Source organism: Micromonospora sp. NPDC048169 (assembly GCF_040652815.1).
Taxonomy (GTDB): domain Bacteria; phylum Actinomycetota; class Actinomycetes; order Mycobacteriales; family Micromonosporaceae; genus Micromonospora.
The window spans coordinates 1-106,545 of the sequence record NZ_JBEZMS010000020.1 but is presented as its reverse complement, the minus strand read 5'-3'; the positions used below and the strand labels follow the sequence as shown (position 1 = coordinate 106,545).

General features: G+C 73.1%; 73 protein-coding genes and 1 pseudogene. 44 read left to right on the top strand and 30 right to left on the bottom strand.

Annotation, left to right across the window (positions count from 1 at the left end; translation table 11 throughout):
- The first annotated feature begins 286 nt into the window (after window positions 1-286).
- From AB0D28_RS18750 to AB0D28_RS18730, 5 genes are all read left to right on the top strand, one after another.
- Window positions 287-496 carry an MbtH family protein gene (locus AB0D28_RS18750; protein ID WP_357387291.1) on the top strand — a complete coding sequence of 70 codons (210 nt, stop codon included), beginning with the start codon at window positions 287-289 and terminating at the stop codon, window positions 494-496.
- Entirely contained in the window at window positions 493-5,502 is a 5,010-nt protein-coding gene (locus AB0D28_RS18745) for an amino acid adenylation domain-containing protein (RefSeq protein WP_357387289.1), read from the top strand. The genes AB0D28_RS18750 and AB0D28_RS18745 overlap by 4 nt, the downstream gene beginning before the upstream one ends.
- Window positions 5,503-5,533: 31 nt before the next feature.
- Window positions 5,534-6,562: an LLM class flavin-dependent oxidoreductase gene (locus AB0D28_RS18740; RefSeq protein WP_357387287.1), complete on the top strand. Its 1,029-nt coding sequence runs from the start codon at window positions 5,534-5,536 to the stop codon at window positions 6,560-6,562.
- Window positions 6,563-6,607: 45 nt separating this feature from the next.
- On the top strand, window positions 6,608-7,450 hold the full coding sequence (locus AB0D28_RS18735; protein WP_357387285.1) for a hypothetical protein: 843 nt from the start codon (window positions 6,608-6,610) through the stop codon (window positions 7,448-7,450).
- A 104-nt stretch (window positions 7,451-7,554) separates the two neighbouring features.
- On the top strand, window positions 7,555-8,787 hold the full coding sequence (locus tag AB0D28_RS18730; protein ID WP_357387283.1) for a cytochrome P450: 1,233 nt from the start codon (window positions 7,555-7,557) through the stop codon (window positions 8,785-8,787).
- Between the two features lie 173 nt (window positions 8,788-8,960).
- Here the strand turns inward: AB0D28_RS18730 and AB0D28_RS18725 are convergent, their stop codons facing one another.
- Genes AB0D28_RS18725 through AB0D28_RS18715 form a run of 3 tightly spaced genes read right to left on the bottom strand, consistent with a single transcriptional unit; the run spans window position 8,961 to window position 12,272 of the window.
- Window positions 8,961-10,259 carry a nucleotide disphospho-sugar-binding domain-containing protein gene (locus AB0D28_RS18725; RefSeq protein ID WP_357387281.1) on the bottom strand — a complete coding sequence of 433 codons (1,299 nt, stop codon included), beginning with the start codon at window positions 10,257-10,259 and terminating at the stop codon, window positions 8,961-8,963.
- 58 nt (window positions 10,260-10,317) lie between these two features.
- Window positions 10,318-11,334 (bottom strand): 4-hydroxy-2-oxovalerate aldolase, encoded by a 1,017-nt coding sequence (gene dmpG, locus AB0D28_RS18720; protein ID WP_357387279.1) that lies wholly within the window; start codon window positions 11,332-11,334, stop codon window positions 10,318-10,320.
- 44 nt (window positions 11,335-11,378) lie between these two features.
- On the bottom strand, window positions 11,379-12,272 hold the full coding sequence (locus tag AB0D28_RS18715) for an acetaldehyde dehydrogenase (acetylating) (protein WP_357387277.1): 894 nt from the start codon (window positions 12,270-12,272) through the stop codon (window positions 11,379-11,381).
- Window positions 12,273-12,536: 264 nt separating this feature from the next.
- Between AB0D28_RS18715 and AB0D28_RS18710 the strand changes: the two genes are divergently transcribed.
- The gene (locus AB0D28_RS18710; RefSeq protein ID WP_357387275.1) at window positions 12,537-14,147 is read left to right on the top strand and encodes an alpha/beta fold hydrolase; all 1,611 of its coding nucleotides are present in this window, start codon (window positions 12,537-12,539) and stop codon (window positions 14,145-14,147) included.
- Between the two features lie 302 nt (window positions 14,148-14,449).
- Window positions 14,450-15,556: a Glu/Leu/Phe/Val dehydrogenase gene (locus AB0D28_RS18705; protein ID WP_357387273.1), complete on the top strand. Its 1,107-nt coding sequence runs from the start codon at window positions 14,450-14,452 to the stop codon at window positions 15,554-15,556.
- A 54-nt stretch (window positions 15,557-15,610) separates the two neighbouring features.
- Here AB0D28_RS18705 and AB0D28_RS18700 read toward each other — a convergent pair whose 3' ends face one another.
- Window positions 15,611-16,357, bottom strand: coding sequence for an SDR family oxidoreductase (locus AB0D28_RS18700; RefSeq protein ID WP_357387297.1), 747 nt, complete (start codon window positions 16,355-16,357; stop codon window positions 15,611-15,613).
- A 627-nt stretch (window positions 16,358-16,984) separates the two neighbouring features.
- On the opposite strand from AB0D28_RS18700, the gene AB0D28_RS18695 reads away from it, so the two are divergent.
- Window positions 16,985-18,316 (top strand): condensation domain-containing protein, encoded by a 1,332-nt coding sequence (locus AB0D28_RS18695; RefSeq protein WP_357387271.1) that lies wholly within the window; start codon window positions 16,985-16,987, stop codon window positions 18,314-18,316.
- Between the two features lie 43 nt (window positions 18,317-18,359).
- Here AB0D28_RS18695 and AB0D28_RS18690 read toward each other — a convergent pair whose 3' ends face one another.
- Window positions 18,360-18,857, bottom strand: a complete 498-nt coding sequence (locus AB0D28_RS18690) for a helix-turn-helix domain-containing protein (protein ID WP_357387269.1) — start codon at window positions 18,855-18,857, stop codon at window positions 18,360-18,362.
- Window positions 18,858-18,931: 74 nt separating this feature from the next.
- Between AB0D28_RS18690 and AB0D28_RS18685 the strand changes: the two genes are divergently transcribed.
- The 3 genes from AB0D28_RS18685 (at window position 18,932) to rfbB (ending at window position 21,532) form a co-directional block, all read left to right on the top strand.
- Window positions 18,932-19,744, top strand: coding sequence for an MBL fold metallo-hydrolase (locus tag AB0D28_RS18685; RefSeq protein WP_357387267.1), 813 nt, complete (start codon window positions 18,932-18,934; stop codon window positions 19,742-19,744).
- A gap of 108 nt (window positions 19,745-19,852) precedes the next feature.
- Window positions 19,853-20,410: a dihydrofolate reductase family protein gene (locus AB0D28_RS18680; RefSeq protein WP_357387265.1), complete on the top strand. Its 558-nt coding sequence runs from the start codon at window positions 19,853-19,855 to the stop codon at window positions 20,408-20,410.
- A gap of 123 nt (window positions 20,411-20,533) precedes the next feature.
- Window positions 20,534-21,532: a dTDP-glucose 4,6-dehydratase gene (rfbB, locus tag AB0D28_RS18675; RefSeq protein ID WP_357387295.1), complete on the top strand. Its 999-nt coding sequence runs from the start codon at window positions 20,534-20,536 to the stop codon at window positions 21,530-21,532.
- Window positions 21,533-21,602: 70 nt separating this feature from the next.
- On the opposite strand, the gene AB0D28_RS18670 is transcribed toward rfbB, so the two are convergent.
- Both AB0D28_RS18670 and AB0D28_RS18665 read right to left on the bottom strand, forming a co-directional pair.
- Complete coding sequence (locus tag AB0D28_RS18670; RefSeq protein ID WP_357387263.1) at window positions 21,603-21,818, bottom strand: hypothetical protein; 216 nt, start codon at window positions 21,816-21,818, stop codon at window positions 21,603-21,605.
- A gap of 130 nt (window positions 21,819-21,948) precedes the next feature.
- Entirely contained in the window at window positions 21,949-22,221 is a 273-nt protein-coding gene (locus AB0D28_RS18665; RefSeq protein WP_357387261.1) for a hypothetical protein, read from the bottom strand.
- Window positions 22,222-22,348: 127 nt separating this feature from the next.
- On the opposite strand from AB0D28_RS18665, the gene AB0D28_RS18660 reads away from it, so the two are divergent.
- Window positions 22,349-23,983, top strand: a complete 1,635-nt coding sequence (locus AB0D28_RS18660) for an Ig-like domain-containing protein (protein WP_357387259.1) — start codon at window positions 22,349-22,351, stop codon at window positions 23,981-23,983.
- An 80-nt stretch (window positions 23,984-24,063) separates the two neighbouring features.
- On the opposite strand, the gene AB0D28_RS18655 is transcribed toward AB0D28_RS18660, so the two are convergent.
- A complete protein-coding gene (locus AB0D28_RS18655; RefSeq protein WP_357387257.1) occupies window positions 24,064-25,497 on the bottom strand; it encodes an RICIN domain-containing protein in 1,434 nt (477 codons plus the stop codon).
- 541 nt (window positions 25,498-26,038) lie between these two features.
- Here AB0D28_RS18655 and AB0D28_RS18650 point away from each other — a divergent pair.
- The 4 genes from AB0D28_RS18650 to AB0D28_RS18635 all read left to right on the top strand — a co-directional run bounded on the left by AB0D28_RS18650 (window position 26,039) and on the right by AB0D28_RS18635 (window position 28,496).
- Complete coding sequence (locus tag AB0D28_RS18650) at window positions 26,039-27,049, top strand: sigma-70 family RNA polymerase sigma factor (RefSeq protein WP_357387293.1); 1,011 nt, start codon at window positions 26,039-26,041, stop codon at window positions 27,047-27,049.
- Between the two features lie 38 nt (window positions 27,050-27,087).
- Window positions 27,088-27,936: a nuclear transport factor 2 family protein gene (locus AB0D28_RS18645; RefSeq protein ID WP_357387255.1), complete on the top strand. Its 849-nt coding sequence runs from the start codon at window positions 27,088-27,090 to the stop codon at window positions 27,934-27,936.
- Between the two features lie 100 nt (window positions 27,937-28,036).
- On the top strand, window positions 28,037-28,249 hold the full coding sequence (locus tag AB0D28_RS18640; protein WP_357387253.1) for a hypothetical protein: 213 nt from the start codon (window positions 28,037-28,039) through the stop codon (window positions 28,247-28,249).
- Between the two features lie 76 nt (window positions 28,250-28,325).
- Window positions 28,326-28,496: a hypothetical protein gene (locus AB0D28_RS18635; protein ID WP_184686617.1), complete on the top strand. Its 171-nt coding sequence runs from the start codon at window positions 28,326-28,328 to the stop codon at window positions 28,494-28,496.
- A 66-nt stretch (window positions 28,497-28,562) separates the two neighbouring features.
- On the opposite strand, the gene AB0D28_RS18630 is transcribed toward AB0D28_RS18635, so the two are convergent.
- From AB0D28_RS18630 to AB0D28_RS18605, 6 genes are read right to left on the bottom strand one after another with little or no spacing between them, the layout of a single operon-like run.
- Window positions 28,563-30,674 carry an alpha-glucuronidase gene (locus AB0D28_RS18630; RefSeq protein ID WP_357387251.1) on the bottom strand — a complete coding sequence of 704 codons (2,112 nt, stop codon included), beginning with the start codon at window positions 30,672-30,674 and terminating at the stop codon, window positions 28,563-28,565.
- Complete coding sequence (locus tag AB0D28_RS18625) at window positions 30,671-31,360, bottom strand: hypothetical protein (protein ID WP_357387249.1); 690 nt, start codon at window positions 31,358-31,360, stop codon at window positions 30,671-30,673. Before AB0D28_RS18625 ends, AB0D28_RS18630 begins: the two co-directional genes overlap by 4 nt.
- Window positions 31,357-32,883, bottom strand: coding sequence for a xylan 1,4-beta-xylosidase (locus AB0D28_RS18620; RefSeq protein ID WP_357387247.1), 1,527 nt, complete (start codon window positions 32,881-32,883; stop codon window positions 31,357-31,359). Before AB0D28_RS18620 ends, AB0D28_RS18625 begins: the two co-directional genes overlap by 4 nt.
- A gap of 6 nt (window positions 32,884-32,889) precedes the next feature.
- Window positions 32,890-34,533, bottom strand: a complete 1,644-nt coding sequence (locus AB0D28_RS18615; RefSeq protein ID WP_357387245.1) for an extracellular solute-binding protein — start codon at window positions 34,531-34,533, stop codon at window positions 32,890-32,892.
- 39 nt (window positions 34,534-34,572) lie between these two features.
- On the bottom strand, window positions 34,573-35,499 hold the full coding sequence (locus tag AB0D28_RS18610; RefSeq protein ID WP_357387243.1) for a carbohydrate ABC transporter permease: 927 nt from the start codon (window positions 35,497-35,499) through the stop codon (window positions 34,573-34,575).
- Window positions 35,496-36,431 carry an ABC transporter permease subunit gene (locus AB0D28_RS18605; protein WP_357387241.1) on the bottom strand — a complete coding sequence of 312 codons (936 nt, stop codon included), beginning with the start codon at window positions 36,429-36,431 and terminating at the stop codon, window positions 35,496-35,498. The genes AB0D28_RS18610 and AB0D28_RS18605 overlap by 4 nt, the downstream gene beginning before the upstream one ends.
- Before the next feature lie 61 nt (window positions 36,432-36,492).
- Here AB0D28_RS18605 and AB0D28_RS18600 point away from each other — a divergent pair, with 61 nt between their 5' ends.
- On the top strand, window positions 36,493-37,521 hold the full coding sequence (locus AB0D28_RS18600) for an acetylxylan esterase (RefSeq protein WP_357387239.1): 1,029 nt from the start codon (window positions 36,493-36,495) through the stop codon (window positions 37,519-37,521).
- 41 nt (window positions 37,522-37,562) lie between these two features.
- Window positions 37,563-38,603, top strand: a complete 1,041-nt coding sequence (locus AB0D28_RS18595; RefSeq protein WP_357387237.1) for a DUF4034 domain-containing protein — start codon at window positions 37,563-37,565, stop codon at window positions 38,601-38,603.
- 57 nt (window positions 38,604-38,660) lie between these two features.
- On the opposite strand, the gene AB0D28_RS18590 is transcribed toward AB0D28_RS18595, so the two are convergent.
- Window positions 38,661-40,718, bottom strand: coding sequence for a caspase family protein (locus AB0D28_RS18590; RefSeq protein WP_357387235.1), 2,058 nt, complete (start codon window positions 40,716-40,718; stop codon window positions 38,661-38,663).
- A 401-nt stretch (window positions 40,719-41,119) separates the two neighbouring features.
- Between AB0D28_RS18590 and AB0D28_RS18585 the strand changes: the two genes are divergently transcribed.
- Window positions 41,120-41,518 (top strand): hypothetical protein, encoded by a 399-nt coding sequence (locus AB0D28_RS18585; protein ID WP_357387233.1) that lies wholly within the window; start codon window positions 41,120-41,122, stop codon window positions 41,516-41,518.
- Between the two features lie 39 nt (window positions 41,519-41,557).
- Here AB0D28_RS18585 and AB0D28_RS18580 read toward each other — a convergent pair whose 3' ends face one another.
- Both AB0D28_RS18580 and AB0D28_RS18575 read right to left on the bottom strand, forming a co-directional pair.
- On the bottom strand, window positions 41,558-43,927 hold the full coding sequence (locus AB0D28_RS18580; RefSeq protein ID WP_357387231.1) for a CHAT domain-containing protein: 2,370 nt from the start codon (window positions 43,925-43,927) through the stop codon (window positions 41,558-41,560).
- Window positions 43,928-44,017: 90 nt separating this feature from the next.
- Entirely contained in the window at window positions 44,018-44,977 is a 960-nt protein-coding gene (locus tag AB0D28_RS18575) for a hypothetical protein (protein WP_357387229.1), read from the bottom strand.
- A gap of 58 nt (window positions 44,978-45,035) precedes the next feature.
- Between AB0D28_RS18575 and AB0D28_RS18570 the strand changes: the two genes are divergently transcribed.
- Window positions 45,036-47,900: a CHAT domain-containing protein gene (locus tag AB0D28_RS18570; protein ID WP_357387227.1), complete on the top strand. Its 2,865-nt coding sequence runs from the start codon at window positions 45,036-45,038 to the stop codon at window positions 47,898-47,900.
- 185 nt (window positions 47,901-48,085) lie between these two features.
- On the top strand, window positions 48,086-49,096 hold the full coding sequence (locus AB0D28_RS18565) for a hypothetical protein (protein WP_357387225.1): 1,011 nt from the start codon (window positions 48,086-48,088) through the stop codon (window positions 49,094-49,096).
- A 624-nt stretch (window positions 49,097-49,720) separates the two neighbouring features.
- Here AB0D28_RS18565 and AB0D28_RS18560 read toward each other — a convergent pair.
- The gene (locus AB0D28_RS18560) at window positions 49,721-51,028 is read right to left on the bottom strand and encodes a hypothetical protein (RefSeq protein ID WP_357387223.1); all 1,308 of its coding nucleotides are present in this window, start codon (window positions 51,026-51,028) and stop codon (window positions 49,721-49,723) included.
- Between the two features lie 267 nt (window positions 51,029-51,295).
- Between AB0D28_RS18560 and AB0D28_RS18555 the strand changes: the two genes are divergently transcribed.
- Window positions 51,296-52,432, top strand: a complete 1,137-nt coding sequence (locus AB0D28_RS18555; RefSeq protein WP_357387221.1) for a hypothetical protein — start codon at window positions 51,296-51,298, stop codon at window positions 52,430-52,432.
- A 60-nt stretch (window positions 52,433-52,492) separates the two neighbouring features.
- On the opposite strand, the gene AB0D28_RS18550 is transcribed toward AB0D28_RS18555, so the two are convergent.
- The gene (locus AB0D28_RS18550) at window positions 52,493-53,041 is read right to left on the bottom strand and encodes a helix-turn-helix domain-containing protein (RefSeq protein WP_357387219.1); all 549 of its coding nucleotides are present in this window, start codon (window positions 53,039-53,041) and stop codon (window positions 52,493-52,495) included.
- A 106-nt stretch (window positions 53,042-53,147) separates the two neighbouring features.
- Between AB0D28_RS18550 and AB0D28_RS18545 the strand changes: the two genes are divergently transcribed.
- Complete coding sequence (locus AB0D28_RS18545) at window positions 53,148-53,561, top strand: nuclear transport factor 2 family protein (RefSeq protein ID WP_357387217.1); 414 nt, start codon at window positions 53,148-53,150, stop codon at window positions 53,559-53,561.
- A complete protein-coding gene (locus AB0D28_RS18540; RefSeq protein WP_357387215.1) occupies window positions 53,558-54,406 on the top strand; it encodes an ergot alkaloid biosynthesis protein in 849 nt (282 codons plus the stop codon). Before AB0D28_RS18545 ends, AB0D28_RS18540 begins: the two co-directional genes overlap by 4 nt.
- A 19-nt stretch (window positions 54,407-54,425) precedes the next feature.
- Here AB0D28_RS18540 and AB0D28_RS18535 read toward each other — a convergent pair whose 3' ends face one another.
- Complete coding sequence (locus AB0D28_RS18535; RefSeq protein ID WP_357387213.1) at window positions 54,426-54,743, bottom strand: hypothetical protein; 318 nt, start codon at window positions 54,741-54,743, stop codon at window positions 54,426-54,428.
- A gap of 192 nt (window positions 54,744-54,935) precedes the next feature.
- On the opposite strand from AB0D28_RS18535, the gene AB0D28_RS18530 reads away from it, so the two are divergent.
- Window positions 54,936-55,880: a hypothetical protein gene (locus AB0D28_RS18530; RefSeq protein ID WP_357387212.1), complete on the top strand. Its 945-nt coding sequence runs from the start codon at window positions 54,936-54,938 to the stop codon at window positions 55,878-55,880.
- A gap of 47 nt (window positions 55,881-55,927) precedes the next feature.
- Window positions 55,928-56,389, top strand: coding sequence for an HAD domain-containing protein (locus AB0D28_RS18525; RefSeq protein WP_357387210.1), 462 nt, complete (start codon window positions 55,928-55,930; stop codon window positions 56,387-56,389).
- A gap of 26 nt (window positions 56,390-56,415) precedes the next feature.
- Here the strand turns inward: AB0D28_RS18525 and AB0D28_RS18520 are convergent, their stop codons facing one another.
- Window positions 56,416-57,732 carry a hypothetical protein gene (locus tag AB0D28_RS18520; protein WP_357387208.1) on the bottom strand — a complete coding sequence of 439 codons (1,317 nt, stop codon included), beginning with the start codon at window positions 57,730-57,732 and terminating at the stop codon, window positions 56,416-56,418.
- Between the two features lie 125 nt (window positions 57,733-57,857).
- Between AB0D28_RS18520 and AB0D28_RS18515 the strand changes: the two genes are divergently transcribed.
- From AB0D28_RS18515 to AB0D28_RS18490, 6 genes are all read left to right on the top strand, one after another.
- Complete coding sequence (locus tag AB0D28_RS18515; RefSeq protein WP_357387206.1) at window positions 57,858-58,484, top strand: M23 family metallopeptidase; 627 nt, start codon at window positions 57,858-57,860, stop codon at window positions 58,482-58,484.
- Window positions 58,485-58,649: 165 nt separating this feature from the next.
- The gene (locus AB0D28_RS18510) at window positions 58,650-59,189 is read left to right on the top strand and encodes a DUF1697 domain-containing protein (RefSeq protein WP_357387204.1); all 540 of its coding nucleotides are present in this window, start codon (window positions 58,650-58,652) and stop codon (window positions 59,187-59,189) included.
- 31 nt (window positions 59,190-59,220) lie between these two features.
- The gene (locus tag AB0D28_RS18505) at window positions 59,221-62,349 is read left to right on the top strand and encodes a BTAD domain-containing putative transcriptional regulator (RefSeq protein WP_357387202.1); all 3,129 of its coding nucleotides are present in this window, start codon (window positions 59,221-59,223) and stop codon (window positions 62,347-62,349) included.
- A 122-nt stretch (window positions 62,350-62,471) separates the two neighbouring features.
- Window positions 62,472-64,175, top strand: a complete 1,704-nt coding sequence (locus AB0D28_RS18500) for a bifunctional 3-(3-hydroxy-phenyl)propionate/3-hydroxycinnamic acid hydroxylase (RefSeq protein ID WP_357387200.1) — start codon at window positions 62,472-62,474, stop codon at window positions 64,173-64,175.
- A gap of 45 nt (window positions 64,176-64,220) precedes the next feature.
- A complete protein-coding gene (locus AB0D28_RS18495) occupies window positions 64,221-64,727 on the top strand; it encodes a GIY-YIG nuclease family protein (protein WP_357387198.1) in 507 nt (168 codons plus the stop codon).
- Between the two features lie 67 nt (window positions 64,728-64,794).
- Complete coding sequence (locus AB0D28_RS18490; RefSeq protein ID WP_357387196.1) at window positions 64,795-66,828, top strand: hypothetical protein; 2,034 nt, start codon at window positions 64,795-64,797, stop codon at window positions 66,826-66,828.
- A 78-nt stretch (window positions 66,829-66,906) separates the two neighbouring features.
- Here AB0D28_RS18490 and AB0D28_RS18485 read toward each other — a convergent pair whose 3' ends face one another.
- Window positions 66,907-69,765: a CHAT domain-containing protein gene (locus AB0D28_RS18485; RefSeq protein WP_357387194.1), complete on the bottom strand. Its 2,859-nt coding sequence runs from the start codon at window positions 69,763-69,765 to the stop codon at window positions 66,907-66,909.
- A 332-nt stretch (window positions 69,766-70,097) separates the two neighbouring features.
- Between AB0D28_RS18485 and AB0D28_RS18480 the strand changes: the two genes are divergently transcribed.
- The 3 genes from AB0D28_RS18480 (at window position 70,098) to AB0D28_RS18470 (ending at window position 73,366) form a co-directional block, all read left to right on the top strand.
- On the top strand, window positions 70,098-70,499 hold the full coding sequence (locus tag AB0D28_RS18480; protein ID WP_357387192.1) for a hypothetical protein: 402 nt from the start codon (window positions 70,098-70,100) through the stop codon (window positions 70,497-70,499).
- A gap of 40 nt (window positions 70,500-70,539) precedes the next feature.
- Window positions 70,540-70,971, top strand: a complete 432-nt coding sequence (locus AB0D28_RS18475) for a hypothetical protein (RefSeq protein WP_357387190.1) — start codon at window positions 70,540-70,542, stop codon at window positions 70,969-70,971.
- A 247-nt stretch (window positions 70,972-71,218) separates the two neighbouring features.
- On the top strand, window positions 71,219-73,366 hold the full coding sequence (locus AB0D28_RS18470) for a S8 family serine peptidase (RefSeq protein ID WP_357387188.1): 2,148 nt from the start codon (window positions 71,219-71,221) through the stop codon (window positions 73,364-73,366).
- Here AB0D28_RS18470 and AB0D28_RS18465 read toward each other — a convergent pair whose 3' ends face one another.
- The 8 genes from AB0D28_RS18465 to AB0D28_RS18430 form a co-directional block, all read right to left on the bottom strand.
- Window positions 73,367-74,266 carry a GlcNAc-transferase family protein gene (locus AB0D28_RS18465; protein ID WP_357387186.1) on the bottom strand — a complete coding sequence of 300 codons (900 nt, stop codon included), beginning with the start codon at window positions 74,264-74,266 and terminating at the stop codon, window positions 73,367-73,369.
- Window positions 74,263-75,201 (bottom strand): hypothetical protein, encoded by a 939-nt coding sequence (locus AB0D28_RS18460; protein ID WP_357387184.1) that lies wholly within the window; start codon window positions 75,199-75,201, stop codon window positions 74,263-74,265. Before AB0D28_RS18460 ends, AB0D28_RS18465 begins: the two co-directional genes overlap by 4 nt.
- A gap of 128 nt (window positions 75,202-75,329) precedes the next feature.
- On the bottom strand, window positions 75,330-76,250 hold the full coding sequence (locus AB0D28_RS18455; protein ID WP_357387182.1) for a hypothetical protein: 921 nt from the start codon (window positions 76,248-76,250) through the stop codon (window positions 75,330-75,332).
- Window positions 76,247-76,744 (bottom strand): type VII secretion system-associated protein, encoded by a 498-nt coding sequence (locus AB0D28_RS18450; RefSeq protein ID WP_357387180.1) that lies wholly within the window; start codon window positions 76,742-76,744, stop codon window positions 76,247-76,249. The genes AB0D28_RS18455 and AB0D28_RS18450 overlap by 4 nt, the downstream gene beginning before the upstream one ends.
- On the bottom strand, window positions 76,741-77,103 hold the full coding sequence (locus tag AB0D28_RS18445) for a type VII secretion system-associated protein (RefSeq protein WP_357387178.1): 363 nt from the start codon (window positions 77,101-77,103) through the stop codon (window positions 76,741-76,743). The genes AB0D28_RS18450 and AB0D28_RS18445 overlap by 4 nt, the downstream gene beginning before the upstream one ends.
- The gene (locus tag AB0D28_RS18440; protein ID WP_357387176.1) at window positions 77,100-90,827 is read right to left on the bottom strand and encodes a hypothetical protein; all 13,728 of its coding nucleotides are present in this window, start codon (window positions 90,825-90,827) and stop codon (window positions 77,100-77,102) included. Before AB0D28_RS18440 ends, AB0D28_RS18445 begins: the two co-directional genes overlap by 4 nt.
- A gap of 26 nt (window positions 90,828-90,853) precedes the next feature.
- Window positions 90,854-91,738 carry a hypothetical protein gene (locus AB0D28_RS18435; protein ID WP_357387174.1) on the bottom strand — a complete coding sequence of 295 codons (885 nt, stop codon included), beginning with the start codon at window positions 91,736-91,738 and terminating at the stop codon, window positions 90,854-90,856.
- The gene (locus tag AB0D28_RS18430) at window positions 91,735-92,145 is read right to left on the bottom strand and encodes a YbaB/EbfC family nucleoid-associated protein (protein WP_357387172.1); all 411 of its coding nucleotides are present in this window, start codon (window positions 92,143-92,145) and stop codon (window positions 91,735-91,737) included. The genes AB0D28_RS18435 and AB0D28_RS18430 overlap by 4 nt, the downstream gene beginning before the upstream one ends.
- Window positions 92,146-92,397: 252 nt before the next feature.
- On the opposite strand from AB0D28_RS18430, the gene AB0D28_RS18425 reads away from it, so the two are divergent.
- The 9 genes and pseudogenes from AB0D28_RS18425 to AB0D28_RS18385 form a co-directional block, all read left to right on the top strand.
- Window positions 92,398-92,718, top strand: a complete 321-nt coding sequence (locus AB0D28_RS18425; protein ID WP_357387170.1) for a WXG100 family type VII secretion target — start codon at window positions 92,398-92,400, stop codon at window positions 92,716-92,718.
- 39 nt (window positions 92,719-92,757) lie between these two features.
- A complete protein-coding gene (locus AB0D28_RS18420) occupies window positions 92,758-93,060 on the top strand; it encodes a WXG100 family type VII secretion target (protein WP_357387168.1) in 303 nt (100 codons plus the stop codon).
- A gap of 132 nt (window positions 93,061-93,192) precedes the next feature.
- Window positions 93,193-94,029 carry a hypothetical protein gene (locus AB0D28_RS18415; RefSeq protein WP_357387166.1) on the top strand — a complete coding sequence of 279 codons (837 nt, stop codon included), beginning with the start codon at window positions 93,193-93,195 and terminating at the stop codon, window positions 94,027-94,029.
- 42 nt (window positions 94,030-94,071) lie between these two features.
- On the top strand, window positions 94,072-97,389 hold the full coding sequence (locus AB0D28_RS18410) for a hypothetical protein (protein ID WP_357387164.1): 3,318 nt from the start codon (window positions 94,072-94,074) through the stop codon (window positions 97,387-97,389).
- Between the two features lie 2 nt (window positions 97,390-97,391).
- Window positions 97,392-97,790, top strand: a complete 399-nt coding sequence (locus tag AB0D28_RS18405) for a hypothetical protein (protein WP_357387162.1) — start codon at window positions 97,392-97,394, stop codon at window positions 97,788-97,790.
- Window positions 97,787-101,746: a type VII secretion protein EccCa gene (gene eccCa / locus AB0D28_RS18400; RefSeq protein ID WP_357387160.1), complete on the top strand. Its 3,960-nt coding sequence runs from the start codon at window positions 97,787-97,789 to the stop codon at window positions 101,744-101,746. Before AB0D28_RS18405 ends, eccCa begins: the two co-directional genes overlap by 4 nt.
- Before the next feature lie 13 nt (window positions 101,747-101,759).
- Window positions 101,760-103,169, top strand: a complete 1,410-nt coding sequence (eccD, locus tag AB0D28_RS18395) for a type VII secretion integral membrane protein EccD (protein ID WP_357387158.1) — start codon at window positions 101,760-101,762, stop codon at window positions 103,167-103,169.
- Between the two features lie 6 nt (window positions 103,170-103,175).
- Window positions 103,176-104,531 (top strand): type VII secretion protein EccB, encoded by a 1,356-nt coding sequence (gene eccB / locus AB0D28_RS18390; RefSeq protein WP_357387156.1) that lies wholly within the window; start codon window positions 103,176-103,178, stop codon window positions 104,529-104,531.
- Between the two features lie 7 nt (window positions 104,532-104,538).
- Window positions 104,539-106,545: pseudogene (locus AB0D28_RS18385) on the top strand (hypothetical protein); the annotation flags it as partial.

Sequence of the window (106,545 nt, the reverse complement as noted above, 5' to 3'; positions counted from 1 at the left end):
GCCGGCCGCCCGCAGCGTCTTGAGCGACTCCGTGCTGGCCGAACTGGCGCTGGCTCCCGGATCCGGGAACCGGACCGAGCCCCGGCGCGATTTCTGAACCCCGCCTCGCGGCCCGGGCTCCGGCTCGGGCGAACCGCCCCCCGTCGGCGGGCGAATCGCATGGGCAACTGTGGAGATGCGCCGGGATAAATGGGCCGGGCAGGGTGGTCAGCGAACCGCCCGTCGTCGTGCGGAAACGATGCGAGTCAAGCGGCCGGCCGGGTCTGCCAATCGGAATGAGGTTGCCATGACTAATCCGTTCGAGGACGCCGACGCCCTGTATCTGGTCCTTGTCAATGACGAGGGGCAGCACAGTTTGTGGCCGTCCGGCATCGCCGTCCCAGATGGTTGGGTCACCGCGCAGGACACGGATTCCCGATCGAATTGCCTTCGGTACGTCGAAGAACACTGGACCGACATGCGTCCGCAGAGCCTGGTCCGGGCGGAACGGGCGTGAGTGTCGTGGAAACGCTGACGGAGGCCCAACGGGAACTGGTCGTCTCGCGGTGGAACGACACGGCGCGGGACGTGCCGGAAACGGTGTTGCCGGAGTTGTTCGTGGCGCAGGTGGCGCGGACGCCGGACGCGGTGGCGGTGGAGTTCGGTGGTGTGTCGTGGTCGTACGCGGAGTTGGATGCGCGGTCGAACCGGTTGGCGCGGTATCTGGTGGGGTTGGGTGCGGGGCCGGAGCGGGTGGTGGCTGTCGCGTTGCCGCGGTCGTTGGAGATGGTGGCGGCGGTGCTGGGTGTGGTGAAGGCGGGTGCGGCGTATCTGCCTGTGGATCCGGGGTATCCGGCGGACCGGATCGGGTTCATGCTCGCCGACGCCGCCCCGCGCCTGCTCATCAGTGACCGGGCCACGGCGCTGCGGCTGCCGGACGTGCCCGGCGTCGAGCTGGTGATCATCGATGACCCCCGGGTGGCCGAGCCGGTCGCCCGGCAGGACGGCAGCGGTGTGGGGGACGCGGACCGGCTCGCGCCGCTGCGTACCGCCCACCCGGCCTACGTGATCTACACGTCCGGGTCCACCGGGCGGCCCAAGGGCGTGGTGGTCAGCCACCGCGGCCTGGCGAGCCTGTCCGGTTTCCTCATCCGGACCTTCGAGATCGGGCCCGCGTCACGGGTGGGACAGGTGGCCTCGCTGAGTTTCGACGCGGCGGTCATGGAACTGATGATGTCGCTGCCCGCCGGGGCGGCCCTGGTCCTTCCCGAGCAGGGGCAACTGGCCGGGGAGGCGCTCGCTGACACGCTGCGCGACCTGCGGGCCACCCATGCCCTGGTCGGGCCGGCCTCCCTGGCCGGGGCGACGACGGACCAGATGCCCGGCCTGGAGTGCCTGATGGTCGGCGGTGAGGCGTGCCCGGGCGAGATCGCCGCCGAGTGGTCGAAGGGCCGGCGGATGTTCAACGCCTACGGCCCGACCGAGGCGACGGTGGCCACGACGATGAGTGGGCCGCTGTCGGGAGGGGACGCCCCGCCGATCGGGAGGCCTATCTGGAACGCGCGGGCGTACGTGCTCGACGATCGGCTGAGGCCGGTGCCGCCCGGTGTGGCGGGGGAGCTGTACCTGGCCGGGCCGAGCCTGGCGCGGGGTTACCTGGGCCAGCCCGGTCTCACCGCCGGCCGATTCGTGGCCTGCCCGTTCGCGTCCGGTGAGCGGATGTACCGGACCGGCGACCTGGTGCGCTGGCGCGACGACGGTGAGCTGGAATACCTGGGCCGCGTCGACGAGCAGGTCCAGGTCCGCGGATTCCGGGTCGAGCCGGGCGAGATCGAGGCCGTGCTGGCCGGGCAGCCCGGGGTGGCCCGAGCCGTGGTGATCATGCGGGAGGACCGCCCCGGCGACCAGCGCCTGGTGGGCTATGTCGTGCCGGCTGCCGGGAGCGAGCTGGACCCGGCCGGGATCCGGGCGGCCGTGGCAGCGGTGCTGCCCGTCTACATGGTGCCCGCCGCCGTGGTGGTCCTGGACGCGCTGCCGTTGACGGTGAACGGGAAGCTGGACCGGCGGGCGCTGCCGGCCCCGACGTTCGTCGGCGGCACCGGCCGGGCGCCGTCCACTCCCGCCGAGGAAATCCTGTGCGAGCTGTTCGCCCAGGTCCTCGGTGTGGACCGGGTCGGGGTGGACGACAACTTCTTCGACCTGGGTGGACACTCGCTCCTGGTGGCCCGGCTGATCAGCCGGGTGCGGTCGGTGCTCGGGGTGGAGCTGGAGATCCGGGCGGTGTTCGACCATCCCACGGTGGAGTCGCTGGCGCGGTCGCTGGACAGCGTCGGGGCGGCCCGGCCACCGCTGGAGCCGGGGGACCGGCCGGCACGCCTGCCGCTGTCGTTCGCGCAGCAGCGGTTGTGGTTCCTGGCGCAGGTGGAGGGGCCGAGCACCACCTACAACGTGCCGTTCGCGTGGCGGCTGCGGGGGCGGGTCGACACCGCCGCGCTGACCGCCGCCCTGGGTGACGTGGTCCGGCGGCACGAGACGCTGCGGACCGTGTTCCCGGCGGTGGACGGGCAGCCGTACCAGCGGGTGGTCCCGGCCGCGCTGGCGGTGCCGGAGGTAACCGTGGTGCCGGCTCAGGAGGACGAGCTGCCGGCGCTCACCGGGCGGGCGGCGCAGCACGTCTTCGACCTGGCCGGTGAACTGCCGGTGCGCGCCTGGGTGTTCGTGCTGGGGCCGGACGAGTGCGTGCTGGTGTTGCTCACGCACCACATCGCCAGCGACGGCTGGTCACTGGGCGTGCTGCTGGCGGACCTGGGGCAGGCGTACGAGGCGCGGCTGGCCGGGCACGCGCCGGAGTGGACCGAGCTGCCGGTCCAGTACGCGGACTACACGCTGTGGCAGCGCGGCCTCCTGGGCGCCGGCCAGGACGGCGGCAGCGTGCTGGCCCGGCAGGTGGAGTACTGGCAGTCGGCGCTGGCCGGTCTGCCCGAGCGGCTTGAGCTGCCGTTCGACCGGCCCCACCCGGCCCACCGCTCCTATCAGGGCGGGCAGGTCGACGTGGACGTGGACGCGGCTGTGCACCGCGGGCTGGTGGAGCTGGCGCGCCGGCACCAGGTGACGCTGTTCATGGTGCTCCAGGCCGGCCTCGCGGTCGTGCTGTCCCGCTCCGGGGCCGGTACCGACATCCCGATCGGCGTGCCGGTGGCCGGTCGAGGCGGTGACGAGAGGCTGCACAACCTGGTCGGGTTCTTCGTCAACACGCTGGTGCTGCGGACCGACCTGTCGGGCGACCCGGACTTCGGGGAGTTGCTCCGCCGCGTCAGGGAGCAGGACCTGGCGGCCTACGCGCACCAGGACGTCCCGTTCGAACGGCTGGTGGAGGTGCTGAACCCGGTCCGGTCTACCACTCATCACCCCCTGTTCCAGGTGACGCTGGCCTCCGACGACGACACCAGCAGGGACTGGCGGGTCCACGGCCTGGAGTCCACGAACCTGCCGCTGCCCGAGCAGTCGGCCAAGTTCGACCTGTCGCTGACGTACCGGTCGCGACATGAGCCGGACGGCGCCCCCGGCGGGATCGGCGTCACCCTGGAGTACGCGGCGGACCTGTTCGACGCGAGCACCGCGCAGGCTCTGGCGGAGCGGCTGGTCCGGCTGCTGGGCCAGGTCGCCGCCGACCCGGGCCAGCGGGTCAGCGGCGTGGAGCTGCTGTCGGCGGCGGAACGCGAACTGGTCGTCTCGCGGTGGAACGACACCGCACGGGACGTGCCCGGTGTGGTCCTGCCGGAGTTGTTCGTGGCGCAGGCGGCGCGGACGCCGGACGCGGTGGCGGTGGAGTTCGGTGGTGTGTCGTGGTCGTACGCGGAGTTGGATGCGCGGTCGAACCGGTTGGCGCGGTATCTGGTGGGGTTGGGTGCGGGGCCGGAGCGGGTGGTGGCTGTCGCGTTGCCGCGGTCGTTGGAGATGGTGGCGGCGGTGCTGGGTGTGGTGAAGGCGGGTGCGGCGTATCTGCCTGTGGATCCGGGGTATCCGGCGGACCGGATCGCGTTCATGCTCGCCGACGCGGCGCCGATCGCGATGCTCACGACCCGGCAGCTCGACGCCGACCTGCCCGCCGCTGGCGTGCGGGTCGTCCTCGACGATCCGGCGGTGGCCGCCGACGTGGCGAGCCGGCCCGGCGGCGAGGTCGCCGACGGGGAGCGGATCGCGCCGCTGCTGCCCGGCCACCCGGCGTACGTGATCTACACGTCCGGGTCCACCGGGCGGCCCAAGGGCGTCGTCGTCAGCCACCGGGGCCTGCCCAGCCTGGCGGCGTTCCTGGTGCACACCTTCGAGACCAGGCCGGGGTCACGGGTGGCGCAGCTGCTCTCGCTGAGCTTCGACATGTCAATGGTGGAGCTGCTGTTGTCGTTGACCGCCGGAGCGGCGCTGGTGCTCCCCGAGCAGTGGCCGCTGGCCGGGGAGCCGTTGGCCGAGGCGTTCCACGAGCTCGGCATCACCCACGCGATGGTGGCGCCCAGCACGCTGGCCGGTGCGACGCCCGCCAAGGTGCCGGCCCTGGAGTGCCTCATCGTCGGGGGCGAGGCCAGCTCCGCCGAGCTGATCGCCGCGTGGTCGGCGGGCCGGCGGATCTACAACGGGTACGGCCCGACCGAGGCGACAGTGGGTACGACGATGAGCCGGCGGCTGTCCGGCGGCGGGGAGGTGCCGCCGATCGGGGCGCCGATGTGGAACGTGCGGGCGTACGTGCTCGACGAGCGCCTGGGTGTGGTGCCGGCGGGGGTGCCCGGGGAGCTGTACCTGGCCGGGCCGTACCTGGCGCGGGGCTACCTGAACCGGCCCGGGCTGACCGCGGAGCGGTTCGTGGCCTGCCCGTTCGCATCCGGTGAGCGGATGTACCGGACCGGTGACCTGGTGCGCTGGCGCAACGACGGCCAGCTGGAGTTCCTGGGCCGGGTCGACGAGCAGGTCAAGCTCCGGGGCTTCCGGATCGAGCTGGGCGAGATCGAGGCAGTGCTGGCCGGGCAGCCCGGCGTGGCCCGGGCCGTGGTGGTGCTGCGGGAGGACCGCCCGGGCGACCGCCGCCTGGTCGGGTACGTGGTGCCCGAGGCCGGCCGGGCGCACGAGGTGGACCCGGTCGCTGTCCGGGCCGCGGTGGGCCGGGCCCTGCCCGGACACATGGTGCCGTCCGCTGTGGTGGCCGTCGACGAGCTGCCCCGGTTGGTCAACGGGAAGCTGGACCGGCGGGCGCTGCCCGCCCCGGACTACGCCGCGGGAGCGGCCCGGGAACCGTCCACCCCGGCCGAGCGGGCCCTGTGCGAGTTGTTCGCCGAGGTGCTCGGGGTGGACCGGGTGGGCGTCGACGACAACTTCTTCGACCTGGGCGGGCATTCGCTGCTCGGCGCCGTGCTCGTCGCCCGGTTGGAGAACCAGCTCGGTATCAAGATCAGCCTGCAGAACTTCCTCGCCAACCCGTCCGTCGGTGCGGTCGCCGGTCACGCGGCACCGCAGACGGCCGGACAGTCCTGATCGGCACGAGACGACCCCCGGAGGAGGAACGATGGATCTGGCGGCCAGGGGTGTGACCATCTACTCGACATGTCGGTCGAGCATCGGCTACGGCCAGGACTCCCACCTGCGCAAGCTGCTGGAGACCGCCCGGTGGGCCGATGAGGCCGGCTACCGGGGGGCCCTGCTGTACAGCGACAACACCTCGATCGACGCCTGGATGTCGGCCCAGGCCGCCATCGCGAACACCGCCGGCTTCGTGCCGCTCATCGCGGTCCAGCCGCTGGACAAGAGCCCGTTCGCGCTGGCCCGGGCGATCTCGTCCCTGGCTCACCTGTACGGGCGGCAGGTCGACCTCAACTACGTCAGCGGCGGCTTCAGCCGTGACCTGCGGGTCCAGGGTGACGCGCTGCCGCACGACGCCAGGTACGACCGGCTCGTCGAGTACGTGACGATCGTCAGAGCGCTGCTCGACGGCGGCCTGACCAGTCACGAGGGGCGGTACTACAACTTCCGGCGGGCGCGGCTCACGACGCCGGTACCCGCCGACCTGCTGCCCAGGGCGTACGTGTCCGGCTCGTCGGCGGCCAGCCTGCAGGCGGGGGAGTCACTGGGCCTCAGCCAGCTCTCCTTCCCGTTGCTGCCCGCCGAGTTCGCCAGTCCGGACACCCGCAAGAACAGGTTCGGTGCCGGCATCAGCATCGGCATCATCGCCCGTGACGACTCGTCCGAGGCGTGGCGGATCGCGCACAAGCGGTTCCCGGCCGATCCGGACGGCGCGGAGCGGATGAAACTGCTCCTCTCGGCCGCGGTGTCGTCCTGGCAGCCCCAGCTCGCCTCCGTGCCGATCGCCGACGAGGGGGAGGGCGGGGCGTACTGGCTCGTTCCCTTCCGGTACCACCACACGTTCTGCCCGTACCTCGTCGGGAGCTACGACGAGGTGGCGCAGGCGGTGGCGACGTATCTGAAGGGCGGTGCCCGCACCTTCGTCTTCGACCTGCCGCAGGAACCCGACGACCTGTATCACACGCGGATCGCGGTGGAACGCGCCGTCGCGGCCCTGGACGGCGACCCGTCCTGACGCGCGAGCGGCCGTTTCGACAGCGCCTGACGAAAGGACACGCCGATGCGCCCCGTCGCCGGCACCGGCCCACTCTGCAGCCAGCTCAGCTCCGGCGACGGGGCGGAGGTGCTGGTCACCGACTTTCAGGCGCTCAACGGGGCGCCCCGGCTCAGCCAGTTGCTCGGTGACGCCGCCACCGACCAGCGGATCTACCAGGTGGATCCGCGGGGCGCGCTGTCCGGTGGCCGGCTCTACGCCTCCCTGGCGGAACTGGCGGACGAGGCGGTCGCCCTCTTCCGCGCCGAATCCTCCGCGGCGGGGGACCAGCGGCTGTTCGTGGTGAGCCACTGCAGCGCCGCCGCCCTGTCTCTGCGGATCGCCGGTCACCTGAGCGCCGTCCGGGAGGTCACCGCCGTCCTGGTGCAGCCGACCTGGCCGGGCACGGAGCACGTCGTCCAGGGGTTCGCGGAGTTCCAGGCGAAGCTGGGCGCCGGTGGTCAGCCGTGTCCCGACCTGGACGGCGATCCCCGGGCCTGCGTCGCGGAGATGGAACAGCTGATGCGGGCGGAGATGACGGAGCTGGCGAAGCGGCACGGCCTCGACAGCGCCCCGCTGGCCTTCTCCGAGCTGCTGGTGTCGTACCGGACCTGGCTCGCCTTCCTGCTGGCCTGCCGCAACGACCGGCCCGCGGAGCCGCCCGCCGAGTCGGTCGAGGTGACGGTGTTGACCGACGACCCCCACTTCGTGTTTCCCGGTACCGCTCCGGACCGGTACCGGATCACGCCGCCGCCCTCCGGTGAGCGGCCCGATGACGTCACACCGGAACTGGCCCGGCTGGTGCTCGGCCAGATTGGGAACTGGGAACCGCCGGATCCGCGCCGCTCCATGTCGGCGCGCCGCGGCTGAGCGCCGCCGGACGATGATCGGCGGCGCACCCTCGAAGACGACCACGGCGTTGATCACTGCCCACGATGGAAAGACCCACCGATTGGGTCTCATAGGAGGAAGACGTGGAAGATGAGCGTCCGTTCGTCATTGATCCCCTCGGCGCCGGCATCCACGCCGAGATGGACCGGCTCCAGGCCCGGGGGCCGGTCACCCGGGTGCTGCTGCCCGGCGGGGTTACGGCCTGGTCAGTGACCGGCTACCACACCGTTCGGCAGGTCCTGGCGGACGAGCGGTTCGGCAAGAACGCCCGGCAGCACTGGCCGGCGTACGTCGACGGCGCCCTCGACCCGGACTTCCCGCTGATCGCCTGGGCGCGGATGGACAACATGTCGACCGCGGACGGTGAGCCCCACGCCCGCCAGCGACGGCTCGTCGCCGGCGCGTTCAGCCCGCAGCGCATCGCCGCCCTGCGGCCGCGGGTCGAGCGTGTCGTGACGCGCGCGCTCGACGACCTGATCGAGTACGCGGCCGAGCGGCCGGGTGAGCCGGTCGACCTCAAGGAGCGGTACGCCCACCGGGTCGCCGCGCGGGTGATCGGCGAACTGCTCGGCGTGCCCGACGGGGACCCGGACGGCATTCTGGACCGCGCCGGGTATGTCGAGTCGACCCCGCAGAAGGCGGGCGAGGTCTTCGCCCTGATCCGGCGCAAGCTCGAAGCCCTGGTCGCGGTGAAGCGGCGGGAGCCAGGTGAGGACCTGATCAGCGACTTGATCGCGGCCCAGCCGGGCGCCTGCCCGGTGAGCGGCACGGGTGCCGGGTCCGACGCCGAGCTGGTCGGCCTGGCGCAGTTGATGCTCAACACCGGCGCGGAGCCGGCCCGGAACCTGATCACGAATGCCGCGGCCGCACTGCTCACCCGGCCCGTCGAGCGCGGCCTGGCGGTGAGTGGCCGGGTGCGCTGGGAAGACGTGGTGGAGGAGACGCTGCGCAGCGACGCCCCGGTCGCACACCTGCCGTTCCGGTTCGCGACGGAGGACGTCACGATCGCCGGCGTCACCATCAAACGCGGTGACCCGGTGCTGATCGGTTACCTCACGACCGGCCGCGACCCGGAGGTGCACGGCATCGCGGCGGGGGAGTTCGATGTCCAGCGGGCGGACAAGCGGCACGTGGCGTTCGGGCACGGCGTCCACCGGTGCATCGGCCCGGCCCTGGCCCGGATGGAGGCGCGCATCGCGCTGGAGGCGCTGTTCACACGCCTGCCGGGGCTGCGGCTCGCGGTGGAGCCAAAGGAACTGGCCGGGCAGGGAACGTTCATCATGAACGGCTGGCGCGAACTGCCGGTTTACCTCTGAGGCCCGGGGCCGGTGGCGGGCCCACACCCGCCACCGGCCTCACGCCGCGCCACAGGTGAATATCGCCGAGCCAGGCGCACGGCACAACGCCGTCTCCTCGAATGAGGAGACGGCGTTGCCGGTCGTCGGGCCGGGGTGCCCGGATGAACTCGACGCCCGGCCCCGGCCGCCCGCTATCCGGCGCGGTGCACGGTGGCGAGCTTCTCCATCTGTGGCACGACGTCGTTGGGCGACGGGACCGCCGCTGTCCGCGCGCGCAGGCGTTCGGCGTTGCGGCCGTAGGACGGGCTGTCCAGCACCCGTCGCAGCTGGTTGTGCAGGGCCTCGGCGGTGAGCCGGCCGGGGTCGCTGACGTAGACACCGGCACCCTGCTCCTCCAGAGCGGTGACGACCGCCAGCGGGCCCCAGAACTTGTCGGCGCCGAACTTGCCCGGCACCAGCAGTTGCGGCACCCCGTAGTAGGTGGCCGCGGCCACCGTGCCGTACCCGCCGTGGTGCACGATGGCCGAGCAGGTCGGCAGCAGCGCGTTCAACGGCACGAAGGGAACCGGTCGGACGTTGCCCGGCAGGGCGGGCAGGGCCGCGCGCTGCTCATCGGTGAGCGTGACAATGACCTCCGCGTCCAGGTCTGCGACCGCGTCCAGCATGTCGCTGACGGACGCGCCGGCATTCAGCTCGCGGAACGACAGGCCGAGCGTGAGGCACACGCGCCGGCGGTCCGGCTCGGCGTACAGCCACTCCGGAACGATCGACGGGCCGTTGAACGGCACCGCGCGCACCATCTGGTAGTCGATGCCCTCCGGCTGCCAGGTCCAGGGCGGCATCGCGTTCACCGACCATTGGCCGGTCACCGATTCCTCGGTGAAGTCCAGGCCGTACCGGGCGAGGATCGGCTCCAGGTGGACCCGCATCGGATCGCGCGCCGGGTCGACAGCCCGCGCCGCAGTCCGCAGCTGCATCAGCGCGTCGGTGCACATCACCAGGCGGGCGTGCGCGGCGCCGCAGGCCCGGGCGGCGACCGGGCCCGCGTAGGCCATCGTCATGCCGTCCCAGAGCACCAGGTCCGGCTTCCAGGCCCGGGCGAAGCGCACCGCGTCGTCGATTACCGAATCCGGGTTGAAGATCGTGAAGTGCCAGTCGGCCAGGGCGGTGAGCTCGCCCAGCGGGTCGTCGGCGGCGTAGTCGGCCTGCACCGACTTGCGCCCGTTCTCGTAGGGCCCGGCGTCCGCGTCCGGGACGGGGAGCGCCTCCTCCTCGGTGGCCTTCTCGGACACCATCGCGGTCAGGTCGATCGGGGTGCCGAGGGACACCGCGGTCAGGCCGGTGTGCGCGACATCCTGGGGGGTCAGCCCGACCGGGTCCGGCTGGGTGGCCATCCGGACCTCGTGCCCGGCGGTGCGCAGGGCCCAGGCGAGCGGTGTCAGCGCGTACAGGTGGGTCTTGCTCGGACAGTTCAGGACCAGGATGCGCACGGAAACTCCCAGGAGTCGAGCGAAGGAACGTCAGGCGGTGCCCGGTGCGGCGGGACTTCTAGGACGTCGGGTCCGGGATGTCGACCCTGCTTCTGCCCAGGGCCGCGGCGACGTCGACGATCAGGTCTTCCTGGCCGGCCACCGCCTGGCGCCGGCCCAGCTCGAAGAAGATGTCACGCGGGTCCAGGTTCTCGCGCCTCGCCGCGTCGAGCACCGGGTTCTTGAAGCCGGAGAACACGCCCGCGAGCCCGCTGACGATGCCCACCGAGTCGATGGTCGGCGGCTTGGGCATGAGTTCCCGCTCGGCCAGGTCCGCCGCGTCGAGAAGGCCGTACAGGTCGACACCCGTCGAGAAGCCGCTCCGTTCGAGGACCGGCACCACCACCTCGAGCTGGGTGTTGCCGGCGCCCGCCCCGAATCCTCTGGCGCACGCGTCGATGATCGTGGCACCGGCGCGCGCCGCGGCCACGGAGTTGGCCACGGCCATCCCGAGGTTGTTGTGCCCGTGGAAGATGATGGGCACGTCGACGGCACCGGCTATGGCGGTGATCCGCTCGCTGACGTCCTCGGGCAGGTAGTGCCCGGCGGAGTCCATGATGCCCACGGCTGACGCGCCGTAGTCCACGAGCCGGCGGCACTCCTCGGCCAGCCGCCCGGGTGCGGCCATGTGGCTCATCACCAGGACGCTCTGCGCCTCCACTCCGGCGTCCCGCAGGAACCCCAGATAGCGCTCCATGGTGTTGCCCTCGGTGCAGTGGGCGCCGACCCGCACCACGTCGACTCCGTGGTTCACCGCTTCCTTGAGGTCGTGCGTGGTGGCCCAGCCGGGCAGCATGAACACGGCCATCTTGCTGTGCGAGAGCTGTTCCCGGACCACGGTGAGCATCTCGGCGTCGGTCAGCGCGGCCCGGCCCACCTGCAGCGACGACGCGCCGAGGCCGTTGCCGTGGCCCACCTCCACGACCGGGATGCGGGCCGCGTCCGCCGCGGCGGCGTACCGCCGGAGCTGGTCTCGACCGAGTTGGTGACGAATCGCGTGCTGACCGTCGCGCAGTGTCGGGTCATGGATGGTCACCGGCCGGATCGTCACGGCGTCTTCCTGCGTACCCTGGTCCATGTTCAGCTCACTGTCCTCTTCTGGGCGACCGGACGGCCCGCTGCGTACTGTTCGGCGACGTAGATGGCGGCGGAGTTGATGATGTCGAGGTTCCCCGCGTGGTGCGGGATCAGATCTCCCGAGGCGCTCACCTCGATCGCGATGAACGCCCGGCCGTCGACGACGCTGCACGCGGCGATGTCGAAGCCCGCGGCGAAGGTCCGGACCTCTTCCGCCGCCGCTGTCACGTGCTTGCGGATCACGTCCAGATCGAAGTCGTCGCCGGTCATGGAGATCGCCACCCGGAAGGTGGGAGGCGGCTCGGCGGGGCTGAGGTTCAGCAGGACCTTGACATCGGGCACTCCGGTGAAGGCACGGATGGCGGCCTGCGTCGTCTCGACGTACTCGTCGAGGTTCAGCCGGCTCGCCCGCCCCACACTCTGGCTGGCCGCGGTCGTCACCACCTCGATGTAGTCGGGTGAGTACCGCTGGGTGAGCGCGTGCAGGATCGGGATCGCCGTCTGGCCGCCGCAGCTGATCAAACTGACGTTGCGGTGCACAAGGGCGTCCGTCCCGTTCACCGTCGGCGCGATCATGTGGCCGATCCGGCTCGGCGTCAGATCGACGACCAGCGCACCGAGGCCCTCCAGGTACTCCCAGTGCTCGGCGTGGGAGGCGGCGTTGCTGGCGTCGAACACGACGTCGAACTTCACCGGGGCAGACGCCAGCGACCTGACCCCGCCGCCGGTCGTCCGGTAGCCAAGTTCGGCTGCGGTGCGCAATCCGCGATTCTGACTGTCGCGCGCCACCACCAATTGGCAGTCAAGGAATTTGGAACGCTTGATCTTTGTCAAGAGATCGAGCCCAATGAGCCCCGCTCCGAGGATGGCAACGTTCAACCGGCTGCCCTTATTCATAGCCCGATCTTCCCCTCAGAATTGCCCCGAACCATGGCCGGTCCCGTCGTTGCGGCCGGCGCGATTGTGGCGCACGCTCTCGTTCAGCATGCCGTGAGCGGGACGACGAAACTTCTCCACGAGTGCGTCATCAGCCGGCCGGTGCCGGATTCCGGCGAGCGTCGGTGGCGCACTGCGCACAATGGAACGTTGCCCCTGGTGTGCGACGTCGACAAGCATCACAAATGTTGACGCTGCCGCACTCACACCCAGGGAGGGCGCGTGATGAGCACGACGATCGGCCGCCGGACGAGGCACTTCGTTGCCGCCGCCATGGTCGGCGTTCTGATGACCGGCGCCGGAGCGACCGCGTCCGCGGCCGCCACGACCCGGATCGCATGGGGTGCCTGCGCGGACCCGGATCTGGCCGCCGCCGGTGCGCGGTGCGGATTCCTCACCGTTCCGCTCGACTACGCCCGTCCGCGCGGCGCCACGATCCAGCTCGCGGTGTCGCGGATCCCGCACACCACGCCGGATTCGCAGTACCAGGGCGTGATGCTGACCAACCCCGGCGGCCCCGGCGGATCCGGGCTGGGCCTGGCGGCACTGGGCCAGGCGGTCCCGGACGGCGCCGGCGACGCCTACGACTGGATCGGCCTCGACCCGCGCGGCGTGGGCTCCAGCGTGCCGGCGATCTCCTGCCGGCCGGACTACTTCGCGGCGCCGCGGCCGCCGTACGTGCCCGGTACTCCGGCAGTGGAGCGCGCCTGGCTCTCGCGCACGCGTGGATATGCCCGCGCCTGCGCCGAGGAGAACGGGCCGCTACTGCGGCACATGACGACGCTGGACTCCGCGCGTGACCTGGAGAGCCTGCGGATCGCACTGGGCGCACGCCAGATCAACTACCTCGGATACTCGTACGGCACCTACCTCGGCCAGGTCTACGCCAGCGTCTACCCGGCGCGCGTACGGCGGATGGTGCTGGACAGCACCGTGGACCCGCGCACCGTCTGGTACCGGAACAACCTGGACCAGTCCGTCGCCTTCGAACGAAACATCAGGATCTGGTTCGGCTGGCTCGCCCGGTACGACAGCGTCTACCACCTCGGCAGCACGGCGGCGGCGGTCGAGAAGCTCTTCTACCAGAAACTCCACGAACTCGACCGGCAGCCGGCCGGCGGCGTCGTCGGCGGCGCCGAGTGGAGTGACATCTTCGTGCACGCCGGATACAACCAGTACTTCTGGACCCAGCTCGCCGGCGTGTTCGCCGGGTGGGTGCACGACCAGGACGCCGACACGCTGATCGGCTGGTACCAGATCGTCGACGGGCCGGGTGACGACAACGGCTACGCCGCCTACAACGCGGTGTCGTGCACCGACGCGCCATGGCCCCGGAACTGGGCCACCTGGCAGCGCGACCTGAGCTCCACCTTCCGGACGGCGCGGTTCCTCACCTGGCTCAACGGGTGGTACAACGCGCCCTGCCTGTCCTGGCCCGCACCGGCGGGCCGGGCGGTGGACATCGACGGGCGGCGCGTCGCGAGCGTCCTGCTCGTCAACGAGACGCTGGACGCGGCGACGCCGTTCGGGGGGAGTCTCGAGGTGCGCAGGCGGTTCCCGCACTCCCGCCTGCTCGCCGTACCGGGTGGCACCAGCCACGCCAGCGGCTTCTTCGTCGGCAACGAGTGCGTGAACGGCGTGGTCGCCACCTACCTGGCGACCGGCGCGTTGCCCGCACGTCAGCGGGGCAACGGCCCGGATGCGACCTGCGCACCGCTCCCGCAGCCGGTACCCGGCCCGGCGGCCACCGCGCAGGCGTCCGGAATCGGCGCCGCCAGGTCCCCGTTGGGCCCCGCGTCGGTCCTCGGGACACCATCGGCGCGCCGGGCTCGCTGACACCCCCGGCCGGTCTTCGCCTCACCCGGCCACTGCGAATGCCAGTGGCCGGGTGAGGCGGCAGCCGCCCGTCCGATGTGCCGAGACGGCAGCGCCGTCGCCATCAGGACCGGCACTCCGATCAGCGGTCACCCTCGTGGCCGGACGGCAATTTCACCGTTGAGCACGCCGCAACGCCGCGGTGAGACTCGACACGACGGATGCCCATCTATTCGGGAGGTCACATCCATGCGCGAGTCATTCTGGTATTCGCCACCGGGCGCGGGCGAGACGGTTCCCACCGGGACGCCGGGGAGGCCGTGATGCGGGAGACCGCAGCCTGGCCGGCCGACGATCTCGGCCCCGCGGCCGTGCACTTCTTCGAGTTGACGGCTGGTGCCACGGGCATCGTCGTGCTCGACAATCTTGTGCTCGGCCCGGCCATCGGCGGGGTGCGCATGACCCCGACGGTCACCGTGGGCGAGGTGGCCCGGCTCGCCCGCGCCATGACGATCAAGAATGCGGTGGCCGGACTGCCACACGGCGGAGGGAAGTCGGGCATCCGGATCAACGGGCCGCTCGACCCCGCGGCGCGGCAGTCCGTGCTCCGCTCCTTCGCGCGCGCGATCCGTCACGTCGTCGACTACATCCCCGGGCCCGACGTGGGGACCGACGAGACGGCGATGGCGTGGATCCGCGACGAGATCGGCCGCTCGGTCGGGCTGCCCAGCGCGCTGGGCGGCATCCCGCTCAACGAGGTCGGCGCCACCGGCTACGGCGTGGCGAAGTGCGCGGAGGCCCTGCAGGCCGCGAACCGGCTCGAGCTGGCGGGCGCCCGGGTGGCAGTCCAGGGCTTCGGCGCCGTCGGGCGAGTCGCCGCCCTCGAGCTGGCCCGCCTCGGCGCTCGCGTCGTCGCGGTGTCCGACATCACCGGCGCCGTCTACGACCAGGACGGCCTGGACATCGAGGCGCTCGCGGCCTTCCAGCGCACCGGCCCGATCGCGGACTGCCACGACGTGAAACCCATGGAGCGCGACCAGTTGCTCACCGTCGAGTGCGACATCCTGATCCCCGCCGCCCAGGGCGACGCCGTGCACATGGGCAACGTCAATGACGTGCGGGCGAGGACGATCCTGCAGGGCGCGAACCTGCCGGTCACACCGGAGGCGGAGGCTGTCCTCGCCCGGCGCGGTGTGCTCAGCGTGCCCGACGTGATCGTCAACGCGGGGGGTGTGATCTGCGCGGCCGCCGAGCACCGGGGCCGTACCCGGGCGGAGGCGTTCACCCAGATCGCGGAGCGGATCACGGCCAACACGCTCGAACTGCTGGATCGGGTCGCGGCCCGTCCCGGTCTGTTGCCCGCCGAGGCCGCGGTCGAGATGGCGCAGACACGGTTGGACGTCGCGCGCGCCTACCAGCGGACGTTCTGATGGTCGAGCCGGTCCGGACGACATCGGCCGCCCGGACCGGACCGCCACCGCTGCTCAGGTCCGCAGGTAGGAGGCGCCGTTCAGGTCGAGTACGGCACCGCTGGCCCACTCGGCCTTCTCCGAGGCCAGATAGAACACGGCCGCGGCGATCTCGTCCGGCTCGCCGACCCGGCCGAACGGGCTCTGGGCCCTGATCGCGTCGCCACCGGGTGCCTCGAGGTACTCCTTGGCCATCGGGGTCCGCACGAATCCGGGCGCCACCGTCGCGACCGAGATCCGGTACGGCGCGAGGGCGAGCGCGAGCGACTGGCCGAAGGAGTTCAGGCCGGCCTTGCTGGCACCGTAGGCCGGCGCCTCGGGTTCGCCGCGGAACGCGCCCCGCGACGAGACGTTGACGATCCGCCCGCCGCGCTCCTTCAGGTGCTGGACCGCGCACCACGTCACGTTGGCCGCGCCGATCAGGTTGGGCCCCAGGGTGGACTGCCAGTGCTGCTGCCAGACCTCGTAGCTCACCTCGGTGATGGGGTGCAGGGTGAAGACGCCGGCGTTGTTCACCAGGACGTCGAGCCCGCCCAGACGCTCGGCGGCGGAGTCGACAGCGGTCCGCACAGCGGCGCTGTCCATGAGGTCGGCCTGGAGGGCGACGTGCCCGGTGCCGTCCAGCTCGCCCAGGAGCTCGTCGGCGACGCCGGCCGCCTTGTCGAGAAGTGCCACCCGGTCACCCGCCGCCGCGAATCGCTTCGCGATGGCCCATCCCATGCCGCTCGCCGCCCCCGTGACGAGGACGGCGCGGCCCGCCACCGGGCTCGCGTCCCCGTGGGCTCGGCGGGACTGCGGGCCGGACGGATCGCCTTCGTCCGCGACTACGGGCGTCGCGGCGCCTTCCTCGGGCGTGCCGTGCGCTTCGCTCATGGTCGGGCCCCTTCCTGGTGGGTTCAGCGGTCTCCTGATCGTTGCCAGGCGGTCAGCCGGCAGCACCCGCGAAAGTGCGACGACGGATATCGCCGGTACCCGTGCCGCCGGGACCGGGGCACCGGGTTCGGCCGTACCGACCCACGGGACGATCCGCGGGCCGGCTCCGACGCGCCGACCAGTGCGACGGCGCCGACGGCGGGTAGCCGTCGGCGCCGTCTCCCGGGCGAGGGCGATCGACGGCATGGGTGGCCGTCGGCATCGTCACCCGGAGGTGGCTGGGCTGTGGGGCGCGGGCTGCCCGGTGGGCAAGAGGGCGGCCGCGGTGGCAGGGCCCACGATCCGGCAGGCCGGGAGTACGGGGCATCTCCGGCCGTGCTCGCACGCCAGACAGCGGCGGGCAACTACGAAGGTGCCCGCCGCCGGCGTCCTGACTAGCGTGGCCGGAGGAGTGTCGCAGAGGAATACGTCGATCTATGACTCCTGGGGGCTGCCATGAACCAATCGGAGATCCTCGTGGAACCCGCGGCCCGCTATCCGCTGAGTTCCCGGCAGCGGGACCCGGGCGGTCTGGCACGCGCACCGCAACATGTCATCGCCCTGGCTCTCCGGATCAAGGGAGAACTGCGCGTCGATGCCCTCAGAGCCGCCCTCGACGAGGTCGTGGAACGGCAGGAGTCCCTGCGTACGCGGGTTCATTACGACGAGACGGACGGCAACCTCGGGTTCCAGGAGGTGCTGCCGCCGTTGCCGGTCCCGCTCACCGTCCGCGACATCGCCGTGGAACCCGGCCGCTCGCGCGACGACGTGGCGGTCGATCTGCTCACCGATCTGAGCCAACAGACGATGTCGTTCTCGGTCAAGCCGTCGTTGCGGGCCTCCCTGCACCGGTTCGACGACCGCGACGCGGTGCTCACCATCCAGACCCACCACCTCTTCTGTGACGGCTGGTCGACCGACATCCTCCGGCGTGAGATCGCGGCCTGCTACACGGCCCGGGTGACGGGCGTGCCGCACACGCTTCCGACGCCGGTCCCGTACCGGGAGTTCGCCCTTCAGGAACAGGAGTTCCTGCGCGGCGGGAAGGCGGCGGCCGCGCGCCGCTTCTGGTCGGACAAGCTGGCGGGTGCCGAGATGCTGACCATGCCGGCCGACCGGCCGCACGGTCCCGACACGCTGCAGCCGCAGATGGCGATCGGGAACTTCACGATCGACCCGGGCAGCTTCGCGAAGGTCGCGGCGAGTGCCGCCCAGAATCGTTGCAGCGTCTGGCACGTTTTCCTGGCGGCGTTCATGGTGCTCGCGGAGCGAGTCACCGGCCGGTCCGACATCACCCTGTTCACGTCGAGCAGTGGCCGGCCGAGCCCGGATTTCTACGACACCATCGGTTTCTTCGTCAACCCGGTTCCCCTTCGTCTGGAGTTCGGCGGCTGCGAGACCTTCCTGGACCTCATGCTGCTCGCGCGGAAGGGCGGCGCCGAGGCACGGCGGCACCCGTTTCCGTTCCCGACGATCGTCGAGATGACGCCCGGCCTGATGAACGGTGCCGCGGATCCGCGGGCCCTCATGCCCATCCTCAACTACATCAACTCACCGGTGGCGCAGGACGACACCGGGTTCGCGGCCAGCGTCGAACCGGTGGTCATGCCGGAGGAACGGACGACGTCCTTTCTCCGTGGCGGGTTCGTCTGGACCTTCCTCGTGGCTCCCCCCGGCGAACTGCGGTGTTGCGTCGAGTACGAGCCCGGTGCGGTCGACGCGGGCACGATCGATCGCTGGGGCTCGGACTTCATCGACCTGATCCTGACGATCGCCGACCAGCCGGATCAGCCCTGGCGCAAGCCGTAGCGGATGCGGCGCGGCCGCCCGGCCGTCGTGCGACGCCCGGTGGTCAACCGGCGTCCGCGGCGGCCAGGTAGGCCGCGCTCAGTCGCTCGTGGAGGCTCGGCGATCGCGGTGGTGCGCCGGTGCCGAGATGCGAGTGGCGGAGTTCGTCCATGAACTCCTGCCAGAGCCCGGGGCCGCCGTTTTCGAGCATTTCGGCGGGGGCGCGCAGCGCGGAGTCCGTGGGCCGGTGCCGGAGCCCCCAGCTGCCGAGCCGCGCGAACACCGGTACGAGCCGGATGGCGGGTTCGGTCAGGCTGTAGCGCGCCCGCTGGCCCGGTCGAGTGTCCTCCCGGGTGAGCAGTCCCGACTCGACGAGCCGCTTCAGCCGGTCGGCGAGGATGTTCGTGGCGATGCCCTCGATCGAGTTGGCCTGCAGCTCCCGGAAGTAGCGGCGGTCCCCAAAGACGATGTCGCGGAGGACGAGCAGGCTCCAGCGATCGCCGAACACCTCGACGGCGGCGTTGATCGGACACTCCGACCGCGGCTCGTGCGTGTCGCCCATAGTGCTTGCAAACTACCACCGCCGGTATTAGCGTCCCGACCGGCGATAGCAGAATCACGAACGAAGGGGGCCCCGTGCTGAGGCAGGTCGCGGAGGGTGTGCTGATCCACGAGAGCGAGTTCCTCGAGTGCAACGCCGTCGTCGTGCAAGGCCGGTCCGGCGTGTTGCTCATCGACCCCGGTGTGACGGGTGACGAGATGGCCTGCCTTGCCAACGACCTGTCCGAGCTGGGTCAGAGCGTCGTGGCGGGTTTCTCGACGCACCCGCACTGGGATCATCTGCTGTGGCATGAGAGCTTCGGCGAGGCACCTCGGTACGGCACCGCGGGCTGCGCGGCCACCGTCCGGGCCAAGTTGCCGGACGCGGACGCGAGGCAACGCGTCGAGGGGATGCTCCCGCCGGAGGTCGTCGGCAAGGTGCCGCTGGACCTGCTCGGCCGCATCACCGGCCTCCCGGAGGGGACGAGCCGGATTCCCTGGGACGGTCCCGAGGTCCGGATCATCGAGCATCGGGCGCACGCGCCCGGCCATGCGTCGTTGCTGATCAAGGAGCGTCGGGTGCTGGTGGCCGGCGACGTGCTCTCCGATGTCCTGATTCCGATGCTCGACCTGAACGGCGCCGAGGAGCCGGTCGACGACTACCTGACCGCGCTGCGGCTGCTCGAGGAGGTGGCGGACGACGTCGATGTCGTTGTTCCGGGCCACGGGTCGGTCGCCGAGGCCGATCAGGTCCGCGCGCGGATCGAGTGCGACCGGGCGTATGTGCTCGCTCTGCCCGAGGGCGACATCGCCGACGATCCGCGGGTCGGTCCATCGGCCAAGCCCGGCTGGGAGTGGGTGAGCGACATGCATGCCGGGCAGGCCCAGCGCCTCGCCCAGCGCGTGTAGCGATGTCGGCGGCGTCGGCCGGACCGGCCGACGCCGCCGGCTGATCGCGTCGCTGTCGACCCGGACGGTGGCGGTAGCCGAAGAGGTGTCGGTGCCCGGAGGAGACGCATGGCGAAGCTCATCTACTCGATGGTCACCTCGCTCGACGGCTACGTCGAGGCGGCTGAGGGCAGCCTCGGCACCGGGGCCGAGGACCCGGAGGTGCACACCTTCGTCAACGACCTCTTCCGCCCCGTCGGCACGTACCTCTACGGCCGTCGCATCTACGAGACGATGGTCTACTGGGAGACCGCGCACACCAAGCCCGGCCAGCCACCGCACATACTCCAGTACGCCAGCGACTGGCAGGCGGCGGAGAAGATCGTGTACTCCACGACGCTGCGGTCGGTGTCCAGCGCGAAGACCAGGATCGAGCGGTCCTTCGACCCGGACGCGGTGCGCAGGCTCAAGGCCCAGGCCGACCGGGACCTCACCATCGACGGCCCGAACCTCGCGGCCCAGGCGATCGCGGCCGGCCTGGTGGACGAATACCACCTGTTCATCACCACGACTGTGGTCGGGGGCGGAAAGCGGTTCTTCCCCGAGGGTCTACGCCTTGACCTCGAACTGGTCGAGGAGCGTTCCTTCGCCACCGGCCTCATCTACGCGCGCTACCGGACGCGCTGAGCCGCCCCACAGCCGAGGGGGCCGCCCGCGCCCGTGCCGCGCTTCTTCCGGAATGCGGTGTCATCGCCTTCGGTGAATCGGTCGAGACCCTGGCGGCCGATAGAGTGACGACTCATGACGAGAATGCTGGTCACCGGGGGCGCGGGGTTCATCGGGTCGAACTTCGTCCACCACACCCTGCGGCACCACCCCGAGTACCGGATCCGTGTCCTTGACGCCCTGACCTACGCGGGCAACCGCGCGAGCCTCGGCCCGGTCGAGGACCGGGTGGAGTTCGTGCACGGCGACATCTGCGACGCCGAGCTGGTGGACACCCTGGTCGCCGGCTCCGACGTGGTCGTCCACTTCGCCGCCGAGTCACACGTCGACAACTCGTTACGCGATCCGGAGCCGTTCGTCCGGACCAACCTGATCGGCACGTTCACCCTGCTGGAGGCCGTACGCCGGCACGACGTCCGGATCCACCACGTCTCCACCGACGAGGTGTTCGGTGATCTTCCGCTGGACGGGCCCGCGAAGTTCACCGAGCGGACCGCGTACGACCCGTCGAGCCCCTACTCCGCCACCAAGGCGGGATCGGACCTGCTGGTGCGCGCGTGGGTCCGGTCCTATGGCGTGGCGGCGACGCTCTCCAACTGCGCCAACAACTACGGGCCGTTCCAGCACGTGGAGAAGTTCATCCCCCGGCAGGTCACCAACGTGCTGATCGGTGAGCGCCCGAAGCTGTACGGGACCGGCGTCAACGTCCGCGAGTGGACGCACGTCGACGACCACAACGAGGCGGTCCACCTGATCCTGCGGCACGGCCGGCTCGGCGAGACCTACCTCATCGGCTCCGGCGACGAACGCAGCAACCGCGAGATCGTCGAGCTGATCCTCACCCTGATGGACCGGCCGGCCGACGCGTACGATCTGGTGCCCGACCGCCCGGGGCACGATCTGCGCTACGCCAACGACTCCACGAAGCTGCGCACCGAGCTGGGATGGCGGCCGCGGTTCGGTTCGTTCCGCGACGGGCTCGCGGCCACCATCGACTGGTACCGCGCCAACGAATGGTGGTGGAAGCCGCGGAAGCAGACCGTCGAGGAGGGCTACCGCGCCGCCGGTGAGACAGCGGGCTGAGGTCACGCCCGGGCGGATGCCGCACCCGCCGCGCCCCGGTAGCCGGCGCCGTCACGGGCGCGCCGTGTGTTCAGCGGCGTCGCCGGCCGAGTCCGGGCGATCCGCCGCGCCACGTACGCGTGTCCCGGTCGGGCCCGAACTCGATGTCGTCGGTCGGCGGCCTGTCCTCCAGCTCCGCCATCGCGATCTCCACACGATCGGCGCGCATCCGTGCGTCGCGCCGGTCGCGCCGGTCCTCGATGTCGTCGCTCGGCCGTCGGGGGCGTTCGTGTCGATGCGGGCTCATAGCCGGTGACGATCGCATCCCGGCGCACCGTCTTCAAGAGACGAACGGCCGCGTCCGGCCGCTGCGCGGCGATAGCACCATCGCTCCGCATCGCCGCCCGTACCCGCTGGGCAGTGCCCTCAGTCGTTGATCAATCTGTGGTACGGCGCTGCTCCAGCCCGATCGCCACGAGGGCCGCGCTGCCTTCCGAGTCCGCATACAGGACCGGCCGTTCCTCGCCACCGTCACCGCAGAAGAAGTACGTGCCCCCGGCGCCGTCACCCGCGAGGCCTTCGAGTGCCACGCCTGATGCGAGGTGGACGTCCTCGACGTGGTCTCTCCGGTCGAGGTCGAAGTCGCCCGGCCAGGCCAGGAAGCTGGCGGCCTCCTCGTGTTCGACGATTGCCGCAATCAGCGATCGCATGTGCCGCACCTTATCCGCCGGTCCCGGCGACCGCACGCTCACAGGCGGCAGCGGGCGGCACGGTATTGACAGATCGTGTCCCGACCGCTGAGGCTGCATGAAGAGATGTATGTCGATACATGGGGGCATGATGCGACGGAGGATCCTCGCGCTGGCCGCAGCCGCAGCTGTTGTCGTCGGCGGGACCATGACGATGGTGCTGCGGCCGGCCTACGCCGCGCCCGTGTGCACGGTCGACTACACAATCACCCGTGAGTGGTCCACCGGCTTCTGGGCCGAGCTCACCCTCACCAATCTGGGCTCTCCCGTCACCGACTGGTGGCTGCGGTTCCGGCAGGCCAGCGGTCAGACGATCACCATGGGCCTCGACCGGCTGCCGGAGGGATACACGCTGGGCAGCGGCGAGATGTACCCGGTAACCATGCTCCGCCCCCCGGCGGGGTCCACGCTGCCGACCGGCGCCTCGGTGACGGTGCGGTTCGGCGGCAACTACCGGGGTGCCGATCCCGAGCCGACCGACTGGATGTTGAGCGGCCAGCCGTGCGACGCGGACGTCGCCGGCCCGACCGGCTCGTCGTCGCCGGCAGCCTCCGGGAGCCCGCGGCCCAGCCCTCTGCCGGGCGGGCCGTCGGTGGCGCTCACCTCGCCCCTGCCCAACGACTTCTTCGCCGCGCCGGGCGTCATCCCGATCCGGGCGGAGGCCACTGCGGCGGCCGGCCGGCGGATCGAGCGGGTCGAGTTCCGGGAGCGCGGCACGTTGCTCGCCGTGGACACCACCGCGCCGTACGCGTTCGACTGGCGCGGCGTGCCGCCCAACAGCGGTACCCGCGTCACCGCCACCGCCTTCGACAGCGGCGGCGCCCAGGCCACCGCCGAGGTCCGCGGCATCCGGGTGCTCCCGCCGCGGGCACCCGGTGCCGCGTCCGCGCTGAAGGCATTCGGCAACCGCATCCTCACCGTCACCGCCGACCCGAGGCCGTACCGGCCGCGTGGAATCATCCGGTCGGCCCTGCCCGGCGAGTGCGCCTGGGGACCGGTTCGCTGGGACGGCCCGGTCGACGACGCGTCAGTGGGCGCGCTGCGGGCCCGCGGCGTCAACGCGGTGCGGGTCGTGCTGAGCGACGCCTGCTACGTCTACACCGGCAGCCCTGCCGACAGGCAGAACCGCGTCGGGTACCTCGACGAGGCGGCCCGGTACGTCGACCGGCTCATCCGGGCCGGCATCACACCCATCGTGTCCCTGCGCCAGAGCGACACTCTCGCCGCCCGTACTTTCTGGAGCGCGGCGGCGGAGGTGTTCGGTGACGACAACGCGGTGGTCCTCGACATCTCGCCGTACGACTTCCCGGCGGCCGGCGGCGCCGATCCCGCGACGGTCTGGGCCTGCTGGCGCGACGGCGGCCCCGCGTGCTCGGGCACCGGCCTGCCGCCCTTCGGCGTACAGGAGCAGATTCGCCTGCTTCGCGTCCAGGGCTCGTTCAACCTGGTCCTCGCCGCCGGGGTCGACGGCGGTAACGACCTGCGCCGGTGGCTGGAATACCGCCCGGCCGACCCGGACGGCCGCAGCGTGGCCGCCGCCTGGCGCGTCGACGACCGTTCGGCCTGCGCCACGCCCGCCTGCTGGCGGTCGACCCTGCTCCCGGTCGCCGCCCAGGTACCGCTGATCGCCACCGACGTCAGCGCCGGCCCGGCGGCGCCGACGTTCGTGCCGCGGACGGTCGCCTGGCTGGATCAGCACGGCATCGGCCACCTGCGCCGGTGACCGGGGGAGGGTGAGCCACACCGGCAGCAACGGGCCCGCTCGACCCGGCCCGTTGCTGCCGGCAGCGGCCGTAGGGCCGGTCAGACGCTCGTACGCGACCACTGCTGGTTGGCACCGGTGTTGCACGCGTACTGCTTGAGGACCACACCGTCCGCCGTCGACGCGGCCGGTACGTCCACGCACTTGCCGCTGTGCCGTGCCCGGAGCTGGAAGTAGCTGCCGGCTGCGACCATCTGGAACTGCTGGTTGGTGCCGCTGCCACAGGTGTACTGGATCAGCTCGGCGCCGTCGGCTGTGGACGCGCTCACCACGTCGAGGCACTTCCCGCTGTTGCGGCTGACCAGGCGCCAGTAGCCGCTGCCGGCGTCCTGGAACTGCCACTGCTGCCACGCGTTGCCGTTGTACGTGTACTGGCCGACGCGCGAGCCGTTCTCGGTGTTCGGTGCCTGGACGTCCATGGCCTTTCCGCTGTGACGCACGACGACCCGGTAGAACGTGTCCGTCGACGGCGGCGGCGTCGTGGGGCCGCCGCCGACGGTGTCGCCCCAGCCGTAGCGGACCTGGTCGGCGCCGGAGGTGTTGCGGACGGTCAGATGGAGGTCGGTGCCGCCGCCGCTGAGCGAGTACATCGAGTACCAGTCGTAGCCGATCGTGCCGGGCTTGCCGCCGAGCGCGGGCCAGTAGGTGCCGCCCATCCGGTTGTCGCGCATGACCTGGGCCATGGCGCGGATGTAACGCACGAAGTTGTCGGTGCTGTTCGCGTCGGCGTAGTTGCGGCCGTCGCTCATGGGCGCGCCGAACTCGGTGGCGACGGCCCGGTCGGCGCAGCTGCCGAGGCGGGTCTGGATGTGGCTCCGGAAGGCGTCGTAGGTCATCGCGCCGTAGAAGAAGGCGTAGTAGTGGAACGAGAGCAACGTCGAGTTGAAGCGGGTGTCGTTGCAGATGTCCCGCAGGTCCTGGCTGAAGCCGGTGCCCCCGATCAGCACCCGGCTGGGCGCCGCCGAGTAGTGGTAGCTGAGCCAGTTGGCCGCGACGTTGCGCCACTCCGTCGAGCTGTAACCGTGGGGTTCGTTCATCGGCTCGAAGTAGACGTTGGGGTTCGAGCCGTACGTGTTCGTCACAGTGGACCACATCGTGTTCCACGCGGAGAGGTTCGTGATCCTGCCGCCGGAGGCGGCGCCGTCCTCCCAGTAGGCCAGGATGACCTTGAACCCGCGGGCGGTGGCGGCGTCGATGGCGCCCCGGTAGGCGTCCCACCAGGCCGTCCCCACCGTGTGGGTGTTGACGGGCAGCCGGACGGTGTTGACCCCCATGGTGGAAGCCATGTCGTCGTAGAGGGCGTTGGCCTTGGCCCGCACCGTGGCGTTGCTGTCGGAGGAGCTCAGACCCTGCACGACGAGGGGACCGGTGCTGAAGTTGTCGCCCAACACGGCCCAGTTCATGCCCCGGAACTGGTTGGTGGCGGCGATGGCCGGCGACGACATGACGGCGACGCCGCCGACCATCGCCGTCATCGCGGCCACCGGCACGATCAGCAGCCGGCGTAACGACCGGGTGCGCCGCGGTTGTCCCGTTGCATGGCGCCTCGACGACGTGATCCGTGTCAGGAAGTGGTCGGTCACGTGATCCAGCCTCTCTGGGTTCGAGCTCAGGCTGCCGGAGCCGCTGCTGCCCGCCGTGGTGCGGCAGCCATGAGGTCCTCCGGGAACGCCGGCATTGTTAGCGCTAACACCGTTGCGTCCCCAGCAACCCGGGCTTCTTGGTCTTTGGCGGTGGTTGACGTGCCGCGCGAGCAACTCCGGCGGGTCACGCCGAGGCGGCACCATGCTTCTGATTGTTAAGTGCGCGTTGCGGACAAGTGTTGGCGACCGCGTCTGGGGTGTCAAGGAATCGACGAATATCGTTCTCTCTCGTGATTCGGCCCCACCGGCCGCCACCGGGGTGGGGCGTGGGGAGCGCCGTGTTCGATCGGTGCCCGGCAGTAGATTGAGACGGGTGAGCCAGGGCGAACCATCCACGGAAACCGGTCCGTCGGGCGGCGACGCGACGGCGAGGATGCTGGCGGCGGCGCGTGCGGGCGACGGCGCGGCCTTCAGTCGTCTGGTCGCACCCCTGCGGGACGAGCTCCGTGCGCACTGCTACCGGATGCTCGGTTCCTTCCACGACGCGGAGGACGCGGTCCAGGACACCATGGACCGGGCGTGGCGGGCTGTCAGCCGGTTCGAGGGGCATTCGATCCGGCCATGGCTCTACCGGATCGCCACCAACCGCGCGCTTTCGCTCCTCCACTCGCGCGGGCGGCGCGAACTGCCCACCGACTTCACCGCCCAGGGCGTGTCCCGGGCCGAGGTGAGCTGGCTCGAACCGTATCCGGACCGCATCGCGGCCCCGCCCGTTCGACCGGATCCGGAGGCCCACGTGATCGCGAGGGAGACCATGGAACTCGCGTTCGTCGCCGCGTTGCAGCATCTGCCACCGCGACAACGTGCCGTCCTACTGCTGCGAGACGTTCTCGGTTACTCCGCCGAGGAGACCGCCGGGATGCTGGTCTCCACGGTCGCCGCGGTCAACAGCGCGACGCAGCGGGCCCGCCGGATCGTCGCCGGGCTGACGCCGTCCGGCAGTCAGCAGCGGATCCTCGCCGAGTTGGGCGACGCGGGGCAGCGGGAGGTGGCCAGGCGGTACGCCGCGGCGTGGGAATCCGGGGACGTCGAGACGATCGTGGCGATGCTGACGCGGGACGCGCGGTACTCGATGCCGCCGCTGACCGTCTGGTACGAGGGTCATGAGCAGCTCCGCGGTTTCCTGTCCGAGGTCACCGGTGGGCGAAGGTGGCGGTTCCTGCCGACGAGCGCCAACGGGCAGCTCGCTTTCGGGACGTACCTGTGGAACGACACGGCAGCCGCCTACCTGCCGGCGGGGCTGGACCTGCTCGTGCTGCGGGGCCGCCGGGTGGCTGAGGTCGTCTCGTTCCTCGACGCGCGCCTGCCCGCCTTCGACCTACCGGAGCGGCTGCCGGAAAGTTCGCGCGGACGCGATGAGTTCGCGGTTCGGCCGGGGTTGTAGTCCTGACGGGTGCACCAGCCACGAAGGGCAGAGCGGACATGCCGAGCAACGAAGAACAGATCCGGGCCGTGGTCGAGCGCTGGGCCGCCGCGGTTCATGACGGGAACCTCGCCGGCGTCCTGGCCGACCATGCCGAGGACATGGTGATGTTCGACGTGCCGCCGCCGTACGAGGGCGTGCGCGGGCTGGACGCCTACCGGGAGATCTGGCCGCCGTTCTTCGGGTGGCAGGCGCAGGGCGCGTCGTTCGAGGTCGAGTCGCTGGACGTCGTCGCAGGCGAGGACGTGGCCTTCGCGTACGCGCTCGTGCGCTGCGGCACGGCGGCTGACTTCGCCGCACGTCCGGCGAACCGCCTGCGGCTGACGTTCGGTCTGCGGAGGCGGGAGGGCCGGTGGGTCGTCACCCACGAACACCACTCCTTCCCGCTCGCCGATGCCGTCGAGGCGGCCTCGGACGCGGCCGCCGCCGAGGCGGAGGTACGCGGGCTCCACCAGCGCTGGTTCGAGGGCACCGCGGCCAAGGACCTCGATGCCCTGATGGATGCGGTCGCCGACGACGTGGTCTCGTACGAGCACGACCAGCCGCTGCGATACGTCGGCGTGGACGCGGTCCGCGAGGTCTGCGCGGCGGGCCTGGCGGCGTCAGGTGACGGAGCGGTCGCCTGGGACGTGCCCGACCTGACGATCGTGGTCGACGGCGACCTCGCCGTCGCGTGGGGCCTCAACCGCGTCTCGGTGCGCCCGGGCGGCGGTCTGCCGATCGAGAGCTGGTCGCGGGGCACCCGGGTCTTCCAGCGGCGCGACGGGGCCTGGCTGATGACCCACCAGCACCTCTCCTACCCGTACGACCCCTCGACCGGGACGGCGCGGACGGATCTGCGTCCGTAGCGGCGCCGTGTCCGCCGACGGGTTCCGCCCGCGGTGACTCGGCAACGACCGGGGCGACGGCGCCCGCGGGCCGTGGCGACGGCATGATCCAATGAAGCGCATGACTCTCCAGCGCATTGCCGCCGGCCTCCTGTTGCTGATCGGGCTGCTGGCGATGGCGGCCACCCGCACCTTCCCGTTCCTCGACGATCTCTCCGAACCGGCCGAGACGGCGGTCGCGATCGGCGGCGCGGCGTGCCTGCTGGCGGGGGTGTGGCTGTGGTTGCGCAAGCCGGCGGACCGCTCCTCGGTCGGCGACGGTGAGACCCCGTGACCGCGCGTGGACCGCGGGGGCAAAGGGCTGGTGTGCTCGGCGGGCGGTATCGGCTGAGGCGTCGGATACTGGGCCGATGACCAACCCCGACCTCGATCCCGAGCTCTACCCGCCGATCGACCCGCGTGAGGACGTACCGGACGACCCCGGCGAACTCCTCCCGGACACGCCGGGCGAGCTGCCCGAGGCCCCGGTCGAGCCGATGCCCGACGACGGGGAGCCCGGGGGCGTACCGGAACCGGCCTGACCGGCCGGTGCCGGGACATCCAGAAGATCGAGGACGGCACCGGGCACCCCTGGTGAGCGCGCCGGCTCAGTGGATGCGGCGACCGTGCGCGTCCGGCACGCCGGACTTACGGAAGAAGTAGGTGTTGATCTGGTCCCGCCACTCGACGGCGCTGCGGTACTGCTCGTCGAGGCGCTCGGCCACCCGCTCGTGGACGGCGGGGCCGACCGCCCCGGCGAGGAGCCGCCACCGCTCCCGCATCGACGCCACCTCCTCGACCCCGGCGAAGTGCGTGTCGTAGATGTGCTGGATGACGGTACTGCCGCTGTGCAGCACGTGCCGGTACGGGACGTGATGGAAGAACAACAGCAGTTCGTCCGGGCAGCGCTCGCGTGACTCGTACACCTCCGACCACGGCGGCGGGTACTGGCCGGTGAAGCCGGTCCCGGTCGCCCGGGTCCGGTCCACCCCGACGCCGTCGCGGTCGGCGAAGTGGTAGGTGCCCCACTGGGTGTACTCGTAGCCGTCCACGTCCGGGCCGTAGTGGTGGCCGGGCCGCACCATGAAGCCGACGCCGAGCGGGGCGGTGTAGCGCTCGTAGGTACGCCAGGAATCGTCCATGATCGCGTGCGTCGTCCGCCGCACCAGATCCGGATCGCCCGTGGTGACCGGCAGCCAGGTCAGGTCGATCCACTCGTCGAGGATCGCGGCGGGATCCAGCAGCGGGTCCCAGGCGAGCCGGCCGAAGGCGTACAGGTTCGCCTGGGCCAGCGGGTGCCCGGTCCAGAACGGGTCGTCGCCCACGTTGGCCACGGCGACCAGGCCGCCACCGGTGCCCGCCCGGCCGGCCGCCACGTCGGCGATCGTGCCGCCGGCCGCGCCCCGGGGCCGGAACCGCAGCACCTCGCTCCACCAGGGCGCGAGGTAGCAGACGTGCCGCTGCTGGCCGGTGTACTCCTGTGTCGCCTGCACCTCCACCGCCAGCCGGGTGGACGGCATCGCGGCGAGCACCGGGGACACCGGCTCGCGTGGCTGGAAGTCGATCGGGCCGAACTTCACCTGGACGATCACATTGTCGGCGAACCGTCCGTCAAGCGGCGCGAAGTGGTCGTGTGCGGCCCGGGCCCGGTCGGTCGACCGGTCCCGCCAGTCCTGGTGGTGGTCGTAGACGAACGCCCGCCAGCGCACCACGCCGCCGTGCGGGGCGAGCGCCTCGGCGAGCAGGTTCGCGCCGTCGGCGTGGTCGCGCCCGTACGCGAACGGGCCGGGCCGGCCCTCGGAGTCGGCCTTCACCAGATAGCCGCCGAAGTCGGGGATCCGCCGGTAGACCCGCCGGGTGGCGGCGGCCCACCAGGCCCGTACCCGCTCGTCCAGCGGATCGGCGGTGGGCAGGCCGCCGAGGACCACCGGGGCGGCGAAGGTCACCGCCAGATGCACCCGGATGCCGTACGGGCGGAGCACCTCGGCGATCTCCGCGACGTCGCCGAGCCGGTCGGTCAGCAGTAGAGCCTCGGTGTCGTGCACGTTGACGTTGTTCACGGTGATCGCGTTGACGCCGCAGGCGGCGAGCAGGCGTGCGTAGTCGCGCAGCCGGGCGGGCTCGCGCCGGGCGGCGCCGTCGCGCCAGAACAGGGAACCACCGGCGTAGCCCCGCTCGACCTGCCCCGACACCGGGTGTACGGCCACGTTGTCCCAGTGGTCGAGCATCCGCCGGTCCAGTGCCGGCCGGTGCCGCCGCGCCGGAAGGTCGCGGTGGAAGGCCGCCGCGCCGAGCCGGAGGACGTGGAACATCCCGTACAACAGGCCGGCCGGCGCGTCGGCCAGGACCACTGTCACGCCGCTCACCCGTGCCAGCAGGTACCCCTCGTCGCCGAGGGAGCCGTCGCCGGTGCCGTTCACCGCCGGTGTCGCATCGAGCCGGGCCGTCTCCGCCGCCGCGTTCGGCACCGGGCCGGCCCCGCGCAGGGCCAGCACCAGGTCCGCGTCGACAGGCCACGGTGGACCGTGCCAGAGCCGCCCGCCGTACCGGGCGCAGGCCCGGCTCACCTCGTCGATGACGGTGTCGACCAGGGGCCCGTCGCCGTGCACCAGCACCGGCCGGGAGCCGAGTTCGCGGAACGCCGCGGGCGGTAGCCAGGCGGCGTGCCAGGCCGACTCGCCGCTGTCGGCCGACGCGCGGCCGGCGACCGGGACGCTCACGCGGTGAACTCCGCCCGGATGTCATCGATCATGGGGTCGCCGATCCGCAGCAGGGCCAGCACCAGGAGCGCGGCGAACAGGGCCAGCACCGCCTCGGAGAACACCGCGGTGACGCCGGCGGCGGCGGCCAGCAGCGCGACGTTGCCGACCGTCACGCCGGGCCTGCGCGCCAGGTAGTAGACGGCGAGCCGCAGCACGTCGCGGGTGCGGAAGGCGAACAGGGAGACGATCACCAGCGCGTTGACCCCGACCAGGATCACCCCCGCGCCGACCACCACAAGCGGCACGGCCCACCAGCCGGGGACGGCGGCGGCGGGCAGGTTCGCCAGGTTGACAGCGATGACTGCGAGCCACAGCAGCGTCGGCGCCCAGACGCGCAGCACGCCCGCCAGGTTGGCCCGGTAGGCCCTGCGGAACGCGGCGGCGGGACGGAGGTCGGTCAGGTCGGGGCGCTGGTGCCGCAGCGTGTGCAGCGCGGCCGAGACCGCCGGACCGAGCGGCAGCGCGGCGGCGGCGACCAGCGGGAGGTTGCTGCTGTCGCGGTCGAGCAGCACGAGCACAGCGAGGCCGGGCAGCATGCTCGCCAGGAGCAGCAGCTCGACCACGAGCAGGGTGTGGACCGTCGCGGCGGCCCGCGACAACGGCCCGTCGCCGAACTCCCGCAGCCCGCCGGTCGCGCGGCTCACGCCTGCTCCCCGGGCGGGTCGAGCAACCGGTCGTCGTCCCACCACGGCGGGGTCTCGTCCACCACCGGCGTCAGTTCGGCGAGGGTCACCTCGTGCCGGGCGAGGACGAGGTCGAGGTCGGCCCGCCCGGCCGCGACCGGCAGGGCGCGATGGGTACGGGCCGGCTCGGCCGCCTCGCGCAACGCGTCGAGCTGCCGGGGCCGGGGCGAGTGCGGGCCGCCCATCTCCCGCCAGGCGGCCCAGGCGTTGCCGGCGTCCTCGCTCACCGACGAGCGGAGCAGGAACGCCGACGTGGTGCCCGGCGGGCCGACCGGGACCGACAGCGACAGGGTGTGCCGCTCGGGCGCCGGCTCCCGGCCGGTGACGTCGACAGGGGCCCAGGCCAGCGCCGCGACCCGGCCGTCGGGGTGCCGGGTGACGAGGTGGTCCGGGCCGCGCGCGAGCACCTCGTCGCCGAGCCGGGCCATGAACGCGTACAGGTGGTAGGTGGGTTTCTTGATCTGCCGGTGGGTGAGCAGTCCGAAGCCGCCGTGCAGCGGCGCGGTGGGCACCCCCTCCTCCTCGAACACGTCGCTGAAGGTCCAGTAGGAGAAGGAGTCGACCAGGTCCCCGCCGCCGGCCAGCACCGGCGCGAGGTAGGCGGCGTGGAAGGCCGTGTCGTGGATCGGGTTGTCCGGCCGATACGAGGAGTTGAACTCGGTGATGTGCACCGGACGGTCGGCCAGCGCGGTGCCGGCCAGGTGCCGGCGGGGTGCGGCGAACTGTTCCAGCAGGTCCGCGGCGGGTGCCAGGGTCTGCCGGGTGCCGAACGGCAGGTGCCGCGCCGGGCCGGAGGTGTAGGCGTGCCGGCTGACGAAGTCGACTGGCACGTCGCGGTCGGTGACGAACTCGGCGAACGGCTTGAGCCACTCGTCGGCGCCGGGGGAGAGGGCCGGGCCGCCGACCAGCAGCGCCGCGTCGACGTCCTTGACGGCGTGCGCCGACACCTCGTACAGGCGGTGGTAGGCGTCCTGGTCGGCGCCCTGCCAGAACGCCGTCAGGTTGGGCTCGTTCCACACCTCGATGGGCCAGCCGCGTACCTCGTCGAGGCCGTACCGGTCGACCAGGTGGGCCACCGTGGCGCGGACCAGGTCACCCCATTCGGTGTACGACCGGGGCGGCGTCACGTTGCCCCGCCACCAGAACACCGTCTGGTCGCCGGAGGCGAGCGCCGAGGGCATGAACCCCAGCTCCACGAAGGGCCGGATGCCCATGGCGAGGTAGGCGTCGACGACCTGGTCGACGTAGGTGAAGGCGTGCCGTACCCGGCGCTCGCCCTGGTAGGTGTAGGGGCGGTGCACGCCGACGCCGTCGCTGAGCAGCCCGTGCCCGCGGATGTGCCGGAAGCCGATGTCCCGCTGCACCAGCGCCAGCGAGTCCTGGTAGTCGCGTCGCAGGGCCAGGTCGAACCGGCCGGTGCCGACGCAGGTACGCCAGGCGTCGGTCAACCGGCCGGTGGGCCGCTCGGGAACGGTTTCGCGCATCGCCGGTCAGCCGTGGTTCTTGCGGTACCGGTCGTACGCCTTGTTGACCAGGTCGGTGTAGGCCTGCGCGTTCTTGCCCCTCAGCTCCGAGACGTAGGCGTCCCACTCGCTCAGCGGCCGCTGGCCGAGGGCGAACTTCAGCGTGTTCTGGGTGACGTGGTCCTTCAGCGCGGTCGCCCACAGCGTCGTCTGCTCCCGCTCCTCGTCACTGAGCGGCGCGGGTGGCGGAGTCACCCAGGACGCGGCCTTGCGGGCGTTCATCTCCTTCTGGAACTCCAGTTCCTCGGGCGAGAAGAACGACTGCACCAGGTCGAGCTTGCCCCCGTAGGCGAAGACGCCGTTGTAGAAGCCGAAGTCCTTCTGGAGGTGCTTGGTGCCCTTGGGGTTGAGGCCGATGACGTTGACGTCCGGGGCGAGGGTGCGCTTGCCCGAGGCGTCCTTGGTGTACGTGGTGCCCTCGACGCCCCACTTGGCGAACTCCTGGCCGGCGTCGGAATACCAGAGCCAGTCGATGAACTGCATCATGGCCACGAAGTTCTTGCCGTCCCGGGCCTTGCTGGAGATCATCACGCCGTTCTCCAGCCGGCTCGCCGGGTTGACCGGCCCGGCCGGCCCGACCGGGAAGAGGATCTTGCCGAGCCGGGCGGCGGGGTTGATCTTCGCGATGTCCGGGCGGTAGTCGTTCACCAGCGTCTGCGCGTTCGTGCTGATCACGAACGACTTGCCGCTGGCGAGCTTCTGACGGGCCTGGTCGTCGGTCTGGGTGAACGTCTCCGGGTCGAGGAGCCCTTCGGCGACCAGCTTGTGGAGGTACTCCACCACCTGCCGGTAGCCGTCCGAGGCGCCGGTGAAGACGTACTTCCCGGCCCCGGCGTCCCAGCTCGTCGGCTGGTAGTTCCAGCCGGCGCCGGGCAGGCCGTGCGCCAGGGCGAGCATGTTCAGCAGGTTGCCGGCCGGGTTGGGCTTGCCGAACCGGTCGGAGAACGGGATGACGTCCGGGTGGGCCGCCTTCATCGCCTTGAGCATGGCGTACACCTCGTCCCAGGTGGTCGGGGACGGGATCTTCAACTGCTCCAGCACGTCGGTGCGGACCGCGAGGGTGTAGTCCTGCCAGGGCTTCTCGTGCAGTCCGGGCAGCAGGTAGAACTTGCCGTCCTCCTGCCGGAGCGTGTCCATCTCCGGCTGGAGCTTCCACTTCTCGATCTTGTCCTTGAAGTGCGGCATCAGGTCGAGGTAGTCGCTGACCGGCAGGATGGCGCCGGAGGAGACGTACGAGTTCTCCTGCGGGTGGTAGGTCTTCGGGATGATCATCGGGGCGTCGCCGGAGCCGACCAGCACACTGCGCTTCTGCTCGTAGTCGCTCAGCGGCACGGCGACCGGGTCCAGCTTGACGTTCGTCCGCCCGGCCAGCTCGGTCCAGAACAGCCACTCGGGCTTCAGCGGGTAGTTCGGGTGGTTGTTGTAGAGGATCGAGAACGTGACCGGCTCGGTGGCCTTGAACTGGTCACCGATGCCGTACTTCTCCATCGCGCCCGCACGGTTGCGGTCGAGGTTCTTCTTGTCCGGGGTGTCGTCGCCGCAACCCGCCAGGGCGACGACGGCGGCCGCGCCGCTGGCGAGCAGTACCTGGCGCCGGGACAGCTGGGCCATGGGTTCTTCCTTCCGGTGGTGGGGGTGTGGTGCGGGCGGCTATCCCTTCACGGCGCCGAGCATGATCCCGGAGACGAAGTACCGCTGGATGAAGGGATAGACCGCGAGGATCGGCAGGATCGTCAGCACGATGGTCACGGACTGGATGGTGGCGGCGGACTGGACGATGTCGCCCGCGCTGCCGAGGCCGCCGCCGGTCTGCGTGGCGTCGGTCGCGCCCGCGATGAGGTTGCGCAGGTAGACGGTCACCGGGAGCAGGTCCTGACGGTCCATGTAGAGGAACGCGGCGAACCAGGAGTTCCAGAACGAGACGGCGTAGAACAGCACCATCGTGGCGACCATCGCCTTCGACAGCGGCAGGACGATCCGCAGCAGCGTGCCGTACGTGTTCAGCCCGTCGACGGCGGCGGCCTCCTCCAGCTCGACCGGCAGGCTCTCGAAGAACGCCTTCATCACCAGCAGGTTGAACACGTTTATGGCGTTCGGCAGGGCGATCGCCCACACGGTGTTCTTCAGCCCCAGGCTGGTGACCAGGACGTAGTTGGGGATCAGGCCGCCGGTGAAGAACATGGTGAACACGGCGATCCCGACCAGCGCGGTGCGGCCGCGCAGGTGTCTCTTCGACAGCACGTACGCGTAGCAGGTGGTCAGCACGACGGAGATGAGCGTGGCGACCACCGTGTAGAAGACGGTGTTGCGGTAGCTGACCCAGAACGTCGGGTCCGACGTCACCACCCGGTACGCGGTGAGGTTGAACCCCCGCGGCACGAGGTTCACCTCACCCGCGACGATGTACGCGTTGTCGCTGAGCGAGCGGGCCACGATGGTGAGGAACGGATACAGGGTCACCACCACGACGCCGGTCAGGACGACGGCGTTCACCACCTGGAAGACCCGGTAGCCCGCTGTGGGCCGGGGGCCACGCGGCCGGGTGGCCGGCGCCCTCGTGCGGGCGCGCGTGCTCACCACAGGCTCGTCCCCACCGTGCGCCGGGAGATCGCGTTCGCCGACAGCACCAGCGTCAGCCCGATCACGGACTCGAACAGGCCGATCGCGGCGGCGTAGCTGAGGTTCCCCGAGACGATGCCCACCCGGTACAGGTACGTCGAGATGACGTCCGCCGTCGGGTAGGTGAGCGGGTTGTACAGCAGCAGGATCTTCTCGAAGCCGACGGCCATGAAGGTGCCGATGTTGAGGATCAGCAGTGTGACCATCGTCGGCCGGATCCCCGGCAGCGTCACGTGCCAGGTCTGCCGCCACCGGTTGGCGCCGTCGATGCGGGCCGCCTCGTACAGGTCGCCGTCGACAGTGGTGAGCGCGGCGAGGTAGAGGATGGTGCCCCAGCCGACGGTCTGCCAGACCTCGGAGGAGACGTAGATCGTCCGGAACCAGCCGGCCTGCTGCATGAACGGGACCGGCTCGCCGCCCACGGCGCGCAGCATCTGGTTCACCGCGCCGTCCACCGACAGCAGCTGGAGGACCATGGCGGCCACGATCACGATCGACAGGAAGTGCGGCAGGTAGGACACCGACTGGACGAACCGCTTGAGGGCGCGGTTGCGTACCTCGTTGAGCAGCAGCGCGAGCACGATCGGCAGCGGGAAGCAGAACACCAGGGTCAGCGCGCCGAGCACGAGCGTGTTCGTGAACACGTTCCAGAAGGTCGGGTCGGTGAAGAACAACCGGAAGTACCGCAGCCCGGTCCAGTACTCGCCGAAGAGGCTGCCGCCCGGCTGGAAGCGCCGGAACGCGATCACGTTGCCGAGCATCGGCAGGTAGCGGAACGTCAGGAAGAACAGCAGCGGAAGGACTGCGAGCGAGTAGAGCTGCCAGTCCCGGCGCAGGGCCCGCCGCCAGGGCGTACGACGACCGCGCGGGGTCGGGGATGCCAAGCTCATCCTCCCCACTGACCGTCGGCCGGAACTTTCCGGTAATGCGCTGTAAGCTTTTCGGAAATTTATGGGTATCGTTATCTTCGTGTCAAGAGCGTCGATTGATATCTCCCTCGACCAGCTCCGTCGCTACTCGCCGGACGTCGTCGAACCCGCCGACTTCGACCGGTTCTGGCTCGCCACCCTCGCCACCGCCAGGGCCACCCCGGTGCTCGTCGACGCCCGCCCCGAACCCACCTGCCTGCGGCTGGTCGACGTGTGGGACGTGACGTTCGCCGGCTTCGCCGGCGAACCGGTCCGGGCCTGGTACACCCGTCCCGCGGGGGTGTCCACGCCGCTGCCCGCCGTGGTGGAGTACCCCGGCTACGGACGCGGCCGGGGCCTGCCGGGCGAGCGGCTCACCTGGCCGGTGGCCGGTTACGCCCACCTGCTGGTGGACAACCGGGGGCAGGCCGGACTGTTCGGCCATGGCGACACCCCGGACCCGCACGACGCGCCCGGCGGGCCCAGCCCGGCCACACGGGGGATCCTGTCCCCGGACGACTACCACTACCGCAGGCTGATCACCGACGCGGTCCGCGCGATCGACGCCGTCCGCGCACTGCCCGGGGTGGACCCGGACCGCGTCGCCGCGGTGGGCAACAGCCAGGGCGGCGGAATCGCGCTCGCGGCGGCGGGCCTCGTCGGCGGCCTCGCCGCGCTCCTGGTCACCGCCCCGTTCCTGTGCGACATCCAGCGCGCCATCGAACTCACCGGGGCTTCCCCCTACGGCGAGATCGCCGGTTACCTGGCGGTGCACCGCGAGGCCGAGGAGGCGGTCCGGCACACCCTGTCCTACGTTGACGGCGTCGCCTTCGCCCGGCGGGCCACCGCCCCGGCGCACTTCGGGATCGGCCTGCGGGACGAGGTCTGCCCGCCGAGCACCGGCTTCGCCGCCTACAACCAGTACGCCGCCGCGAGCGGATCGGCCACGCCGCCACGGGAGATGCACACGTACCCGTTCAACGGCCACGAGGGCGGGGAGGCCTTCCACGTCCGGCGGCAGCTGCGGTGGCTCGACGCGGTGATCCGTTCCGCCGCGACGGCCGCCGGCTGACGGGCACACCGGCGAGGCCCGCGACATCTACCATCCTGATCATGATCTCGACCGTGTGGCGGCTGCTCACCCGCCAGATCGACCCCAACCTGGCGCAGGACGACGCGGTGCTGCGCGAGGCGTGCACGCAGGCGCGGTACGGCTCCGACATCGGACCGGCCCGGAAGGCCCTGGCCGCCACGCGGGACGACTACGACCGCCGGGCCCGGTACGTCCGTGTGCTGGCCGAGTCGACAGCCGGCGGGCTCGGATCCCGGATCGACAAGACGACCGGCCGGGTCGACACCACCGCCGCCTGGACCGATCGCTGGGCCTCGCGCGCGCCCGCCGACCCGGACGCCCAGCTCGTCCGTGCTCGTTCCCTGATGGCCCGGGCGTGGGAGGTGCGCGGCGGCGACTGGGCCGCCAACGTACGTCCGGAGCAGTGGGCCGAGTTCCGCCGCCTGCTGGGCCTGGCCCGGCAGGTGAACGATCTCGCGATGCGGCTCGCGCCGGACGACCCCACGCCGTGGGCGCACCGGCTGGACCTCATGATCGACCAGAGTGCGCCACTGGAGGACGTCGAGGAGACGTGGCGCGAGCTGACCAAGCGGGATCCCCGGCACCATCAGGGCCACGTACTCAGGCTGACCTACCACTGCCGGAAGTGGAGCGGCTCGCACGAGGCGATGTTCGGCTTCGCCCGCTCGATCGCCGCCACGGCGCCCACGGGCTCGCCACTGCTCGTGCTGCCGGTGCGGGCCGCCGCGGAGTGGGCACTGTGGGAGCAGGATCGCGAACCCGAAGGCGGCACCGCCGACGAGATCAGCGAGCGGTGGCGACAGGATCCGGTCATGCGGTCCGATCTCGACAACGCGCTGTCCCGGTGGTTCCACCAGCCGGCCACCCGGCACGCCGACTGGCTCGACGACGCGAACTTCCTGGCGTACGGACTGGCGCGCACCGGCCGCGACGCCGAGGCCGCACCGGTGTTCGCGTCGATCGGCCGGTACGTGACAGGCGTTCCGTGGGCGTGGTGGGGCGACGAGCGGGGCGACACCGTCTTCCTCCGCGCCCGTCGCCGCGCCCGCCGCGCCGCCTGACCACCTACGACGGGGGCGACTCGTCGACTGGGACGTCTCGGCCGCGCTGTCCGCCGTTCACGAGATCTCCGGCACCCGCGTGCGTACCGTCAGGACGCTGCTCGCCCAGTCCGGTGCCGCGGCGGGCGGGCGAACCGCCTCGCGATGAAGGGCGGTCATCCCCAGCCGGTCGAGAATGCCGGTGAACGACCCGGAGCGGCTCGGGCTCGAATCGACGGCCCTCTGGGTGCCCAGCGCGCCGAGGTGGAACGACGTGGCCGGGAACTCCTCCTCCGACACGAGCAACTGCAGGTAGTCGCGCGTCTCGGCCCCGGGCTCGACGGCGCGGTCCTCGGGCAGTTGGAAGGCGACCAGGCCACCGTCGAAGGCCGCACCGCAGTTCCCGGGTGCGATGATCCGGCCGGGGAACAGGTGCGGGTGGACGGCGTGCCGGTCGGTCAGGTCGAGCAGGACGCAGTAGAGCGGCCGGTCACTGGTGTTTCGGAGCCGGATGAAGACCATCGGTGGCGCCCACCGGTCGCCGGCGCGGGCGTACGTCAGCAGGACGGCCCCGTCGTCGCCGGGCTTGTACGGCGCCCGGTCGCGCGGTGCGCTGATCTCGCCCGGTTCCGCCGCCACCACCTCGATCTTGACCGCGTCGGCGAGCCGGGAGACCGGGTTCGCCAGGTTCCGGATGGTGCGCCAGCGGGCCAGGTGCTCCAGCCGGTCCACGACCGTGTGCACGTCGGCGCGGGTCAGGTCGTCCGTCAACGGCGTACCGTCGAAGGAGAGAACGCGAATGCGGCCGCCGCCGGTGGAGACCCTCAGATCGGGCATCGTCTCCGAGCCGTCGAGCGGGACCACCCGCAGATGCGGTGAGGGGGACCCGCCGGGCCCCGCGTTCCGCATCGCCTCGATGACGGCGCGGGCGGTTTCCGGCTCGTCCCGGCTCGTCCCCCCGACCGCCACCGTGACCGCGGGCATCGGCACCCGGGAGAGCACCACGTCGTACTGGCGACCGGTGTCGGGCGTCCAGCCGAGGGGTTCGACGACGCTGACCTCGGTCCGTACCCGGGTCACTCGCGCTTCGCGTACCGGGTTCTCGAGGTGTACGGCGACCCGCACGTCGTCGCCGGCCGCGGCCTTGATCCCATGGATCGACCCGGCGTTGATCTCCCAACTGCCACGCTTGAACCGCATGACGAGCGCGCCCGCCGGCGCCCGGAACGCGCCACCGAGAAAGGGCTGGTCGACGATGTCGTGGTCAGCCGGGTACAGCGTCGGCACCTGACGGTCCCTGGCGTTCTCGACGGCGCACCGGGCGGCGACCATCAGTTCGCGGTAGGTGGCACCGGGGCCCAGCCGCTCGATGGCGTCGAGCAGGCCGAGGGTGAAGATGCCGTTGCGCCGGTTCCACGGCCCGGTCTCGTACGCCTGCTGTTCGTCGCGGCACGCCGTGAGCGCCACGTGGTCGACGCCGGCCTGGTCCGGACCGACGTCTCGGCTACCGGCGGCGAGGTCGCCGCCGAGGGCGGCATCGTTCGTCGCGGCGACGAGCTCCGGTAGCAGCGACTCCAGCGCAGGCGGGCGCGTGGCGGGCTCGGCCCAGCGAGAGGCGACCGGCGCGATCCGGATCACCTCATCCGTCTGCGGGTCGGTGCTGGGGCCGGTCCTGGTGGCACCGGCCGAGTGGCAACTGTCGAGGACGACGGCGACGTGCGCGCCGCGGGCCGCGACCTCCGATATCAGCACCCGGAGTTCGCAGTCGAGGAGATCGGGCGGTGCGGTCCCGCCGGCCCGGCTGTCGTGGCACACGAGCGTCTGGCACCAGCCGCTGGGCTCCCGATACCACAGCTCCGGCGGCAGGGGCGAGCGTGAGCCGTGCCCGCTGAACCAGAACAGGGCGGTGTCGCCGGGGCCGGCCTGGCCCAGGTGCTCGCGGAACACCGCGACGACCGCCGCCCGGGTCGCCTGCTCGTCGAGCAGCGTCCGGACGTGCGCCTTCGGGCCGGATCCGAACCGGGCGTCGAGGAGCTGTTCCACCCGCCCGACGTCGTTGTGGCACCCGGAGAGCCGGCTCAGCCCGGGTGCCCGATACGAGTTGATGCCGACCAGCAGCGCGTACAGCGACGACACGGAGTTCCCGCCCTTCCCGATCCGCCGAGCGATTCGTCGGAGGTGACACAGGTATCTGACGGACCGGCCGCCCCGGTGACCGCCGACGATCTCGTTGCACAGAATCGCCACTGGTGCAAGACCCCACATCGGGGACAGGTGGACGTCGGAGGGGCATTTGTCGAGTTGGTTCACGACCCGTCGCCGGATGACCCTCCGGCGACGCGGGCCGGCCCCGCCGCCGGGTCCGACCGATGTGGAGCGATCCACTGAAGAGACTGAATGTGGCTCCCCGGGCCCAGCGGTGCGGCCGCGTTGTCGCGTGACGCCCCGTACCGGGGGCAGGCTGTGTCCGTCCGATCCCGCCGGCCGTGGCGCGATCGGAGACCATCCCTGACGAATCTGCTCTGGAAGGAGCCGCAGTGGGTGCTTCGGCAGTGCGGTCCCAGCAACGGGACGCGACCCGGATGCCCGTCGCTCGCCGGGCTCCCGCGCCCGGCGCGTCGCGGCAGGTCGCACCGCTTTCGCCGGCCGGCCTGGACCCGCGGGTCGACGCGGAGCTGACCCGGCTCGCCGCCCACGCCGTCGAGGCGATCGAGGAACGGATCGGGCGGGGCGAGTCCGCGGCCGAGGTGGTGGCCGACGTCCTCGCCACCGTCTTCGGGCGGGGGAGCGTGGCAGCCGATGTCGAGCATGCCGGCACGGACCCGGGCGAAACGGTGCTGGATGCGCTGAGCGGGCATGTCGACGTGGACCGGATCGCGGCCGCCGCACTGAAGATCGTCGGCGCCAAGGCGGGGCCCGGCCCGGTCGCCGGCTGACGCGGTGGTCAGGCGGACACGGCCGGCGGTGGCCGTCGCCTACCGGCCGTGGTGGCTGACCCCGGCCCACGCGGCGACCTCGGCGTATCCCGCCTCGCCCGCCTCCGCGCGTAGCTGGTCAGGCATCGAGTGCGGCGCCGTGCGGCCGCCGTCGAGCATCCACAACTGGGCGCGGCGCAGCGCGTCCGCCGGGGGCAGCCCTTCCCGCCGGAAGTGCGAGGTCATGAAGGCGAGCAGCGGCGCCGAGGAGCCCGGCGCCGGCCATCCGGCGGCGAACACGGTACGGGCGCCGCCGACCAGGTACGCCGTCGCCGCCGCGAACGCCGGGTCGTCGGCCCCGGCGACCTCGGCCCCGCCGGGGCGGGGCGGCAGTGTGACGACGTCCGCCCCGACGGGCCGCGTCAGGATCGCGTGCGGCGTCAGGCCGGCGTCGCCTGTCACCTCGGCACCGGACGCCACCGGCCCTCGCCAGGCCAGCTCGCACAACAGCCGGGCGGAGACGATGTACGAGAGGGCGGCCTCCCGCACGGCGTACCGGCCGTCCGGGGCGCGGGCGGCCTGCCAGGGCACCGCGGCCAGCGCTCCGGGCGCGACGAGCGTCAGCCGCGCCGGGCGGCCCGGATCCGGGGCGCGGCCCAGGGCGTGCAGCAACGGGCCCATGGCTGCCCGCCACGCCCACTCGCCCGTCTCCGCGGAGCACGGCCCGGCCGCCGGCGGCACGGTGAGCGCCGGCAGCTCAAGCGAGAAGGGCGCTTCCTCGCGCGGCACGACGACGGCGAGGCCGCCACCGCTGCCGTCCTCGGGCAGCAGATGGACGAGCGCGTCCCGGCCCAGCGCTGCCAGTGCCGCGCGGATCTCGTCGAAGCTCGTCGGGCCGAGCAGGCGACCGACGGCAGGTGTCGCGGAACTCGTCAGCGCGGCGGTGGCACGCGCGGCGCGTCGTGCCCCGGCGACGTCCAGGACGCCGTCCACGGCCGTCCAGCCCGCGGCGAGGTCGGGCTCACCGGCTGCGGTCAGCAGCTCCGGAACGGTAGCGGCCACCGTCGCCGCGTACAGGAGCATGTCGCGGCCGGTGTCCAACGCCGTCCCGGCGGCCTGGACGTCGTTCTGGGCCAGGCACCAGCGTGCCACCTCCGCGGCCGTCGTCGCCCCGTCCCGCGCGATCGTGACGGCGTCCTCCGTACCGCTGCCCAGCAGCACCTGGTACGCGTACCCGGACAGGCCACGCAGGCCCACGTCGCAGGCGGCGCGGGCGCTACCCGCTTCGAGGTGTGCGTGAGCCAGGGCGTGTGCGGCCGGCGCGAAGACCGGGTGGCCCGGCTGGGCCGCCTCGCGCACCGCAGCGGTGAGCTGGTCGACCGCCCGGGTGAGCGCGGTGTCGTCCCGGCCGACCCGGTGGGCCAGCGTGAGCGCGTGGCCGAGCACCATCCGTACGGCGGGCAGCCGCGGGTCGTCCTCGGTAGCGACCCGGACGGCGCCGGCCAGGTCGTCGATGCCACGGCGCAGCAGGTCGAGGTCCTGGCCGGTCTGGGCCTGCGCGACGAGCCGGCAGCCGTCGGCGATCAGCCGAGCCACGTCGTCGGCGGGCGTGGCGGCGTCATCGGAGGCCGGGGGCGGGCCGGCGGCGATGGTCGAGAGCAGGCCGTCGAGCTGAGCCTTGTTCTGCTTGACGTGCTCAAGGAGGTCGGCCACACCCGGGTGGTCAGCGGGCGTGCGGTCGAGTGCCTCGCGCATGCTCCGGAGCGCCTCCTCCGCCGATCGGAGGTCCTGCCGTTGCGCCGCGTCGATCAGCCGGGCCGAGGCCTCCAGGAACTCGCCGGTCGACGCATGCTGTCCGTGCTTCCACAGCTCCCTGCGGGTCGACCGGGCCTGATCGAGCAGATCCTCCACGGCGGCTCGATCGTCGGGGGCGGCGATCTGCGCCGCCAGCGCCGCCTTCATGAACGGCAGCATCGCGGCGTGAGGGCTGTCGGGCGGAACGCTGATCGACGAGAGCCGCGTCAGCGTGCCCTCAAGGTCATGGGCGGGTCCCCCGCGCAGGGCGCCGGCCAGGTCGGTCATGACGCCCAGCATGGCGCGGTCACCGGGACTCGACGGGTCGTCCTCGGCCTCGTCGAGAATCCGCTGGAGCGGCCCGACGTCACCGGGCGCGCCGAAGGCGGCCTCCTTGGCTCGCTGGGCGGCCAGCACCCGTGCCACCTGGGCGCGGTCGGCGGGGCTGCCGCCGGCCGCCGCGAAGTCCGACTCGGCGCGCGCGAGTGTCTCCGGCCGGCGGTCGTGCTGATGGAGACGGGCGTACGCCATGGCGCGGGCGAGCCGGTCACCCGACTCGGTGAAATGGTCGATGGCGTCGGGGAGGTCGTCGATCGACATGCCGACGATCACGTTCAACAGGTGCTCGCCGTCCATCTCCGGTACCGGCCTTCCGGTGCGTCGCCCTCGGCCCGCGACAGAACCGGGCCACATCCGTTCCTGACGGACAGCGGGGCGCCCGCCGGGTCACGGCTGCGCGAACCGCCACCCCACGCCGTAGCCGCGCCCCTGTCGCAGCCGCCGGAACTCCGACACGACGTCACCCGCGCCGTCCACGCTGAGCCGGTCGTGCCGGCGGTCCGGATCGTCGAGCAGCCCCTGCGGCAGCCCGTCGATCCGCCACAGCGCGGCGGGTTCGCGACCGGCGAAGCGGACCCGCACCAGTCCGTAGTCGCAGGGATCCAGCGGAGTGATCACGTAGCGGTCGCGGATCCGCTGCCCGGGCGCCACCCGGAAGTGCATGCACAGCTTGTGGTTCCGGTCGGCGCTCAGCGTCTCGGGCAGGGCGAGCCGGACCTCGAAGTGGCGGTTGCCGTTGCCCCGTTCGACGCTGCGGATACGTGCGCCGTAGAGCACGTCGATGCGGAGGTCGGCGCCGTCCGAGCTGTCGGTGTCCGGGCGGGGCAGGTCGAGCCGGACGACGATCTCGTCGAGATCCCGGGTGGCGACGATGGTCCGGGCCTCGTACAACTCCGGCGTCGGGGTGTCGAGCCGCAGCAGCGCCTCCAGCGACCGGACCCGCCACCCGGAGTCGAGATCCCCCGCGAGGCGCGTCGCCCAGTCGGCCTCCGCCGCCGCGGCCAGCAACTCGGTCACCTGCTCCGAACGGCGCCGGGCGGTCCGCATCTCGTATCTCTGCTCCCGGCCCAGCTGAGCCTGCCGGGTGGTCAGGTCGGCGTAGGCGTGCTCGGTGTCGAGGGCGTAGGTCAGCTCGACCACACGGACCAGGTCCGCCGGCAGGTCCCGGGCCAGCGAGAGCAACGTCCGCCCGACCCGCTCACGCACCACCCGGTCCGGGTCGGTCGGCGTGGTCCCGCTCAGCTCGTGCAGCCGTGGTCCCACGAGCCGGCCCAGTGACGCGCTCAGCAGGCCCCGCCGCCGGCGAAGTTCAACGAGTTCCCGGTGGAGCTCGTCCTGAAGGGACACGACCGCCTCCCCGGTCCGTCAGTAGTCGTCAACCGGAACCGTACTCTGTGGGGTCACGTTGGCTCAGGTACCCGATGACGCGCTGCGTACGCTCGTCGACTCGGCATCGGCAGCGATGACGACGGTCGGCCAGGCGGACAGCGGGCCGTGGCGCTTCACCCGCTGCTGGCTGCGCCTGGTCGCGTTCGACCAGCACGGCCGGCGGCCGGACGACCTGTCGGCGGCTCTCGCGGACTTCGACATGCTTCCCGAAGACCTGCCGGGGCGGTGCAAGCTCGCGCAGATCCTGGTCAACGCCATCCTCCGCTCGGGACGTTTCACCGCGCACCTCGAACGAGCGGTCGCGTTGTGTGAGATCGCCGCCGCCGACCCGCACCCCCTGCCGGAGGCGGAGCTGGGCGCGGCGGTCGTGCGGTCCACCGCCCTGGCACGGGCGGTGGCGGACAGCGCGCCCGGGGTCACTCCCCGGGGAGCTCTCGCCGAGGTGGAGCGGCTGGCCCGTGTCGTGGGCGATCGGCAGCCGTACGCGCAGATGGTCGAGCACACGCGTGTCTGCCTCAGCTTCCTCCTCAGTGCGCTGGAGGGTAATCCGGCACGGGTGACGGAGTCGTCGGCAGACCTGGAACGTTCGATCGAGTTCGTGCTCGGCCTGATGCCCGACCGCGAGGATGCGAAAGTGCGGCTCGCGGCGGTCAAGGGCTTCCTCGAACTCAACGTGGCGGCGGCCCGCGGCGACCTGGCGGCCATGTGGCCGGCCCTGGACCGGGCGGAGGAGGCCGCGTCGTCGCTACCCGCCGCCGAGCCCCTGCGGCACGGTCTGCGCGCCGCCCGGATGCAGATGGAAGCGTTGCGGGAGATGACGAGTCCCGCCAACACGGGCACCGCCCCGTGGCGGAGCGATCCGACCGGCCCGGAGCAGCACGAGCAGCTCGCCGCGTTGCGCGCGCTCGCCGAGCAGCCCGGCCAGCCGCCGCACGAACGCGCGATGCACCTGCATGCGCTGGGGTTCGCGGAGTTGGCTCACGGGATTGACAACAGGAGCCTGCTGGACGCCGCGATCAGCGACCTCCGCGCGGCAGTGGACCTGGTGCCGGACCATGACCCGAGGCGGGTGCCGTACCTGGCGAGCCTCGGCACCGCGTACCTGCGCCGAGTCGAGAAACTGGCACGCCGCGCGGATCTCACCGAGGCCATCCGGCTGCTCGAACAGGGACGCGAACTGGCCGGTTCTAACCAGCACCAGCAGTGGACGCGGTTGTCCAACCCGTTGGCGCACGCGTACCGGATGGCCGGCGACAAGCGGCGGGGCCGGGAGGTCGCGCTCGCCGGGCTGCGCGGGCACGCCTGGAACGTGTTGCTGACGGGCAGCATCAGCGACGCCGACGCGGCCGCGCGGAACGCCGCGGACGACGCGCTCGACGTCGCGGCGTGGTGCCTCGCCGACGACGATCCGGGATCCGCGGCGCTGGCGCTGGACGCCTGTCGCGCGCTGATCCTCTACACGGCCACCGAGACCCGTGACCTCGGCGCGCGCCTGGCCGGTGCCGGCCGGGCCGGCCTCGCCGCACGCTGGCGCGACGCCGTCGCCGAGACCGAGCCCGAGCTCGTGCCGGGCGAGCTGCGCCGCGAGGTCATCGCGGCACTGGCCGGGATCGCCATCACCGAGGACGGCACGACGACGGTCGCGCCCGACGCCGCGGCGACGCGGCTGCTCGCCCCGCCCGACCTCGACGAGATGCGGGCGGCGCTGACCGGACTGGGTGCCGACATGCTCGTCTATCTGATGCCCGGTGACGAGAAGTCGGGTGCGGTGGTGATGGTGCCACGCGCGGAGCCGCCGAGTTGGTTCCCGTTGGCGACGCTGAGCAAGCAGGGCACGGCAGGCTTCGACGCGTTCCTCACCGCGACCACAGCCGAAAGCCTCGCCGGCCGGGTGGCGGTGGCCGGATCGTGGTCCGAGGCCGCCGGGACGGCGCGCAAGACCCTCGACGACGTCTGCGACTGGGCGTGGACGGCCGCGATCGGTCCGCTGCTGGAACGGTGCCCGCAACCGGCGGACGGACGTGCGCCGCGCCTCGTGCTGATCCCGGTGGGCGAGCTGGCCCGCATTCCCTGGCACGCCGCCCGCCACGTGACGGACGAGGGAGTGCGGTACGCGATCGAGGACGCGGTGTTCTCGTACGCGCCGTCGGCACGTCTGCTGTGCGACCTGGCCTGGCGTGCACCGGTACCGCTGTCCGACTCCGGCCTGGTGGTGGGCGACCCGGACACGGCGGGCGCCGCCGCGGACCTGCCGGCGGCCCGGGCCGAGGCGCAGGCGGTGCGGGAGCGGTTCTATCCGCGCGCCCGGTATGTCGGCCGCACCCCGGACGGAGGTGCCGCCGACGGCGGGGTGGGCACCCGGGCGGACCTGCTCGGGTGGCTCGCCGACGAGCACGCCGGCGCCATGCTGCACCTGGCCTGCCACGGCGTGGTACGCCCCGGCCGTACCGGGGCCGACACGTCCTACCTCCTGCTGGCCGGTGGGGAGCGGATGTCGGCCGAGGAGATCGTCCGGTTCGCCCCGGCCCGTTCCATCGCCCTGGCGGTGCTCGCCGCGTGCGGCAGCGGCGTCTGCGGCCGCGCCGACGACGAGGCGTTCAGCCTGAGCACCACGCTGCTCGCGAACACCGCCAGCGCTGTCGTCGGTGCCCAGTGGAGCGTGCCGGACGCCGCCACGTCGGTGCTGATGTACATGTTCCACCACTACCTGCGTCGCGAGGGTCTCGCGCCGGCCGATGCCCTCCGCGCGGCCCAGCGGTGGATGATCTCCGATACGCGTCAGGTGCCCGCCGAGATGCCCGACGTGCTGCGCGCGGCGCTCGGCCGGACCACGACGGCCGATCCGGTCGGCTGGGCCGCGTTCGTCCACTTCGGGCGCTGAGGCCGGCGGCTGGCCGTCAACTGGCCACAGAGTCGGCCGGGCGATGACCGGCGGACGACCGGCGGCGACCCCACGATTGATCTGTCATTCGTGGGGTGAGCTGCCTGACCGGCCGACCGGCAGCCAGCGCGCGGCCGGGTCTCCGCACGCTCCACACCGGTAGTCACCGCATCGGAAGGAGCGCTGTGACGAGTTCGCACCCCGCCGCGGACGCCGAGGTCGCCTACGTCCGTCTGCTGGCCGGGCACGGTCAGTTGGCGGCCGTGGCGCGGGCCGCGTCACCGGCGGAGCGCCGGCGGCTGACCGCCGGCGCGTGGTCGGTGGCCTGGCCGCTGGTCTTCGCCCGCGTCACCCGGCCGGTCGAACACCGGCGCGGCCACTTCGTCTGCGCGGCGGCCGTGCCGCAGTTGGCCGACGACTGCCTCGACGGCTTCCACGATGACGTGGAGGCGGTCGTGGAGGATCTCCTGACGCACGCGGTGGCGCCGATCCGGAGCGTGGAGGCGTGGATGACGCGACGGCTGACCGCTGTCACAGTCGACGCGCACCGACGGCGCCGGGGGCGGCGGGGAGCGCTGCAACGTCCGCGCGTCCCCGGCTGGCTGGCCGACGCGCTCGGCTACGACGCCTGGCTGATGGAACTCGCCGTCGAGATCCTCAACTGGGTGGGTGTCACCGCCAGCGCCGGTGCCGATGTGTGGCCGCTGCAGAGCTGGGCGGCCCGGCGTGTCGCCGCGACCGGCGACTGGGTGGGAAGCGACCCGGCGGCGGTGGTGCGCGAGGTCGAGGAGGTGCTCGCGGCGATGCGGCGCCGCCCGGCCTGGTTCGCCATGTACGTCGAGCGGCCGATGGGCGCCAAGCCGGCCCCGGTGGCGGCGACGCCGGTGGGCGAGAGCGCGGACCACGCCCCGCCGACGACCAGCGGCGAGATCGACGAGGTGAGACTGCGAGCGCTCGCCGCGGCCGTCATCGAGGCACTCGACGAGGCGCTGGGCCGGGGCGTCGATCCGGACGAGGCCGTCGTGCGGATCGTCACCGCGGTGTTCGGGGAGGGCACCGGGGGAGACGAACTGGACCGCGCGCCGGGATCGGCGCCCGCCTTCGACGAGCGGGTCTCAGCGAGACTCGCCGACCCCGCCGTCGTTGCCCGGGTGGTCGCGGCCGTCCAGCAGATCGTCCGTGGCCCCGAGCGCTGACTCCACAGCCCGGCGGCGCTCGTCGAGGTCGGCGGCCAGCCCGTCGGTGGGGACACCGTCGGCCGCGGCGGCGCGCACGGCAGCGCGAAGCTCCTCCTCCACGAGGCGTTGGAGCTTCGCGCTCTGCTCCGGCGAGAGTCTCACCCGCACCGCCGGCCGGCCGGTTGAATGATCACGAGACGATTCCGCACCGCGAAGGTGTCGATCACGTTCGCGGCCCGCGACTGTCGCACGTCCGTCCGCCCGGCTGTCCGCGCCGCACCGGCCGTCCTCGTCGTCATCGGCGGCCCACCTCCGTCCCGCCGGGCTCTCGCCGGCGTACCCCTTCCTGACGGACCGCCCGCCAGGACGGACGGGTGTGGGTGGCGGTGGGCTGGTGGCAGTGGTCGATGCCGCACGCGGGGGAACAGGCGGCGCGGGAAGGCAGGCAAGTGCCTCTCCGCGCCGCCGTCAACGCAGGTCAGTGCGACTCCACGTCGGCCACCCCCCGGTTGTGTGGGAATCCCCTTCGGCCACATCCCGGCCGCTGATCGGAATCAGATCGGGAAAGCGGCGTGCGGAATCCGACCGAAACCGGAATCGGCAGGGGGCGGCGACGCGGTCGTCAGCCGGCCGGCGTCCTCGTCAGGCTCGCACCGCCAGGGTGGTGCTGGCGGCCACCCAGCAGTGCTCCACGAAGCTCTTCTCCGGCAGGTCGACGATGACGGGTGTGAAGTCGCCCGGCAGCGGCGGTTCGGCGGCGTGCACGATCACGTCCTTGAAGAGCACGTCCGGGACGCCCAGCACGAAGTCGGCCGCCGCGTTGTCGCGCAACGCCGCTCGCAGCGGAGGGCTGTCGAGAAGGCGGTGCACGGCGATTGTCGACGAGCCCACCCACCCGTTGCACGCCGGTTTGACCAGACCTCGGTGCAGCGCCAACCGCAGGCGCAGCCGGGCTTCCGGCGCGGCGATCGCGTTCACCTCGCACAGGGCGGCGCCGAGCTCCTCGACCAGGCGTGGAATGACCACCGACTCGTCGATGCCGGAGGGCAGCACCGTGAACTGGCCGTCACCGTGTGCCTGGGGCGCCACCGCGGAGTCGGCGATGCCCGCGGCGCGACGGGCCCGGGCGAGAACGTCGACGAGGAGACTCTGGATCCGTTCGGTCTCGGCGTTGGTCCGGCTGCTGTAACCCGACACGTCGGCGGCCATGCAGAGCCGCACCGCCGCTGAGCCGGCCACGTCGGCCGGCCCGGCGGTGACCTGGATCGACTCGCTGAAGGCGATCGAGTCACGCAGGTCGGCGTGCAGGACCGTGGACGTCCGTGTCGACACGTCCACGTGCATGTCGATCGTGCCGTGAAGCTCCGCGAGGTCCGCGGGGACTTCGATCAGCGCGTGCACGGCGTACGACCGGGGCAACAGGAGGACGCCGCGCGGGTCCTCGTACGTCCAGCGGAACCGGTGCTGGTGCAGGCCGAGCGTCCACGCCCGGGGGACGCCCCATCGGTTGAGCAGACGGCGGAGCCAGTCCGGCCGGGCCCGGGCGGCGGTGACCGTGTGCGCGGCGGTCGTGGAGGCCGGGGCCGGGCCGGCGTCGTCGAAGGTCAGCCCCACCGCGCCGCCGTCACCGTCGAGCCGCACCGCCACGGCGCGCCGGTCGGTCAGCTCGACCTCGAACCGGACCGCCTGATAGCGCTCGCCGTCGGCGAGATCGCCGAGGTCGAAGGCGAAGATGGCGCCCACGTACCGGTAGCCGGCGTCGGCACGCCGCCGCAGGGCCGGCGGCAGGTCCGCAGCCGGCACCGGGTAGATCACCGGGCGTCCGCAGCGGACCCCGTCGCCGACCACCCGGACCTCCCGGTCGTCGGCGGAGCGCCCGGACGCGGACACGAGTTCGCGTCCGGCTAGGACATCGGACGGGTGCAGCAGGTCGATGGCGTCCGCCGTCATGGTGTCTCCCTGGCCGGTGCTCGGGTTGCCTGTAGCGATAGCTGACGGACACGCCGGCCGGATGCGGTCGCCGGGATGCGTGACTCGTCCATCGCGTCGAGCACAGGGCGCGCGATCATCCACGAACGTCGCCGCCGGATCCGGCCCGCGAACCCGGCGGCGTACGCCGTTCTTACCGCTCTCTTACGAGACAGCACGCGGGCGTACCCGAAGCGTCACGGGGCGCGATGCTGAGGGCCGGCTGTCAACGCAGGAAGAGGGGCCACCATGGGATCACTGGCACGGTACGGGCTGTCCGCGGCGACGGTCTCCACACTGGCGGCAGGCGTGCTGCTCCCGCCGGTCACGCCTGTCGCAGCCGCGACGCCCTCGACGTGGACGGCGACGGTCCCGGCGCTGATTCACGAGAGCCGGCTGACCGACGTGGCCGCCACCGGCCCGAACAACGCCTGGTCCGTCGGCTACCAGGCGTCGACCTACACGGGGTACTCGATCGACGAGCCGTACGCGCTGCTGCGGTGGAACGGGCGGACGTGGACGGAACGACGGCTGCCGCACGCCGCATACGTGTTGTACAAGGTGGACGCGGCGAACGCCCGGGACGTCTGGACGGTGGGCATCGGGCGCCGCGGTGAGGCGTACGCCGGGCACTTCGACGGCGAGACCTGGACGGCGCACGCGCCGTGGACGGCACCGGCCGGGACCTCGGAGCTGCTGGACGTGGCCGCCGCCGGTGGCGGGCGGGCCGTGCTCGTCGGTCAAGACGGCGGCCGGCCGCTCGTCGTCGAGGGTGACGCCCGTCGCTTCGACCGCGTCGCGGTGCCGGGGACTGAGGGAATCGACGGCGTCCTGCGGGCGGTCTCACGCACCCAGGACGGCAGCGTGTTCGCCGCCGGTGAACGGTACGTCGCCGACGCGCCCTACCCGGAGCCGATGATCGCGCAGCGCGTCGGCGGGTCGTGGCGGGTGGCATCGTTGCCGCCGATCCCGAGCGCCCGGCTCACCGGTGTGTGGGCCCGCTCGTCGACCGACGCCTGGGCGGTCGGCACCCAGGACTTCGACTCCACCCCCAAGCCGGTCATCCTGCACTGGGACGGCCGGACGTGGCAGCGGGTGGCCGGACCGGCACCCGCCGGTTGGGTGTACGCCGTCGCCGGTGACGCGAACGGCGACGTCTGGATCAGTGGCACGAATCCGGTCCCGCCGTACGTCGAGTACCCGGGCACGCTGTTGCTGCGCTACACCGGCGGCCGATGGAGCGTCGCGTACGGGCCGAAGGTGGACGGCAACGACCCGAGCCTGGACGCCCTCGCAAACATCCCGGGGACCTCGTCGTTCTGGGGGAGCGGCACGGTGTCGACAGCCGGGCTCCGCCTCACCGCCGTGATCGAGCGGACCAGGTGAGGGCGGGGGCCTGAGCGCGGCACGGCTCACGCCCCGCCACCCTGGCGTCCGCCGGAATGACTACCGCCCGGAGGCCAGCACCGAACGGGTCAGCGCGGTCAGCCCGGCATCCCAGCGCTCGTCGGGCCAGTCGCGAAGATGCTCCACGAGATCGCTGCGCACCGCGGCCAGCAAGGCGTGCGCGAGGAACTCCGCCGACTCGGGGCCCCGGGCCTCGGACACGATGGCGCTCAGCGTCGCGTGCCACTCCTCGTACGACTCGTTGCGATAGGGGCTTCCGCTTCCCGCGTTCTCCAGGGCCAGCGTGAGGACCCGGTTGGCCCGTTTGAACCGGACCAGTTCCCGCAGCAGGCGCAGGGCCCGGTCCGCCGGCGAGTCGCCGGGCAGGCTCGCCGCGAGTGACGCCTGAAGCTGTTCGCCGCGTGCGCCGTAGAGGGCGCGGATGAGGCCCAGCCGGTCTCGGAAGTGGCGGAACAGCGTGCCCTTGCCCACGCCGGCGGCAGCGGCGACGTCGTCCATGGAGATCCGGTCGGGGTCGGTCGCCGCCTCGAACAGCCGGTCGGCCGCGGCGAGCACCGCCTCCCGATTCCGCGCCGCGTCAGCCCGCACTCCTGCCCCCTCTCGCAAACGGACCGCCAGTCCGCTATGGTGAAGCGGACCGGCCGTCCGCTTATCGTAGATCACCGCGGGCGGCCCGCGACAGGAAGGAACAGCAGTGCCGAGTACCCCCACCGATGTGTTCCACCAGGCCCTGGATCTTCTGCTCGGAAAGGACATGCCGGGCTTCATCGCCCTGTTCGCCGACGACGCCGTCATGGAGTTCCCGTTCGCGCCGGCCGGGCGGCCCAGCCGGGTGGCCGGCCGAGCCGAGCTGCACGACTACCTCATCGACTACCCGCGGACCCTGGACATCCGCGAGATCGCCGACGTCACCGTGCACCAGACCGCGGACCCGGAGGTGATCGTCGCCGAGTTCACCGCCACCGGCGTCGTCGTCGCCACGGGCGAGCCGTACCGGCTGCGGTACATCGCCGTCCTCACCATCAGGGCCGGGCGGATCGTGCGCTACCGCGACTACTGGAACCCGCTGGCCGTGCGGGAACTGTTCGGCGAGGGGGTGCGGGCATGATCCTCGTCGTCGGAGGCACGGGAACGACGGGCCGGCTCGTCGCCGCGAGACTCGCCGCCGCCGGCCGCCGGGCCCGCGTCGCCAGCCGCCGGGCGTCCGCCGAGGGCGTCCGCTTCGATTGGTACGACCGCAGCACGCACGCCACGGCGCTGGACGGTGTGACAGGGCTCTACCTGATCGCGCCCCTCGGCGACGCCGACCCGGCGCCGACCATGCTGCCGTTCCTGGACCTGGCCCGGCACGCCCGGGTACGGCGGGCCGTCCTGCTCAGCTCGTCGGCGATCGAGGCCGGCACGCCGGGACTGGGCGAGGTACAGGCCCAGCTCGGCGAGATGATCCCCGAGTGGGCGGTGCTGCGACCGTCCTGGTTCATGGAGAACTTCGTCGGCGACCATCCGCACGCCGCGAGCGCCCGGGAGCGTGGCGAGATCGTCAGCGCCACCGACGACGCCCGCGTGGGCTTCGTCGATCCGGCCGACATCGCCGAGGTGGCGGTGCGTGCCCTCACCGACCCGGCGCCCCACGACACCGAGCACGTCATCACCGGTCCCGAGCGGCTGAGCTACGCCGACGTCGCCGCCACGCTCACCGACCTCCTCGGTCACCCGGTCCGGCACCGTGCGGTCGACGAGGACGCGCTCACCGCGTACCACGAGGCTCACGGCCTCGCGCCCGACTACGCCCGCTTCCTCGCGGGCCTGGACACGGCCGTCGCCGCGGGCTCGGAGGACCGGGTCACGACGACCGTCGCGGACGTGACCGGCCGGCCGGCCCGGACGTTCCGGGACTTCTGCCGCGACCGGCTGGCCGGGGCCCCGCGGGCCGCGGACGCCTCGCCAGCCTGAGAACGACGCCCGGCCGGCGTCAGGACGGGTTCGGTTCGGTCCTGCTCGCGTCGGACAGCGGCGTGGACGAGGCCCTGCCGGGGGCCGGCTCGGCCCGGACGGCCAGGGAACTGTCGTGCGACGGGCTGCCGGGATCGGTGGTGTAGACGAACAGCGTCTGGTCCGGGTCGCCGGGCAGGGCGAGCGCCTCGTAGTGAAGAGTGATCGGCCCGACCGCCGGATGGCTCATCCGCTTCGAGGCGAGCACGTCCGTGCGGCGGCCGAGGATGAACGCGGGGTGTTCGGTCATCGAGGCGAGCAGTTGGTGCATCGCCGGGCGTACCCGTTGGGCCGGCATCTGCCGGCTGCTGCGCCTCGCCGGCCACGCGAGGCCGGCGAGGTGGGCGCGGGCGGCGGCGTCGAGCTGGACGGAGGAACCGCCCGACGTCGACGGCGCCTGACTGCTTCGTCGGCGGGTCGCGCGCTGCCGCGTAGCCGGACAGCTCGGCGTCGATCCGGTGTTGTCGGAGCCCGTGGCTATCCTTTCGCGGTGTCGTACGCCGATCTCACTTCCGCGCAGTGGAACGACCTCTCCGACAGCGCTGCCGGCCGGCTGGCCCAGGACATCGCCGGCCGGCACGAGTTGACAGTGGCCGGTGTGGAGAACAGGGCGTACGCGGGGCGGTCGCACCGCACGGCGCTGTTCGACCGCGGCGGGATGCGGTTCGCTCTCGTCCCCGGCGGCCGGTCGACGCTCGGCTACGACGCGGCCCGGTTCCGTCCCGCCGCGCACCAGGCCGCCGACTACGCCGACAGCGCCGCCGAGTTCGGCCTTCCGTCGCTGACGGAGTACGTGGACGCGATGACGTCGCCCGTCCGCGACGTCGACATGCCGGCGATGCTGGTCGCGGTGGACGCCTTCGACCCGTGCGAGGTTCCGCTGGCGCCGGACGACCCTCGCGTGCGGGAGCTGGTCTCGTCGGCCGGGGGCCGGTTCGGCGGGGTGCGCACCTTCCGGTCGGGTGACGGGCTGGCCGTGGAATTCGACCGGGCCGGGCAGGTGGTGCGCGCCCGGGCGATCCGCGAGGTCTCGTACGACGACGCGATGGCCGGGCTGGCCGACCTCGGCCTGCGGACGACCACTCCGGACGAGTGGGAGTGGGCGTGTGGCGCCGGCGCGGCGACGCTGTTCCGCTGGGGTGACGACTGCCCCGGCGACGGCTACCCGTACGACCACAGGACCGGCCCGCACCGGCAGGACAACCTCTGGGGTCTGGCGATCGGGCAGGACCCATACCGGCACGAGGCGACGACCGAGCGCACCGTCGTGTGCGGTGGGGACGGCGGCGGTGCCACCTGCGGCGGCAGCGGTTTCTTCCTGGGCTGGCTCACCCTGGCGACCGCGTACCGCGACGAGGATTTCGGCCAGTGGGTCGCCTCCGACGACGGATACGCCGACGAGATCCTGACCCGGCCCGTCATCGAGCTGGGCTGAGGCCCGGATGGACGCCAGGACCGGCGAACCCTCCGGCGCGGCAGGCGATGACTGATCGTCCGCTGCTGTTCCTGGACGTCGACGGGACGCTTCTGCCCTTCGGCGGCTCCGCCGGGCCGCCGGAGGACGGCACCAACCCACTGCTGGCCGGTCTGGACGCCGGCCTTGGCCGGCGGGTCGCCGCGTTGCCGTGCGATCTCGTGTGGGCCACGACCTGGATGCACGACGCCAACGAGGTGCTCGCGCCGCGGCTCGGGCTGCCTCCGCTGCCGGTCGTCGACTGGCCGGACGACGAGGACGACGGCGGTCGGCTGCACTGGAAGACACGGCGGCTCGTCGAGTGGGCCGCCGGACGCCGGTTCGTCTGGCTGGACGACGAGATCACCGACGCCGACCGGAGGTGGGTGGCCGGGAACCACGGCGCGCCGGCGCTCCTGCACCGCGTCGATGCCCGCCGCGGCCTCACCGACGCGGACCACCGACTCGTCGCGCGATGGCTGAGGGGATAGGACCTGGTGTCAGCGTCCGCGCGCCCCTAAGCGACCCGGTCGCGTGGCAACGCCCGGGTGGGCAGCACCAGGACCTTCCCGTCCTCCTTCTCGACGAGGCCGATCTCGACATCGGGCAGATCCGACACGGACACGGTCTCCTCGGCCGCGAGCTGACGCAGGCGACCCGGCCAGGCGAGCAGGTTGTTCACCTCGCCCTGGGTCAGCAGGCGATCGGTGAAGCTCTTGGTGGGTGCCCGCAGCCGCAGGTCCGCGAGGGCGCCGAGGAGCGCGTGCAGTTCGTCCTGGAGTTCGTCCACGCTCCGCTGCTCGTCCTGCAACATCGCGGTGAAGCGGCGAAAACTGAGCTCGGGCGACTTCTGGGCGTGCTCGACGGCTTGCAGCACCGCGACCCGTCGCTTCGTCGCGATGGCCAGTGACGCCAGCCGGAGCTCGACGCGGAAGGCGCCGTCGGGCTTGTCGATCCCGGGGAAGACCTTGATGAGGTCGGCGACCTCCACCCCGTCGGATGAGAACGCCGCGACCTTCGCCCGCCATGCGCCCGCCCTGCGTCGGGCCGCGGCGATGGCGGTGTCGACCGTGTGTACGGCCGCGTCCAGGCCGAGAGAATGTCCCGCCTCACCCTTGTCGAGCAGGAGCGCGGTCGCCCGTTCGACGGCCGCCGTCGCGCCGTGGAGGCGGTCGCGTTCCGCGTCGAGGTTCTCGGCGGTCAGCTCCTCGAGAAGCTCGGTGACCCTCTCCATGGCCTTACGACGCTGCTCTTCGGCGTACACGCTCGCGGCGGTCGCCACAGCGAGCAGGATGAACGATGCCGCGGCGGTGACGATACCGGCGGTGGTCGCCGCCTTCGCGGTGCCGCTCACCGCCCCCGTGACGCCCGGCCGGGACGCGTCGGCCGCCACCGGCACGAAGGTGGCCTTCTGCACGATGCCCGTCCTGCCGAGGATATCGCCATGGATGCCACCCGCGACGGCCTTGGACGGCATGGACCGGACGAGACCGTCACCGAGCTGCGAGGCCACCGACCTCGGCACGACCATGCGGTACAGCGTCTCCGTCGACCCTGCGGCGGCCGTCGCCGCGGACCCGGCGTTCGGCGTCTTCAGCAGCCGCCGGAGCTCCATCGCGAGCGGCGACGCGGCGTCGAGGAGCCGTCCGCCTCGGATGTCCGTCGCCGGCGGAAGCGGGTACGCCTCCACCGTGACGAGCGGCGTGTCGAGGAACGCGGCGAGCGCCTGCCGCAGCCCGGCCAACCGCTCCGGTGACATGCCCTTGTGGTCCACGGGAAGCTCCGCCGCCCGCGAGATCTTCCCGGGCTCCGTCGCCAGGGTCCACACCGGCACCTGCTGATGGTCCGTCACGCCGTTCCGCCGTTCCTAGTCGTGGCGAGCGCCATGAGACTAGCCAGTGCGTCGCTGATCGGCAGACCCGTGTCTGCCACCGGACACGGCCTGTCATGCTCGAAACGATGACCACCGAGCGCCCCCGCGGCTCCCGCCTCCCGCGCGTCCTGCTGATCGTCGGCGTCCTCGTTGCGCTCGCCGCCGTCGCGGCGGTCGTGGTGCCGCTGGTGCGGCCGCCCGGCCCCCGACCGGACTTCCAGCTCCCGGTGGCGTGCGGTGAGACGTGGCGGCTGTCCACCTATCCGGGGCACGACGACTACGACGTCGACTTCTTCCCGACAGCGGGGGAGGCGTGGGGGCGGCCGGTGCTCGCCTCCGCCGACGGCACCGTCACCGTCGCGGGGATCAACGGCTCGCTGGGTGGCCGTACCCCGCAGGACCCGGACGGGCCGCGCGGGCGGGGCGGCGGCTACTGGGTCAAGATCGACCATGGTGGCAAGTGGGAGACGCAGTACCTGCACCTGCTCGAACCGCCGTCGGTGCGGGCCGGTCAGCGGGTGGCCCGGGGCGACCAGCTCGGACGGGTCGGCAGCACCGGGAACTCCGGAGCCCCGCACCTGCACTACGAGCAGCGCCGGGGCTGGGAGAAGGTGGAGGCTCACTTCGACGGCGTGCCGTCCGGGATCACGTCCGACGACCGCGAGTACTCGGTGCGGCTGACGAGCGCGAACTGCGCGCCGCCGCGCCCGTGATCGGGTCGGTCAGTCCCACCTCGACGTCAGTGCCGGGAACCGGCGGGGAGGCGGCCGGCTCGCACCGCCGGCCTGCCCGGACAGCGTACGCAGGCGACTGTCGGCCGGTGCGTCGAGGTCACGGACGTACCACGGTGACGCCACTGCCGGTTACCATCCCGAGTCATGGCGAGATACGTCGCTCTGCTGCGTGCGGTGAACATCGGTGGCGCCAGTTCCATGGCGATGGTGGAGCTGAAGGAGGTCTTCGTCTCCTGCGGCTTCGACCAGGTGGCGACCTACCTCCAGAGCGGCAACGTGGTGTTCGGCTGTCCGGAGACCGACGAGGCCGCGATCCTCGCCGAGATCGGCCGGGCCATCGAGCGGCGGTGGGGCCGGGACGTGCCCGTGCTCCTGCGCAGCCTGGCCGAGCTGGACGCGATGATCGCCGCGAATCCGTACGCCGCCGGGCAGACCGATCTGACGAAGTTGCTGGTGACGATGCTCAGCAGCGATCCCGGCGCGGACAAGCAGGCGGCGCTCGCGTCCCCGCCCGGCGAGACCGGGACGCTGACGCTCGTCGGCCGGGACGTGTTCGTGCACGTGCCCGACGGGTACGGGCGCAGCAAGATCGGCAACGCCTTCGTGGAGAAGAAGACGGGGATGGTCGGGACGACACGCAACTGGCGCTCGGTGCTGAAGTTGCGGGAGATGGCGGCGGCCTGACCCGGCGTCGGACACGAGGGTCGTCGTCGAGGTGACTGTGCAGTTCCGGGTGCTGGGTCCGCCGGAGGTCGTCCGCGACGGGCGGGTGGCGCCGCTCGGCGGGCCGAAGCAGCGAGCCCTGCTGGCCCTGTTCCTGCTGCGCCCGAACCGGTTCGTCACCGCCGACTGGCTGGTCGACGCGCTCTGGGACGGACGGCCGCCGGCCAGCGCCCAGACGACGCTGCGCACGTACGTCGCCGGGCTGCGCCGGGCCGTGGAACCGCAACGGTCCCACCGCGAGCCTGCGCGCGTCCTGCGCGGTCACCCCGGGGGGTACGAACTGCGGGTGGACGCCGACGCCGTGGACGCGGTCCGGTTCGGCGCCCTGGTGGACCGGGCGGCGGAGGCGCTCGCGGCCGGGCGGCCGGCGGACGCCGAGCGGATCTACACCGAGGCGCTGGCGTTGTGGCGTGGTGAGCCGCTGGCGGGCGTTGCCGACCTGGCGGCGGTGCGCCCGGAGGCGGCCCGGTTGGTCGAGCTGCGGTCCAGCGCCGAGGAGGGGCGGTTGACAGCCGCCGTCGCGGCCGGCCGGCACGCGACGCTGCTGCCGGAGCTGCGCCGGTTCGTGTCGGCGAACCCGCTGCGTGAGGGCGCCCGGGCGCAGTTGATGCTGGCGTTGTACCGGTCGGGACGGCAGACCGAGGCGCTCGCCGTCTTCGACGAGGGACGCCGGATCCTGGCCGGCGAGTACGGGCTCGACCCCGGCGAGCAGATCCGCGCGGCGCACCGGTTGATCCTGGCGCAGACCGTACCGGCGGAGCCCGCCGTACCGCAGGACCCCGGCACCGCGGCCGGAGCCGGCGGCCGGGCGGCGGCCGGACGTCCGGCCGGGGTGGCGCCGGAGCGGGACGGCGGGCCGCTCGTGGGGCGGGACGCGGAGCTCGAACTGCTGCGGGAGACGCTGGACGCGGCGACCGGGCAGGGCGGGCGGGTGCTCGCGCTGGTGGGGGAGGCCGGCATCGGGAAGACCAGCCTCGCCGCGGCGCTCGGCGCGCGGGCCGCCGCGACCGGCGTCCCGGTGGTCTGGGGTCGCTGTCCGGACGTCGGGCAGGCACCGCCGTTCTGGCTGTGGAGCCAGGTGGTACGCGCGCTGACGGCGATGTCGCGGACCCACGCCGCCGGCTCGGCGCACCGGCTGGACGGGTTCGCCGCCGGCTCGCCGGCCGGGCCGGCAGACAGTCACGGTCTGGACCCCACGGCACGGTTCCAGGTGTACGAGGCGGTGGCCGACCTGGTGCACGCGGCGGCCCGGGAACGCGGGCTGCTCGTCGTGCTGGACGACCTGCACGCCGCCGACCCGGACTCGTTGCTGTTGCTGCGGTTCCTCGCCACCGCCCTGCCGGCGTCGCGGGCGCTGGTGGTCGCCACGCTGCGCCCGTACGACGACGATCCGGCCCTAATGGCGACGGTCGCCGAGCTGGCGCGCGGACGCGGCTTCGGTCAGGCCCGGCTCGCCGGGCTGGACGCCGCGGCGGTCGCCGACCTGGTCCGGGACCGCACCGGCGTGGCGCCGCCGGAGCCGCAGGTGACCCGGCTCGTGACCCGCACCGGCGGGAACCCGTTCTTCCTCACCGAGCTGCTACGGTCCCGGGCCGACGCGGGCGCCGACGCGGAGCTGCCGCCGAGCATCCGGGACACGGTGCGGCTGCGGCTGGCCGGGCTGCCCGCTTCCACCCGGCGTTGCCTCGACCTGCTCAGCGTCGCCGGACACGACCTGGACCTGGCGGTGCTGGCGGCGGCGCTGGACCGCACGGCCGAGGCGGTCGCCGAGGACCTCGCCCCGGCGTACCCGGCCGCGCTTGTCGTCGAGACCGGTCCGGGCGCGCTCGCGTTCCGTCATCCGCTGATCGCCGAGGTCACCTACGCCGAGCTGGTCCCGCCGCGCCGGGCCGCGCTGCACGCCCGGCTGGCCGCCGCGTACGAGCGGACCGCCGGCACCGCACCGGCGGAGCTGGCCCACCACTACGGCGAGGCGATCGGGCTCGGCCACGGCGAGGACCACCTGCGGTGGTCACTGCGTGCCGCCGACGACGCCACCCGGCGGGTCGCCTACGAGGACGCGCTCGGCCACCTCGGACGGGCCGCGCTCCGCCTGGCCCCGGCCGCGCCGGTGTCGCCCGACGCGGCAGCCACCGAGCTGACCGTCCAGTTGCACCGCGCGTCCCTGCTCCAGATGACAGTGGGCGTCGGCAGCGACGCTGTCGACCGGGTCTGCGCCCGCGCCCGTGAGCTGCTGACACTCGTGGGCCCGGACGCGGACATCGGGCCCGCGCTCTGGGCGCTCGGCGAACTGGCCGCCAACCGGGCCGAGTACGCGATCTGCGCCGATCTCGCCGGGCGGCTCGTGCGGGCACCCGACGACGGCAGCGGGCTGATCGCCGTGGCCGGGGAGTACCTGCTGGGCGCCGTCGGCTACTTCACCGGCCGGCAGGCCGAGGGCGAGCGGCGGCTCACCGCCGGGATCGAGCGGCTGCGTGCCGTCGACCGGGCGCTGCTGCGCCGCGGGGCCGGCCGCCGGCCGGTGCTGGCCTGCCACAACTTCCGGGCGCTCGTCCGCTCGATGCGCGGCGACCCGGCCGGCGCGTGGGCCGACATCGCCGCCGCCGAGGCCCTCGCCGAGGAGCTCGACGACCCGTACGGCCGGGCGAACGCGGCGCTCTACGCGGCCTGGCTGGCGATGCAGGAACACGACGTCGCGGCGGCCGACGCGGCGGGACGGCGGTGCCGGGACATCGGCCGGGCTACCGGACTGCCGCACATGACCGCCACCGGCGCGTACTTCCTGGAGTGGGCCGCGGCGCGCGGCGGCGACCACGGCCGGCTCGACGCGATGCGCGCCGCCGCCGACGAGTTCTACCGGCCCGGACTGCGCTCGACCCGGACCATCACGCTCTGCGCGATGGCCGAGGCGTACCTGACCGCCGGCCGTCCGGACACCGCGGCGACGCTGGCCGGGGAGGCGCTGGCGGTGGCGGACCGGGTCGGCGAGCGCGTCTTCGTGGCCGAGCTGCACCGGATCCGCGGCGCGGCCCGGCGCGACCGCGCGGAGTGGGACCTCGGCGCCCGGATCGCCGCCGACCACGGCGCCGGGCTGTTGCTGCCCCGGTTCACCGGCTTCTGACCGGTGTGGAGGCCCGCTTCCACGCCTTCTCCACGCCCCTTCCACGCCGGGCTGGTGCCCTGGTCGGTGTCGGGTAGGGCGGCCGGAGCCGTCCCGGGGCACGTTTCGAAGGGGCACCACTGATGGGATCAGTTCAGCCGGAGGTCGAGGTCGCCGTGATCGGCTGCGGGCCGGTGGGTGCGCTCACCGCCAACCTGCTCGGCGCGCGCGGCGTCACCACGCTGGTCGTGGAGCGCAGCGCCACGCCGCACGGCCAGCCGCGGGCCTTCTCCTGCGACGACGAGGCGTTGCGCGTCTACCAGCAGGCGGGCCTGCTCGACGAGGTACGCGACTCCACGATCGCGCCGCCGCTCGTCGAGTACGTCAACCGCGCGGGCCGCACCTTCGCCCGGATGAAGCTGTCCGAGACGGACTTCGGGTACGGGCACGCGCCGCTGCGCTTCTTCGACCAGCCGCGACTGGAACGGACGCTGCGCGCCGGGCTGGACCGCTTCCCGCACGTCCAGCTCGCGCTCGGCACCGAACTGGTCGGCCTGGCCCAGGACGAGGACGGCGTGACGGTGCTGCTGTCCGACGTGGGCACCGGGCAGCGGCGGGCGGTCCGCGCCCGCTACGTGCTCGGCTGCGACGGTGCCCGCAGCGCCACCCGCGCCGCCGTCCGGATCCCGTTGTCCGGGGCGAGCTACGCCGAGCCGTGGCTGGCCGTCTCCGGCGACGTGCCGCCCGAGGCGGTACGGGTGCCGGACACCACGTTCGTCTGCGACTGGCAGCGCCCGGCGTTCGTGTCGCCCGGCGCGGCCGGCAGCTACCGGATGGAGTTCATGCTGCGCCCGGGTGAGACCGAGGCGCGGATGCGGCGGCCGGAGACCGTAGCCGCGCTCGTGTCCCCGTACGTCGACCCGGATCGGTTCGCCGTCACCCGCGCGGTGGTCTACACCTTCCACCACCTCATCGCCCAGCGGTGGCGGGAGGGGCGGGTGTTCCTGCTCGGCGACGCCGCCCACCAGATGCCCCCGTTCATGGGCCAGGGCCTGTGCAGCGGCCTGCGCGACGCGGCGAACCTGTCGTGGAAGCTGTCGCTGGTGCTGTCCGGCGCCGCCGATCCCGCGGTGCTCGACACGTACGAGACGGAGCGGCGCCCGCACACGGTGGAGATGGCGCAGACGAGCGTCCGGCTGGGACGCGTCTTCCTGGCCCGCAACCGGGTCACCGCCGGGGTGCGCGACGTCGCGCTGCGGGCGGTCCAGACGATCCCCCGGGTACGGCGGTTCGTCGAGCGGTTCGAGTTCAAGCCGGTGCCGGCGTACCGGCGGGGCCTGATGGCCGGCGGGCGGCGCGACGGCGTGGTCGGCACGATGTTCCCCCAGCCGCGCGTGCTCATCCCGGGCGTGCCCGGCGAGTGCCTGCTCGACGAGGCGCTCGGCGACGGCTTCGTCGTGCTCGGCGCCGCCGGAGTGGACGCTCCGCTCGGAGCGTGGCGGCCGGGGCTGCCGGTGCGGTTCGTCGCGGTCCACCCGTCCGGCACGCCGCTCGCCGGCCTGCCGGGCTCGTCCGGCGACCTGCCGGATCCGCTTTCCGGCCCTCCCGTGGCCGGTGGGCCGGACCGGGTCGACGTGGTGGACGCCGACGGGGTGCTCGGCGGGTGGCTGCGGCGGCACGGCGCCGACCTGGTGGTGCTACGGCCGGACCGGTTCGTGTTCGCCCTGGTCACGGCCGGCGGTGCCGAGCGGGCCGCACGGGTCCTGTCGGCCGCTCTCGGCGTACCGCCGGACGGAGACCGGGCCCGGGCGGAGACGTCGGGGCTCGGGGCGGCACCGGGTTCGTGACCTGACGCCCGGAGGCAGTGCCTGACGCGCCTATCATCGTTCACTGTGGACGGCACGGAGGTCGACCAGCTGACTGTCGACGGTGTGGGTTCGATAGCGCACCTGCTGCCGAAGTCACGCGGCCGATGTGGCATCTACGAGCTGACCTTCGCCGACGGCGAGCGGTACGTGGGGCAGGCCGTCGACGTGGTGGCGCGGTTCGGCATGCACCGCCGGAAGTGGCACGACATCGTCGAGATCGCCTTCCGGCGCGTACCCCGCGATCGACTCGACGACGAGGAGCGGGAGCAGATCCGCAGGCGGGAGTCGGCCGGGGTGCGGCTGCGCAACGTCGTGCACACCGCCGGCCGGCTCGGCGCCGCCGAACTGGACCGGGTCCTGCCCCCGCCGCGGCAGCAACGCTGGCTGGCCGGCCACGAGCCCTGTCCGATCCCCCTCGCGCTCGGCGAGGGGGATCCACCGAGCCGGGATCCCCGGCGTGCCGAGGGCGACCTGGAGCTGAGGCGGTGGGGTGGGGGCGGGAGTGCTCATGACGTCCTCCGGTGGACGTGAGTGCCTTGCCGAGATCCGTTCACGAGCGTAGGAAGAAACCCACCGTCCGATGTCGAAGGAGACGCGCGTGCGCACACCCCGACGGCTCCGTCTCGCCGTGTCCGCGCTGGTGACCGCGTCGGCCGTGCTGCTCGGCTCCGGTGCCGCCGCGGCGCCGTCCGCGCCTCCCGCGACGGCCGGGCAGCGGCCCTGCGACCCGATCGACCCGGCGGCCTGCCTGCTGCCGTTCCCCAACGACTACTTCACAGTGCCGGACCGCAGCACCCCGACCGGCAAGCGGGTCCGGTTCGCGGCCTCCGCGATGCCCGCCAACGTGCTCGGAGTGCCGATCGACCCGGCCGAGTGGAACCGGCAGGACGGGTTCAGCCCCGGCTCGCCGATCCTGGCGCGCGTACCCGGTCTCGACGCCGCGCGGACCCGGATCGCGCCGGTCACCGACGTCGCGCGATCGCTCGCGCCGGACGCGCCGATCGTGCTGCTCGACGCGCGCACCGGCAGGCGTACGCCGTACTGGGCCGAACTGGACGCGCACGCCGCCGGCAGCCCGGACCGGCAGGCGCTGATCATCCGGCCGGCGGTCGCGCTGACCGAGGGCACGAGGTACGTCGTCGGCCTGCGCGGCATGCGAGACGGCGACGGCGCGCTCATCCCGGCACCGAAGGCGTTCCGGAAGTACGTGACCGGCTCCGGCCTGGACCGGCGTGACCCGCGCGCGCCGCAGATGAAGCGGATCCTCGCGGACCTGAACCGGGCCGGCGTCAAGCGGCACAGCCTCTACCTGGCCTGGGACTTCACCGTGGCCAGCCGGCAGGGGCTGAGCGGGCGGATGCTGGCGGTCCGGGACGGCGCGTTCGCCGCGCTCGGCCGCCGCTCGCCCACGTTCACCGTCTCGCAGGTCACCGACTACACGCCGGAGCAGGACCCGCTGATCGCCCGGCAGGTCACCGGCACCGTCACCGTGCCGTCCTACCTGACCGGCGACGGCGGGCCGGGCTCCCGGCTGCACTACGGGCCGGTCGGCGGCGACGGCACCCCGCCGACACGCGACGCGCTGCCCACACCGTCCGGGACGACGGTGGCTGCCGACTTCGTCTGCAACATCCCGCGCAGCGCGTCCGCCACGAGACCCGCACACCTCTCGCTCTACGGCCACGGCCTGCTCGGCCGCCCGACCGAGATCAACGCCGCGAATGTCAAGACCATGTCGCAGACGTACGACTTCACCTTCTGCGCGACGAGCTGGATCGGCATGGCCGCCGCCGACGTCCCGTACGTCGCCGGGGCCTTCACCGACCTCAGTGCCTTCCCCGCGGTGGCCGACCGGCTCCAGCAGAGCTTCCTGAACTTCCTCTTCCTGGGCCGGACGATGATCCACCGCAACGGGTTCGCCGCCCACCCGGCGTTCCGCGACGCCGCCGGTCGGCCGCTGATCGACGTGGCCGGCGGACTGCACTACGACGGCAACAGCCAGGGCGGCATCAACGGCGGCGCGCTCACCGCCATCGCCCAGGACTGGACCCGCTCGGTGCTCGGCGTGCCCGCGATGAACTACTCCACGCTGCTGCAACGCAGCGTCGACTTCGCCCCGTTCCAGACGGTCATGGACGGCTACTACCCGGACCGGATCGACCAGCAGCTCATCTTCGGCCTGCTGCAGATGCTGTGGGACCGGTCCGAGGCCAACGGGTACGCCCAGCACATGACCGACCGGCCGCTGCCGCGTACCCCGGCGCACCGGGTGCTGATGCACGTGGCGTTCGGCGACCACCAGGTGTCGACCGCCGCGGCGGAGGTGCAGGCGCGCACCATCGGCGCCCGCCTGCACGCCCCGGCGCTCGCCGACGGCTGGTCACCGGACGTGCGGCCGTTCTGGGGCATCGCGCCGATCCGCAGGTACCCGTACGCCGGCTCGGCGATGGTGGTCTGGAACAGCGGAGCCGCGTACGCGCCGCCGACGACGAACCTCGCGCCCGCCGGACCGGAGTACGGCGAGGACTCGCACGAGTTCCCCCGCGCCCAGCCCGGCGCCCAGCGGCAGAAGGCGGTGTTCCTGCTCACCGGCAAGGTGATCGACGTCTGCGGGGGCGGGCCCTGCCCGTGACGTAGCGGCCGCTCGCTGCCGGCGCCGCGCCGCCCGGCACATCAGCCTCCTAGGACGCCTTGGCGGGTGTGCCGGGAATCATGCCCCCGTGTAGGCGAACGCGGCCCAGTACCTCGGATCGACGTAGGGACGGTCGTCCGCCCGGCCCGGCGGCTCGACATCGGGCAGCAGGGCGGCCAGGTCGGTCCGCGTCGCGGTACGGAGCCACCGCTGGGCACGGCTGAGCGCCTCGGCAGGCTCGCAGCCCTCCTGGCACCACAGCCGGTAGAACGTGACCATCAGGTAGGTGGTGGCGAGATCGTCGACCGACCAGGCGGTCGCGATCACCCCGGCGAACCCGATCTGGATCAGGGCCGAGGGCAGGCCGACAGTCTCGTTGGGCAGCGCCGATCCACTGCGGTTGGTCTGACAGGCGGACAGCACCGCCAGGCGGCGGCGGCTCGGCTTCAAGGTCCGGCGTAGTTCCTCGAGCGTGACCTGCCGGTCCGCGAAGTACAGCCTGCTGTCCATGATCGAGTCAGGGTCGACGCTGCCGTGGCAGGCGATGTGCCACACGGTGTGTCTGTCGGCTGCGGCATGGAACTCCGCCCAGGTGCAGCCGTGCCGTGGCGACGTCGGCCTGCCGTTCCATCTGCGGGTGATCTCGGCGGTCTCCCGGCCGACATACCGAAGGTGTTCGCCGAGGCTCGTGCCGTGCCCGTCGGGCACGTCGATGGCGAGCAGTGTCTGCTCCGGGCCGGCGAGTTGCCGGGCAGTGCTGCGGCATCGTCGCAGGCTCCGGACGTTCGGCGCGTACCGGATCGCCGAAAACTGCCCGACGTGACGCCATTCGGTGTCCTCGTCACCAGGGATGCCGGGCATTCCGGCGGCATGCAGCGGCAGGAGGCTCAGGAGGCCCACGGGCACCAGCGTGACCACCCGTCCCCTCGCACTCCACAGGACGACGTTCATCAGCCCTGCCTCCCAGAGGGTGCGAAGCGCCGCGGCAGTCCGGTCGACGCCCGTCGCTCCGAGCGGTTCGATGTCGCGGAGCCCGGGCAGGAGCGGGCTCGTGCTCAAGGAGACGGTTCGACCGGATGCCGTCGGGGTACCGGCCGCCACGTCACGGACCAGCTCGGTGACCGTGGCGCGGTCCAGTTCGGGCAGGTCGACGTACTGCGGGTCGTGGCGTGCGGCGACCACGAGCGCGTACCCGCCGGCCTTCGCGGCGCCGAGGTAGACCAAAGCGCCGTCTTCGGTCTCGGCGGTGATCGTGTCGTAGTCGGCGAAGAGGGCGAGTGGGTCCGTTCCGGTCACCTCCGCGACACGCCCGGCGACGTCACGGAGGTGCGACCACGACTGCCGTAGATCGGGGGAGGAGAGGCGCGTCCGATCGTCGAAGTCCTCGACGGCATGCCGGTACTCCTCCGCGAGGTCCGCCCGGCCGGCCGCTCCGAGGCGCTGGAGCACCGCCGCGTCGTCCCGGCCGATCACCTCGGTCAGTCCCACGGCCCGGCCGGTCTCCAGCGCGAGCACCGCCTCCCGGTAACGTCCGGTTCGCGCCAGCCAGTATCCGGCCTCCTCGGCGTACTCCTGCGCGGCGGCGAGAACCCGCTGCTTCGCGCGCGCTCCGTATCGCGTGACGGCGTCCTGGGAGGCCAGATCCACCAGGTACTGGTACGCCTCGGCGGCGTACCCGGCATCACCAGTGCCGACGGCCCACTCCGCCCACGCCACCGCCAGCCGGGCCCGCGCGGCGATGGTCCCGGTGGCGTCCATCGACTCGCGCCACGCCCGGTGGCGGCGCTCGTCGTTCGGTACGCCGGCCAGCGCGTCCCGGGCGGACAGCGCCTCTTGGAGCAGCAGGCGATCGTCCGCGTCCGGGCGGCGCCAGGGGCGGCAGCGGCCACGGACCAGGCGCACCGCTTCGCGTATGTCGCCGGCGGACGCGGCCCCGGACGACGCGGCCCGTCGCAACAGCAGCCTGGCGAGCGCGGCATCCGCGGCAGTGGCACGACGCCACCACCGCGAGCCCGCGGCCCGGCCTGACCGGCACCATCTGATGCCCTCGTCGAGTCGATGTGGATGGCTGGCCGCCGCGACCAGGCCGAGGGTGGCGAGGATCTGGGGCCGCAACGCCCGGGAGAGCCTGTCCTGCGCCTGCCAGCCGCTCGTCAGTTCCACGACCGCCGCGCGGAGGTTCCCGTTCAGCACGTGGCGGCGGCCCCGCAGCAGAGACACCAGACCACGGCTGGAACCGGTGAGGTCGAGCCGGTCGATCAACTGATCGAGCGGCGCGGTGTCGTCGTGGGTCTCCGCCATGGCGAGGGCCGCCTCGGCGACAGCGAGGACGCGCCCCTCGTCCGACAGGGCAACGGTGGCGAGGTCCGGCACGTCGCCCGTCGGGGCGGGCCCTCCCCGGAGGACGCGCGGTGCCAGGACGGCCGGCATACCCGCCACGAGAACGGAGGCCGACCTGTTCCGCCCCAGAGCGGCGCGAGTGTGGTGCAGCGCCCGCATCTCGGCGATCTTCCGGAAGGCGGCGTTATGCGCGGGCAGCAGGACGCCGGAGATGCGGTCCGCGACGTCGCGCAGCGCTGCGAAGAGTGCGTTCTCCTGCGGGTGGCCGATCGAGGATTCGCGCTTCAAAACCATCAGGCACATGGATACGTAGGCGCGGGCCATCGTCCGTGTCAGGTTGTCCTCGTCCACGTTCCGCGTGTCGATGAACGGATGGCAGCTCAGCAGGTCCTCTATCGCCAGGTCGAGGTCGTCGAACGCGCTGGCGACGCGGACCAGGTCCTCCAGCCTCCCCAGCCAGAGGTTGAAGTCGCCGGTGCTCTGCCACTGCCGCGGCCGGGTCTGACGGTGCGCCGTCCACGCCCGGTGCGCCTCGGCCGGGCTGCCCCGCAGGTGTGCGTCCTTGTACGCCCACACATCCCGGGCGGCCTCGGCCATCCGCCGCCGGTCGTCGTCCGGGCTGTCCAGGTCGTGCCTGATCCGTTGTCCCCTGGCCTCGTGCGCCCACGGCTCCTCGAAGGTCGCATCGGTCGGCCTTCCGCACGTCGGACACGGGTGCGGCCACGACCGGGGCGCCGGGACGTCGCTCGTCCAGCAGCCGTCGTTGCGGCACTCCCAGCCCCGCACTGCCGCCTCGGGTGGCGCCAGGTATCCGTAGGAGGTAGGTGGCGGGCGTCGAACCAACGCGGTGACCGTCCTCGTGTGCGTCGCCGGCACCGGCTGCCGGACCTCGCCCCCTGCTGACGGACAGCTGTCCGTCAGCAGGGGGCATGGCATTCTTCCGACGACCGTCCAGCTCGCCGTTTCCGGACGACATGCTGCGGTGGCTCGACCTCTTCGGCCGGTACTCGTTCGACGTGCACGGCAGCGGGATCGACGACAGCAGCATGTGGGAACGCGTCGGGTCGCTGTACGAGTACGCGAGAAGCGACCGGGAGGGCTTCCTGGCCGCCCTGGGCGACCTCGTCGCCGACGATCAGGGCGGCTTCGCGACCTTCGGCGCGGCCCGGCTCGTCTGGGAGATGTTCGGCGGGGACGTGCTGACGATTCCCGCGGCGTGGCCGCTGATCGACGCGGGCATCGCCTTCAAGGCCGCGCGAGGGCTTCCGGACGCCCTGCTCACCGGCTACGAGCAGCAACGGCTCCAGCAGATCCGCGCGCAGCGCGGCTGACCCGCGATCGGCGTCGACTTCGTCCGATCGCAAGGAGGGAATGAACACCGTGGAAGGACTAGTCTGCTTCGGCATCGTGGCCGCACTGATCGGCATTCTCGTCTGGCAGTTCGTCGAGACACGAAATGCCACGGCGACCACGACCGTCGACACCACGTGCGATACCGCACTGGCCGCCGAGGTCGTACGAGGGGCCTTCGGTGGTCCCCGCGCAGTGTTGTGGACCGGCGCGAACGGGCCGGGAATGATCAATATGCGGCGGCGTGGAATCCGGGGTGGTATCACCTTGTCCATCGACATCGAACCGCAGCCCGGCGGGGGCTCCCGGTTGGCGATGTGGGCCTCGGAGACTGTCGTGTACATGGGGATCCTGGTGAACTTCGCCGGTGTGGTCAACCGGCGGAAGACGGCGATCGCGCGGCTGCTGGCCGACGCGGAGAGCGCCAGGGCCTCGGGCAGCTTCGGACAGTGACACCCGGGCTGTGGCTCCGGCACATCCGCGGAGGGCGGCAGGCCCTCCGCGGATGACCGCGTACTCGACCGGAGGTGCACCGCCGCCGGGCGTCGGGAGTCCGCGATGCTAGCCTGCCCGTCTGGTATGGACAGTCTTCTCGACCGGGCTCAAGAGTGGATCGATGACTGATGGTTCGGACGCCCGGCGTTCGCGGTACCACGGCGACCACGCCCGTGACCGGCGCCGGCACCCGGGGTGGTGGCGGGTGACCCGGACCGCACCGGCGGTGGTCCGGGCCTCGCTCGCCGTCGTCGTCGCGGTGGCAGTGCTCGCGCTGGCCCCGCTCGCACCGGCGGCCCGCGCCGACGGTGAACAGGTCAAGTACTACCGGGTCGGGGCCACCCACCAGGGCGAGCCGGAGAACCTCACCGAGATCGCGGAGCGGTTCCTCGGCGACGGCGCGCGGTCGGCCGAGCTGTTCACCCTCAACGCGGGGCGGATCCAGCCGGACGGCGCCACCCTGACCGACGGCGCCCGGCTCCGGGCCGGCTGGGTGCTCGTGCTGCCGTGGGACGCGTACGGCAGCGAGGTCCGACAGGGCGTCCCGCCGGCCCCGAAGCGGACGCCCGGCGCGTCCACGCCGTCCGGGCGGCAACCGGATGCCGACGGCGACGCGGCGGCCGGCCCGCCGAAGGGGTGCCGCACCGCCGCGACGGCGCGCGCCTGGTCGCCGTGGGCCGGTCCGCGCGTCGCCGCCGACCGGGCGTGGCCGCACAGCCGGGGCCGGGACCAGCTCGTGGCCGTCGTCGACTCCGGCGTCGCCGGCAGCCTGCCCTCGCTCGCCGGCCGCGTGACGACGGGCGTCGACCGGGCGGCCGGCGCCGCCCGCGGTGACACCGACTGTCTCGGCACCGGTACGGCGATGGCCGGGCTGATCGTGGCGCGGCCGGTGAAGGGGTCGACGGTGGCCGGGGTCGCGCCGGACGCGGCGGTCATGCCCGTCCGGGTGGCGGGCCGGACGCCCGGCGCCTCGGCCGCGGCGAGCGTCGCGGGGATCCGGGCGGCGGTCGGCTCCGGCGCGTCGGTCATCGCGCTCGGGCCGCAGGTGGACCTCGGTCAGGCCGAGGTGGTGGCCGCCGTCAACGAGGCGGTCGACCAGGGCGCGGTGGTGGTGGTTGGCGCCGCGGGCGAGGCGGCGGCGCCGGACCCGGACGTGCCCCTGCACGACGCGGTGCTGCGCGTCGGCGGGATCGGTCCGGACGGGGGCACGGCCGAGCGCTACCGCTCCGGCGGCGTGGACGTGATCGCGCCCGGCGTCGACGTGACAAGCCTCGGCATCACCGGCACGCGGCCGGTGAACGGCACCGGCACCCACCTCGCCGTCGCGTACGTGGCCGGGCAGGCGGCGCTGATCCGGTCGGCGTACCCGGACCTCGACCCGGCGCGGGTCCGCAACCGGGTGCTGAAGACCGCGAGGACCACCGGCGGCGTCGCGCCGGAGATCGACCTGACCGCCTCCGTCACGGCCGTGCTGCCCGAGGAGGCGCCCCGCGCGCAGGCTGCCGAACCGGTGTCCGGCTCCACCACCGGGATCGGCCGCCGGGCGGCGTTGCTGACGCTCGCCGGGCTGGCGGCGCTCGCCGCGGTTCTGCTGGGCCTGCGTGCCCGCCGCCGGGCGGCAACGGGCGCCGGTGCCGGATCGGCCGAGGCGGCGCCGGCCACGACGACAGCCGTGTCCGCCGGTGCTGCCCCGGTGGAGCCGGCCGCGACCCGTGTGGATCCAGCAGTCCCCGAGGCGGCGCTCGCGAAGCAGGCCGGCCCTCACCGGACCTACGCCGCCCCGGCATCAGCCCGGCCGGCCGTCGCCGCTCCCGAGGACACCGGGCCCGCCGGCACCGGGGCGACCGCCGGCGGCGTACCCGCTGACCCCGCCCCCGAGGACACCGTTCCGGGCGACGCCGTTCCGGTCGGGCCGGACGTGACGGCGGCGGTGGCGGAGCTGAGCCGCGACCCCGCGCTGCGGCACCTGGCCGCAGACGAGGCGGGGATGGCGTACCTGGCCGAGACCCGCCCGGAGGCGCGGGAGAAGGCGCTCATCGGCCTGGTGCCGGGCATGGACGACGACACGGTGGCCGCGCTGCCGGCCATGGTGACGGCGCTGCCCGGCACCGACGAGCAGGAGCAGTCGCTCACCGGCGTCCTGGTAGACGTCCGGCGTCACCTGCGCGGCGACCCGCTCGCGCTGGACCGGGCGCTGGTCCGGGCCGGGAAGGTCCGTTGGCAGTCCCAGTACGAGCTGGCCGAGCACGTCACGTCGTACGCGCGGCAGCATCCGGAGCTGGCCCGGCTCGCCACCGCCATCGCCGAGACCCGCTGGTCGAGCGGGGCCGGGGAGCCGGCGCGGGGGAGCTGATCAGAGCAGCACGAGTTCCTGGGCCAGCATGTCGGTCCAGGTGCGCCGGGTGAAGTCGCAGCCGGTGTGCGCCACGAACTGCTCCAGGGTGCGTACCGGCCCGATGCCGAGCCGGTCGGCCGGCGGGGTGTGCAGCATGTAGAGCACCCGGCGGCGGCTCAGCTCCTCGCAGCGGGCCCAGTCCTGCTCGACGTGGTCGCTCCAGTGCCGCGGCCGGTCCTGCCGGATGTAGTAGTGCCAGGTCAGCACCTCGGTGGGGTGGAACAGGTCGTAGCCCCACGTGAAGGCGCGCAGGGCCAGGGTGATCTCCTCGCCGTGGAAGTAGATGCCCGGGTCGTAGGGCACCTCGGCGACGAACGAGCCGGGCGCGAAGAGGAACCCGGCGGCCAGGAAGAGCGCCGGCTTGGGTGGTACGCCGGGCGCGGCCCCCTCGATCAGGCGCTGGCCGAAGACGGGCACGCCGAACGTCGTCCAGTCGCTGACGATGATCTCGGCGGGCGCGCCCGCGCCGGTGAACTCCTGGTCGGGCTCGTAGCTCGGCGGGTACGCGGTCAGGATCGGCTTCGCCGCGCCCGTCTCCCGCGCCATCCGGATCAGGCGGACGTCCCAGTCCGGCGCGAACCGGGTGTGGCTGTCCACCTGCAACAGCCAGTCCTCGCCGCCGTACCGCTGGAACGTCTGGTCCCGGGCCCAGCAGGCGCCACGGCTGTCCCGGGCGTCGTACTCCCGCACGTCGACCTGTGGCAGGTTCCGGATGGCGGAGATGTCCTCGTCGCCGAGGTGCTGCCAGCACACCGCGACGCGGACGTCCTCCGGGTGCGCCGCCTTGGCCAGGCAGTCCAGCACCGTCGGCACGAGTTCCGGGTCCCGGTACGACGCGATCGCCACGAAGATCGTCACGCCTCCGCCTCCGCCTCCGCCGGGACGAGGGCGTACGACTGGAACAGCAGCGCCAGCGCCCGGTGCTCGTCGGCGGGGTCGGTGACCGGCGGCAGCCCGCCGCGCGACCGGATGTGGGCCAGCAGGTCCGGTTCCGGCGCCAGCCCGTAGGCCCGCAGGTAGTAGGCGACGGACTCGGGCCAGAGCCACCGGCCGTCGGTGCGGTAGGTCATCGGCACGACCCGGCCGCGTTCGGGCTCCACCACGTCGGGCCCGCGTGCGGTGGTGGCGAGCACCGGTGTGCCCGTCTCCAGGTACGCCGCCGCCCGGGCGAGGTCGGTGCCGGAGAGCCGTTCGTGGTCCGGCGCGAAGCGTGCCCCGTCGTCGTCCACCTCGTCGAAGACGCGGGCGATCCGCGGCGGCTCGGTGTCCCGGTCGGCCCAGAGCAGCGCGCCGGACCGGCGGGCCGCCGCGGAGTACGGCGGCAGCTTGTCGCCGGGCCGGTACACCTCGACCAGCGGGGCGGAGATCCCGGCGGCGCCCAGCGCCCGCATGACGTTCGCCGCCGTCCCGGCCCGCGGCCCCTCCGTCTCCAGCACGTAGACCGGCGCGGGCGGGATCACCGAGGCGGCCCACTCCGGGGCGATCCGCCATCCGCGCCACAGCGCCACCGCGCCGGGCTGTTGCCGCACGGCGGCGACGGCGACCCGGTCGGTGTCGTCCATCAGGCCCTCGCGGCCGGTCAGGTCGGCCAGCGGCGGCACCCGCCCGCCGAAGACACGCGGGTTCGGTACGGCCGACGCGAAGGTGAACGGCAGGTCGACCGGCCCGGGCGGCTCGGGCAGGGACACCGTGCCGGTGTCGGCGAGCCGCAGCCGGGCGTCGGCGAGCGTCGCGTCCGGCACCCGGCCACCGAGGTGCAGCAGCGCGGTGTGCAGGTGGTCCTGGTCCGTCATCTCCGGCCTCCTCTGGTCCTCGTCGGCGGGGCGCCGGCGCATTCGACCACGCGGGCCGCCGGGAGCGCCGCGCGGCGCCGGGGCTCGTGCCCGAGAGACACCGCGACCCGGGCCGTTCGTACACCCGGTCAGAGCGCTCCGGCGCGTACCAGCGCGGCGAGCGCCCGGTGGACGGCGACCGCGCCGGCCGGCGCGGGCGGATCGGCCCGGCACCGCCGCAGGTGCCACAGCAGACCCTCGTCGGCCAGCGTGCCCTCGTCGAGCAGCCGGTCGGCCACGTCGGCCGGCCAGACCCACACGCCGTCGGTGCGCAGGCGCGCGGTCAGCGCGGGCGCGGACCGCAGGTGGGCGACGAACGGCGCGACCTCGTCGTCGTCGACCGGCAGCCGCGCGTCCCCGTCGGCGGCCAGGCGTACCTCGCCGGGCGGTTCCGGGGCCCAGATCAGCGCGGACCGCGACCGGGCCGCCCACTGGTACGCGGGCAGCGGCAGGTCGTGCCGGTAGACCTCGACCGGTGCGGCGTGCCCGGCGTCGGCGAGCGCCGCCTGCCCCCGGTCGGCGATCACGGGCAGCTCGTCGTCGGGCGTCGCCGCCTCGACCAGGTAGACGCGCGCCGCGTCCACCGTGTCGTCCGGTCCCGGGGTGATCCGCCAGCAGCGCCACACCCCGGCGGTGTGCGCCGGGTCCAGCACGTCGAGCAGTACCTGGTCGAGGCCGTCCACGGTGCCGCCCGCTGTCTCGTCCACCACCGGCGGCGCGGCCGTCGCGTACAGCGGCAGGTCGGCCGGCGGGAACGGGATGAACACCGCCGCCGGGCCGGTGTCCACGTCCTCGTCCGCCGCCGGGTCGGGCAGCAGCGGCGTCTCCGGGGGCAGCAGCGCGGTGAGCGCGGCGATCTCGGCCGCGGACTGCGGGAACGCGCCGAGCAGCCCGGCCGCGCAGGCGCTCCGGTCGCCGTGCGCGAGCCGCGCGCGCAAGCCGGCGAGTTCCTGGTCCGGCATCCGGCCGGCGGCGCGCAGGCAGAGCAGGTGCAGCACGCCGGTGCTCATCGCGTCGCCGCCGTCTCGCGCAGGAAGGCGGCGGCCAGCCGGGCCGGCGCGGCCCCGCCGGCGTTGACGAGCGCATCGCGGTCACCGGCCACGGCCGCCAGTTCCGCCAGGTCGACCTGCCGCCAGCCGGGGGACGGCACCCGCGCCCGGTGTGCTTCGCCGGTCGCTACCACCACGCACCGTTCGTCGTCCGGGGCGGGTACGACAAGTGGCCGCCCGTCGCCGTTCACCGCCAGGTGCAGGGTGCCGGCGCGCAGGACCGCCCGCAGGTGCGCCGGCTGCGCCGCGCCGGCCGCGATCAGGCGCAGCAGCGCGTCGACCGGGTCGGTGGGGGAGTCCGGGAAGGACGGGCGGTAGTCCGGGTTGCTCCGGAACTCGCCCACCTCGCCGTCCTCGCCGACCTGCCACACCCCGACGACCGCCTCGAACGGCGGATCATCGTCGTCGGCCGGCCACTCCGGGTCGAGCAGGAACAGGAAGTCCACGTCGCTCATCCGGCGTCCTCGTCCGTGAACAGGAGCGCGTGCCAGACGAGCGCGGCGGCCAGACGTACCGGCTCGGGGCCGGACGGGTCGACGAGGACGTCGATGCCGTCCGGAAGCAACTCGGCCAGCTCGGCCGTCTCGACCCGGCGCCACCGCGGCGCGAAGGTGCGCGCCCGCTCCTCGGCCGAGGTGGCCACGACCACGCAGGGCATGTCGTCGAAGGAACGGACGATCAGCGGGCGGCCGTCGCCGTTCATCGCCAGGTCGAACCGGGAGCCGCGCAGCGCGGACTGGACCCGCTCCACCGGGGCGTCGCCGCGCATCATCCGGCGCAGCAGCACGTCCAGCGGCTCGGCGCTGTCGGTCATGGTTCCTCCGGGTGGCGGCGGTCCGCGTCGCGTACCTCGGCCGGACGCCGCCTGTCGTCGTGGCCGGGGGTGGGCGGGCGCACGGCACCGCCGGCGCCGGACGCCGGTGCGGTGGGCGTGGCGGCCCCGGTGGCCGGTCCGGCGACCGGCGGGACCGGGGCCGGTGGCCGGGCCACCTCGTCCTCGTGTGCCCGGTAGGCGTTCCACCAGGCGTTCTCCGCCTCCGTCAGGGCCCGCTCGGCCTCGGCGACGGACTCCGCTGTCGAGTCCGTCCGGGACGTCAGCCCGTCCAGGCGGGCCGCCGCCTCCGACATCTTCTTCGCCGCGTCCGCGACGGCGAGCGCGGACGCGCGCAGCGCGGGGGAGAGGTCCCGGCCGGTGGCGTCGCGGGCGGCCGCCTCGTCCAGCCGGACGACGAAGCCGCCCGGGACCCGGACCTCGGTGCCGGCCCGGTGCCGGCCGTCACGGGAACGGGCGACGAAACGGAACTCGACGTCGTACCGGACCGCCGCGGTGATCTTGTCGTCCGGGTCGGTGCGACGGATCGGCTTGCCGGTCGCGCTGACCGCCACCTTGCCCTCGTCCTTCACCTGGGCGCCCGGGTCGGTGCGGTAGAGCTGCTGCTCGACCAGCGAGGAGGCGTTGACGGCGGCGAAGTCCTGCCGCTCGCCCACCCGGCTCGCGCCGCCCGGATGACCGACCCCGCCGGCGACGAGCGGCCCGGCCGCCTTCACCGTGAGCGAACTGCCCGCTGTCCGCTCGTACTCGGTGTCCGTGTTGCGCTTCGCCGAGCCGCCGATCTTCACTGTGGCGTCCGCCCGCAGGAGGGTGGGACGGGCCACCAGGCGGGCGTCGAGGAACAGGTCGCGGCCCAGCGCGGCCGGCATCGGCAGCGGGAACGCGCCGTCCAGCATCGCCGGCAGCGCCTTGATCCGGCTCACCGTCAGGGTGTCGCGCAGCGCGGCGGCGACGTCCCGGCCGGGGTCGGCGCCGGAGGCGATGAGCGCCTGCCGGGCCGCCTCGTGCAGGCCGGGCAGGTCGACCAGGACGTCCTGGACGGCGAACCGGCCCGGCTCGGGCAGCCGGTCGAAGCCGGCCGCCTCGCGCCACGGCCGCCGGCCCTCGTCGGTGGTCTGCCCGGCGGGCACCGGAGTGACCGGACCGGAGACGGCAGGTGGCCTGCCCTCGGTCGCCGAGTACGTGGTGACGTCGCGGACCGCCTGGATCGACACGCCGCCCTCTGGCAGCCCGCGTCCGGTGACGGTGACGGTGAGCCGGACCGGCCCGCGGTACGTGGGCACCGGGCCGGACACGGTAAGCGACTGCTCGTACGTCCGGCCGGTGCGCTCGGTCGTCTTGGTGGCCTGGTTGCCGAGGGCGGCGGTGCCGCTGAGGCCGGCGGCGACGGTGCCGGAGGACGGGCCGTGGCCGGTGGTGCGGGTGGCGTCGTCCTGGACCCGGTCGGTCTCGGTGCCCTGCCCCCGCGCGGTCAGCGTGACCTGCGCCGCCGTCCGGGAGGTGGTGCGGGTCTGCGCCTCGCCGACGACCGAGCGGTCGGTGACCGACAGCTCGTCGACCAGCTCGATGCCGGTGAAGCTCGGCTCCGCCACCGGTTCGGCGGTCAGCGTGACGTGATACGTGGCACCCCGGAACCGCCGTTCCAGCCGTACCGTCTCGCTGCGGCCGCCGTTGAGCGCGTCGGCCAGGTGCAGGTGGGCGGCGCCGAGGAACCCGCTGCTGCCGAGCCCCCGGATCGGGTCGCCGGGGCCGCGGTCCCGGGTGGCCGGCAGGATCGCCTGGGCGAGTTCCTCACTGGACTCCCGGGCCACGGCACGCCGCAGGTGCGGGATGCGGTCGGTGAGGTCGACGTGGGTGGTGACGCCGCCGATGCCGAACGATCGTTCCGGCCCGGGCCGGAACGGCTGTGGTGTCGCGTCGGCCGGCGCGGCGGAGCCGGCCGCCTCCTCGTCCTGCCGCTGCTGCGCCTCGCGTACCAGGTCGCGTTCCCGCTGCTGATGCGCGGCCCGCGCGGCCCGCTCCCGCTCCTGCGTCTGCTTCAGCGCATCCACCGCCGCTCTGTGGCGCGCGTCCAGCTCCCCGAGTTCGCGCCGGTGGCGGTCCTGAAGGTCGGTGAAGGCGTCGTCGACGCGCCGCCGGTCCGTCTCGCCGACGTCGCGGTCCCGGCGGACCCGGTCGACGTACGCGCGGGCGGCGCGCAGCTCGGTGTGCTGGCGCCGCAGCAGGTTCCCGCGTTCGGTGGCCTGTTCGCTCACCATCCGGGCGACCTGCTCGCGCTGGTCGGCGCGCAGCGTCTCGGCGTCCTCCGCGTGCCGCAGTTGCAGGCGCACGTCTGCGGTGCCGTGCCGGCGGGCGCGGTCGCGGTCCTGGAGTCGCCTCAGCTCCGCCGGTGTCATCCGCATGACCACCGCGCCGGGCAGGGTGAGCCGCCGGCCGGCCCGCCGGGCCGGCGACCCGGGCCAGCGGCCCAGCGGGCGCAGGTTGCTGTCGTGCCGGGCCTCGGCCACCACCTCGGCCTCCACGTCCACCCGTACCAGCAGTTCGCGTTCGGCCCGGCCGCCGCCAAGGCGGAGCTTGGCGACCCCGGACGCGCTGCGCTCGCTGATCCGGCCCCAGGCCCGCCGCCACGGCGTGACGGACAGGATGACGGCGCCGCCGGGCCGGCCGGTGCTGCCGCCGTGGTCGGCGACCGGCCCGCTGACAGCGGCGACACCGGTGCCGGAGACGCTCAGCTCGGCCGCGCGCGTGTGCGTGCTCTTGCGGGCGGTGCCGCTGGCGAAGGTCCGCTTGACCCGGGCGAACTCGGCGCCGTCGAGCACCGTCGGGTTGGTCGGGCGCAGCCGTACCCGCACGTCGGCGCGGGCGTCGGCGGCCCGGCGGCCGTGCCACAGGTTGCTCAGCGCCAGCGGGCGGCTGAACAGCTCGGCGTCACCGGTGAGGCGCTCCGGTGACAGTTCGTCGGCGACCACAGTGGAGATCCGGCCGTCCTCGACGGCGTAGACGTCGTCCCGGGCGGCCTCACGCAGCGTCTCGACCACCGCCTCCTGCAACCGGTCGGCGCCGACGAACGACTCCACCCGGCGTCCGTCGAGGTCGTGCGGTCCGCCGGTCATCCGGCTCAACGGGGGCGGGTACGCGATGGTCTCCACGTCGCGGGGAGCCGGGCTGGGCTCCGCGTCCGGGCGTCGCCGGGAGACCCGCGTCTCCGGCACGAGCATGCGCACGTCGAGGCGGTGCGTGCGGGGACGCGTCTCGGACGAGGCGACGACGGTGGGCACGTCCCGGCCGTACGTCCCGAGGGAGAGCTGCCGCCCCGCCTGGTTGACCCGCACCGTGGACCGGGTCGTGACGGTCAGGTCGAGGGTGGCGGCGAACTCGCGCAGCCGTACCCCGGTGGGCTTGCCCTCGTCGTCGAGCTCCGGCCCGTGGTCGCTCTCGACGGACTGCCCCCCGGTGACGGCGCTCTCGTCGGTGGTGCCCCAGGTGATCGCGGCGCGCGGCCCGCCGAGCAGCGTCGAGGCGGCCTGGCCGAGCGGGCCCAGGACGCGGGGCTCCAGGCTCAGCTCGGCCGACCGGCTGTCGTCGCGGGCACTGGTCACCGTGGACCTGGCGGTCCGCTTGTCGGCGGTGCCGATCTTGTCCCGGTTGACCAGGTCACCGTCGGACACCTCGCCGAGGCTGCCCCGGACGGTCACCACCGTGACGTGGTCGTGGAACGTGCCGGTGCGGATCAGCGGGATCCTCAGCCCGGGCCCGACGATCCGGTCCGCCAGGTGGCGCAACTGGTCGGGGGAGAGCTGGGTCTTCAGGTCCGTGTCCCGGTTCAGCGCCGCCTGAAGCTCGGGCGTCAGCCCGTCGGCGAGCCGCGCGTCGCCGAAGTGCCGCAGCGTCTCCTCGGGCGTGGCCAGACGGAACCGGCGGTGACCGGGCACCGAGCGGACCGCGTCGGCGACCGTCTCGTACAGGCTCCGGTCGCCCACCCGGGTCAGGTACGCGCCGCCGAACGACTCGCCGTGCTCGACGCGGGCCGGTGCGAAGTGGGTGCGGGCGGTGCCGCGCCGTCCGCGCCACTCCAGGCCGTTCGGGTCTAGGGCGGTGCCGGGCAGCCGGTCGCCGGTGGTCCACTGGAGCGCGTCGACGGAACCGGACAGCATCCGTGGCGCGCGGCCCAGGACGCGCACCTGCACGCCGTACTCGACCCGGTACCGGACGCCCGGCGCGGTGCCCGTCACCGTCTGCTTGCCGCCGGTCCGCTCGGCGATCGTCCGGGTGGCGCCACGCTCCCGGCCGCCGCCGACCCGGGGCCCCACGACCAGGCTCAACGGCGCGGCGTCCAGTCCGGCGCCGCCGAGGCCCCACAGGCCCCACGGCCGCTTGGTGGTGGCGCCGCCGGTGCCCTCGCCGGCGAGCGCGGCCGTGTCGATGTGCGTCACCCCCTCGACCCGTTCCACCTCCTCGACGTGCCGGGCGACCAGGCGGACCTCGACCTGCCGGGCGCGGCCCGGGAAGAAGCGCCGCCAGCCGGTGCGCGCGGCGCGCGGCAGCGCACCCGACCGCACCCAGCCGTCGTGGACGTTCGCCGGGTCGGTGACCACCATCTTCGGCAGGCTGCCGGAGATCGACGCCGTGCTGAGCAGCTTCTGCATCACCGGGCGGCCGGGCGCGCCGATCCGGACCAGGTCGGCCATGCCGTCCTCGGCGAGGATCGCCTCCACCTGGTCGAAGAACGTGGCGCCCGGATCGGCCGGCCGGCTCCGGACGCTCTCCACCCCGAACCGGTCCGGCACCGGCGCGCCGAGCGTGCGGTCCGCGGCGGCCGGCGCTGTCGCGTCTGCCGTCCGCAACCCCGTGTGTACGGCGAGAGCCACGGTGCCCGAGGCCTCGACCGGTCCGGCGGCGGGACGGCCGGGCCGCACGAGCCGGGCGACGAACCGGACCGGCACCGTCACCTCGGTCAGCCCCGCGACCTTGACCGTCGTGGTGGACGTGAACGTGTCCTTGTGCTCGGCGGAGTGCTCGGTGACGGGCGCCGTCGGCACCGAACCACCGACGCCGACCACGACACCGGGTATCGCCGTGACAGTCACCTTCGGCTCGACCCGCTGGTCCCGGTTGTGGCGCAGCTTGTGGGTGAGGTTCTCCCGGGTCTTGGCGGTGACCTTGCGCTTGTCGTCGTGGGCCCGGTCCACGCGGACCGCGTCCCAGTCGAGGACGGCGGTGACGAGCAGTTCGGCCGGGTGCCCCCCGATCGTGACCGGGTAGGGGCGGCCCTCGCCGAGGAACTGGTCCACGTCGTCGCGGCTGTCCGCCGCCACCGCGTCGACGAACTCGTCGGACAGGCCGGGGTCGAGGGTGCGCAGCGCCGCGCCGAGGTCCGCGTTCTCGGTGGCGCGCAACTGCTCGGCGAGCCCGAGGGTCCGGCTCTCCCGCAGGTAGGACGACAGGCTCCGGCGTACCTCGTCGGATGACGGCAGCGCCGAGGTGGTCCCGGTGGTCGCCGGCGACGCGCCGGCCCCGCCCACGGCGTCCTCCCGGGTGGTGGTCCCTTCCGCGGCGCTCTCTTCCGCGGTGGCCCTCCCGGTGGCGGTCTCGGCTGCGGTGGTCTCCGCGGTGGTCGTCTCCGCGGTGGTGGTCTCGCCCGCTGTGGTTTCTTCTACGGTGTCTCTCGTGGCGGTGGTCCCGGTGGTCGTGTCGTCCTCGGCTGTCGACCAGGTGACCGGGGCGTCGTCGCCGTCGTGGTCGTCGCTGCCGTCACCGTCGTCGTGCTCGCCGAAGCCGGCGCCGAAGTCGCCGAAGCCGTCGTCGTCGCCGTCGCCGAACAGGTCGAAGCCGCCGGGCTCGCTGCCGGTGTCGGTGTCGTCGGCCGGGGCCGGCGGCGGTGGCTCCCGGCGGGTGTAGGTGACGTGGCCCGCCGGGTCGATCGTGCGGACCAGTTCCAGCCGGCTCAGCGGCCGGGCGCCGATCACCGGGTAGTCGCGCGGCGTACCGGCCGGGTCGTCGTACACGACGAGGTGCACGTGGGTGCCCCGGGCCGCGGCGAGCTCGACCACGTCGTGCGCGTTGCCGATGCCGCGCCGCTCGGCGTCGTCGACAGGCGTGTCGCGGCGCCGCCCGCCGGGGTCGGGGGCGAGCGCGGCCCGGACGAACTGGCTGTTGTCGTACGGATTGCGCCGCCGCATCGCCGCGGCCTCGTCGAGACTCATCACGTCCCGTCCGGCGCGGAGCGTGCTCAACCGCAGGGCGTCCGCGTCCCCTCCGGGCAGCTCGGCGGCGATCGCGTCGTAGAGCGAACCGGGTTGCCTGTCGATCCCGCCGCGGACGGCGACGGCGGTGGCGACGGCGAACTCCTGCTGGATGGTCCCGGGGTCGTCGGACGTCGCCATGAGGTGCGCGGCGACGAGACGCTGGCTGTTCGGCAGGCCCACGGTCCGGGCCGGCCGCGACGGATCCAGGTCGAGGTCGACGGCGGGCGGGACGTCCGGCGCCGGACCGGTGTCCGGCGCGGGCAGCGAGACGGCGGTGACGTACCGGTTGTGCGGTTGCGCGCCGAGCTGCCGGAGCTGCCGCGCGGTGAGCGACTGCTGCCACGTCGGCGATCCGGCTCCGGCGTCGGTGGGCGCGGCGAACGGCTTCGAGGCGGCGACGTTTGGCTTGCGCAGGTCGGCCCGGTACTCCTTGAAGCCGGTGCCCTCGGTGTAGAACAGCTGCCGGTTGGCGTTCGTGGGCACGGCGTGCGACTGCGGGAGGGCGTGGACGACGGCGAAGTCGGCGGCGAGCCGGGACAGGTCGGTGGGCGTGGCGGCGCCCACGAAGTCCGTCATGAACGCCAGGTCGCGGTCGGGATGCCTGTTGTTCTGCGACTGGACCTGCACGTCGACGGTGAGGACGTCCGCGGGCAGGCCGGCCGGCGTCGCCGCGCCGTGGGCGACGGCGAGCTCCTCGCCGTACGCCTGGTGCAGGCTCTCGGCCAGCATGAGGAACTCCGCGCCCGCCTCGCCGAACCGGACCTCGGGCCGGCCGAGGGTGAGCAGGCCGTCGACGAACAGGTTCGGCTCCGGCGAGTACGGGAGCATCGGGTGGACGGTGGCCTGCCGGTCCCGGGACCGCATGTCCTCGTCCACGGCGTCGGTGAAGTCCTGGACGAAGGCGTCCCGCCCGGCCTGCGTGTCGAACGTGGCGAGGCCCTCCAGGACGGCGGTCAGCTTCTGCCGCTCGATCCCGAGTTCCCGGCGCGCGCCCGGGCCGCGTGTGGTGAGGTCGGCGATCCTCGCCTGGTGGTCGCGTACACGCCGGTCCAGCCGCTCACGGGTACGCCGGATCAGCTCCTCGGTGTCGCCGACCCGGTAACCACCGGAGATCATCAAAGGCCGGGCCGGCGGCTCGTCCTGCGGTCCTGTCGACTCCGGGTCGAAGCGGGTCCGGCCGTCGATGCGGTCGAAGACGTGGGTGCCGTCCGCCGTCGTACGGGCACCCCGGTCGAAGTCCTGGATCGACACGTACGGGTAGCGCCGCTCCTCGCGGGCCGGGTCGCCCTGGACGAGGCCCTGGATCGCGGCCACCGTGTCGGGGTCGCGGAGCACCTGGTTGCGGGTGCGGCCGTACGGGAACTTGCCGCCCTTCGTGCCGACCGCGTAGCCGTTCACCGCCACCGGCACGTCGAGGCCCTCCACCAGCCGGGCGGCCCGGGCGACCGCGTCCCGGAAGGCGAGGTCGGGCGTCTCGGCGGTGGTGTTGACGCCGAAGACGAACGCGACAGTGGTGCCGGGGGCGAGTCCCTCGGTGACGGCGCGGACCACCTCGGGGATCTGGTCGACGTCCTCGGCGGGCAGCATCGAGTTGACGACGAACCCGATCGGCGCTCCCTCGTCCTTGAGCGCGGCACTCACCTGCCGGTAGTTGCCCGGACCGACCTCGCGGGTGTGCCGGGTCAGCTCGTCGAACCGCGCGTTGCGGCCGCCCGCCACCCGTACCGGCTCGAAGCGGACCGGCGCCGTCCGGGGCGGCAGCCCGCCGCGGTCGGGCGAGAGCACGGCATCCTGCTGACCGGCGATCCGGTCGACGTTGCGCGCCAGCAGCCCCGGATCGTGCTCCGGCGTGGTGGTCGCCATCAGCGAGGTGTCGCCCTGGACGAACGTGGCGTCCAGGGCGCGGTCCGCCACCGGGTACTCGTCGCGCAGGCCGAGGAAGTGCCCGATCTCGTGCGCGAGATCGAGGTCGGACGAGTGCGTCGACCAGGTGGTCTGGGTGGCCGGCGCCGGAGTGCCGTGCAGCGCGACGGTGGCGTGCGCCTCGCTGGGCGTCGCCACGAACTCCACAGTGACGTTCAGTTGATCGTCGCCGATCCGGAAGCCCTGGTTGTAGACGCGGTCCACCGCGTCGCGTACCCGGGTCTGGATGTCGGGCCGGGCGGAGGCCGCCGTGGCGTCCCGCGCGTCGAGGAAGACCTTGACCGTGAAGTCCTGCACGTCACGGTCGCCGAGGTCCAGCACCCGATGGTCGTACGCGATGCGGTTGTCGACCGCGTCGAGGCGCAGGCGGGGCCGGTCGTCGGCCGGAAGGGGCAGACCGGCCTGCTCGTACGAGCGCGCGACCACGCCGGGCACGCGGGTGTCGGGGTGGGGTCCCCGGTCGATGACGTCGTACGCGCTGGTGTTCGCGACCCGGTGCGGCGCGGTGTCGCGCTGCGCGGCGCGTGCCTGGGCGATCTCGTCGCGGGTCTTGGGCACGTCGAACCGGGGCGGCGGGGTGCCCTGCTGACGTGCGGCGGTGTCGATCGGGGGCGCGCTCGGCGACGTGTCGGCGCGCGGGCGGGCGTCCGGGTCCAGTGGCAGGCCGGTGACCGTGGCGAGGGCCTGGTCGACCTGATCGGAGCCGGGCTCGCCGAGCGCCTCGCGCCATCTGTCGAAGTACGTGCGGACGGCGCCGTCGCGGTCCTCGACGAAGTCGCGCAGCGCGTCCGGGTCCGTCCCGGTACGGAGGTGGTGCGACGCCCGGTCGAGCAGAGTGCGGCCACCGGTGAGCTCGGGGTCGTCGTGGAACGACGCGGGCTCGTGTTGCCAGGGGCGGGTGTCACCTGCGGACGCGGTCACGGAGAGCGTGGGTCTGCCCGCCGCGAGCGACTCCTGCCAGGTGTTCGCGCCCTCGGTGGCCACGAGCGTGGCGCGCTCGCGCAGCCCGGCCATCTGTTCCGGCGTGACGCGGGGCAGGGCGGCGACGTGGACCGGGGCCCCGGCCGTGGGAAGGGCCCGCGTCGCGTCGCCGACCACCAGGACGACTGTCGGCCGGTCCTGCCGGGCGCCAGTCGTCAGCCGGCGGACCACGTCGCCGTGCTCCGGCGTGACCCGCGTCTTGCCGTAGTAGACGAGCACCACGTCGGTGCCCTCGTCGTCGACCAGGTCCGCGAGGCCGTCGGCCCCGGAAACGCCGGTGTCCCTGATCACCGCCCCGGCACTGGGCGGCGGGGTTGCCGATGGTCGGCCACGGTAGGACGGGACACCGGTCAGGATCGTGTCGAGATCCTTCACCGGCGCGTTCGGGCTGTGGAACTGGCGGGGGAACTTGTCCCACAGGAACGGCTGGAGCGTGAGCAGGTCGTGGTCGCCGTGGGCGTCGCGTAGCCGGCGCACCCAGGACTCCTGGAACCACTCCTTCCGCTGATCGTCGGTCATCTCCGACTCGTCGTCGTTCTTCGGCACGTCGACGGCGGGCAGCACGGTCAGGACCGTGCCCGGGGGGAGCGGGTCGGCGCCGATCTGGTCGAGGCGCAGGCCCTGCGTGTTGTTCTGCTCGTCCTCCGTCTTCTTCCGGAACCCCGGCTGCAGCTCCTTCTGCCATTCGGGGGCCTGCGCGGCGCCGGGCCACTGCCTCGTCTTCCAGTTCACCTCCGTGCGGAGGGCGGCGGCGGCCTTCTGCTCGGCCGGCTGTTGCGGTCGCATGACGACATCCATGTCGCCCCGGCGACCGGTCCACTCGCGGTGGAACAGATCGTAGGAGCCCACCGGGTCGTCGAAGTCGGACTGCCGGCCGAGCTGCCCCGCGTAGTACGGCGTCTTGTTGCTGGGATAGGTCAGCACGACAGTGCCCCGGTAGCCGGTAGCGGCCAGCCCGTCGAGCATGGCGACCGTCGCGGCCTGGTGGCCCAGTCCGGGTGAACCCTGGTCGAGGACGTGCACCACCTGGTACTTCGCGGTGAGCCTCTGCCCGACCGCCGTCGGCACGGGCTGCTGCCGGGGCGGCAGCGTGGCTGTGGAGAGGTCCGCCCTGGGTGGTGGGGCGGAGTTCCGGTTCGCCGGTCCGGGCGCCGGAGGCGGCGGGAACCCGGGCGCGGCCGGAGGCGGCGGCATCCCCAGCGGTGGAGGCATCCCCGGGGGAGGCGGCGGGCCCTGAACACCCAGCGCGGCACCCGGTGGCGGTGGTGGCGGTACCGGGACACCCGGCGGTGGCGGCGGTGGCACCGGGACGCCCGGTGGCGGCGGCGGTGGTGGCGGGGCCGGGGCGCGCGACGGGACCTGCGGGTTCGGGTACGGGTCCGGTGTCTGCTCGCGCGGCGCCTGCGGTGCCGGAAGGTCGCGCACCGGTCCGGCGGTCAGCGCGACGTCGTGGATCGTCGCCAGATCCTGTGCGGTGAGATAGTCGACCGGCCCGGCCGAAATCCCGTCCTGCTCCGACATCGGCAGCGTGTCGACCTCGACACCCATCACCCCCGGCCGGGGCACGGTGGTGAAGAGGTGCTCGGGGGCCTGGTGACCCTCCTTGGCCCCGAGGTAGTGCATCACCTCGTGCACCATCACTGGCAGGCGGTCGCCGGTGTTCCACACGTGCTGGTCGGTGCTCACCCCGTCCTGCGAGGTCACCTCCACCGGCGGGTTACGGCGTGGGTCGGCCTGCCAGTCGCGGGTCATGCCGTCGCGCCACGGGGGAGTGTCGACGACCAGGTCGATGTGCAGCAGGCGACCGTCGGGCAGCGTGTATCTGCCGTTGACCATCTCGTCGACGGTGCGCTGCACCGTCGCCGCGAAGTCGCGCAACTCCCGCGGGGACATCTGGTCGTTCTTCGAGACCAGATCCAGGTGTACGTCGAACGACCGGTAGTCCCGGCCGTCGGCGGTGAACTCCCTTGTGGTGAAGTCGATCGTCGTGATCTCGCCGCGCAGCAGGTGGGTGCCGGGGACGACGGTGTCCTTCCAGGGCACGTACCGTTCGGTGCGCAGCCGTTTCGGCTCCGCGCTCGCCTTGGCCTGCTGGAACTGCGGGCTCGGCGTGGGCCGGGTGGGCGCGGGAAGGTCCGCGCCGGCGATCGGCGCGGGAGGGGCCGGCGTCGGCTCGACGGTCCCGTGCTGCTGCGTCGTCGCTCCGTCCGGCGTCGGCGTGGTGTCGACGGCGCCCGTCTCCGGGTCGCCGGCCCGGCCCGTCCCCGTGCCGGGACCGTCGGCGTCGACCTGGGCATCCGACGCGCCGTCGCCCGGCGTGTCGACGGCGGCGACCGGGCCGGGCACCGCGACGACCGGCTCCGGTGAGGACGGTCCCGCGACACCGGGGTCGGTGGCCGGTGAGGCGGCCACGGCCGGACCGTCGACCGAGATCCCGCCGACGGGCGCCAGCGGCGGCGGGGGCGCCTCCGCGGCGCCGGCGACGTCACGCGGGGAAGCGGCCGGACGGCCGGTGGTCGCCGGATCCGTGGACGACGTGCTCGTGGTCGGTTGGCCGGTGCTCGGGGTCCCGGTCGGCGAACCCGTGGACGCGGTGGTCGGCGGCGAGCCAGTGTTCGGCGAGCCGGTAAGCGGGCTGCCGTTGGTGCTCGGTGCGCCGGTGCCCGGTGTGGAGGTGCTCGGTGTGCCGGTGCCCGGCGTGGAGGTGCCCGGTGTGCCGGTAGGTGGTGTGCCGTTGGCGGTCGCCGCGCCCGTGCCGGGCGTGCCGGTGGACGGTGACGGGCCGGTCGGGACTGCCGCCGGGCCGGCGGCGGTGGCGGGCGGGGCCACGGGCGCCGGTGTGTCGAGAGCGGCCGGCCCGCCGTTCGACGCCGGCGCGTCGAAACCGGGAAGGCCGCCGCCGTGGGGCGTGGTGAGGCCGGCGACGGCGGCCGGGGTGCCGGTCGTGGGCGCACCGGTGCTCGCCGGGCTGCCGCTCGGCGCGCCCGTCGCGTCCGCGCGCGGCGACGTCCCCTCGGTGCCGGCGGCCGGGCTCGGCCCCGGGGCGGGACCGCCGGCTCCACGCGGGTCGGTGCCGGTCGCCGGGGTCGCGGCGCCGAGCCCGCTCGGGCTCTGGCCTCCGGTGCCGTTCGGGCTCGTGTCGCCGTTCTGGATGCCGCCCTGTGACCCGTCGCCGATCTGACCGCCGACGCCCGGACCATCCACGGCCTGTCCGCCTGCGGTCTGCCCGCCCGAGATCTGTCCGCCCGGGGCTCGGCCGTCGGCGGTCTGGCTGCCCGGAGCCTGGACGCCTGAGCTTTGGCCGCCCGAGGTCTGGCCGCTGGGAGCCGGGCCGCCCGCAGCAGTCTGACCGCCCGGAGCCGGGCTCGGAGCCGGGCTGCCCGGAGCCTGGCCGCCTGGAGTGGTGTCCCCGGCACTGCCCTGGCCGGCAGCCGGATCACCGGCGCCCTGAGGCGACGGCCCCCGGGTTCCGGCCTCGCCCGGGCCGGACCCCTGACCGGCGCCTCCGGTGGTCGGCCCGCCCGAGGGCTGCGGACCCGGGCCACCGCTCTGACCGCCCGGGCCGGTGGGAGAGCCGACGGGTGGGGGTACTGCTGGCCCGTCAACTGTCGTCGTCGGCGGCGTGGGCGCGGTGGTGGTGAGGTTCTTCGTCTCGATCGTCGGCGGTGGCGCCCCGGCGGCGGCGCCGGGGCCGTAGCTCTGGCCGGCAACCGTGGCGTAGTGGTGGGCCATCCCGCCGATCATCGACGAGCTCATGGTGGCCCACGGGTTGAAGCCTCCGCCGCCGACCATCATGGTGAACAGGCCCTCGAACAGCGTCTCGGCGAGCGCCGACAGCCCTTCCCGCGACAGGACGTTGTTATTGATCTTCGGGAAGAACTTGCCGCCGATCATCTGCATGCCGCTGACGCCCGCGCCGATGAAGGCGCCACCGGCGAACGCCAGCCCGAGGTCCTTGTAGTCCAGGGACTTGCGGTTGCCCTCGATGATCTGGGTCACCTGGGCGGCGGCGCTCTGCCAGAGTTCCTCCAGCCCTTCCTGGAACGCCTCCCAGGTCAGCCGCATCAGCAGGTTCCGCAGCCGCTGGCGGAGCAGGCCGATCAGAGCCCCGACGATCTCCTGACCGATCCTGATCAGGGCGGGCACCGCCGCCGCGCCGAAGCCGGAGGCCAGCGCGATGGCGATCTCGACGACCTGGGTGAAGGCCGCGATGACGATGTTGTACTGGGTGTTCTCCGAGTCCAGTGCGAAGTTGTAGGCCGAGCCGCCCAGGGCCAGGGCGATGTTGCCGCCGGCCGGCACGTTCTTGGTGATCCCCACCTGGTAGTGCTGGAACGCGTCCATCGCCGGGCCGGACAGGCTCCCGGCCAGCCCGTAGCCGAGGTTGGCGGTGGCACCCATCCCGTTGAGGATGGTGCTGCTGAGCGCGTACAGCTCGTCGCCCATGGCCCGCAGGGCGGTGGGGTCGGCCTTCGGATACTCCTCGCCGACGGCGACGAGGATCAGGTCGTACGCCCACTGCCACTGCGGGTCGTTGGGGATGTGGAAGTCGGGCATGTCCTACCGGGGCACCTGTGGGTGGCTCAGGCGCCGGGGATGATCGGGGTGGGTGTGCCGTCCGGCGCGTAGCTCAGGTAAAGCGGCTGGTAGCCGGGTGCGGTGGGGTCGACGGCCGGGTTCTCCCTGACGACGAAGAGCCGGCCCTGCCCGGGATCGATCGGCTTGCCGTCCGGGGTGGTCACGGGCGTCCCGGCCAGCGGGGTGATCGAGTCGTAGAGGTTCGCGTCCACCCGGGTGCTGCCGTCCTCGAACGGGTTGAGTGCGATCAGCCGGTACCCCTCGGGCAGCGGCCGGCCGCCGACGTGGGCGGTCGCGTACTCCGGCCGCACGAAGTACGACGAGATGGCCGGGTGGGCGGCGGTGAGCGGGATCAGCGGCTCGGCGGGCTGGACGGGCGGCATCGGGGTGCCGTACTGCCGCGGAGCGACCCCGGCCTGTTCGGCGACCGGTTCGGCGAGCGCCAGCCGACGGGACGTCAGATGCGGCCGGCGCGGCTCACCCTCCGCGGTGGGCTCCAGCACCGGGTCCGCGACCACCGCCCGCCGGGGGTACGTGAGGCCGTCCAGGCCGTCGAAGTCCTTCGTCATCTTCCGGCTGACGTCGAGGGCGGCCTCGTCCGCCTCCCGGTACGCCCGGCTGCTCTCGGTGAGCCCCTGTGCGGTGTAGCGCAGGGTTCCCCGGACGCCGCCGATGATCGCTTCGAGGTTGTCCAGGCCCTCCAGGAACTTCGTCGAGAACTGCTCGCCCATGTCGTCGTCGCCCCAGGCCCTGGCGTAGCGGGCGCGCAGCGCGGTCAACTGGGTGAGGTACGTGTCGTAGAGCTGCACGTGCGACTCGTACGCCTTGCCGAGCCCCTCCACCCCGTCCGGGTCGACCCACAGCCGCCCGCCGGGATTGTTGCTGATCATTCGGGCCCCCGGGTCAGGAGTTCCCGCACGCTCGTCACCATGCGGGGTTCCTTCGGCAGGAACGCGTCCGCCCCGGCCTGGCCCCGGACCAGCTTGTGGGCGTCCAGGCCGTCCGGCAGCATCGGCGCCAGCACGTCGGCCGCCTGGTTCATGACCTGTTCCTTGGCGTCGGCGTAGGTGTCCAGGATGAGCCGGGTCAGGTCGGCGGTGGTGAGCCGCTTGTGGGCGCCGGAGGGGAACTGGATGTCGGTCAGCACGCCGTTCTGGCCGACGACGACGCTCACCTCGCGGCGCGGTGACGTCGCGGTGGCCGAGAGCGCGCTCATCCGGGCCTGCATCTCGGCGAGGCTGGTGCGCTGCCGCTCGTACTCCTGGAACAGGCCTTCGATGCGCTCGCTGTAGTTCACGACGGACCACTCCCTCGACGTCGCCGTCAAGTGAAGCCGCCACGAGCGTCGCGCCGGAACTCCGGCCGGGGATCAGTGCATGAAAGTGCAACCACTCTTCCCGGGCTGTCGGCCGCTGGGGGCGGTTGCGGGGGCGCTGCCGTGCAATGTTGGGTGACGTTCGGACATGGTGGCGGAACCGGGTTGCCGCCGGGCAGGGCCGCGGATCAACACTCTTCCCTGCCACCTTTCCCTGACACGAGGAGTCCGGCCGTGACGATGCCGACCGTCAGCACCACCGAAGAGGGTATGCAGCGGGCTGCCCAGGAGTTCTCCGACAAGGCCACCGCCTTCACCGGCCAGCTGCGCGCCGTCAACGGGCAGATGGCCATCCTGATCTCCTCCTGGACCGGCCAGGCGTCGCAGGGCTTCAACCAGGCCATGGACAACTGGGAGAACGCGTTCCAGCGGGTCATCAACGAGCTGCTGAAGATGCTCGAGGTCATGGGTGTGACCACGAAGGGCTACCAGACGGCCGAGGACGAGGCGTCGAGCGTGGCCAACTCCTTCGGCGCGGCTCTGCCGGGCATCTGAGCCGCATCCGGATCCCCCCGATCTCCCGAGAGGACTGACGTGTCCAACTACACCTTCGACTTCGTGCAGGCAGACGCCGTGCTGACCGACATGAACCGCATCAACGGCCAGATCCAGTCGTCGCTGGAGGAGATGGAGCGCACCGTCGAGGCCAGCCTGGCCCAGTGGACCGGTGCCGCCCAGGAGCAGTACAGGGTCTCGAAGCTGGCCTGGAACCAGGCGGCCGACTCGATGGTCGGCTACCTGGAGCAGGCCCGGCAGACGCTGCTGCAGATCTCGGACAACTACGGCACCACCGAGCAGCGTCACGCCATGATCTGGAACGACGTCCGCGGCGGCTGAACCGCCGGACGGCCGCCGCGGACGCGGCGTGGCGGCCCACGTCGTCCGTCCCCGGCCCGGTGAGCTAGACGACCCGGGCCGCTGGGGTCTGTGCCAACGTTCCGTCGTCGACTCTCGAGTGGAGTGAGCTCCTTGGCCCGCATTGACTGGGGATACCCCAACGACAAAGCCATCAGCGCGATGAACGCCTACGGCATGGGTGACGAGGCCATAGGGAAGCCGGACGGCACCGTTCAGGCGGCGCACGACTCCTGGATGGCCTTCTACAACAAGCACCAGAACAACCGCACCGGCGTGAACTACGAGCGGTGGAAGGACGAGGTCCGCGCCGAGCATCCGGAGTGGATCGAGGCCCGCGACTGGTACGACAAGAACATCCTCGACACCGAGGGCTGGAAAAACCTCGTCAAGACGTACAAGGACAACATCACCGACCCGTCGAACGTGAAGCCGCCCGCGTTCACCGACCAGTCAGACTGGATCGACGACGAGATCTCGACCGGCTCGGGCTTCAAACCGCCGGCGATCAACCCGACGTTCAAGGGTGACACCGCCTCGACCAGTGGCGTGGCGGTCAACACCGCCGCCCTGAAGTGGTTCGCGGAGGACGTGCTGGGCAGCATCACCGGCGCCGGGAAGATCCTGCTCACCACGGCCGACCAGGTGGGCGCGATCGACCCGCGTCCCGGCGCCTTCGCCCGGGCCGAGGTGCTGCGGCAGGCGATCGTCGGGGCGACGGCCCAGGACGGCGGCGTCAAGGGCGACATGAAGGACATGCTCGTCAACATGAACACCGCCCTGCTCGCGGTGCAGACCGCCCTGCTGAAGATGGCCGCGGAGTACGAGAACCTCGAAGAGCTGAACGCGCTGACCACCGACAAGCTCGGCGAGATCATGGGTGACTCCTTCAAGGGCCTGGACAACCTGAGCACCTACGGCCAGAAGATCGTCAAGACCGACGGAAACTGACGCGGGCGAAACGGTCTCGCCGCTCGCGAAGAGGGACAGGGCATGGGCAACGGTCTCGGTGACAGCAAGCTCGACGGGTGGAACGACCCCGCGGAGGAGGCGGCCACCTTCCCACCCAAGGTGGTCCCCGTCAGCGACCTGTACGACTACCAGACCTGGGCGAAGGAGACCCGGGGCTGGCGGAAGCTCGAGGCCGCGGTGAACGGCGGCGCCGCGCTGACCACCGAGAGCGGGCGGGACCACGCCAAGACGCTGGTGAGCGTCCGGTCCGTCGTCGAGACCGCGCAGGCCTTCCAGGCGACCCAGGACCTGCTGATCTGGCTCGAACAGACCATCCGTACCGCTGTCACCTCGATGGTCGGAGACGACAAGGCGTGGAAGGGGCCGGCGGCCAACGGGTTCCGCGACAAGATGAACTTCTACGCCGACCTGCTCGGCAAGCAGGCAGAGCACCTGGCCGGCGGCGCGGTCCCGGACTCCACCACGGCGGCCAACAGCATCAACTCCTCGACCAACCGCAACTCGCTGCCGTCGCAGCTCTACGACGCCGCCAACCATCTGTCCTGGGCCCAGCAGACGATCGCCTACCTGGACGGCGCCTGGGCCACGATCGCCTCGGACAACGGCGTCGGCAGCGGCAGCGGCCCGGTGCCGATCAGCGGCACCGAGTACGAGAAGCCGATGGCCCAGCAGATGTCCGAGGTCGTCCACACGGTCGCCGAGAAGTACCGGATGACCACCGACAAGGCGGGGACGTCCGGGGTCACCATGCCGACGCCGAGCATCAACGTGCCGACCGGCCCGCCGATCTCGTCGCCGAACCTCACGACGCCGACCCTCACCACCCCGCCCACGATCACCCCGCCGGGATTCACCGCGCCACCCGCCGGCGGTATCACCACGCCGGGGTTCACCACGCCGCCGAACATCACCGTGCCCTCGATCACGCCGCCGAACCTCGCCGACATCGGTGGTCCGGGTTCCGGCCAGGGACCGGGCGCCATCACCCCGCCGTCGTTCTCGGGCCCCGGCGAGATCGGTGGGCCCACGCCAGGCGGGGGCGGCGGCAGCGGGCTGCCCGGCTTCGACGCGCCGGGCATCAACGGGCCGGGGGGCGCCGGCTTCCCCGGCGTCGGCGTACCGGGTGGGGGCGGCCTGCCGGGCGGGCTCGGTTCCGGTGTCGTTCCGCCGGGCATCAAGCCGCCGGGCTCGGCCAACCTCGGTGGCGGCGCGGGTGGCGCCGGATCGGTCAAGCCGCCGTCGTTCTCCGGACCGGGTGAGGTGGGCGGCCCGAAGCCGGGGGCGGGTACGGGCACGGGAACGGGCATCGGCAAACCGGGCGGCGGGTTCACCGCGCCGAGCATCCCGGGATTCGGCCCGCCCGGCGGCGCCGGTCCCGGCGCGGGCGGCAGCCCCGGGCTGCCGGAGAAACCGGACGCGAACGGGTTGCTCGGCAACAGCGACGACTTCGTCCCCGGGGCCGTCGACGGCGTGGACATCCCGGCCGCTCCCGGTGGCGCCGTGCCCGGAGGCGGTGGCTTCCAGTCACCGATGATGCCGGGCATGCCCGGCGCGGGCGCTCCCGGCGCCGGTGCCGGTGGCGGCTCAGGTGTCCCCGAGGCACCGGATGCCAAGGGCCTGGTGGAGGGCGACGAGGCGGACTGGCGGTCACCCGGGTTCGACGGCGTGCAGGTTCCCGGCGCACCGGCCGGCGTCTCGGCCGGCGGCGCCGGGCTGGGCGCCGGCATGCCGCCCATGCCCGGAATGCCGGGGCCCGCAGGTGGCGCGACGAACCCCGGTGGGGCCGAGTCGCCCGACGCCCGGGGACTCGTCAGCGGCGACCCCGAGACCTGGGGACCGGTGGGCGTGGACGCGGGCGTGCCGGACGGGTCGGGCGGCGCGCCGGCCGGTGGCGACGGGCTCGGCGTCGACGGCCCGCAGATCCCCGCCGCGCCGGTGGCTCCGGGCGTCGGCGTCGACTCGCCGGTCACGGCGCCGGCCGGTGCCGCGATGCCGATGATGCCGGGAGCGCCGGGTGCGCCGGGCGCCGGTGCGGGCGCGCCCGCCGGTGTGCCGGACGCGCCGGACGCCTCCGGGCTGGTCGAGGCGGACGCCGACGACTGGCGCCCGTCAACCCCCGACGCCGGTGCGCCGCAGGCGCCCACGGGAGCGGGCACGGGCGGCGCCGGACTGGTGGAGCCGGTCCCCGTCGCGCCGCCGAGCACCGGTGTGACGCTCCCGAGCACCGACGTGTCGGCACCGGTCGCCGGTGTGCTGCCGCCGATGGGCGGCCCGCCGGGCAGCCACGCGCCCGCCGGCACCACACCACGTACCGCACCAGCGGCGTCCGATCTGATCCGCCCGGACGAGACGGAATGGACCCCGGCCCGGCCGGAGGACTGCGCGCCGGAGGCGGGCGACGGGACGGTGGATCCCGACGGTGCTGCACCGGTCACCGCTGTGCCCGGCTCTCGACCGGACGGTCCACCTGCCGGCCCGGATCCGGGCGTGCCGGAGGCCGCCGCCGAGGAGCCCGCGCCGGACGTTCCGGCGGCACCCGTGTCCGGCACCGGCGGTACGCCGGGTGTGCCCGTACCGGAAGTGGTCGTGCCGCCGACGGCGGTGGAGGTGCCGACGGTGGTCGATCTGTCCCCGGCGGTGGAACCGCCGTCACGGGCGGAGCCGCCCGCGGCCGTCGTGCCGCCGGTGGTCGGCGGTGTCGTGGCGGCTCCGGTGATCGTCGGTCAGCCGGGTCTGCCCGCCGCGCCCGGCCCGGTACCGAACCCACCCGCCCAGCCCGGGCAGCCGAGCCAGGCCGCCCAGCCCGGCCAGGCGGCGAGCCCACCCGGCCAGACGGCCGCGCCGAACCCGTCCGGGCAGGCGAACCCGCCTGCTCAGCCGAACTCGCCTGCGCAGTCGAACCAACAGGTCTCGCCGGGGGGCGGCGGTCCGGAGGGGACGCAGCGGAGGACAGCCGTCGTGGCCGACGGTGAGGTGGCGGTCGCGGTCCCCGGCGCGCTCGGCCTGGCCGGTGCCGCCGCCGTCGCCGGAGTCGGTGGTCCACAGACGTCCGGCCGCGCGGCGTCCGGCGCGGGCCCCGACGACCCGGGCCGGACCGGTACGGTCCGGGCGCGCTCCGATCGCGACGACGAGCGCGAGCCCGGTGCCGGCCGGGAACCCGCCGCGGGTCTGCGCGAGGACGACGCTGTCTGGGGCGGTGACCGCGCCCGGCCGGCGGCCGGCGACCACGTGCCGCTGGTCCGCCCGGACGACGACCCGGACGACACGGCGGGCTGGGACGACCTCAGCGACGCGGACTGGCTGACCGGCCCGTCAGCTGACGACGGCAGGGAAGGGTGACCATGTCGGAGACACCGCAGCCCCCGCGTGCCGTGTGGCGGCGGGTGGCGCCCGCGAAGGCGCCCAGGCCGTCCGACGGCACGCTCGACTTCTTCAGCGCCGACCTGGAGAAGTTGCCCCGGTGCGGTGAGCCCGGCGTCAGCGACGCCGAGTTCACGGCGTCGCTCGCCGACGAGGAGACGGCTGCCGCCGCTCGCGCCGAGGCGTTCTGGGCCGAGCAGGAGCGACGCCGCAGGGACGAGGAGGAGCGGGCGAAGAGGGAGAAGAAGCGCCAGGCGGAGGAGGACGACGACGTCAAGGTGGCCGAGCGCTACCGCAACGACCGCTACGCGGTGAAGCTGCTGCGCCAGGAGCGCACCGTCTGGGGCGGCGACGGCGCCGACGCGGGGACGCTCGGATGAGTACGGTCACCGTCAAGCGCCCGCCCCGCGCGCCGGGCCCGGAGGCGCCGGAAGGCTCGGTCGAGCTGCAGGAGCCGCCGCTGATGGCGGAGGAGGCCCCGCTCGACTTCCGCTCGTTCGCGATGGTCGTGCCGATGGGCCTCGGCATGGGCGCGATGCTCGCGATGTTCGGCCTCTACAACCGCACCCCCGTGATGTACGTGATGGGCGGCGCGATGGCCGGTGGCATGCTGCTCATGGGCGTCATGCAGATCGGCCGGGCGGCGTCCGAGCGCAAGCGCAAGATGCGCGGCGAACGGCGTGACTTCCTGCGCTACATCGGGCAGTTGCGCAAGCAGGCCCGCGAGGCGGCCGACCAGCAGCGCCGGCACGTGCTCTGGAACAACCCGCAACCCGGCTGGCTGTGGTCGATCGCGATGGGCAGCCGGCTGTGGGAGCGCCGGCCCAGCCACGACGACTTCGGCCGGGTCCGCATCGGTCTCGGCCGGCAGGCCGCGATGCTGAAGTTCAACCCGCCGTCCACCAAGCCGATCGAGGACCTCGAACCGCTGTCGTCGATCTCGCTGCGGCGGTTCTCCGAGGCGTACCGGACGGTGTCGGGCATCCCGACCTCGGTCGGCCTGCCGAGTTTCACAAGCGTCGAGTTCGAGGGCGCGATCGACCCGGCGATCGACCTGGCCCGCGCCATGGTGGCGCAGCTGGCGACCTTCCACGCCCCGGACGAGCTGCGGATCGCGGTGCTCGCCGCCGAGGTGCACCGGGGCCCGTGGGAGTGGGTCAAGTGGCTGCCGCACAACGCGCATCCCACCGCGTACGACGCGGCCGGTCCGGTACGGATGTTCGCCGGCAGCCACGACGCGCTGATGGACATGCTCGGTCCGGAGATCACCGACCGGGGCGACCACGACCGGGCCGTCAGGCCGACCACCAGCGAGCCGTTCCTGGTGATCGTCGCGCATCTGGTGGACCTGCCGGACAGCTCCCGCCTGCTCGGTGCGGGCATCCGCAACGTGGTGCTGCTCGACCTCACCGGCGCGATGCCCGGCGGTCCCAAGGTGCTGCGGCTGACAGTCACCGGCGACGTCGTGGAGTTCCCGGCCGGCGCGACGACCGGTTCGGCGAAGCGCGACGGTCTGGACCGGACCCAGTGCGAGGCCCTCGCGCGGATCATCGCGCCGAAGCGGACCAGCGGCACGCTGGAGGTGTCCGACGAACCGCTGGACACCAGCTTCGAGCTGACCACGCTGCTCGGCATCCGCGACGCGATGACCTTCGACGTGCAGGCCCTGTGGCGTACCCGGACCCCGCAACGCAACCGCCTCATGGTGCCGATCGGTGTCACCGAGGAGGGCGAGGTCATCGAGCTGGACCTGAAGGAGTCCGCGCAGGGCGGCATGGGCCCGCACGGCCTGCTGATCGGCGCCACCGGCTCGGGCAAGTCGGAGCTGCTGCGTACCCTCGTCTGCGGCCTGGCCGCGACGCACAGCTCGGAGATCCTCAACCTGGTGCTGGTCGACTTCAAGGGCGGCGCCACCTTCCTCGGCATGGACAAGCTGCCGCACACCTCGGCGGTGATCACCAACCTGGCCGACGAGCTGCCGCTTGTCGACCGGATGCAGGACGCGCTCAACGGCGAGATGACCCGGCGGCAGGAGATGCTGCGGGCCAGCGGCTACGCCTCGCTGTTCGACTACGAGAAGGCGCGCGGCAACGGCGCCCAGCTCGTGCCCTTCCCGGTGCTGCTGATCGTCGTGGACGAGTTCAGCGAGCTGCTGTCCAGCAAGAGCGAGTTCATGGACCTCTTCGTGTCCATCGGCCGGCTCGGCCGGTCGCTCGGCGTGCACCTGCTGCTCGCCTCCCAGCGCCTGGACGAGGGCCGGATCAACCGGGTCGAGGGGCACCTGTCGTACCGGCTGGCGCTGCGCACGTTCTCCTCGATGGAGTCGCGGTCGGTGATCGGTGTGGGTGCGGCGTACGAGCTGCCGCCCGAGCCGGGCAACGGCTACCTCAAGGTGGACACCACGAACCTGGTGCGCTTCAAGGCGGCGTACGTCTCCGGCGCGTACACCGGAAGTGGACGCCGCGGCGGCGTCGCGGACGCCGGGGACGAGCCCACCGCGGACGTGGTGCCGTTCACCACCCGGCAGGTGGCGGTGCGCCACGACCCCGGGCCGGAGCGTCCAGCCGAGCAGGTCGACGAGCCCGCCGCCGACGCGAACGGGCCGAGCCTGGTCGAGGTGCTGCTGGACCGGCTCGCCGGCTCGGGCCCGCCGGCCCGCCAGGTCTGGCTGCCGCCGCTGTCCTACGCGCCGAGCCTGGACTCGCTCATCCCGAGCGTGCTGCCCGACCCGGTACGCGGCATGACCATCGACGACCCGGCCGTCCAGGGTGGCCTCCGGGTTCCGGTGGGCGTGGTGGACCGGCCCGCCGAGCAGCTGCGCGAGCTGCTGGTGGTCGACCTGAACGGCGCCGACGGCCACGTCGGCATCGCGGGCGCCCCGCAGAGCGGCAAGTCGACGCTGCTGCGCAGCCTGATCCTGGCGCTGTCGCTGGCGAACACGCCCCGCGAGGTGCAGTTCTACGGCCTGGACTTCGGCGGCGGCGGCCTCGCCTCGATCGCCGGCCTGCCGCACGTCGGCTCGATCGCGACCCGGATGGAACGCGACCGCGTCGTCCGGACGGTCGAGGAGGTCCTCCAGGTCATGGAGAAGCGCGAGGCCGAGTTCGCCCGGCACGGGCTCGACTCCATGTCCAGCTACCTGGGCAAGGTGGCCGAGGGGACGATCGAGGACGGCTTCGGGCACGTCTTCCTGGTCATCGACGGCTGGTACACGATGAAACAGGACTTCCAGGAGCTGGAGCAGAAGTTCCAGGAACTCGCCTCGCGTGGCCTGTCCTTCGGCGTGCACGTGATCGTCACCGCGACCCGCTGGTCGGAGCTGCGTACCTGGATGCGGGACCTGCTCGGCACGAAGCTGGAGCTGCGGCTCGGTGACGCGATGGAGTCCGAGCACGGCTCCCGCAAGGCGGCCACCGTGCCCAACCAGGTCGGGCGCGGTCTCACCGACGGCGCGCTGCACTTCCTGGCCGCGCTGCCCCGGATGGACGGCAGCTCCGAGGTGGGCGACCTGGCCGAGGCGACCAAGTCGGTGGTCGAGGAGATCGGCACGTTCTGGCCCGGTCCGGCCGCCCCGCCGGTACGGATGCTTCCGGCGCACCTGATGGTGGAGACGCTGCCACCGCCCGAGTCCGACTTCAAGTTCGTCATCGGCCAGGACGAGCAGCGTCTCGCCCCGGTCTGGCACGACTTCATGGCCACGCCGCACATGCTGGTCCTGGGCGACAGCGAGACCGGCAAGACCAACCTGCTCCGGCTCGTCCTGCGGTCCATCCAGCAGCACTACCCGCCGGAGCGGGCGAAGGTCGTGCTCGGCGACTCGCGCCGCGACCTGGACACCGCGATCGGCGCCGCGTACCAGGTGGGCTTCGCGTTCACCGGCGACAAGATGCACGAGCTGGCCGGCCAGGCGTCGGTCTCGATGAACCGGCGGATGCCCGGCGCGGACGTCTCGTCCGAGCGGATGCGCAAGCGCGACTGGTGGGAGGGGCCGGAGCTCTTCGTCATCGTCGACGACTACGACCTGATGACCAAGAGCACCGGGATGGGCTCGACGCTCGACCCGCTCCTGCCGTTGCTCGCGCAGGGCGCCTACATCGGCCTGCACGTGATCGTCGCGCGCAGCACCTCCGGCGCGATGCGGGCCATGATGGACCCGGTGATCCGGCGGATGTGGGAGCTGGGCACGCCCGCGACGCTCTTCTCCTACCCGAAGGAGGAGGGCAAGTTCCTCGGCGAGGCGAAGCCCCGCCAACTGCCGCCCGGACGCGCCCAGCTCGTCACCCGGCGCGGCGTACGCCTGATGCAGACCGGTTTCGTGTCCGACACGGCCCGATGAGAGAGGCTCGCTGGTGACCGCAGCGCTGAACGACCAACTGTGCCGGATCACGGTGATCGGGCCGGCCCGCCGGGCCGACCTGGCCGTACCGGCACGGATGCCGGTGGCGAACCTGATGCCGCTGCTGGTGCGGCACACCACCGATCTGGCCCGGGTCCCCGACGGCGAGGCGCCCGACGAGTCGTGGGTGCTGCAGCGCCTCGGCCAGGCGCCGTTCGAGCTGTCCGGGACGCCGGAGAGCCTGGACTGGCTGGAGGGTGAGGAGCTGCACCTGCGCCCGGCGCAGGACCCGCTGCCCGAACTCGACTTCGACGACCTGGCCGAGGGCGTCGCCACTGTGGTCAACCGGCGGGCCGACAGGTGGCAGCCGGAGTACCGCCGGGTGCTGTTCCTGGTGCTCTGCGTGGTGGCGATGGGCCTGATCGCCGCCGTGCTCGTGGACCGGGGGCCGGTGCTGCCCCAGGTGATCGGCGGCGCGGTGCTCGCGGCCGGCCTGTTCACCGCGTCGATGGTCAGCGCCCGCCAGCAGAGCGACGGCGCGTTCCCGCTGCTGTTCGGCGGCGGCGCGGCGTTCTTCGCGGCGGTCGCCGCGTCCAGCGCCGTCGACGGCGACCCGGAGGGCGTGGCCTGGAACGCCAGCGCCGGGCTGGCCGCCGCCGTCGCGATCGTCGCGGTGACCGCGTTGCTGCTGATCGCGCAGCGTACGGTCACGCCGGTCATGCCGTTCGCTCCACTGCTCGTCATCGCGCTGACCGCCGCGATCGTGGTGCTCGTGCTGCTGGCCGGCGACGGCTTCGCGCTCACCGCGCCGGAGGTCTCCGCAGTGGCCGTGTCGGTGATCCTGGTGCTGATCGTGATCGCGCCCCGGGCGGCGGTGAAGCTGGCCCGGCTGCGCGGGCCGCAGTTGCCCAAGACCGGCGCGGACATGTCGTACGACATCGAGCCGGAGGACTCCGACCTGGTCAAGGCGCGCGCCGACGAGGCGGACACCTACCTGACCGCCTGCATGACCGCCTCCGCGCTGGTCCTGCCGGTGCTGATGCACCACACCATGAAGGTGCCCGGCTGGTCCGGGTGGACGCTCGTGCTCGTGACATCGAGTGCAATCCTGTTGCGCTCGCGTACCTTCTTCGGTTTCTGGCAGCGGGTCGCCCTGGTGGCGGCCGGTACCGTCGGCTACCTCATGGTGGCCCTGATGTTCTCCGACAAGCTCGCCCCGACCGGCCGGTACGTCCTGCTCGGCGGGCTCGTCGCCCTCCTGGTGCCGCTGGTGATGGCCGCGTTGCGGCCGTGGCCGCGCCGGATGCTGCCGTTCTGGGAGTACACGGCCGGCGGGCTGGACGTCGCCACCGGCCTGGCCGTGCTGCCGGTGCTCGCCCAGGTGCTGGGGCTCTACGCCTGGGCCCGCGGGCTGTTCGGGTAGCCGGCCGTGCAGACCCAGCGCGACCACGTCCACGCCCACCAGTTCATGATGGGCCGGCTGAGTTCCGCCCTGGTGCAGGGCGACCCGTCGACGGCGGAGATTCCCGGGCAGCGCGCCGTCACCGGCCTGGCCTTCGGCGTGCTCATCAGCGTCCTGGTCGTGGCCGGGTTCGCCGTCTACGGCTGGATCGTCCCCGGCGGCAGCAAGGCGTACGCCCGCAGCGGCGTGATCCTGGTGGAGAAGGAGAGCGGCAACCGGTACGTCTACCTCGACGGTGCGCTGCGCCCGACGCCGAACCTGACCTCGGCCATGCTGGTCCAGGGCGCGGGCGCCACCGTGAAGCTGATCTCCCAGGAGTCGATCAAGGACGTGCCGCGCGGGCCGTCGATCGGCATCGACGGCGCCCCGCAGTCGGTCGCCACCGGGCCGATGGTGGCCGGGCCGTGGCTGGCCTGCCTGCCCGGCTCGGTCACCGACGAACCCGGCGACCGGCTCGGCCTCAACCTCGACCCGCGCGCCGAAGCCGTCCCGGTGCCGGCCGACCGCTTCGCCGTCGTCCGCACCGCCGACGGGCCGACCTACCTGGTGACCGCCGACCGCAAGCACCGGGTGGCCGACCCGGCCGTGCTCGCCGCCCTCGGCGCCACCACCACCCGCAAGGTGCCCGCACCGGGGGAATGGCTCGGTTTCCTGCCCGACGGGCCGGACCTGGCGCCGGCCACGATCCCGGGAGCGGGCCGCTCCGGACGGGTCGGCGACCGCACGTACCCGATCGGCACGCTGTTCCGGCAGCGGCCCGACACCGGCGCGGAACAGTTCCTGGTGCTGCGCCGCGACGGTCTCGCGCCGCTGAGCCGGACCGAGTTCCTGCTGGCCACCGCCGCCTCCGGGGAGGAGCCGGTGGAGTTGAGCGCCGCCGGGCTCGCCGCCGCGCGGATGTCGGCCGACAGGTCGCTGCTCACCCGGCTGCCCGACCTGACCGGCCTCACCCCGCAGGAACCCGGCCCGTACGCGCTGTGCCTGCGCCAGGGCCCGGCGGACGGCACCCGGTTCGACAGCACGGCGGTGCTCGTCCCGCTGGCCCGCTCCGGCGTCCGCCCCGACGGCCGCACGTCGGTGCTCCTGGCACCCGGCAGCGGCATGGCGGTGCTCCCGGCACCGGCCGGCTCCGGAGCGGCGCAACCCCTGCCCACGTACATCGCGGACGACGGAAAGGCGTACCCGATCGGCGACCAGGACGCGGTACGGGCGCTGAAGCTCGACCGGGTCGTGAACGTTCCCTTCCCGAGAGAGCTGCTCGCGCTGGTGCCCCAGGGCCCGGCGCTGAGCATGAGGGCCCTCGCGGCCGCAGAAGTGGGGTAGGTCGATCATGGCAACCCGGATCCGCGACCTGTTCGGCGGCGGCAAGGACCGCCCGGAGGGCGTCGTCCAGCACACCGTCGGCAACGCGCTCGTGGTGCACGCCGAGGACGCCATCAGCCCGGAGGCCCAGTCCCTGGCGCTGTCCATGATCGAAGACGCGGAGAACGACGTGGTCGTGCTCGACCTCGGCGACGGGATGCCGATCAGCGCCTGGGAGTCGATGGCCGGGGTGCTGCCGCGCCGCCGCCGGGGCATCCGGCTCATCGCCTGCGGCCGGCACGGCAACTCGGCGGCGATGGCCGGTCAGTGGCTCTCCGAACGCCTCAACCGCACCGTCATCGCCCCGGACGGCGACCTGGTACGCGGCTCCGCCGGAACGCTGTTCGTCCACTCCGCCCCGGGCAGCGGCTGGGTGCGGTTCCGGCCCGGCCGCCCGCCGGCCTGGGACGCCAAGCGCTACCCGACGCCGCGATGGGACCGGGCCGCGATCGACACCCGGCCGTCCAGCGCCACCGCCGAGATCGAGCCGATCCCGGCCGGCGTCTGGATCCACAGCAACCGCGACCCGCAGGTGGTAGACCCGCAACGGCAGCGGCTCACCGCGTACGTGCCCTGCCAGGCGGAGACCATGACAGTGCTGCTGGGCTGCCCCGGCACGCCACCGCTGTCGCTCGACGACGTGGTGCGCTTCTGGCGCGGACTCGACGAGGAGAACCGGCACCGGGTGCGCTTCGTGCAGTTCGGCGAGGTCCGCATCCCCGAGGGGGAGGCGTTCGGCCAGGCGCTCGCCGACCTGCTGAACACCGACGTCACCTGCTACACCGGCGTGCCGATCGGCAGCCCGCACCGGTACGAGATCCGTACCGTGCTGCCCGACGGCGCGTTCGGCTGGGCGCCGTACGCGCTGGAGTTGTCCTACTCGCCCCGGGCGCACCCCAACTCCCGGGCCCGCCGGCCCGCCGTGCTCAGCCACCGCCCGCCGCTGGCCGGCGCCGAGGAGGTCGCACCCCGGGTCTACTGGTTCGCCCCCGGCGCCGTGGTCGAGGTGGTGCAGACCGGTCTCTGGGTACGCTCCACCGCCGAGCCGAGGAACGCCGAGCAGGTCCGGTCCGCGATGCTCGACGCGCGCAGCGGCACGCTCGTCTTCGACGACACCGTCCACTCCACCGCCCACCGGATGCGGGAACTGGCGCTCGACCTCGGCGCACGGGTCGACGGCATGGCGGGTACGAGCCGCGCGCTGATGCCCGCGTCGGTGCTGGTGCCCGGCGCGAAACCGCCCAGCCGGGCGGAGATGGCCGTCGACCTGGAGGCCGAGGCGGCCGCTGTGGGCACGACCGCGCCGGTGCGCGGGTACCTGGAGGTCACCCCGCCCGCCGCCGTCGCCCCGCCCGCGGCGGACGGTGTGGTGGTAGCCGTTCCCGCCCCGGTCCCGGCCCTCTCCGCCGAGCGGGAGCGGACGCCGACGCTGCCGCCGCCCCCAGCGGTGCCCGAACTGCCCCCGTCCCCGGTGGCGCCGCCCGGATCCGAGTTGCCGGCGCCGCCCGCGATGCCGTTCGTGTCCGCGCTGCCGGATCCACCGGCGGTGCCGCTCAGGTCCGAACGGGCGGCCCCGCCGCCGGCCGTGTCCGGACGGCCGCTTCCGTCGCCGGCCCCGGCCCGGTCCGAGCGACCGTTTCCGGCCGCCCCTCCGGTCGCGGCCGGACTGCCCGAACCACCCTCGGCGCCACTGAGATCGGAGCTTCCGGAACCACCCTCGGTGCCGCTCGGGTCCGAGCTGCCGCCGCCGCCCGCGATGCCGCTCCCGACAGCACCGCCGCTTGCGACAGCACCGCCGCTTGCGACAGCACCGCCGCTCCCGACCGCGCCGCCGGTGGCACCGGTCGTGGTGGCCGCCCCCACGCCCCCGGCCGGGGTCGGCGAGCCGGTCGCGCCCGCCTTCACCGAGCCGGCCGCCGTCGCCGAGCCGGCCGCACCTGCCGCACCCGCCGCGCCGACGGCACCTGCCGCGCCG

What these genes read in the sequence shown, in the direction of transcription:
- AB0D28_RS18750 (WP_357387291.1), top strand. Translation starts at nt 287, where the DNA reads ATGACTAATCCGTTCGAGGACGCCGACGCCCTGTATCTGGTCCTTGTC.
- AB0D28_RS18740 (WP_357387287.1), top strand. Translation starts at nt 5,534, where the DNA reads ATGGATCTGGCGGCCAGGGGTGTGACCATCTACTCGACATGTCGGTCG.
- AB0D28_RS18735 (WP_357387285.1), top strand. Translation starts at nt 6,608, where the DNA reads ATGCGCCCCGTCGCCGGCACCGGCCCACTCTGCAGCCAGCTCAGCTCC.
- AB0D28_RS18715 (WP_357387277.1), bottom strand. Translation starts at nt 12,272, where the DNA reads ATGAATAAGGGCAGCCGGTTGAACGTTGCCATCCTCGGAGCGGGGCTC.
- AB0D28_RS18710 (WP_357387275.1), top strand. Translation starts at nt 12,537, where the DNA reads ATGAGCACGACGATCGGCCGCCGGACGAGGCACTTCGTTGCCGCCGCC.
- AB0D28_RS18705 (WP_357387273.1), top strand. Translation starts at nt 14,450, where the DNA reads ATGCGGGAGACCGCAGCCTGGCCGGCCGACGATCTCGGCCCCGCGGCC.
- AB0D28_RS18690 (WP_357387269.1), bottom strand. Translation starts at nt 18,857, where the DNA reads ATGGGCGACACGCACGAGCCGCGGTCGGAGTGTCCGATCAACGCCGCC.
- AB0D28_RS18680 (WP_357387265.1), top strand. Translation starts at nt 19,853, where the DNA reads ATGGCGAAGCTCATCTACTCGATGGTCACCTCGCTCGACGGCTACGTC.
- rfbB (WP_357387295.1), top strand. Translation starts at nt 20,534, where the DNA reads ATGCTGGTCACCGGGGGCGCGGGGTTCATCGGGTCGAACTTCGTCCAC.
- AB0D28_RS18670 (WP_357387263.1), bottom strand. Translation starts at nt 21,818, where the DNA reads ATGAGCCCGCATCGACACGAACGCCCCCGACGGCCGAGCGACGACATC.
- AB0D28_RS18665 (WP_357387261.1), bottom strand. Translation starts at nt 22,221, where the DNA reads ATGCGATCGCTGATTGCGGCAATCGTCGAACACGAGGAGGCCGCCAGC.
- AB0D28_RS18660 (WP_357387259.1), top strand. Translation starts at nt 22,349, where the DNA reads ATGATGCGACGGAGGATCCTCGCGCTGGCCGCAGCCGCAGCTGTTGTC.
- AB0D28_RS18655 (WP_357387257.1), bottom strand. Translation starts at nt 25,497, where the DNA reads ATGACGGCGATGGTCGGCGGCGTCGCCGTCATGTCGTCGCCGGCCATC.
- AB0D28_RS18650 (WP_357387293.1), top strand. Translation starts at nt 26,039, where the DNA reads ATGCTGGCGGCGGCGCGTGCGGGCGACGGCGCGGCCTTCAGTCGTCTG.
- AB0D28_RS18645 (WP_357387255.1), top strand. Translation starts at nt 27,088, where the DNA reads ATGCCGAGCAACGAAGAACAGATCCGGGCCGTGGTCGAGCGCTGGGCC.
- AB0D28_RS18640 (WP_357387253.1), top strand. Translation starts at nt 28,037, where the DNA reads ATGACTCTCCAGCGCATTGCCGCCGGCCTCCTGTTGCTGATCGGGCTG.
- AB0D28_RS18635 (WP_184686617.1), top strand. Translation starts at nt 28,326, where the DNA reads ATGACCAACCCCGACCTCGATCCCGAGCTCTACCCGCCGATCGACCCG.
- AB0D28_RS18620 (WP_357387247.1), bottom strand. Translation starts at nt 32,883, where the DNA reads ATGCGCGAAACCGTTCCCGAGCGGCCCACCGGCCGGTTGACCGACGCC.
- AB0D28_RS18615 (WP_357387245.1), bottom strand. Translation starts at nt 34,533, where the DNA reads ATGGCCCAGCTGTCCCGGCGCCAGGTACTGCTCGCCAGCGGCGCGGCC.
- AB0D28_RS18605 (WP_357387241.1), bottom strand. Translation starts at nt 36,431, where the DNA reads ATGAGCTTGGCATCCCCGACCCCGCGCGGTCGTCGTACGCCCTGGCGG.
- AB0D28_RS18600 (WP_357387239.1), top strand. Translation starts at nt 36,493, where the DNA reads ATGGGTATCGTTATCTTCGTGTCAAGAGCGTCGATTGATATCTCCCTC.
- AB0D28_RS18595 (WP_357387237.1), top strand. Translation starts at nt 37,563, where the DNA reads ATGATCTCGACCGTGTGGCGGCTGCTCACCCGCCAGATCGACCCCAAC.
- AB0D28_RS18580 (WP_357387231.1), bottom strand. Translation starts at nt 43,927, where the DNA reads ATGGACGGCGAGCACCTGTTGAACGTGATCGTCGGCATGTCGATCGAC.
- AB0D28_RS18560 (WP_357387223.1), bottom strand. Translation starts at nt 51,028, where the DNA reads ATGACGGCGGACGCCATCGACCTGCTGCACCCGTCCGATGTCCTAGCC.
- AB0D28_RS18555 (WP_357387221.1), top strand. Translation starts at nt 51,296, where the DNA reads ATGGGATCACTGGCACGGTACGGGCTGTCCGCGGCGACGGTCTCCACA.
- AB0D28_RS18540 (WP_357387215.1), top strand. Translation starts at nt 53,558, where the DNA reads ATGATCCTCGTCGTCGGAGGCACGGGAACGACGGGCCGGCTCGTCGCC.
- AB0D28_RS18535 (WP_357387213.1), bottom strand. Translation starts at nt 54,743, where the DNA reads ATGCCGGCCCAACGGGTACGCCCGGCGATGCACCAACTGCTCGCCTCG.
- AB0D28_RS18525 (WP_357387210.1), top strand. Translation starts at nt 55,928, where the DNA reads ATGACTGATCGTCCGCTGCTGTTCCTGGACGTCGACGGGACGCTTCTG.
- AB0D28_RS18515 (WP_357387206.1), top strand. Translation starts at nt 57,858, where the DNA reads ATGACCACCGAGCGCCCCCGCGGCTCCCGCCTCCCGCGCGTCCTGCTG.
- AB0D28_RS18510 (WP_357387204.1), top strand. Translation starts at nt 58,650, where the DNA reads ATGGCGAGATACGTCGCTCTGCTGCGTGCGGTGAACATCGGTGGCGCC.
- AB0D28_RS18500 (WP_357387200.1), top strand. Translation starts at nt 62,472, where the DNA reads ATGGGATCAGTTCAGCCGGAGGTCGAGGTCGCCGTGATCGGCTGCGGG.
- AB0D28_RS18485 (WP_357387194.1), bottom strand. Translation starts at nt 69,765, where the DNA reads ATGGCCGAGGCCGCCCGGGATGTGTGGGCGTACAAGGACGCACACCTG.
- AB0D28_RS18480 (WP_357387192.1), top strand. Translation starts at nt 70,098, where the DNA reads ATGGCATTCTTCCGACGACCGTCCAGCTCGCCGTTTCCGGACGACATG.
- AB0D28_RS18475 (WP_357387190.1), top strand. Translation starts at nt 70,540, where the DNA reads ATGAACACCGTGGAAGGACTAGTCTGCTTCGGCATCGTGGCCGCACTG.
- AB0D28_RS18460 (WP_357387184.1), bottom strand. Translation starts at nt 75,201, where the DNA reads ATGACGGACCAGGACCACCTGCACACCGCGCTGCTGCACCTCGGTGGC.
- AB0D28_RS18455 (WP_357387182.1), bottom strand. Translation starts at nt 76,250, where the DNA reads ATGAGCACCGGCGTGCTGCACCTGCTCTGCCTGCGCGCCGCCGGCCGG.
- AB0D28_RS18450 (WP_357387180.1), bottom strand. Translation starts at nt 76,744, where the DNA reads ATGAGCGACGTGGACTTCCTGTTCCTGCTCGACCCGGAGTGGCCGGCC.
- AB0D28_RS18445 (WP_357387178.1), bottom strand. Translation starts at nt 77,103, where the DNA reads ATGACCGACAGCGCCGAGCCGCTGGACGTGCTGCTGCGCCGGATGATG.
- AB0D28_RS18440 (WP_357387176.1), bottom strand. Translation starts at nt 90,827, where the DNA reads ATGCCCGACTTCCACATCCCCAACGACCCGCAGTGGCAGTGGGCGTAC.
- AB0D28_RS18435 (WP_357387174.1), bottom strand. Translation starts at nt 91,738, where the DNA reads ATGATCAGCAACAATCCCGGCGGGCGGCTGTGGGTCGACCCGGACGGG.
- AB0D28_RS18410 (WP_357387164.1), top strand. Translation starts at nt 94,072, where the DNA reads ATGGGCAACGGTCTCGGTGACAGCAAGCTCGACGGGTGGAACGACCCC.
- AB0D28_RS18405 (WP_357387162.1), top strand. Translation starts at nt 97,392, where the DNA reads ATGTCGGAGACACCGCAGCCCCCGCGTGCCGTGTGGCGGCGGGTGGCG.
- eccCa (WP_357387160.1), top strand. Translation starts at nt 97,787, where the DNA reads ATGAGTACGGTCACCGTCAAGCGCCCGCCCCGCGCGCCGGGCCCGGAG.